This window comes from Acinetobacter sp. A22, assembly GCF_030913345.1.
GTDB classification, from domain to species: domain Bacteria; phylum Pseudomonadota; class Gammaproteobacteria; order Pseudomonadales; family Moraxellaceae; genus Acinetobacter; species Acinetobacter junii.
Genome location: NZ_CP133162.1, coordinates 1729123 through 1844465, shown reverse-complemented (window position 1 = coordinate 1844465; position 115343 = coordinate 1729123). Strand labels below are relative to the sequence as shown.

The 115343-nt window shown below is 38.4% G+C and carries 100 protein-coding genes, 1 tRNA gene and 3 pseudogenes (1 of these 104 running past the window's edge); 53 read left to right on the top strand and 51 right to left on the bottom strand.

Annotated features, from left to right (window positions below; genetic code table 11):
* Both Q9Q86_RS09025 and Q9Q86_RS09020 read left to right on the top strand, forming a co-directional pair.
* A protein-coding gene (locus Q9Q86_RS09025; RefSeq protein ID WP_112987144.1) for a glutamine synthetase family protein crosses the window boundary here: on the top strand, positions 1–122 show its 3' end. The gene continues 1291 nt to the left of window position 1, outside the view; the window shows 122 of its 1413 coding nt (coding positions 1292–1413); its start codon lies off the left edge, out of view; it ends in the stop codon at positions 120–122.
* Between the two features lie 383 nt (positions 123–505).
* A complete protein-coding gene (locus Q9Q86_RS09020; RefSeq protein ID WP_171293871.1) occupies positions 506–1315 on the top strand; it encodes a metal-dependent hydrolase in 810 nt (269 codons plus the stop codon).
* A gap of 213 nt (positions 1316–1528) precedes the next feature.
* Here Q9Q86_RS09020 and Q9Q86_RS09015 read toward each other — a convergent pair.
* Positions 1529–1604 (bottom strand) — tRNA-Arg (locus Q9Q86_RS09015).
* Positions 1605–1676: 72 nt separating this feature from the next.
* Positions 1677–3035 (bottom strand): amino acid permease, encoded by a 1359-nt coding sequence (locus Q9Q86_RS09010; RefSeq protein WP_112987146.1) that lies wholly within the window; start codon positions 3033–3035, stop codon positions 1677–1679.
* A 371-nt stretch (positions 3036–3406) separates the two neighbouring features.
* Between Q9Q86_RS09010 and prpF the strand changes: the two genes are divergently transcribed.
* The 3 genes from prpF to Q9Q86_RS08995 all read left to right on the top strand — a co-directional run bounded on the left by prpF (position 3407) and on the right by Q9Q86_RS08995 (position 5987).
* Positions 3407–4594, top strand: coding sequence for a 2-methylaconitate cis-trans isomerase PrpF (gene prpF, locus Q9Q86_RS09005; protein WP_112987147.1), 1188 nt, complete (start codon positions 3407–3409; stop codon positions 4592–4594).
* A 156-nt stretch (positions 4595–4750) separates the two neighbouring features.
* On the top strand, positions 4751–5662 hold the full coding sequence (locus Q9Q86_RS09000) for a polyprenyl synthetase family protein (RefSeq protein ID WP_112987148.1): 912 nt from the start codon (positions 4751–4753) through the stop codon (positions 5660–5662).
* A gap of 13 nt (positions 5663–5675) precedes the next feature.
* Complete coding sequence (locus Q9Q86_RS08995; protein WP_004963712.1) at positions 5676–5987, top strand: DUF3817 domain-containing protein; 312 nt, start codon at positions 5676–5678, stop codon at positions 5985–5987.
* A gap of 69 nt (positions 5988–6056) precedes the next feature.
* On the opposite strand, the gene Q9Q86_RS08990 is transcribed toward Q9Q86_RS08995, so the two are convergent.
* The 4 genes from Q9Q86_RS08990 to Q9Q86_RS08975 all read right to left on the bottom strand — a co-directional run bounded on the left by Q9Q86_RS08990 (position 6057) and on the right by Q9Q86_RS08975 (position 9098).
* Complete coding sequence (locus Q9Q86_RS08990; protein ID WP_004908506.1) at positions 6057–6905, bottom strand: SPFH domain-containing protein; 849 nt, start codon at positions 6903–6905, stop codon at positions 6057–6059.
* An 18-nt stretch (positions 6906–6923) separates the two neighbouring features.
* Positions 6924–7385, bottom strand: a complete 462-nt coding sequence (locus Q9Q86_RS08985; protein ID WP_004908503.1) for an NfeD family protein — start codon at positions 7383–7385, stop codon at positions 6924–6926.
* A 106-nt stretch (positions 7386–7491) separates the two neighbouring features.
* Positions 7492–8409: a patatin-like phospholipase family protein gene (locus Q9Q86_RS08980; protein ID WP_112987149.1), complete on the bottom strand. Its 918-nt coding sequence runs from the start codon at positions 8407–8409 to the stop codon at positions 7492–7494.
* A 62-nt stretch (positions 8410–8471) separates the two neighbouring features.
* Entirely contained in the window at positions 8472–9098 is a 627-nt protein-coding gene (locus Q9Q86_RS08975) for a lysophospholipid acyltransferase family protein (protein WP_004908496.1), read from the bottom strand.
* A 144-nt stretch (positions 9099–9242) separates the two neighbouring features.
* On the opposite strand from Q9Q86_RS08975, the gene Q9Q86_RS08970 reads away from it, so the two are divergent.
* Entirely contained in the window at positions 9243–10502 is a 1260-nt protein-coding gene (locus tag Q9Q86_RS08970) for an MFS transporter (RefSeq protein WP_112987150.1), read from the top strand.
* A gap of 358 nt (positions 10503–10860) precedes the next feature.
* On the opposite strand, the gene Q9Q86_RS08965 is transcribed toward Q9Q86_RS08970, so the two are convergent.
* On the bottom strand, positions 10861–11793 hold the full coding sequence (locus tag Q9Q86_RS08965; protein ID WP_305155959.1) for an IS5 family transposase: 933 nt from the start codon (positions 11791–11793) through the stop codon (positions 10861–10863).
* Positions 11794–11862: 69 nt separating this feature from the next.
* Between Q9Q86_RS08965 and Q9Q86_RS08960 the strand changes: the two genes are divergently transcribed.
* The 4 genes from Q9Q86_RS08960 to Q9Q86_RS08945 all read left to right on the top strand — a co-directional run bounded on the left by Q9Q86_RS08960 (position 11863) and on the right by Q9Q86_RS08945 (position 16904).
* On the top strand, positions 11863–12969 hold the full coding sequence (locus tag Q9Q86_RS08960; RefSeq protein WP_112986726.1) for a porin: 1107 nt from the start codon (positions 11863–11865) through the stop codon (positions 12967–12969).
* 266 nt (positions 12970–13235) lie between these two features.
* Positions 13236–14873: a phosphoethanolamine transferase gene (locus tag Q9Q86_RS08955; RefSeq protein ID WP_112986725.1), complete on the top strand. Its 1638-nt coding sequence runs from the start codon at positions 13236–13238 to the stop codon at positions 14871–14873.
* A gap of 13 nt (positions 14874–14886) precedes the next feature.
* Positions 14887–15564, top strand: a complete 678-nt coding sequence (locus Q9Q86_RS08950; protein ID WP_112986724.1) for a response regulator transcription factor — start codon at positions 14887–14889, stop codon at positions 15562–15564.
* 5 nt (positions 15565–15569) lie between these two features.
* On the top strand, positions 15570–16904 hold the full coding sequence (locus Q9Q86_RS08945; RefSeq protein ID WP_112986723.1) for an ATP-binding protein: 1335 nt from the start codon (positions 15570–15572) through the stop codon (positions 16902–16904).
* Positions 16905–16915: 11 nt separating this feature from the next.
* Here the strand turns inward: Q9Q86_RS08945 and Q9Q86_RS08940 are convergent, their stop codons facing one another.
* From Q9Q86_RS08940 to Q9Q86_RS08930, 3 genes are all read right to left on the bottom strand, one after another.
* Complete coding sequence (locus Q9Q86_RS08940) at positions 16916–17722, bottom strand: serine/threonine protein kinase (RefSeq protein WP_112986722.1); 807 nt, start codon at positions 17720–17722, stop codon at positions 16916–16918.
* 46 nt (positions 17723–17768) lie between these two features.
* A complete protein-coding gene (locus Q9Q86_RS08935) occupies positions 17769–18485 on the bottom strand; it encodes a phosphatase PAP2 family protein (protein ID WP_112986721.1) in 717 nt (238 codons plus the stop codon).
* 116 nt (positions 18486–18601) lie between these two features.
* Positions 18602–19789 carry an ammonium transporter gene (locus Q9Q86_RS08930; protein ID WP_004908475.1) on the bottom strand — a complete coding sequence of 396 codons (1188 nt, stop codon included), beginning with the start codon at positions 19787–19789 and terminating at the stop codon, positions 18602–18604.
* 370 nt (positions 19790–20159) lie between these two features.
* On the opposite strand from Q9Q86_RS08930, the gene Q9Q86_RS08925 reads away from it, so the two are divergent.
* Entirely contained in the window at positions 20160–21200 is a 1041-nt protein-coding gene (locus tag Q9Q86_RS08925) for a molecular chaperone DnaJ (RefSeq protein WP_087540593.1), read from the top strand.
* Between the two features lie 57 nt (positions 21201–21257).
* On the opposite strand, the gene Q9Q86_RS08920 is transcribed toward Q9Q86_RS08925, so the two are convergent.
* The 3 genes from Q9Q86_RS08920 to Q9Q86_RS08910 all read right to left on the bottom strand — a co-directional run bounded on the left by Q9Q86_RS08920 (position 21258) and on the right by Q9Q86_RS08910 (position 26356).
* Positions 21258–21920, bottom strand: coding sequence for an HNH endonuclease (locus tag Q9Q86_RS08920; RefSeq protein ID WP_023271563.1), 663 nt, complete (start codon positions 21918–21920; stop codon positions 21258–21260).
* Complete coding sequence (locus Q9Q86_RS17480; protein WP_374050031.1) at positions 21913–22731, bottom strand: AAA family ATPase; 819 nt, start codon at positions 22729–22731, stop codon at positions 21913–21915. Before Q9Q86_RS17480 ends, Q9Q86_RS08920 begins: the two co-directional genes overlap by 8 nt.
* Positions 22732–23458: 727 nt before the next feature.
* A complete protein-coding gene (locus Q9Q86_RS08910) occupies positions 23459–26356 on the bottom strand; it encodes a valine--tRNA ligase (RefSeq protein WP_112986719.1) in 2898 nt (965 codons plus the stop codon).
* Positions 26357–26760: 404 nt separating this feature from the next.
* Between Q9Q86_RS08910 and Q9Q86_RS08905 the strand changes: the two genes are divergently transcribed.
* The 3 genes from Q9Q86_RS08905 to Q9Q86_RS08895 are packed head-to-tail and all read left to right on the top strand — an operon-like array spanning position 26761 to position 28952.
* Positions 26761–27423 carry a hypothetical protein gene (locus Q9Q86_RS08905; protein ID WP_004908464.1) on the top strand — a complete coding sequence of 221 codons (663 nt, stop codon included), beginning with the start codon at positions 26761–26763 and terminating at the stop codon, positions 27421–27423.
* Between the two features lie 18 nt (positions 27424–27441).
* The gene (locus tag Q9Q86_RS08900) at positions 27442–28248 is read left to right on the top strand and encodes an SDR family NAD(P)-dependent oxidoreductase (RefSeq protein ID WP_112986718.1); all 807 of its coding nucleotides are present in this window, start codon (positions 27442–27444) and stop codon (positions 28246–28248) included.
* Positions 28245–28952 (top strand): ATP-binding protein, encoded by a 708-nt coding sequence (locus tag Q9Q86_RS08895; protein WP_112986717.1) that lies wholly within the window; start codon positions 28245–28247, stop codon positions 28950–28952. Before Q9Q86_RS08900 ends, Q9Q86_RS08895 begins: the two co-directional genes overlap by 4 nt.
* Positions 28953–28994: 42 nt before the next feature.
* Here Q9Q86_RS08895 and Q9Q86_RS08890 read toward each other — a convergent pair whose 3' ends face one another.
* From Q9Q86_RS08890 to sdsA, 8 genes are all read right to left on the bottom strand, one after another.
* Positions 28995–29435: a YbjQ family protein gene (locus Q9Q86_RS08890; protein ID WP_004950737.1), complete on the bottom strand. Its 441-nt coding sequence runs from the start codon at positions 29433–29435 to the stop codon at positions 28995–28997.
* 8 nt (positions 29436–29443) lie between these two features.
* A complete protein-coding gene (locus Q9Q86_RS08885) occupies positions 29444–29794 on the bottom strand; it encodes a YbjQ family protein (protein ID WP_004950740.1) in 351 nt (116 codons plus the stop codon).
* A 108-nt stretch (positions 29795–29902) separates the two neighbouring features.
* Complete coding sequence (gene adeK / locus Q9Q86_RS08880) at positions 29903–31363, bottom strand: multidrug efflux RND transporter AdeIJK outer membrane channel subunit AdeK (protein ID WP_112986727.1); 1461 nt, start codon at positions 31361–31363, stop codon at positions 29903–29905.
* 5 nt (positions 31364–31368) lie between these two features.
* On the bottom strand, positions 31369–34542 hold the full coding sequence (gene adeJ / locus Q9Q86_RS08875) for a multidrug efflux RND transporter permease subunit AdeJ (protein ID WP_112986716.1): 3174 nt from the start codon (positions 34540–34542) through the stop codon (positions 31369–31371).
* Between the two features lie 12 nt (positions 34543–34554).
* A complete protein-coding gene (locus Q9Q86_RS08870) occupies positions 34555–35805 on the bottom strand; it encodes an efflux RND transporter periplasmic adaptor subunit (protein WP_112986715.1) in 1251 nt (416 codons plus the stop codon).
* Positions 35792–36442: a phosphatase PAP2 family protein gene (locus tag Q9Q86_RS08865; protein WP_112986714.1), complete on the bottom strand. Its 651-nt coding sequence runs from the start codon at positions 36440–36442 to the stop codon at positions 35792–35794. The genes Q9Q86_RS08870 and Q9Q86_RS08865 overlap by 14 nt, the downstream gene beginning before the upstream one ends.
* Before the next feature lie 152 nt (positions 36443–36594).
* Entirely contained in the window at positions 36595–38649 is a 2055-nt protein-coding gene (locus tag Q9Q86_RS08860) for a site-specific recombinase (RefSeq protein ID WP_112986713.1), read from the bottom strand.
* Positions 38650–38663: 14 nt separating this feature from the next.
* Positions 38664–39641: an All-trans-nonaprenyl-diphosphate synthase gene (gene sdsA, locus Q9Q86_RS08855; RefSeq protein WP_004950751.1), complete on the bottom strand. Its 978-nt coding sequence runs from the start codon at positions 39639–39641 to the stop codon at positions 38664–38666.
* Between the two features lie 447 nt (positions 39642–40088).
* On the opposite strand from sdsA, the gene rplU reads away from it, so the two are divergent.
* Genes rplU through Q9Q86_RS08840 form a run of 3 tightly spaced genes read left to right on the top strand, consistent with a single transcriptional unit; the run spans position 40089 to position 41406 of the window.
* Positions 40089–40400 (top strand): 50S ribosomal protein L21, encoded by a 312-nt coding sequence (gene rplU / locus Q9Q86_RS08850; protein WP_004652230.1) that lies wholly within the window; start codon positions 40089–40091, stop codon positions 40398–40400.
* 18 nt (positions 40401–40418) lie between these two features.
* Complete coding sequence (gene rpmA / locus Q9Q86_RS08845) at positions 40419–40673, top strand: 50S ribosomal protein L27 (protein ID WP_004640422.1); 255 nt, start codon at positions 40419–40421, stop codon at positions 40671–40673.
* 55 nt (positions 40674–40728) lie between these two features.
* Complete coding sequence (locus Q9Q86_RS08840; protein WP_112986712.1) at positions 40729–41406, top strand: hypothetical protein; 678 nt, start codon at positions 40729–40731, stop codon at positions 41404–41406.
* 11 nt (positions 41407–41417) lie between these two features.
* Here the strand turns inward: Q9Q86_RS08840 and Q9Q86_RS08835 are convergent, their stop codons facing one another.
* Positions 41418–42278: a pirin family protein gene (locus Q9Q86_RS08835; protein ID WP_112986711.1), complete on the bottom strand. Its 861-nt coding sequence runs from the start codon at positions 42276–42278 to the stop codon at positions 41418–41420.
* 295 nt (positions 42279–42573) lie between these two features.
* Here Q9Q86_RS08835 and lolA point away from each other — a divergent pair, with 295 nt between their 5' ends.
* The 5 genes from lolA (at position 42574) to Q9Q86_RS08810 (ending at position 47530) form a co-directional block, all read left to right on the top strand.
* Positions 42574–43269 (top strand): outer membrane lipoprotein chaperone LolA, encoded by a 696-nt coding sequence (gene lolA / locus Q9Q86_RS08830; RefSeq protein WP_004908434.1) that lies wholly within the window; start codon positions 42574–42576, stop codon positions 43267–43269.
* Positions 43270–43381: 112 nt separating this feature from the next.
* On the top strand, positions 43382–44137 hold the full coding sequence (locus tag Q9Q86_RS08825) for an RsiV family protein (RefSeq protein ID WP_112986710.1): 756 nt from the start codon (positions 43382–43384) through the stop codon (positions 44135–44137).
* 114 nt (positions 44138–44251) lie between these two features.
* The gene (serS, locus tag Q9Q86_RS08820; protein ID WP_004908431.1) at positions 44252–45523 is read left to right on the top strand and encodes a serine--tRNA ligase; all 1272 of its coding nucleotides are present in this window, start codon (positions 44252–44254) and stop codon (positions 45521–45523) included.
* Between the two features lie 70 nt (positions 45524–45593).
* Positions 45594–46967, top strand: coding sequence for a siroheme synthase CysG (gene cysG, locus Q9Q86_RS08815; protein ID WP_112986709.1), 1374 nt, complete (start codon positions 45594–45596; stop codon positions 46965–46967).
* A gap of 89 nt (positions 46968–47056) precedes the next feature.
* A complete protein-coding gene (locus tag Q9Q86_RS08810) occupies positions 47057–47530 on the top strand; it encodes a tRNA (cytidine(34)-2'-O)-methyltransferase (RefSeq protein ID WP_004908427.1) in 474 nt (157 codons plus the stop codon).
* A 35-nt stretch (positions 47531–47565) separates the two neighbouring features.
* Here Q9Q86_RS08810 and Q9Q86_RS08805 read toward each other — a convergent pair whose 3' ends face one another.
* Positions 47566–47955, bottom strand: coding sequence for a helix-turn-helix domain-containing protein (locus Q9Q86_RS08805; RefSeq protein WP_112986708.1), 390 nt, complete (start codon positions 47953–47955; stop codon positions 47566–47568).
* 119 nt (positions 47956–48074) lie between these two features.
* On the opposite strand from Q9Q86_RS08805, the gene Q9Q86_RS08800 reads away from it, so the two are divergent.
* Positions 48075–48632 (top strand): flavodoxin family protein, encoded by a 558-nt coding sequence (locus Q9Q86_RS08800; RefSeq protein WP_112986707.1) that lies wholly within the window; start codon positions 48075–48077, stop codon positions 48630–48632.
* Positions 48633–48682: 50 nt separating this feature from the next.
* Here the strand turns inward: Q9Q86_RS08800 and Q9Q86_RS08795 are convergent, their stop codons facing one another.
* From Q9Q86_RS08795 to rpoD, 7 genes are all read right to left on the bottom strand, one after another.
* A complete protein-coding gene (locus Q9Q86_RS08795; protein WP_171053761.1) occupies positions 48683–50095 on the bottom strand; it encodes an APC family permease in 1413 nt (470 codons plus the stop codon).
* A gap of 251 nt (positions 50096–50346) precedes the next feature.
* Positions 50347–51531, bottom strand: coding sequence for an iron-containing alcohol dehydrogenase (locus tag Q9Q86_RS08790; RefSeq protein WP_004908412.1), 1185 nt, complete (start codon positions 51529–51531; stop codon positions 50347–50349).
* Position 51532: 1 nt separating this feature from the next.
* Positions 51533–52066, bottom strand: a complete 534-nt coding sequence (locus tag Q9Q86_RS08785) for a hypothetical protein (RefSeq protein WP_004908410.1) — start codon at positions 52064–52066, stop codon at positions 51533–51535.
* A gap of 81 nt (positions 52067–52147) precedes the next feature.
* Positions 52148–52804 carry a lipoyl(octanoyl) transferase LipB gene (gene lipB, locus Q9Q86_RS08780; protein WP_112986706.1) on the bottom strand — a complete coding sequence of 219 codons (657 nt, stop codon included), beginning with the start codon at positions 52802–52804 and terminating at the stop codon, positions 52148–52150.
* Positions 52791–53537, bottom strand: coding sequence for a hypothetical protein (locus tag Q9Q86_RS08775; protein ID WP_112986705.1), 747 nt, complete (start codon positions 53535–53537; stop codon positions 52791–52793). Before Q9Q86_RS08775 ends, lipB begins: the two co-directional genes overlap by 14 nt.
* A 130-nt stretch (positions 53538–53667) precedes the next feature.
* Positions 53668–53955, bottom strand: a complete 288-nt coding sequence (locus tag Q9Q86_RS08770) for a YbeD family protein (RefSeq protein WP_004950773.1) — start codon at positions 53953–53955, stop codon at positions 53668–53670.
* 151 nt (positions 53956–54106) lie between these two features.
* Complete coding sequence (gene rpoD, locus Q9Q86_RS08765) at positions 54107–55990, bottom strand: RNA polymerase sigma factor RpoD (RefSeq protein ID WP_112986704.1); 1884 nt, start codon at positions 55988–55990, stop codon at positions 54107–54109.
* Positions 55991–56343: 353 nt separating this feature from the next.
* Here rpoD and Q9Q86_RS08760 point away from each other — a divergent pair, with 353 nt between their 5' ends.
* Positions 56344–56550 carry a PA3496 family putative envelope integrity protein gene (locus Q9Q86_RS08760; protein WP_004908399.1) on the top strand — a complete coding sequence of 69 codons (207 nt, stop codon included), beginning with the start codon at positions 56344–56346 and terminating at the stop codon, positions 56548–56550.
* A gap of 72 nt (positions 56551–56622) precedes the next feature.
* Complete coding sequence (locus Q9Q86_RS08755; protein ID WP_004908396.1) at positions 56623–57147, top strand: YecA family protein; 525 nt, start codon at positions 56623–56625, stop codon at positions 57145–57147.
* A gap of 183 nt (positions 57148–57330) precedes the next feature.
* Here the strand turns inward: Q9Q86_RS08755 and Q9Q86_RS08750 are convergent, their stop codons facing one another.
* Positions 57331–57759 carry an ABZJ_00895 family protein gene (locus tag Q9Q86_RS08750; RefSeq protein WP_112986703.1) on the bottom strand — a complete coding sequence of 143 codons (429 nt, stop codon included), beginning with the start codon at positions 57757–57759 and terminating at the stop codon, positions 57331–57333.
* 150 nt (positions 57760–57909) lie between these two features.
* Complete coding sequence (tmpT, locus tag Q9Q86_RS08745; RefSeq protein WP_005402197.1) at positions 57910–58542, bottom strand: thiopurine S-methyltransferase; 633 nt, start codon at positions 58540–58542, stop codon at positions 57910–57912.
* A gap of 64 nt (positions 58543–58606) precedes the next feature.
* Between tmpT and Q9Q86_RS08740 the strand changes: the two genes are divergently transcribed.
* Positions 58607–59539 carry an IS5 family transposase gene (locus Q9Q86_RS08740; protein ID WP_005064486.1) on the top strand — a complete coding sequence of 311 codons (933 nt, stop codon included), beginning with the start codon at positions 58607–58609 and terminating at the stop codon, positions 59537–59539.
* Between the two features lie 86 nt (positions 59540–59625).
* On the opposite strand, the gene Q9Q86_RS08735 is transcribed toward Q9Q86_RS08740, so the two are convergent.
* Together Q9Q86_RS08735 and Q9Q86_RS08730 are read right to left on the bottom strand one after the other, a co-directional pair.
* Complete coding sequence (locus Q9Q86_RS08735; protein WP_112987685.1) at positions 59626–60246, bottom strand: DedA family protein; 621 nt, start codon at positions 60244–60246, stop codon at positions 59626–59628.
* A gap of 130 nt (positions 60247–60376) precedes the next feature.
* On the bottom strand, positions 60377–61309 hold the full coding sequence (locus Q9Q86_RS08730; protein WP_004908383.1) for a rhodanese-related sulfurtransferase: 933 nt from the start codon (positions 61307–61309) through the stop codon (positions 60377–60379).
* Between the two features lie 110 nt (positions 61310–61419).
* On the opposite strand from Q9Q86_RS08730, the gene Q9Q86_RS08725 reads away from it, so the two are divergent.
* The gene (locus Q9Q86_RS08725) at positions 61420–61911 is read left to right on the top strand and encodes a DUF1289 domain-containing protein (RefSeq protein ID WP_112987686.1); all 492 of its coding nucleotides are present in this window, start codon (positions 61420–61422) and stop codon (positions 61909–61911) included.
* Here Q9Q86_RS08725 and Q9Q86_RS08720 read toward each other — a convergent pair.
* Entirely contained in the window at positions 61908–62558 is a 651-nt protein-coding gene (locus Q9Q86_RS08720) for a DUF2306 domain-containing protein (RefSeq protein WP_171293880.1), read from the bottom strand. The genes Q9Q86_RS08725 and Q9Q86_RS08720 overlap by 4 nt on opposite strands.
* 71 nt (positions 62559–62629) lie before the next feature.
* Between Q9Q86_RS08720 and Q9Q86_RS08715 the strand changes: the two are divergent.
* Positions 62630–63040: pseudogene (locus tag Q9Q86_RS08715) on the top strand (YARHG domain-containing protein); the annotation flags it as partial.
* A gap of 62 nt (positions 63041–63102) precedes the next feature.
* Here Q9Q86_RS08715 and Q9Q86_RS08710 read toward each other — a convergent pair.
* Positions 63103–64247, bottom strand: a protein-coding gene (locus tag Q9Q86_RS08710) for an IS3-like element ISAba14 family transposase (RefSeq protein WP_100833519.1) whose coding sequence is annotated in 2 segments (ribosomal slippage) — positions 63103–63983 and positions 63983–64247 — 1146 coding nt in all. Because the reading frame shifts where the segments join, the coding sequence is not laid out codon by codon here.
* A gap of 76 nt (positions 64248–64323) precedes the next feature.
* On the opposite strand from Q9Q86_RS08710, the pseudogene Q9Q86_RS08705 reads away from it, so the two are divergent.
* Positions 64324–64581, top strand: a pseudogene (locus tag Q9Q86_RS08705) (YARHG domain-containing protein); the annotation flags it as partial.
* 76 nt (positions 64582–64657) lie between these two features.
* Here the strand turns inward: Q9Q86_RS08705 and gltA are convergent.
* Positions 64658–65932 carry a citrate synthase gene (gene gltA / locus Q9Q86_RS08700; RefSeq protein ID WP_004908368.1) on the bottom strand — a complete coding sequence of 425 codons (1275 nt, stop codon included), beginning with the start codon at positions 65930–65932 and terminating at the stop codon, positions 64658–64660.
* A 900-nt stretch (positions 65933–66832) separates the two neighbouring features.
* Between gltA and sdhC the strand changes: the two genes are divergently transcribed.
* From sdhC to pgaD, 13 genes are all read left to right on the top strand, one after another.
* Entirely contained in the window at positions 66833–67234 is a 402-nt protein-coding gene (gene sdhC, locus Q9Q86_RS08695; protein ID WP_005402201.1) for a succinate dehydrogenase, cytochrome b556 subunit, read from the top strand.
* On the top strand, positions 67234–67599 hold the full coding sequence (gene sdhD, locus Q9Q86_RS08690; protein ID WP_004908359.1) for a succinate dehydrogenase, hydrophobic membrane anchor protein: 366 nt from the start codon (positions 67234–67236) through the stop codon (positions 67597–67599). The genes sdhC and sdhD overlap by 1 nt, the downstream gene beginning before the upstream one ends.
* Before the next feature lie 9 nt (positions 67600–67608).
* Positions 67609–69504: a succinate dehydrogenase flavoprotein subunit gene (gene sdhA, locus Q9Q86_RS08685; RefSeq protein WP_035336742.1), complete on the top strand. Its 1896-nt coding sequence runs from the start codon at positions 67609–67611 to the stop codon at positions 69502–69504.
* 14 nt (positions 69505–69518) lie between these two features.
* Positions 69519–70229, top strand: coding sequence for a succinate dehydrogenase iron-sulfur subunit (locus tag Q9Q86_RS08680; protein WP_004908354.1), 711 nt, complete (start codon positions 69519–69521; stop codon positions 70227–70229).
* 709 nt (positions 70230–70938) lie between these two features.
* Positions 70939–73779: a 2-oxoglutarate dehydrogenase E1 component gene (locus Q9Q86_RS08675; RefSeq protein ID WP_004908351.1), complete on the top strand. Its 2841-nt coding sequence runs from the start codon at positions 70939–70941 to the stop codon at positions 73777–73779.
* The gene (odhB, locus tag Q9Q86_RS08670) at positions 73779–74969 is read left to right on the top strand and encodes a 2-oxoglutarate dehydrogenase complex dihydrolipoyllysine-residue succinyltransferase (RefSeq protein WP_004963584.1); all 1191 of its coding nucleotides are present in this window, start codon (positions 73779–73781) and stop codon (positions 74967–74969) included. Before Q9Q86_RS08675 ends, odhB begins: the two co-directional genes overlap by 1 nt.
* Positions 74970–75065: 96 nt before the next feature.
* Complete coding sequence (gene lpdA, locus Q9Q86_RS08665; RefSeq protein WP_099949023.1) at positions 75066–76499, top strand: dihydrolipoyl dehydrogenase; 1434 nt, start codon at positions 75066–75068, stop codon at positions 76497–76499.
* Positions 76500–76638: 139 nt separating this feature from the next.
* Positions 76639–77805 carry an ADP-forming succinate--CoA ligase subunit beta gene (gene sucC, locus Q9Q86_RS08660; RefSeq protein WP_004908344.1) on the top strand — a complete coding sequence of 389 codons (1167 nt, stop codon included), beginning with the start codon at positions 76639–76641 and terminating at the stop codon, positions 77803–77805.
* A gap of 14 nt (positions 77806–77819) precedes the next feature.
* The gene (sucD, locus tag Q9Q86_RS08655) at positions 77820–78710 is read left to right on the top strand and encodes a succinate--CoA ligase subunit alpha (RefSeq protein WP_004908342.1); all 891 of its coding nucleotides are present in this window, start codon (positions 77820–77822) and stop codon (positions 78708–78710) included.
* A gap of 544 nt (positions 78711–79254) precedes the next feature.
* On the top strand, positions 79255–81717 hold the full coding sequence (gene pgaA / locus Q9Q86_RS08650; RefSeq protein ID WP_112986122.1) for a poly-beta-1,6 N-acetyl-D-glucosamine export porin PgaA: 2463 nt from the start codon (positions 79255–79257) through the stop codon (positions 81715–81717).
* The gene (gene pgaB, locus Q9Q86_RS08645; RefSeq protein WP_112986123.1) at positions 81717–83552 is read left to right on the top strand and encodes a poly-beta-1,6-N-acetyl-D-glucosamine N-deacetylase PgaB; all 1836 of its coding nucleotides are present in this window, start codon (positions 81717–81719) and stop codon (positions 83550–83552) included. Before pgaA ends, pgaB begins: the two co-directional genes overlap by 1 nt.
* 2 nt (positions 83553–83554) lie before the next feature.
* Complete coding sequence (pgaC, locus tag Q9Q86_RS08640; RefSeq protein ID WP_112986124.1) at positions 83555–84829, top strand: poly-beta-1,6-N-acetyl-D-glucosamine synthase; 1275 nt, start codon at positions 83555–83557, stop codon at positions 84827–84829.
* The gene (gene pgaD / locus Q9Q86_RS08635) at positions 84816–85295 is read left to right on the top strand and encodes a poly-beta-1,6-N-acetyl-D-glucosamine biosynthesis protein PgaD (RefSeq protein WP_004908327.1); all 480 of its coding nucleotides are present in this window, start codon (positions 84816–84818) and stop codon (positions 85293–85295) included. The genes pgaC and pgaD overlap by 14 nt, the downstream gene beginning before the upstream one ends.
* A gap of 41 nt (positions 85296–85336) precedes the next feature.
* On the opposite strand, the gene Q9Q86_RS08630 is transcribed toward pgaD, so the two are convergent.
* The 3 genes from Q9Q86_RS08630 to trpS form a co-directional block, all read right to left on the bottom strand.
* On the bottom strand, positions 85337–87049 hold the full coding sequence (locus Q9Q86_RS08630) for a flotillin family protein (protein ID WP_005402206.1): 1713 nt from the start codon (positions 87047–87049) through the stop codon (positions 85337–85339).
* Positions 87050–87083: 34 nt separating this feature from the next.
* The gene (locus tag Q9Q86_RS08625) at positions 87084–87728 is read right to left on the bottom strand and encodes a YqiJ family protein (protein ID WP_112986125.1); all 645 of its coding nucleotides are present in this window, start codon (positions 87726–87728) and stop codon (positions 87084–87086) included.
* 417 nt (positions 87729–88145) lie between these two features.
* A complete protein-coding gene (trpS, locus tag Q9Q86_RS08620) occupies positions 88146–89159 on the bottom strand; it encodes a tryptophan--tRNA ligase (protein ID WP_004908319.1) in 1014 nt (337 codons plus the stop codon).
* A gap of 163 nt (positions 89160–89322) precedes the next feature.
* Here trpS and Q9Q86_RS08615 point away from each other — a divergent pair, with 163 nt between their 5' ends.
* From Q9Q86_RS08615 to Q9Q86_RS08600, 4 genes are all read left to right on the top strand, one after another.
* Positions 89323–90246, top strand: coding sequence for a DUF808 domain-containing protein (locus tag Q9Q86_RS08615; protein ID WP_004963560.1), 924 nt, complete (start codon positions 89323–89325; stop codon positions 90244–90246).
* A 37-nt stretch (positions 90247–90283) separates the two neighbouring features.
* Positions 90284–91174, top strand: coding sequence for a neutral zinc metallopeptidase (locus Q9Q86_RS08610; RefSeq protein WP_112986126.1), 891 nt, complete (start codon positions 90284–90286; stop codon positions 91172–91174).
* A 244-nt stretch (positions 91175–91418) separates the two neighbouring features.
* A complete protein-coding gene (locus Q9Q86_RS08605; RefSeq protein ID WP_004963555.1) occupies positions 91419–92918 on the top strand; it encodes a sodium:proton antiporter in 1500 nt (499 codons plus the stop codon).
* A gap of 607 nt (positions 92919–93525) precedes the next feature.
* Positions 93526–94761 (top strand): BapA prefix-like domain-containing protein, encoded by a 1236-nt coding sequence (locus Q9Q86_RS08600; protein WP_171299324.1) that lies wholly within the window; start codon positions 93526–93528, stop codon positions 94759–94761.
* On the opposite strand, the gene Q9Q86_RS08595 is transcribed toward Q9Q86_RS08600, so the two are convergent.
* From Q9Q86_RS08595 to carA, 7 genes and pseudogenes are all read right to left on the bottom strand, one after another.
* Complete coding sequence (locus tag Q9Q86_RS08595) at positions 94729–95661, bottom strand: IS5 family transposase (RefSeq protein WP_075696753.1); 933 nt, start codon at positions 95659–95661, stop codon at positions 94729–94731. The genes Q9Q86_RS08600 and Q9Q86_RS08595 overlap by 33 nt on opposite strands.
* Positions 95662–95818: 157 nt before the next feature.
* Positions 95819–96531, bottom strand: a pseudogene (locus Q9Q86_RS08590) (IS5 family transposase).
* A gap of 278 nt (positions 96532–96809) precedes the next feature.
* Positions 96810–97247: a universal stress protein gene (locus Q9Q86_RS08585; RefSeq protein ID WP_004956015.1), complete on the bottom strand. Its 438-nt coding sequence runs from the start codon at positions 97245–97247 to the stop codon at positions 96810–96812.
* Between the two features lie 211 nt (positions 97248–97458).
* Positions 97459–98085, bottom strand: a complete 627-nt coding sequence (locus Q9Q86_RS08580; protein ID WP_112986766.1) for a CatB-related O-acetyltransferase — start codon at positions 98083–98085, stop codon at positions 97459–97461.
* Between the two features lie 68 nt (positions 98086–98153).
* On the bottom strand, positions 98154–98630 hold the full coding sequence (gene greA / locus Q9Q86_RS08575) for a transcription elongation factor GreA (RefSeq protein WP_004878279.1): 477 nt from the start codon (positions 98628–98630) through the stop codon (positions 98154–98156).
* 92 nt (positions 98631–98722) lie between these two features.
* Positions 98723–101956 carry a carbamoyl-phosphate synthase large subunit gene (carB, locus tag Q9Q86_RS08570; protein WP_112986767.1) on the bottom strand — a complete coding sequence of 1078 codons (3234 nt, stop codon included), beginning with the start codon at positions 101954–101956 and terminating at the stop codon, positions 98723–98725.
* Between the two features lie 14 nt (positions 101957–101970).
* Positions 101971–103110, bottom strand: coding sequence for a glutamine-hydrolyzing carbamoyl-phosphate synthase small subunit (gene carA, locus Q9Q86_RS08565; RefSeq protein WP_004956022.1), 1140 nt, complete (start codon positions 103108–103110; stop codon positions 101971–101973).
* Between the two features lie 360 nt (positions 103111–103470).
* Here carA and Q9Q86_RS08560 point away from each other — a divergent pair, with 360 nt between their 5' ends.
* Positions 103471–104079, top strand: coding sequence for a hypothetical protein (locus Q9Q86_RS08560; RefSeq protein ID WP_112986768.1), 609 nt, complete (start codon positions 103471–103473; stop codon positions 104077–104079).
* Positions 104080–104125: 46 nt separating this feature from the next.
* Here the strand turns inward: Q9Q86_RS08560 and Q9Q86_RS08555 are convergent, their stop codons facing one another.
* Both Q9Q86_RS08555 and yhbY read right to left on the bottom strand, forming a co-directional pair.
* Complete coding sequence (locus Q9Q86_RS08555; protein ID WP_004908285.1) at positions 104126–104662, bottom strand: DOMON-like domain-containing protein; 537 nt, start codon at positions 104660–104662, stop codon at positions 104126–104128.
* 7 nt (positions 104663–104669) lie between these two features.
* Positions 104670–104993, bottom strand: coding sequence for a ribosome assembly RNA-binding protein YhbY (gene yhbY / locus Q9Q86_RS08550; RefSeq protein WP_004908282.1), 324 nt, complete (start codon positions 104991–104993; stop codon positions 104670–104672).
* Between the two features lie 231 nt (positions 104994–105224).
* On the opposite strand from yhbY, the gene rlmE reads away from it, so the two are divergent.
* From rlmE to Q9Q86_RS08520, 6 genes are all read left to right on the top strand, one after another.
* A complete protein-coding gene (rlmE, locus tag Q9Q86_RS08545; RefSeq protein WP_004908277.1) occupies positions 105225–105875 on the top strand; it encodes a 23S rRNA (uridine(2552)-2'-O)-methyltransferase RlmE in 651 nt (216 codons plus the stop codon).
* Between the two features lie 136 nt (positions 105876–106011).
* On the top strand, positions 106012–107907 hold the full coding sequence (gene ftsH / locus Q9Q86_RS08540) for an ATP-dependent zinc metalloprotease FtsH (protein ID WP_004956031.1): 1896 nt from the start codon (positions 106012–106014) through the stop codon (positions 107905–107907).
* A gap of 181 nt (positions 107908–108088) precedes the next feature.
* Complete coding sequence (gene folP, locus Q9Q86_RS08535) at positions 108089–108940, top strand: dihydropteroate synthase (RefSeq protein ID WP_112986769.1); 852 nt, start codon at positions 108089–108091, stop codon at positions 108938–108940.
* Between the two features lie 311 nt (positions 108941–109251).
* Positions 109252–110384 (top strand): IS3 family transposase gene (locus Q9Q86_RS08530; protein WP_223235881.1). Its coding sequence is split into 2 segments (ribosomal slippage): positions 109252–109504 and positions 109504–110384, totalling 1134 coding nucleotides; the frame shifts between segments, so codons are not numbered across the junction.
* Between the two features lie 83 nt (positions 110385–110467).
* Positions 110468–111964, top strand: a complete 1497-nt coding sequence (locus Q9Q86_RS08525; RefSeq protein ID WP_112986596.1) for a VWA domain-containing protein — start codon at positions 110468–110470, stop codon at positions 111962–111964.
* Positions 111965–112074: 110 nt separating this feature from the next.
* Positions 112075–112389: a DUF5713 family protein gene (locus Q9Q86_RS08520; RefSeq protein WP_004963525.1), complete on the top strand. Its 315-nt coding sequence runs from the start codon at positions 112075–112077 to the stop codon at positions 112387–112389.
* A gap of 28 nt (positions 112390–112417) precedes the next feature.
* Here Q9Q86_RS08520 and Q9Q86_RS08515 read toward each other — a convergent pair whose 3' ends face one another.
* Positions 112418–114022 (bottom strand): S9 family peptidase, encoded by a 1605-nt coding sequence (locus Q9Q86_RS08515; RefSeq protein WP_112986595.1) that lies wholly within the window; start codon positions 114020–114022, stop codon positions 112418–112420.
* A gap of 110 nt (positions 114023–114132) precedes the next feature.
* Positions 114133–115077: a DMT family transporter gene (locus tag Q9Q86_RS08510; RefSeq protein WP_112986594.1), complete on the bottom strand. Its 945-nt coding sequence runs from the start codon at positions 115075–115077 to the stop codon at positions 114133–114135.
* Positions 115078–115343 lie beyond the last annotated feature (266 nt).

The following is a 115343-nucleotide window of genomic DNA, read 5'->3' as shown; positions in this document are numbered from 1 at the left end:
ATTATTGGATGAGTGAATATTTAAATCAAGATTTTGTTGCATTGTGGTGTACTGTTAAACAGGCAGAGTATCAGCATGTCTTGAGTCAGATCACTGCTATTGAAAAAAATTGGGATATCTAAGACATCACATATTTTGATGTCGGACTCAAAAAAGGCTGCTAAATGCTTTAATTTGAAAAGCATTTATTTAGGCATAGCTTTGTAATGAGTTAAATATAGGCTCAAAACTCTATGAATTTGAAGGCATAACGCATCGAAGGACATAACAAGTCTTTATAGGACAAATAACACTGGTATATGAAAAACAAATTGACAGCATTCAGAAGAGGCTATAATTTAATCATTGGTTCTAATTTGGAACTTTATATAGCCTCTATTTAATTTCAAATAGTTGAGCTAATGTTTTGATTGAAGTTGTAGATCAATAAGAGATGTAAGTCATAAGAGTTGTTAATGTGATTTAGTGTTTGCTTACAGAAATGTTATGGGTGAAGAGAGCGATGATGTCAAATGATGTGAATACAATTACAGTGCGCCAAACGCAATTCAAAGCCGAAAAAATTACCACGCAATACACTGAATCTACTTTCATGTCACATTTTCTCACAGCTCTGTCCATGAGCTTCCCACAGGGTGAACGCTTTTTTGTAGAAACCGTCCGAAATGTGCGTGATCAAATCCATGATGAACAGCTACAAAAAGATATCTCAGGTTTTATTGGGCAAGAGGCGCATCATGCGCGAGCACATGAGCAGTTTAATCAACTGGTGCAAAGCAATGATTATCATCTAAAAAAGTTTGAAAAGGCTTATGAGCAGGAAATGATCCGCCTAAGAACTTTAAGTCAGCGCCGTCAATTGGCTGCTACAGTTGCACTTGAGCATTTTACGGCGATGATGGCAGGTTATATGCTTGAATATCCAAATATTATGTTTAAAGGCTTATCTGAAAATATGAAGAATCTTTGGCTTTGGCATGCTGTTGAAGAAATCGAACATAAGCATGTGGCATTTGATGTATATCAGCAAGTCTTTGCCAACTTAGCTCAACGCCGTAGAAGTATGCGAACAATTACGGTGGGATTCATCAGTAGCACGATCATAATGACAGGTCATTTAGTCTGGCAAGATCGAAAGAATACCTTATATTCACCGAAGCAGCTGTTCAAGAACACACAAACACTTATGGGTCTTGTCCACATGATGTGGCGTTTATTACCTGACTATTTAGCATTTTATAAAGCAAGTTTTCATCCATCTGAGATTGATCAGCAGGATTTATTGATCAAAGCGAGAGCTTTATTAGCTAGCTAATTTAATGATTGGGATTTAAAAGTACTGTATTTTTTAGCGTTTGCTTGGTAAATAATTTACGGCATAAAAATGCGCATCTATTTTTGATTTTAAAAAGCTTAAATGATTTATCAACTTTTACTTCAATATACAAGTTGATCTTTTTATGCAGGGTATGAATTTCTATATCACTGGCGTAGACCATATTAAAAAATATTGACTTCAACAGCTAAATGGTGCGCTCAGCGGGACTCGAACCCACGTCGGTCGCTTAGGAGGCAACTGCTCTATCCAGTTAAGCTATGAGCGCATAATTAAATGATTATAAACAAAAAAGTGATTGCCTTAGCAATCACTTTTTGATTAAACCGACTAGCTGTATTTAGCTCTTATTTTTCAAATTTAAAACACGATAGAGCACAAACATTAGAACGATCCAAATAGGAATCATGAGCACAGATTCTTTAAAACCTTGCTGCCACATGATGTAAAGTACAACCGCAATAAATGCGAGTACAAGATAATTGCTGAATGGTGACCATAAAGCAGGGAAGCTCGTTGTTAATGCTTTTTGTTTGACCATCGCTTTAAATTTCAAATGCGTCAAACTGATCATTGCCCAGTTTAAAACTAAAGCACCCACAACCACATACATCAAATGACCTAAGGCATCTTCTGGTACGAAGTAGTTTAAAAGTACACATCCGAAGATGAGCAATGCTGAAAGCAATACGGCTGGAACAGGAACACCTTGTTTATTCACTTTAGCAAATACTTTAGGTGCATTACCTTGTTCAGCTAAACCAAACAACATGCGGCTGTTTGCATACATACCACTGTTATATACAGATAATGCTGCGGTTAAGATAATGAAGTTAAGTAGGTGAGCAGCCCAACCAATTCCCATTTGACTGAAAATCATTACAAATGGGCTTTTATCTAAGCCACCTAAATCAAGCTGATTCCAAGGCACAAGTGATAATAAAATTGTGAGTGAACCGATGTAGAAAATCAGAATACGGAACACAACTTGGTTGATCGCTTTAGGAATCGTTTTCTTTGGATCATTGGCTTCAGCCGCTGCCATACCGATTAATTCAATACCACCAAATGCAAACATCAAGAATGCCAGCATGAAGAATAGACCTTCAAACCCATTCGGGAAGAATCCACCATGACTCCAAAGGTTGGTAAATGAAGCCGTAGAGTTGGCATCCGCAGTGAACAGCAAGAACAGACCAAATAAAATCATCGCTACAACAGCGGTGACTTTAATAATGGCTAACCAAAATTCTGACTCACCATAGAATTTTACATTGGTGAGATTGATCGCTGTAATAATCACAAAGAAGAATAAAACTGACTGCCATGTAGCAATATGAGGCCACCAGTAATTGATATATTTTGCGACTGCCGTGAGCTCACTCATCGCAACGAGGATATACAATATCCAATAATTCCAACCTGATAAAAAGCCTGGAAATTTACCCCAATATTGATATGCAAAATGACTAAATGAACCTGCTACAGGTTCTTCTACGATCATTTCACCGAGTTGACGCATGATTAAAAAAGCAATCAAACCGCCAATCGCATAACCCAAAATAATAGATGGTCCAGCAGACTGGATGACTTGCGCAGAACCTAAAAATAAGCCCGTACCAATAGCCCCACCCATCGCGATGAGTTGGATATGGCGGTTTTTTAGTCCACGCTGAAGTTTAGAAGAATCGTTGTTCAAAGGACTGAGCTCGACGAGGAATAAGTGGATTATTCTAATAGATTGAATGATTTTCGACTAGTAAAAGTACAGGCGGGCTATGACTGGAAAGTTGTTTTTAAAATTCATTTAAAATCTTATATTTGGGTGAATAGTAAACTAAGTGAAGTTTGTTTTCTGATCATTTAAATCGGGCACTTGATTTTTAAACCGCGTATAAATGTTTCGATGCCATTGTTAATCTGTACAAAAATACTCAATATAGTGAGCACATTTTACCCATAACAATTGACCGAAAAGCAATTGGTCGTATGGCATATTTTATTGCTGTGAAGTAATTTTAGACTCAAGATTTACTTGCACCAAGAACATGATAAAAGGATGAAATTGACATGAGCTCAGTACCGCAAATCAAAGTCCCTGCAACATATATGCGTGGTGGCACAAGTAAGGGTGTTTTTTTCAAACTTGATGATTTACCTGAAGCGGCACAAGTAGCAGGCAAAGCACGTGATCAACTTCTTCTCCGTGTGATTGGTAGTCCTGACCCATACGGTAAACAAATCGATGGTATGGGAGGGGCGACCTCAAGTACCAGTAAAACGGTAATTTTGGCTAAAAGTACACAGCCTGAACATGATGTTGATTATTTATTTGGACAGGTTTCAATCGACCAGCCTTTTGTAGATTGGAGTGGTAACTGTGGAAACCTCACTGCTGCTGTAGGTTCTTTTGCAATTTCAAATGGTTTGGTGGATGCAGCTCGTATTCCTGAAAATGGAATTTGCACAGTTCGCATTTGGCAGAAGAATATTCAAAAAACTATTATTGCGCACGTACCAGTGACCAATGGTCAAGTTCAAGAAACAGGTGATTTTGAATTAGATGGTGTCACTTTCCCTGCAGCAGAAGTTCAAATCGAATTTTTAGATCCTGCTGATGATGGTGATGAAGGTGGGGATATGTTCCCTACAGGAAATGTTGTTGATGAATTGGTGGTACCTGAGATCGGTACTTTCCATGCAACTTTCATTAATGCAGGTATTCCAACTATTTTCTTAAATGCAGAAGCGATTGGTTATCAAGGTACTGAATTACAAGATCATATTAATGGTGATGCCGCAGCACTAGCTCGTTTTGAAAAAATCCGTGCGTATGGTGCTGTTCAAATGGGTTTGATTAAAGATATCTCTGAAGCTGCTGCGCGTCAGCATACTCCAAAGATTGCTTTTGTATCTCAACCAAAAACCTATACATCATCAAGTGGTAAAACAGTTGAAGCTGCTGGTGTTGACTTATTAGTTCGTGCATTATCTATGGGTAAACTTCACCATGCCATGATGGGAACTGCTGCAGTTGCAATAGGTACTGCTGCTGCGATTCCTGGTACGTTGGTGAATTTAGCTGCTGGTGGTGGTGAGCGTGAAGCGGTTCGTTTTGGGCATCCTTCAGGCACGTTACGTGTTGGTGCTCAAGCTGAGTTGATTGATGGAAAATGGGCTGTGAAAAAAGCCATTATGAGTCGTAGTGCACGTGTTCTGATGGAAGGCTGGGTTCGTGTACCAGGTGATACCTTCTAAGCCGTATTCATCTGTTTTAAACACCTCCATTTGGAGGTGTTTTTATTTTGTATAGCTTGAAAATACAAAGATAATCTATCGGGATAAATAGTGATATGATGTTGCCATTCTGACAGATGCTGTCACTTCTTCATTTATTCATTTTTCGAGGCAATTGTGTCGTCTATTTCTCCAGTTAATGCGGATGTTTTAAAACAAGCTCAACAACGTATTCAACAAGATTTATTGACAGCATTGGCTGCATTTTCTCTCCCAGAACCACTCAAAGCAGCTGTTCACCATGCCGTTATGCTTGGTGGTAAAAGAGTCCGCCCAGCTTTATGTTATGCGGCTGCTTCGTTACAAGCCAACCAAAACTTTGCTGCCGCACGTCGTGCAGCTGTCGCAGTAGAACTAATTCATTGCTACTCACTCGCACATGATGATTTGCCTTGCATGGATAATGATTTACTGCGTCGTGGTCAACCGACTTGTCATGTTGCATTTGGTGAAGATACTGCTTTGTTGGCAGGTGATATTCTGCAATCGATGGCATTTGAGATTTTAGGCAGTCGTTTATTTGACGATCAGGCACAAGGTACAGATGCCGCTATTGTTCTCAAGCAAATGCAAATCTTAGCTACAGCAAGTTCGAAGATGGTTTGCGGTCAGGTTTTGGATCTTCAAGCTGAAGGTAAGCATGTTGCCCAAGATGAATTGGAAAATATTCACCGTAATAAGACAGGTGCTTTAATTCAGGCTGCCATCATGATGGGGGCTGTGACTATTTACTCTGGCACAGATCAGGCGATTCCAAAATTACGTCAGTTTGGTCAGAGCATTGGCTTAGCTTTCCAAGTTCAGGATGACATTTTGGATATTACGGCGAGCACTGAAACCTTAGGTAAAACCGCAGGCAAAGATGAACAAGTCCAAAAATCAACATATCCTGCTTTAATGGGGTTAGAGCAAGCACAAGCCTTTGCACAAACCTTACATGATCAAGCATTTGAAGCATTAGAATACTTTGGTGAAAATGCCAAAGAGTTGATTGAGATTTCTAAATTTTTATTAGATCGAAAAAATTAATTTGGGGAAGTATATGAACGTACAAGCTTTACGGTTTGTGGGAACGCTTGAAGGCATTTCATTTTTATTATTGCTCGGCGTTGCCATGCCGATTAAGTATATTTGGGGAAATCCTGTTTTTGTCAAATATATTGGGATGGGGCATGGTGTTTTATTTGTACTATTCCTTGTGATGCTTTTAGTTGTTTGCCATCGAATGAAATGGTCTCTGTCAATCTTTAATTTGGGCTTGATTGCTGCCATTTTACCATTTGGCCCTTTTATCTTTGATCGTAAAGTTAAGCAATTAGCCGAAAAAGATCATTCAACGTTGATTGCAGAGTAAGATGTACTCAAGTACAAAAAAAAGCCATGATGATCATGGCTTTTTTTGCAAATAAAACGTTAAAAACAATTAACGTCCCATAAGACCACGAATTGTATTTAAAACATCGGCTGGTAAAACCACTGTTTTTGCATTATTCGATTTCGCCATATCTTGCATAGCTTTTACATATTGTTCGCCCAATAGGTAAGCAACAGGAATTTCTTTGTCGCCAACAGCATTGGTCACCATATTAATTGCTTTCTCTGATGCTTCTGCAAGAACAACTTGAGCTTCTGCATCACGACGAGAGGCTTCGAGACGTCCTTCAGCTTCCAAAATCGCTGCTTGTTTTTCACCATCAGCTTTCGTAACAGTTGCACGACGCTGACGTTCAGCTGCAGCCTGTGCTTCCATTGCAGATTGCATCGTATGTGATGGTTGAATATCTTGAATTTCTACAGTTTTAAGTGTAATCCCCCAATCAGAAATATCATCTGAAATAGCAGCCTTTAATTTCGCTTTGATATGATCACGTGACGACAAGGCATCATCCAAATCCATTTCACCTACGATCGAGCGCAGAGAAGTTTGTACAAGATTTTGAATCGCCCAAGTATAGTTTTCGATACCATACACGGCTTTTTCAGGTGTGGTCAGATTGATATAAGCAACGGCATTCATCACTAACACTGCATTATCACGTGTGATCACTTCTTGTGATGGAATATCTAAGACAATATCTTTCGTCGTGATTTTATATGCAACTTCATCTACATATGGAATCACAAAATTGAGACCCGGATTCAACGTGGTATGGTATTTACCAAGACGTTGAACAATCCATTTATAACCTTGGGGAACAATTCGAACCCCTTTAAAAATGGTTATACCAACAAAAGCGAAGAGCGCTAAAACAACAATAGTACCGACAGACATTAGAAACCCTCTTTATGTTTATGAAGTGCTATGCGGTTGAACAACTAAATCATTACCCATGATATCAATAACACGAACACGATCTCCGACTTTTACAGGAGCTGTGCTTCGACAGTTCCACTCATCAGAGCCGAGTACAGGCATTGGAAAACGCACCACGATTTGACTGTGATCCAGTCCAGTTTGGATGACCATCCCCACTTGACCAATGGTTGCTTCACGGGATAAACCCGCTTTGGTCTTATCAATTGAGAGTGGTTTTATAAATTTAAACCAAAGAATCGTACATAAAATCGATAAAATCCCCCAAGTGATCACTTGAGTGGTAAAGCCCATCATTGGGAAAAGCCAAAGTAAAATACACACCATCACTGCTGCTATACCAAACCATAGTGCAGCAAATGCAGGTAATACCAATTCTGAAAGAATTAACAAAATACCTAATACCAACCAGTGCCAAGGCTCAACTACAAATTCCATAGATTTGCTCGTATCGTTAAACGGTAAATAGAGGTGAAAAAATATTCACCTCTAGCACTGTAACAGATGATTATCTTTATGAATATATAAAGATAATGAATGTGTTTTAGAATTTTGGTCGAGGGGCAGGTTTAAATGCTGCAGGGGATTTTTTGAAGTTAGTAATTGCAGCTCGGATCGCTGTGATCTTGGCTTGAGCCGCCTTTTCACCTTCTAAGATAGCTTGGTTACTTGATTTTAGATCAAGTACACCGAGATGACCGACTTTCGGCTGAATCACGACAGTAGCTTGATTAAGTTCTTCGTTAATACTTTGCTGACCCATGATATTAATCGTCTGATCTAGTAATCCCCACATATTCATGGGTTTATCACCTATAGGACGCGCAGAAATATCAACCGCGATGATGATATCAGCACCCATATCTTTCGCTGTTTTTACAGGAATAGGGCTGACTAAACCACCGTCGACATATTTGGTACCACCGATGACCGTTGGCACAAAGACATTTGGAATACTACACGATGCACGTACAGCTTGACCTGCATTGCCTTTAATAAATTCAGCTTTCTTGCCGTTGTCTAAACGAGTTGCTACAGCAGCAAAACGTATTGGGAATTTCTCAATCGGTTTGTTGGCAACTTGACTGTTGACATAATTCTGAAGTTTTTGCCCCATGATAAAACCTTGGCTATTTAAGGTGAGATCACGGATGTCAGATTCTTGCAGTTTTAATGCAAGACTTTGCATCTGATAAGGCGTTTGCCCACTTGCATAAATGCTACCAACAAAGCTGCCAGCACTGGTGCCGGTCACAATTTTAGCTTTAATGCCATGTGACTCAAGGACTTTGATGACGCCAATATGTGAAAAGCCTTTAGCACCGCCACCGCCTAATGCTAAAGCAATCACGGGCTCACGTGCTTTTAAGGTTGAAGTTGGAGGCGTTTTTTTTGCAACTTGATCACAACCAAATAATGTTAAGCTAACAAGTGCTAAACAGGAGAGTTGAGCAATTTTCATATCAAAAGGAGATAAAATCGACGAAAAGATGGGCACATCTCAGCAGATTTGCCCTCGATTTTCTAGTTTTTTTTCACAAGTTTTTGTAATGGCTCTGCTAACCAATTGGGATTTTTGGGAGAAAAATGTCCTTGGTAAAAACCCATAATTTTTTCAAGATCTTGTTGATAATGACCTGTTGGCGTAAAGGCACCTAAGCAGTAAATCGTTTTGTGGTCATAATCAAAAGAGAACATCACAATCGGAATACCTGCTGCATGTGCAATATGGTAGAAACCACTTTTCATTTTTTCGGCTTTTTTACGCGTCCCTTCAGGTGCCATTCCGACCCAGATTCGATCGCACTTTTGAATTTCCGCAACGACCTGTTCAGTCAAACCATTGGTACTATCACGATGCACAGGGATTAATCCCGCCCAGTTGAGAAGGGGCTTAAATGGAGGCTTAAATAGTGTATCTTTGCCTAGAACCGTAATCTTGAGCCCCAAACCGCCAATCGCAAGAAAACCGTACCAGCCATCAATATTAGACGTATGTGGTGAGATAATAGCGACTGCTTTGGGTAAGTTTGGAATTTCACCAACCACTTTCCAACCTTGACTTAGAAAGAGTTTCTTACACAATGCACGGCTATAACTGGTTCCTCTTTGTGGTACTAGAGGCGGTAATTCAGGAAAATGTTGTGACATAGGTTCAGAAAAATAATGACAACTTTAATCATCTTAAACTCTCACTATCTGCATCGCATTGGCAAAAAATGAGATTTTAATGTGGTGGTTTTGAGAGGATTAGATAGTTGAAGTTACAAAGAAATACTTTAGGAACAGCCTTACATGCCTAATCTTCGTCAAATCTATTTATTGCTATTTTCGTTGTATTGGGCACAAGGATTACCTGTCGGTTTTATGACACATGCTTTACCTGTGATTTTAAGATCTCAAGGTGTATCTCTGGCACATATTGGCGGTTTTGGATTATTGATGTTGCCGTGGTCGATCAAAATCTTTTGGGCTGCATATGTTGATCGTTATGCAATCTCGAATTTAGGTCACTATCGCAGTTGGATTATTCCTACTCAATTCGCTAGTGTTGTTATTTTGGTGATATTGTCCTTTTTTCCGATTCATGCACTTGATCAACCTCTGTATTTATTAATCTTCTTTACTTTGCTGTTATGTATAAATCTTACAGGTGCGACACAAGATATTGCGACGGATGCTTTAGCTGTTAATTTACTTAAAAATGATCAATTACACTGGGGTAATACCTTTCAAGTGATTGGTTCTCGGTTAGGGTTTATCGTCGGTGGAGGTGTCGTACTTTGGTGCTTGGATTGGTTATATTGGCAAAAAACATTTTTATTGTTGGCGGTTTTAGTATTCCTGAATACCATTCCTATTTTATTTCATAAAGAACCTGAACGAATTAAATCGATAAGTTCAAATAACAGCTCAAATCATTCAAAAATTAATTCGATTAAACAATATCTTCATTATTTTAGCTCGTCTCCACAGTTAAAAGCATGGTTGCTAGTATTAATCACTTTTAAGATTGTTGATGGATTGACAGGGCCTATATTAAAACCACTTGCTGTTGATTTAGGTTTAACTTTTTCTCAAATTGGACTTTATATTACAATTTTAGGTGCTGTGGCTGCATTGTTAGGTGCAGCAATTGCAGGGGTGTTGTTGAAATATCTGTCTAAGGCTTATGCCTTGATTATATTTTCTATGTTAAAAATTCTAAGTCTATTTTTCTATGTTTATTTGGGTTATGTATTTGAACATCATAAAAAAATTGATTCTTCTATAATATATGTAATCAATGCCTTTGAAGATGCATGTTCCGCGATGTTGTTGGTGGTCATGCTCAGCTTAATTATGAACTACAGCCGTAAACACTTTGCGGGAACTGACTTTACTTTGCAGGTTTCAGTTATGGCGACAGTCAGTGGTTTATTATATTTACTAAGTGGATTACTTGGTGATTTGCTTGGATATTACTATTATTTGTCTGTAATTTTTCTAATATCATTCATTTGTTTGCTACCAATTTTTAATTGGAAGAAATATGTAAATATTAATCAAGGTTGATTACAAATTTATAAAGCTTGGATATTAAACTGTAATATTTCAATGTGAGAATCTAAGGCTTTTCGATAAATGTATCCCTGCATTCAATTGTTTTTTAGCTCTATTTCTTGAGTTTAAAATATGATGGGTAGTATTGTAAATCACTGACTAATAAATATTTTTTGGCGTGGATATAATAAAAAAGATAAGGTGTTAGTCTCGGCTAAAAATTAAACTTTAGTCGAAAATGGAATAAATAAATAAGATTTTAATCGTTTTGTCATATAAAGTTAATGTGTAGGATTTGTTACAAATTTAACTAGGATGGGCTTTGTTGCACAAAGATTTGAAAGGCAAAGCGCCCCTAATTGAGCCAAATTTAAGGCGTAACTTGGGTAAGTGGTCGACCTAATTCCGTAAATCTGTTGAGGACTGCTACACGTGCATGAACCTCATTGACTTGGCTATCAAAGCTCCTTGCACTGAGTTTATCTCCTAATAATTTGATGCAGTGCATTTTAGTCTCAACCAAACTTCGGCGATGATAGCCTGACCATTTTTTCCATAGTGTCCTACCTAAACGTTTAATTGTTCGAAGTAATTCATTTCGCTCTAGCGAGCTACTCTTTGTATCTTTCCATGGTTTCGCATTTTTTCTAAGTGGAATCACCGCATGCCCTTGCCGATCTGCAATGACCTGACGGCATTGCTTGGTGTCATAAGCTCCATCGGTATAAACAGAGTCAATCTGCTCATCTTGTGGAATCTGATTAAGTAAATCACCAAGCACCTGTGAATCACTGACATTATTGGTTGTAAGCTGAACTGCTCGTATTTGTAGGGTTTTAGCATCTATACCAATATGAAGTTTACGCCATTGGCGACGATATTCAGGTCCATGTTTCTTGCGCTTCCATTCGCCCTCACCTAGAAACTTCATGCCTGTAGAGTCCATGAGTAGATGCAGCCCATCACGACTTTTTTGGTAGCTGATTACAATATCAATATGCTTTTGTCTTCTACAAAGCGTGGTGTAATCTGGAGCTATCCAATTTAATCCGCAAAGTTTAATCAGACTTTGCACAAAGCCAGTAACCATACGTAAAGACAGACGGAATAAGGATTTAATCATTAAGCAGCATTGGATGGCTGCGTCGGAGTAGGTTTGATTTCGCCCTTGTTTGCCTTTTGATGGAGCATACCATTGCGTAGCCGGATCAAACCAAATGGCAATATTTCCGCGACTCATAAGTGCTCGGTTATATGCGGGCCAATTGGTTGTGCGGTAGATTTTGTGTGTAGGCTTCTTCATTTGAAAATTATATCGCTGAAAAAGCCTTTACAGATAGGTTTGTGCAACAAAGCCACTAGGATGGCAAAAATGAAAATCAAAATTGTAACAGCAGCAGTATTAGGTTTACTTGCAACCTCTACTTTTGCAGCACCAACAATCTACGGTGAAATCGACGCGAGTGTTGATTATTTACCAGAAAAAAATGCGACAAAATCAAACAAAGATGTTTGGGAAATTAGTTCGAACATCACCTTTATCGGATTCAAAGGTGATGAGAAATTAACAGAGCGTTTAAGTGCTGTTTATGCTGCTGAATGGGGATTCAGTGCAGATGGTGACAGCAGTGATTGGACTCAACGTAACCGTTTTGTTGGCTTAAAAGACAGCAAGTTGGGTACAGTTAAAATTGGTGAACATGATACACCAGTCAAGCAACTCTCAAGTGTTGTAGATACCTTCAACAACTATGTTGCTAACAAAGCAGATGTAACAGGGATTTTTACTGGCGAAAACCGTATTGATAATGTAGTGATCTATGAGTCACCTGCAGTCAAAGTTCTTGATGGTGCATTTAAATTTAATGCTTTACTGGCAACAGGTGAGGCGACTGGGATTAAGCAAAGCAGTGGTGGTGCTAAAGTTTCAGGTGGTGGGTTAGGTGATGCGTGGTCTGCTTCGGTAACTTATGAAAACCCACTTTTTGTTGCGGGTCTCGGTTATGACAAAGCGATCCCAAGCACATTTTTAGGCAAAGGTATTTTAAATGCTTCAGAACCAGAGAATGATATTGGCTCTGTTTTTGCGGCAGCGAATACAGTTCGTGCGATTGGTCGATTAAATCCAATCGAAGGCCTAGCACTTAAAGCATTGTATCAAAGTTCTGAAGTTGAAGCTGTGTCAGGCAATGAAGTTGGTTCAGCAAATATTGATGATGCACAAGGTTGGTTAGTCGGTGCTGAATATAACATTCCACAGTCTAAAAACTGGACAGTGAAAGCTCAATACAGCCAAAACGATACCAGTTTCAAAGACAACAGTGCAGACTTCAAAGCTAAACAAGTCATCGCAGGTGCGGATTACGCATTTAGTAAGCAAGTAAAAACCTATGGTTATGCTGGTTATTTAACGCTTGAGCAAGCGGACAAAAAAGACAAGCAACCTGTAGGCGGCATAGGTTTAGAATTCAAATTCTAAGCCATGTAATTCTAAAAACACCCATAAGGTTCTTATTGGGTGTTTTTTTTATTGGCTCAAATGACATTTATTTTAAATATAATATATGGTTTTTAATAATGATTATTATTAACTCTAATTAATTCTTATCTGTATGATAAATATTGTTATTTTTATAAGTTAAATTCTGCGTTTTTTGCATGAGTCATGTTGCTTTAAGTGATTTTTAAGTTTCAGCTTCTATCTTTGTCGCATACAAAATTATCTCTTCGATTGTGACGATGACTATGCTGCTGAAAAAACTAAGGGCAAAGCCTATTTCGCTACTCACGTTTAACCTATTGCTTTCAATTTGGTTAGGACTTTTCTTAAATTTTGCCTTTTATGAAAAGCTTCAGTCGCTTACACCTTATACAGGTATTAAAGCAGGGTTATTCGTAGCCGCTTCAGCTGTAGTCGTTGTATCAGCCTATTTCTTTCTTTTTCAACTTTTGAACTGGAAATGGACAGCCAAGCCTGTTGCAATCGCCATGGTATTTATTGGTGGATTTGCTTCATATGCTGTCAGCACATTAGGGGTGTTAATCACTTCTGATCAGATTCAGAATTTGATGCAAACAGATATCGCTGAAGCAAGAGATACGTGGTCCATACATTTGATCACTTGGACACTGGGCATGACCGTATTACCGATTATTGCTATATTGATCGTAAAACTGAAATCTGAACCGATCTTGAAGCAGTTGTTGAAAAAGGTCATGGCGACGATTGTATCACTAGCGATGGTGGGTGGGTTGTTGTTCATATTTTACGTGGATTTTGCAGCAATCTTTCGTGAAAATCGTGATTTAAAAGGGATGATCTCTCCACAAAATATGATTGCTTCTTTTGTGTCTTATTATAAAAAGAAAGCACCTAAAGAAAATTTACCATTGGTCACTTATGGGACTGATGCAAAACTTGTAAAAGAAAATTCTGCTCGTCCGAAATTGATGGTTTTGGTGGTAGGTGAGACAGCTCGTGCTGAAAACTTTTCTTTAAATGGTTATGCGAAAAATACTAACCCGAAATTATCAAAACAAGACATTATTAACTTCTCTCAAGTAAGTTCATGTGGTACAGCAACGGCTGTTTCAGTGCCATGTATGTTCTCTGGTATGCCTCGTAAAGATTATGATGAAGGGCTTGCAAGTCATCGAGAAGGTTTACTTGATATCGCACAACGTGCTGGCTATAAAGTCACTTGGATTGATAATAACTCTGGATGCAAGGGCGCTTGTGACCGCGTTGAGCAGTTTAAAATACCTGAACCTATCCAGCAGAAATGGTGTGAAGAAGGTGAATGTTTTGATGATCTTTTAATTGATAGTTTGAAAACATATATCGCAACTATTCCTAAAAATGACACGCAACCTCGATTGATCGTTTTACATCAAATGGGTAGTCATGGACCTGCGTATTACAAACGTGTTCCGCCGCAGTTCAAAGTCTTTAAACCAACTTGTGATACCAATGCCATCCAAGGATGTAGTCAAGATGCACTGATTAATAGTTATGACAATACCTTGTTGTACACTGACTATGTGTTAGATTCATTGATTGAAACATTAAAAAATACAACGCAGTATGAGACAGGTTTGTGGTATTTATCAGATCATGGTGAATCAACAGGTGAAAGTGGTATGTATCTACATGGCGCACCATATGCGATTGCACCAAGTCAGCAAACACATGTACCGATGTTGATGTGGTTCTCTGATGCGTGGAAGCAACAAGCCAATCGTCAAGTACAGTGTTTAACACAGCAAAAAACTGAAGCATTAAGCCAAGACAATTTATTCCCGACTTTATTGAGCTTGCTGAATGTCAAAACGAAAGTAATTGAGCCACAAAATGACATGCTGTCTGCATGTTCAAATTCCTAAGAATGAGGAAATCATGACTAAAATCTTGATGATCGAAGATGACTTTATGATCGCAGAGTCAACCTTGACTCTATTGCGCTATCATCAGTTTGAAGTGGAGTGGGTCAATAATGGTGTAGATGGTTTAACGATGTTGACCAAACAACCATTTGACTTAGTACTGCTAGATCTAGGATTGCCTCTGATGGATGGCATGCAAATCTTAAGACAGATTCGTCAGCGATCTTCTATACCTGTTTTAATTATCTCGGCGCGTGATCAACTCCAAAATCGAGTGGATGGACTGAATCAAGGTGCTGACGATTATTTGATTAAACCTTATGAGTTCGACGAATTACTCGCACGTATTCATGCTTTGTTACGACGTGGCGGTACTGAGAATGCACAATATAAACAACAAACCCAATTGCTCAAAAGTGGTGATCTAGTTCTAGATGTCGAACAACATTTAGCGACCTTTAAAGGGCAGCAGATTGAATTATCCAATCGTGAGTGGGCGATTTTGATTCCATTAGTCAGTCATCCCAACAAGATTTTTTCTAAAGCAAATCTAGAAGATAAGTTGTATGATTTTGACAGTGAAGTCACGAGTAATACCATTGAAGTCTATGTCCATCATTTACGAGCAAAGTTGGGTAAAGACTTTATTCGTACTATTCGTGGATTGGGCTATAGATTAGGACAAGCATAAGTATTATGAAGTTATCCAAGCAATATTCCCTCAAGAAAAGATTAATCTGGGGGACATCAGTTTTTAGTTTATTGCTTGGATGTTTATTGATTTTCACCGCTTATAAGATCGCTTTGCATGAAGTTGATGAGATCCTCGATACGCAAATGCAATATATGGCTGAACGGTCTACTACTCAGCCTTTAACCACCATCACCAGTAAAATCGAATTGCATCGGACTTATCACGAGGAAGATTTGCTGGTTGATATTTGGGCGTACAAAGATCAAAGTCACTTATGGCATCAAACGCATCTATTGATCCCACCAGTGAAGCAAGCAGGTTTTTACACGCAAGAAACACCACAAGGAAAATGGCGTGTTTATGTCATCCCGTTAAAAGATTATCAAATTCAAGTGAGCCAACAAGAGCAGGTACGCAAGAACTTCGCTTGGGAGTTGGCAGGTAGTATGTTTGTGCCATATGTGCTGTTACTGCCTTTTGCAATTATTATCTTAGCATTCATTATTAGTCTCAGTTTAAAACCTTTAGAAGACTTCAAGGCTGAATTGCGCAGTCGAGATTCGGATGGCTTAGCACCGATTGATAGCCAAGATTATCCGCAAGAGTTAATTCCAACTATTGAAGAAATGAATCATTTGTTTGGACGAATCCAACAGGCACAGGCTGAACAAAAGCAATTTATTGCAGATGCTGCACATGAACTCAGAACACCTGTAACGGCATTAAATCTACAAACCAAAATTTTAATGAGTCAATTCCCTGAGCACGAAGCTTTAATTAATCTAAGTAAAGGATTGGCGAGGATTCAGCATCTGGTGACTCAATTACTGGCATTGGCTAAACAAGATGTAGGTTTAAATTTGATTGAGCCAAATACGGAGTTTCGCCTTAATGATGTTGCACTCAATTGCGTCGAGCAATTAGTCAACTTAGCCATGCAAAAAGAAATAGATTTGGGTTTTGAGCGTAATGATGTGATTGAAATGAATAGTTTGGAGTCAACTATTCATTCGATTATTTTTAACCTGATCGATAATGCGATTAAGTATACGCCTAATCAAGGCATCATTAATATTTCAGTCTATAGTGACCAAGACAATTTTGCATGTGTGCAAATTGAAGACAGTGGTGCTGGCATCGACCCTGAAAACTACGATAAAGTATTAAAACGTTTCTATCGTGTGCATCACCACCTAGAAGTGGGCAGCGGCTTAGGACTTTCCATTGTTGATAAAGCTATTCAACGTTTAGGCGGTACGCTGCAACTGTCTCGTAGTATTGATTTGGGTGGCTTATCCGTTTTAGTGCGCTTACCTAAAATCTTAAATCATCACTGAGTCACTTTGATTTAAGCATTGCTTTCTGCATGCTCTCGAAGATAACGAAGAAACAACACACATTTTTGGATGCGTTTACCATCATTGCCGACGCGGTTTACGTTGAGTCTGAGCACCCAGTTTAAGCGTTTTCCAACTTTACAAATGTCTTTATACACTTGTGGTTCAGCGAGTAGAGCTTGGTAAAGGATATAGCTTGCATCATTAAGCTGTTCAAATTCGAAATGATAGGCCGTCGAGAAAATATATGAAATCCAATCACGGACAAAACAATCGTGCAAGCTGAGCACGGATGCAGGATCAGTTTCGAAATCAATAAAACTAAAATGTCTTTCTTGATCCACTAAAATATTACGTGCAAAAGCTTCGCTTAAATAACCACCTTGCAAATGAACATATTGAACTGCTTGAATCGCTTGGGTAAATAAAGTGGTTTTAGCTGCTAAATCATCTTTGCAGTATGCAAGTGCTTGATCTAATTGTTTAACTTTACTTTGATGTTGAGCGCCAATATCTTCCAGTAAAATCCCTTTGTCAGAATGAGCAAGCACATTAGGTGTTGATACACCAAGTTGTTTGAGCTGTTGAATACGCTGATATTCACATCGAATCGCCGCCGCGCCACCTTGATTCGGGACAGGCATAATGGCGCCAAGATTGAAAATCTTGGCAAGCCATTTCAATGGCGTATATAACCATAGACCATGACGTTCAGATGCTTTTTTTAACCATACTTTACCAGTATCGAGCTTATAAGCCTGAATAGATGCTTGTTGGGTTTTTAAGGTATTGTCTAAAAAAGTCTGAAAGTCATCCATTCGCAGCAAACTATAATTAGGTGATTGTATAAGGGTATTTGAGTGATCACTTTACCACATCAGGCAAAACTTTCGGAGTATCAATTATGTTCGAGCGTATGAGATGGCGTTGGTAGGTTAAAGCATATACAGCAAGATTGATTGCAAAGCAGATCCACGCTGTCCATAAATTATGGCTGAGAAAATGAGCACCACGCATCATCTGTGCCCATCCCATCGCAAAACCAAGTAGGATACCTGCAAATAGATAAAACCATGCTCGTTTTTGTTCATCGAGTCGATAGACAAAATAACCTGTCACCAGTGCAAAGCCTGTACTAGCATGTCCACCAGGAAAACAATGTCCTGCTGTAGCAGAAAAATTCCATGTGAAGCCTGTGGTTGTTGCAGTCGTCATCGCCCAAGGACAAGCATGAGCAGCATTTGCTTTGATTAGCCCGATCACACAAGTACATAACATGCTGACCCAAAACATATAGCCATATTTCCAGCGCTTTGCTTTGAGTTTTTCAACTTTGAAAGATGCTATCCATAATAAGAAAAAACTAATGTAGACCAGCGTTAAAACCTTTTTGACATAGGTGTGATTGAGCTTTGCTAGATACCAATCGCCTTTTAGCGCAAAATCACCAAATGTACCCACCCAAGGTTGGATTAAGTACATATCTATGCTGCCCCCTACAGGAAAGACCCACCACAAAATAAAAAAACTGATTAAAAGTAAGAAACTTGTCAGCAGAAAAAATGGCGTTTTAATAATCATAGGATTAAACGTCGAAAAGTAAACAATCTATGATTTATTAAACTGTTTTAATCTTAAACAGCTCTTAAAATTGACATAAAAAAAAGCGGCGTTTCCGCCGCATAAAACATTAAAACTTAAAACATTGATTCTTCAGAATTCGCTGAAATCTTATGAATCGAAAGGTCAGCACCACGATACTCATCTTCTTGAGATAAACGGATGCCCATAGTGACTTTTAAAATGCCATATACGACAAAACCACCTACCAATGCGATAGCAACACCTAAGCCAGTCCCGATGATTTGAGAAATAATCGATACTCCACCCAAACCGCCAAGCGCTTGCTGACCAAAGATACCTGCCGCAATACCCCCAAAAGCACCACAGACACCATGTAATGGCCAAACCCCCAAGACATCGTCGACTTTGAGTTTGTTTTGCGTGTAAGTAAATAGATAAACGAACATGCCACCAGCAGCTCCACCAATAACCAATGCACCGATAGGATGCACGATGTCAGAACCAGCACAGATCGCCACTAAACCAGCTAAAGGACCATTGTGCAAGAAGCCTGGGTCATTTTTACCCATAAAGTTAGCTGCCAAAGTACCGCCAACCATCGCCATCAATGAGTTGATCGCAACTAAGCCAGAGATAGCATCAACACGTTGAGCACTCATTACGTTGAAGCCAAACCAACCTACGATCAAAATCCATGAACCTAAAGCAAGGAATGGAATAGATGAAGGAGGGTGAGCACTTACACGACCGTCATTTTTATAACGACCATTACGCGCACCTAACAAGATCACCGCAGCTAAGGCAATCCACCCACCCATCGCGTGTACAACCACAGAACCAGCGAAATCATGGAAAGTTGCACCAAAAGAGCTTTCAAGCCATTTTTGGAAACCATAGTTTCCATTCCAAATCATCCCCTCAAAGAACGGGTAGATCAGGGCAACTAGAAGTAAAGTTGCGATCGCTTGTGAACGCATTTTGGCACGTTCAGCAATACCCCCAGAGACAATCGCTGGAATGGCTGCAGCAAAGGTCAATAAAAAGAAGCAACGCATCAGGTTATAACCATGATCAGCAGCTAAAACTTCGCCTGCATGAAAAAAGTTTTGTCCATAGGCAATCCAATAACCAACAAAGAAGTAGGCAATTGCGGAAATGGCAAAGTCAGTCAGAATTTTACTGAGTGCATTGACTTGGTTTTTGTGACGAACGGTGCCTAGCTCTAAAAATGCAAAGCCTGCGTGCATTGCCAAAACCAGTACTGCACCGAGCAGTAAGAAAAATAGATCTACGTTTTGCATAGTGGTGCTCAAAAAAAGTGCTAAATTTTATTTTGGTGCAAGTATTTGATTCGTTTTTGCACCAAAATGGATTTAGTAAATCTAAAAACTCAAGCTGTAGCGTCACAACTCAATTTGATGGATTTTGTGATGCAAAAAACGCACCAATTTAGAAAATAAATTGTAAATATGATGAAAATTGGTGCATTTTGATTAAAAATAGCACAGAAATTTAAAGGTGTAGACCTAAATAGCAGCATTTTAGCGGATGTTATTTGTTTAATTGATTTTAGTGTGGAGGCGTTCTACTTGCTAATCATCATGCAAAAGACAAGCTGCTACTTTCCAATAGTGATTGTTGCTACAATTTTTATTTTTCAGGTGGATGAATATGTCCTTTGATCTCAAAGTTAGTTTCAAACAAAGGTCTGAACCATCTGCACAGCAGAAAAAACTCAATCTATTAATTGCTCAAATTGAACAGCAAAAAATCAGTCTCGCCACATGGAAAAATGCACAAGACGAGATTCAACAGCATACCCGACAGAAGCTCATGCCAGTCTACCGTGAACTACACGAGGTATTGTTTCTACAATTAGAGCAACTTTGGCACTTGTTGCAATCGCATACATTTTCCAAAACCGACTTACAACAACTCGATGAAAAAATCGCACAACTTGCCCGTATGTTGAAACGCTCACAAATGTTGAATGAAGAACAGCTCACTCTTGTGCAGCAGATCGACACCGTTTATCAGCAACATACTCAACAATCTGTTAAAAAGCTTAAAAAAGTACAGTCAGAAAATTTCGAGTATCAAGCATCCTCTGAGCAGAGCATCGAGCAACATGCAGAACAAAGGAGTGAACAAGAAGACGACTTTGAGCAATATGCGGCGGAACAACAACAAGCAAGAGAAAAAGCCAAACAGCTACGACAGCAACAAAAACGTGAACAAGCTGAGCAACTAGCAGCACAGTCACTTAAAACGGTGTATTTAAAAATAGCTGCCATGATTCATCCTGACCGTGAGCAAGATGAAACTAAGAAAGCGGAAAAAACCGAATTGTTTCAGCAAGCCAGTCAGGCTTATGAACTGCAGGATTTGTTTTATTTACTGAAACTTCAATTACAGCTTGAACAAAATAAGGGTGTAGGAACTAAAGAGCTTTCTACGGAGCAAGTAAAGTTTTATAAACTGGCGTTGGATGCACAAAGTCAGCAGCTTGAAAGCCAAATTGACGAAATTTTAGATTCTTTTCAGTTAGCAAAGAAAGTCAAAGCCGAGCATCTTCATATTAATGATGTGTATAAAGCGATAGATGCGGACTGTGCTGAGTTAAAGCAGCAGTTGAAGTGGGAAAAAGAGCGTTTAAAGCATATGAAAAAGGTGAGTGGGGTGGAGATGTTATTGGAGCATGGGGTGCTTTGATTTTTAAAAGAGTCTTTCTCTAACCTTATAGTACAAGGAGGGAAAGACGGTTTGTGCTTATTTTAAAATTTCAGATAAAAAGGGATCATTTCGAACATAGGTTTTCCAAAATGCAGAAAATGGATAATTCTGTTGAAGCATATTAGTAATATTTTCAATTAGATCTGCTTTTTGTTGCTGTCTAAGTCGATTCCATCCATTTTTTAATTGAAAACGTAAACTTTGTAAATAGGCATGTTCTTCTAAAATTTTTTCTTTTAGATACTCATGACTCACTTGTTGATTGCCACTATTCGCATTGTTGTAGCATTGCTCTAATAAAGCTATGGTTTTATTTGTTAATTCATATAAATCTGAGTCATTGTTTAAAGTATTAGTGAGTACAATTTTTCCATTAGGTACGCTTGGGGCTTGTAAAGCAATAGCAACATCCACATTATGATTTTCGTTACAGCAATCAAGTAATTCTTTGTGCCTTGAACCTTTAATTCCGTTACAGTGAGAGCATGAGTAATAAAGATTATTCCAATCTATTCTTAATTCTTCACTTTTGTTGAGATGGGGTACAAAATGCTCCACATTTACATTACCGAAATCTGTTTGTTCACATAAATAACATTTAGATAAGAAATCTAGTTTCAATTGTTTGACTACTGCTGGATCTGTGTAATCAGAATTCGTCCATTCTTTTGGTTTCGCTGATCGAATTACTTTAAACATCAAGTTCTCCTAACTCTTGATTGTCTAATAAATGATTTAATGCTTTGAAATAAAAAGACTTTGACTCCACGTCAAGTTGTTTAGCATATGGAGTGATATTTTTTAGAGTTTCTCTAAGTTTTTCATAATTATTAGGATCACTATTTAAAATAGTGGAAATAGTTTGAATTTCTGTTTTTAAGTGATCAGATTGGGGGTTAACATGGAATAAACCTTTAATTACTGCTTCATAAGAATAATGACTTAAATCATCTTCAAAAAACTCGCCACTTGAAATATCATAAACTACAGTGTCCTTAGTAGAGGTAATAACAAATGGAGAATGTGTACTTACAATAAATTGGATTTCAGGAAATGATTTTATGAGAAATGGTAAAATTTTCTTTTGTAGTGATATGTGTAAATGTACATCAATTTCATCAATAATTACTAAGCCCTCTAAATCAGTGTGATTAATATTTAGTAAGCGAGCTCGCATTAGAAGGCTTGAATAAATATTGAAAATTGCTTTAAATCCAGAAGGAAGTTCTTTTAAACCAAAAAATTTATTTCCATTATTTTGAATTATTAATACACGATTATTTCTGTCATCAAATGAAAGTTTTGTGGTTTCATTCTCGAAAATAAATTTTAGATCACTTTCTACATTAAGAAGCCATTTCTCATATTTATTCTTGTATGTTGTGGTTAACGAATTTTTTCTTTCTTCAATTATATATCTTTCAAAAGATCCTTCTAAATCGTGATCAAAAAGATCAAGCGCCTTATCTTTATAGTATTTTAAATCACATATATCATAATGGCTTCCCATTTCTCGATAAGTTTCTGGGGAATACAGTCTGGATGCTGTGAATAATGTACATGTGGCTGAATTTCCTAAAATTTTGTTTTTTAGTGAAATAGGATCATAAAAAACAATATTAATTTTTTTATTAATTAGTTCTTGGAAGCTTTTTTGTATTATGTTCTTTGAGTTCTGTATATGTTCTATTTTATTGAAAAAATATTTTTTTGAGCTGTTATTTGAAAATAATTGAGAATCTATTTCATCTTTAGGATCAAAGCTAGAGTATATATCAGTATATTTCATACTGGATTTGTAATTGTGGTATTCAGTAAGAAAAGCTGAGAATTTTTTGTCGTATATCGAATATATTCTTTCAATATGGGATTTAAAGTCAGATTTGGGGAGGTTTTCCTCTTTTGATAAAATATATTCTAACTCTTTTAAAAAGCTTTCATCTATATCTAACACATCTTTGTAAGTGTTAACTTCATTAGAGATTTTGGTTAATTTTGAGTAGCTGTTTTCTTTTCTTTCAAGCTTATCTATATCTATGCTTTTTTTAATTTCATTATAAAGCTCATTTAATAATATTGTTTTTCCTGCCCCATTGTTTCCTGTAATAATTAAATTTTTACCTTGAATTTTTAAGTTATGATTATTAATGGTAAAAGACTTTAAATACTTCATGTTAAATATAAAGGGCTGGTTATTCAGCCCTTTATACAACAGATTAGATTAAATATGCAACAACTTAAAGCGCAGCAATTTGCTCCATACTCGCTTTAATTTTACTTAACTGATCAGCAAATTCAGCCAATTTAACCTTTTCACCTTCAACCACTGCTGCTGGTGCTTTAGCGACAAAACCTTCGTTAGAAAGTTTAGTTGCGATTTGGTTATGCTGCTTTTGAACCTTATCCAAGTCCTTCTGCAAACGACCCAATTCCGCTTTAGGATCAATCAAACCTTTCATCGGTACAAATACAGATGCATGGCTTACAACGCTAGAGCATGAAAGAGGTGGCTCTTGCTCATTGGTCAAGAACTCAATGCTTTCAACTTTTGCGAGTGCTTTGAACAACGCTTCGATACGGATGATTTGCTCACGTTCTGCATCAGAAATATTCTTAAGCAATACAGGTAATAAACGTGCATTACCTAAGCCCATTTCACCACGAATATTACGTACTGCACCGATCAAACCTTGTAACCACTGCATATCTGCTTCAGCTTGATCATTGATCTTCGCTTGTTCAGGAACAGGGTATTGCGCAGTCATAATCGTAGCACCGCCTTTGCCTAACATCGGCGCAAGGGTTTGCCAGATTTCTTCTGTCAAATACGGCATTAACGGATGAGCCAAACGTAAAGACGCTTCCATCACGGCAAGGAGTACACGGCGAACTTCAGCTTTACGCTCTTCTGACACATTGGCATCGTTAAGCACAGGCTTGGTCAGTTCGACATACCAGTCGCAGTATTCATTCCAGATAAAGTCATAAATCGCTTGCGCCGCAAGGTCTAAACGATAGGTGGCAAATGCTTGATGAACAGCAGCTTCTGCTTTTTGTAAACGGCTGATGATCCATTGTTCAGGAAGTTCCCAAAGATCAGGACGAGCTTCTTGACCAACGGTTTGACCTTCGACATTCATCAGAACAAAACGGGTTGCGTTCCAGATTTTATTACAGAAGTTACGGTAGCCTTCAACACGTTTTAAATCGAACTTGATGTCACGACCTGTGTTTGCAAGCGCACAGAAGGTAAAACGTACTGCATCCGTACCATAGGCATTGATGCCTTCTGGGAATTCCTTACGGGTTGATTTCTCAATCTTCGCAGCATCTTTCGGATTCATTAAGCCCGTGGTACGTTTCGCAACTAGGCTTTCTAAATCAATACCGTCGATCAAATCGAGTGGATCAAGTACGTTGCCCTTAGACTTCGACATCTTCTGACCTTCACCATCACGGACTAAGCCATGCACGTAAACCGTCTTAAATGGTACTTGAGATGAACCATCTTCATTTTTCATGAAGTGCATGGTCATCATGATCATACGTGCAACCCAGAAGAAGATGATGTCAAAACCTGTCACCAATACATCAGTCGGGTGGAACGTTTTAAGGAAATCGTTGGCTGCATCTTTCTGTGCATCGCCAGTCCAGCCTAAAGTTGAGAATGTCCAAAGTGCAGAGGAGAACCATGTATCCAGTACATCTTCATCCTGATTTAATTCAATGTCAGCAGCGATGTTGTTTTTGGCACGAACTTCTTCTTCGTTGCGTCCCACATAAACATTACCTTCAGCATCGTACCATGCAGGAATACGGTGACCCCACCACAGTTGACGGGAAATACACCAGTCCTGAATGTCTTTCATCCATGACATATACATATTGGTGTATTGTTCTGGGACAAACTTGATACGACCATCTTGTACAGCGTCAATTGCAGGCGCAGCCAAAGGCGCAATTTTCACATACCATTGGTCTGTGAGTAATGGTTCAACAATCACGCCTGAACGGTCACCGCGTGGTGCTTTCAAGTCATACGGATCAATCTTGTCCAGCCAGCCTTCAGCTTCTGCCTGTTCAACCAGTTTTTTACGGGCAGCAAAACGCTCCAAGCCGATATAATCCGCAGGGGCAGGCAACAGTTGTGAAATTTGCTCACCCGCTTTGGCGATATATTCAAACTCAGCCAACACTTCGGCATTTTTGTTGAAGATATTGATAATCGCTAGACCACAACGTTTACCTACTTCATAGTCATTGAAGTCATGCGCAGGTGTGATTTTTACACAGCCTGTACCGAAGTCTTTTTCAACGTATTCATCTGCAACAACTGGAACTAAACGACCTGTGATCGGTAGAACAATGTTTTTACCGATAAGGTGTGCATAGCGTTCATCTTCAGGATGTACTGCAACTGCTGTATCGCCCAATAATGTTTCAGGACGTGTGGTTGCCACCACAAGGTAGTCATTACCATCTTTGGTTTTAAGCGATTTGTCTTCAAAGAAATATTTAAAGTGCCACAACGAGCCTTTTTCTTCTTTGCTTTCAACTTCAAGATCAGACAGGGCAGTTTGTAGTTTTGGATCCCAATTCACCAAACGCTTACCACGATAGATCAAACCATCTTCGTGAAGTTTAACAAACACTTCTTTTACAGCATTGGATAAACCTTCATCCATCGTGAAGCGTTCACGTGACCAATCGACTGATGAGCCTAAACGACGGATTTGACGTGTAATTGTTCCGCCTGATTGTTCTTTCCATTCCCAAACTTTGTCGATGAACTTTTCACGACCTAAGTCATGGCGGTTAATCCCTTGTAGACCAAGTTGACGCTCCACAACCATCTGCGTTGCAATTCCCGCATGGTCGGTTCCAGGTTGCCATAAGGTATTTTTACCCATCATACGGTTATAACGAGTCAGTGCATCCATGATGGCATTGTTAAAGCCATGACCCATGTGCAAGCTACCCGTAACGTTTGGTGGTGGAATCATGATACAGAATGATTCACCTTGACCTGATGGTTTGAAATAACCGTTTTGTTCCCAGATTTGATACCACTTCTTTTCGATCTCGGTTGGATCGTAAGTTGTTGCGATATTTTGAGCAGATTGAGCGTCAGTCATAGTACAGAAGATCAAAATAGAATAAAAAATTGCATCTATTGTAGCAAAAAAATGATGAATATTTTCATCAAAAAAAGTCGATGAAAACAGTTGGTTTTTTTCTTGAAAAAGTTAGATTTATGTATGTTACATCACACAATTAAAAATGTTTAAGCATAAAACAACGATATAAAAATATTAAAACTTAAAAAAGGACGGTTACGATGAGTTATTCAATTCTATTAAAAATTAATGAAGCAACACACGGTCAACCATTTTTGGCATTTATGCATGTTGATCGTGAATAGAATGTGGTAAATTCAGCATTTGAAAAGCCAAAAATGAAAGAAAAACAGAATCTAAGGATGAATAAGGGCTTATTGAATAAGCCCTTATTTTATGGAATCTAGAATAGGGTGATTAGAATGAACACTGCCGTTTTTTTAAATATTCATGCCGATACATACGCGCGATTTGCTCACATCCGTACGCAGCTCTTACAGGGTAGTAAAGAAAGCCAAGCAAATGCTTTGGGGGCAGTTTTATCTGAAATTGCATGTGAAGTGATAGAACAAGTTTTTATGGTGCTATTGCAAGACAATCAACATCATTCACTCACAGGTGAATCTGAAAAAGTGATTCAGCAGATTTTAGAAGCAATCCGAAAATATATGCCATGGTCAGTGTCATTCTTTGGGAATGATCGTTTAGTTCCATTGATTGAACATTTATCTAAAACAATTCGAGTTGAAGATGAGTCGGTATATATGACTTATCCGATTGAGCAACAGTTGACTCAACAGGTTAAAGCTTCGAGTCAAAAATTAGCTGAAGGGGAAAGTCGGGAAATTGCCAATTCACTGAAGTTGCTCACAGAAGTGATTGATGTAGGTGTCACTCATTTAATTCGTGAGCCGAAAAAGAGCCTAAAATTTAATTTTGTAGTCGATAAAACCTTAAATGGCGTCATTAATATGACGACACATTTAGGGTATAAGCGTTTAGAAAAATTAGGTACTCAACTTGATCAACAAGCTGCGGCAACTTATGTAGATCACTTTCTTAAATTTATGCGTCACCCTGCATAAATAAAGGAGATATATGACATGGCGAAACTTAAAAGTCTTGAAAATAAAGTCGTATGGATTACAGGTGCTTCATCAGGTCTAGGTAAAGCTTTAGCACGAGAGTGCGCACTTCAAGGTGCTCAGGTGGTACTGACTTCACGTCGTTATGATGAGTTGGAATCGGTTCGAGTGGGTTTACTTAAGCCTGAACAGCATCTTTCAATCGCTGCTGATATTACCGATGAAGCTCAAGTCCGCCATGCACATGAACGAGTTCTCGCGTGCAAAGGACGTATTGATTGGCTGATCAATAATGCAGGTTTGAGTCAACGTGCATTGATTCAAGATACGACTATGCAAACTGAACGTGCCATCATGGAAGTGGATTATTTCTCCCAAGTGTTCTTTACCAAAACCGTATTACCCACTTTGCGCAAACAAAAATCAGGTCGGGTGGTATTTATTTCGAGTGTGGCGGGTCTTTTAGGAACCCAATATCGCGCGACTTATTCTGCGGCTAAGGCTGCAATTCACATGTGGGCCAATAGCTTACGTGCGGAAGTCGCCAAAGAGGGAATAGCAGTTTCAGTGGTTTTTCCTGGTTTTGTTAAAACCAATGTTTCATTTAATGCTTTAAATGGTGAGGGCAAACCACAAGGGCATCAAGATGAAGCCATTGAAAATGGTTTGGATGCCGATGTATTCGCCCAGCGTGTGGTTGAGGCTTTGATGGCAGGTGAGGAATATGTGGTTGTCGGTGGGAAGAAAGAGCAACTCGGAGTATTAGTCTCTCGCTTATCACCAAGCTTGTTATATAAAATGATTCGTAAAACACGAGTTAAATGATAGTGCAAACACCTAAGAAAGCTGTTTTTAATTGGAGTGGCGGAAAAGATTCTGCCCTCGCACTTTATACCGTCTTACAGCAAAAACAATTCGAAGTGGTTGCTTTGTTGACCACAGTCAATGAGGAAACGGAATTGTCATCTATGCATGCGATTCCATTTTCATTATTGATGAAACAAGCTGAAAGTATTGGTATCCCTCTTTATCCTGTATTTTTACCCAAGAATCTACCTGTTTATGAGCAGCGCATGTTAGATGCTGCTCAGCATTTCAAGGCACAGGGGGTAGAACATTTTATTTTTGGTGATATTTATCTTAGTGACGTGCGTAAATATCGAGAAGACCGTTTACATCCTTTAGGAATTGAAGTGGTCGAGCCAATCTGGAATCTTGATTCGACTGAAGTGATGCAAAACTTTTTGGATTCAGGCATTAAAACTAAAATCATCGTCACAGATGCCAGTAAATTGGATCGTTCTTTTATTGGTCAAGATATAGATGCAGCATTGATAGAACGGATGCCTGAGGATGTCGATATCTGCGGAGAAAATGGCGAATACCATACTTTTGCTTATGCTGGAGCATTGTTCAAACAACCCGTTGAATTTGAGATTGTAGAAACTCGTCAAATGTCTTATGACTTTAAATTAGAGAATGGGGAAGAAAAAACCTATCACTATTGGCAAGCGATTTTTGCAGAGTAACTGAGTTGTCCTGATGCAGCATGTGCAACAGGACATAAGTCTTCAAGATGGCTGATAGATCGCTGTTCCATATGCAAATACTTCAACCATCCCACCTTGCATACCGAGTTCAGTCGTGCTGAGACGAACCCCCATGATATGGCTAGCACCGATTGCATGTGCTTCTTGTTTGAGTCGAATGATTGCTTCACGGCGTGCTCGCTCAACAATACTTTCATAACTGGTCAGACGACCACCTAGAAAATTTCTAATCGTCGCAAGCACATATTTAAAGTAGTCATGTGAAATGACGACATTGCTACTTACCAGTTGTCCATTTGATTGAGTTTCGACGAATCGATTGCTATCAATGCGAATATGAGCAAATTGTTTTTCTTTTTCATCTAATTCACGAAGATGTTTTTGTTCGATATGACGACCGAATCCCCACCCTACAGTGAACAGAATTAAGAAAAGAACGATTTGTAAAATTAAACCATCCATATATTTGCCTATGCACTAAATGGGTCTGGAAGTGTGGGTGCTTTAGGTTGAACAATAACCGCAGTGCCGTAAACAAAAAGTTCTGATGCACCTTGTGCGATATTTGATGTCGAGAAACGAATACCGACGATAGCGTTGGCACCTAAAGCACGTGCTTTATCGATCATACGTTGTGTCGCTTCTTGGCGAGATTCTTCAAGCAACTCTGTATAGCCTGTTAGTTCACCACCAACAATGTTTTTTAATCCTGCCATAAGATCTCGACCAACATGTTTACTGCGTACCGTACTGCCGTAAACGACATCTAGCTGACGTAAAATCTCGTGACCAGGAACTGATTCTAAACTGCTTAATAACATAGCGTTTTTCTAAGTCTTTAATATTTCAGTATTGAAGATAAGAAATATTCCGCATGCATGCAATAAAAAAGCTCACCGAAGTGAGCTTTTTTATGACAAAGTTTTTTATTATTGAGCGCTATTTTTTTCAGCGCTAGATGGTTGGCGTGCAATCGTCTCAGTTGAAGACGCTTTAAGTCCACCACCTAAGGTTTTATAAAGCTCAACCTGATTATTTAAATCAGCTTGTTGCAATAATAATAAGCCTTGTTCTGCTGAATATGCTGAACGCTGAGCATCTAACACCGTTAAGTAGCTATCAATACCAGCACGGAAACGAGCATTTGATAGTTTATAAGTGGTGTTAGTGGCATCAACTAAGCGGCGTTGAGCACTCAACCGATCACCAATATTGGCACGAGTTGCTAAAGCATCATTCACTTCACGGAATGCAGATTGGACTGACTTTTCATAATTTGAAAGGGCAATCTTCTGATCTGTTTCAGAAATTTTGACATTCGCACGACGTGTACCCCAATCAAAGATTGGCATATCGATGCTCGGACCAATTGACCAAAGCGCGTTGCCAGATTTAAACAAATCACTTAAATCCGTTGATGCATAACCTGCTGAACCCGTTAAACTAATCGTTGGGAATAGTCGTGCTTTCGCAGCACCTATATTTGCACCTGCAGCACTGAGTTGATACTCAGCCACTTTGACGTCAGGACGATTATTCAACAAGTCACTTGGTAAGCCTGCTGTCAACACATTCTTTTGTGTGATACGAGCAACTTGTTGTTTTGGTAACAGGTTCTCAGGAACTGGTTGACCGACCAATAAATTCAACAAGTTTTGAGCTTGTGCAATCTGGGTTTTGTAGTTAGCTACATCGTTACGTGCAGTTTCAACTGAAATCTGAGCTTGACGCACAGGAATTTCACTATCAATTCCGACATCGAAACGCTTTTTGTTCAAGTTAAATGACTCTTGCTGTGCTTTGAGCGTTTGCTCTGCAAGTTTGAGTTGTGCACTGGCGAATGAATAATTCAACCATGCTTGTGTCACTTGTCCAATTAAGCTGATCTGAGTCGCATCACGTGAACTTTGTGTCGCAAGATAACTATCTAAAGCAGCGTCTTTTAAGCTACGAACTCGACCCCAGAAATCTAACTCGTAAGCCGTTAAACCTAAGCCAACTTGGTAAGTCGAGTAAGGATTGTTTGGATCACGAGATGGCGTGACTTGGCGAACCGCACTACCACTTGCCCCAATCGTTGGTAATTGGTTGTTTTCTGAAATTTGGTACTGCTGTTGAGCTTTTTGAATATTCAACGCCGCTGTACGCAAGTCACGGTTATTGGCAAGTGACATATCAATCACTTGTAATAAACGAGGGTCATCAAAGAAGTCTTTGTAGCCTTGTTCTGCGATAGAAGTTCCAGAAGCATTACTATATGACGCAAAGCTTTCAGGAATCGCTGTGTTCACAACAGGCTCTGGCCCACGCATGCTTTGGCAGGCAGCCAAAGACAGCGCGAGTGCAGAGATTGCAATGCCACGACTGGAAATAGACCAAACAGTTTGCATCACGATCAATGCTCCTGAGTATTTAAAGTTTTAGGTTTGTACTTAAAGATACTACGAATCCACACGAAGAATACAGGGATGAAGAAGATACCTAAAAGTGTTGAAGAAATTACGCCACCCAGTACACCATAACCAACAGAATGTTGACTACCTGCACCCGCACCACTTGCAAGGGCTAATGGTAAAACACCAAATCCGAATGCAAGTGTAGTCATGATAATCGGACGTAAACGCATTTTTGCAGCATGTAATGTTGCTTCAAATAACTCTTCGCCTTTTTCTTGCAGCTCTTTTGCAAACTCTACGATCAAGATCGCATTTTTTGCAGAAAGACCAATCACGGCTACGATTGCGACTTGGAAATAAATGTTAAAGGATAAGTTTGGATCACCTTTAATCACCATTCCTAACCATGTCATCGTGAAAGCACCAATAATACCTAGTGGTACAACTAACAATACCGAAATTGGAATCGCCCAGCTTTCATACAATGCTGAAAGACACAGGAACACGATCAATAATGAAAGAATGAGTAATGGAACTGTTTGGTTACCAGAATCACGCTCTTCCAAAGATAAGCCTGTCCATTCATAGTCGAAACCTTGTAAGCCCATCGATGGTAACTTACCAATGATTTCTTCCATTGCTAACATCGCGTCACCTGAGCTGACACCTGGTGCAGGAGAACCCTGAATGTTCACAGAAGATACGCCGTTGTAACGTTCTAAACGTGGTGAACCATATGTCCATTCACCTTTAGCAAAAGCTGAGAATGGAACCATTTCACCTTTGTTATTACGTACATACCATTTGTTTAGGTCTTCAGGCATCATGCGAGTATCCGCTTCACCTTGAACATAAACTTTTTTCACACGACCACGATCAACGAAGTCATTGATATAAGAACCACCCCAAGCCATGCTCATGGTGCTATTAATATCACTAATACTCACACCCATTGCACCAGCTTGCGCTTGGTCAACTGTGATTTTGTACTGAGGAGTATCCTCTTGACCATTCGGACGTACACCTGCAAGACGTTTGTCTTGAGATGCCATACCTAAAATAGCGTTACGAGCAGCGATCAGTTTTTCATGACCTTGACCACTTACATCTTTCAACTGAATATTAAAACCAGACGATACGCCCAATTCTGGCATTGCAGGAAGCTGTAATGGCATGATGTAAGATGCATCTTTTACGATCATGTTCAATGCCATACCACGTTGAATGATGGCACCAATTTGTGATTCAGGTGTTGTACGCTCGCTCCAGTCTTTCAATTTGATGAAAGCAAGACCAGCATTTTGACCAACCCCTGTAAATGAGAAGCCAGACACAGTAAAGATAGACTCTACATGCTCTTTTTCCTTATTTAAGAAGTAATCAGTCATAGTGGTGATGACTTTATCTGTTCTTTCAAGACTTGCACTCGGTGGTAATTGAACAAGTGTCATAACAACACCTTGGTCTTCTTCAGGTAAGAAAGACGAAGGCAACATCTTGTATAAACCAACTAAAGCAGCAATAACAACGATATAAATGACTCCAGAGAACAACTTATGATGGGTCATACGGTTGACGCCACCTTGATATTTCTCTGAAAGTTTTTCGAACCCACTATTAAAACCACGGAAGAAACGCGCAAAGATACTGTTGCTTTGTTCTTTGTTTGGATCGTGTTGTTTTAATAACGTTGCACAAAGGGCAGGGGTAAACGTTAACGCAACGATCAAAGATAAAATCATTGCCGTTACTAAAGTGATAGAGAATTGACGGTAAATTACACCAGTTGTCCCCCCGAAGAAGGCCATTGGTACGAATACCGCCGTTAATACACTAGTGATACCAATCAAAGCACCAGAAATTTGACCCATCGACTTTTCAGTAGCAGGTACAGGTTCAAGGTGTTCTTCTTGCATCACACGTTCGACGTTCTCGACGACTACAATCGCATCATCGACCAACAGACCAATCGCAAGCACCATCGCAAACATGGTGAGCGTGTTGATTGAGAAGCCGAAAATATTGATTACCGCAAAAGTTCCCAATACAACTACAGGGACTGCGAGTGTCGGAATGATCGTCGCACGCCAGTTCTGTAAGAACAGGAACATGACGATAAATACCAGAACAACAGCTTCAATCAGTGTGTGTACTACACTTTCAATCGAAAGCTTAATGAATGGTGTCGTATCGTAAGCAAGTTTATCTTTTAAACCACTTGGATAGTTAACACGTAATTCTGATAAACGTTTTTCAACTGCAGCAGCTGTATCTAGCGCATTTGCACCCGTCGCAAGTTTAATCGCGACACCACCTGCAGGATTACCATTGAACTTAGAGTCAAACTGATAGTTGTCTGAACCTAACTCAACACGTGCAACATCACTTAAACGCACTTGTGCGCCATCAGCAGCATTTTTTAGGAAAATGTTTTTAAACTGCTCTGGAGTCTGCAACATACTTTGTGCATTAACTGTCGCATTTAAAACTTGTCCCTGAACTGCTGGGGCACCACCTAATTGACCTACGGCAACTTGAGCGTTTTGTGAACGTATAGCTGCTGCAACATCTGAAGGTGTGAGATTAAAACTAGTAAGTTTTGCTGGATCTAACCAAATACGCATTGCATAAGAACCACCAAAGACAGTCACTTCACCTACACCTGCAACACGACTTAGTGGCTCAGAGATGTTTGAATTGACGTAATCTTTAATATCTGATGCTGACAAGCTGCCGTCAGGTGAGTAGAAAGCAACGACCTGCATAAAGCTTGCACCAGACTTGGTCACTCTCACACCTTGACGTTGAACGTCTTCTGGTAAAAGAGCAGTTGCTGATTGCAATTTATTTTGAACTTGAACTTGAGCGATATCAGGATCAATGCCTTGTTCGAAGTTTAAGTTGATCGATGCTTGACCATTACCCGCACTGTTTGAAGAGATATAACGCAAACCATCCAAACCATTCATTTGCTGTTCAATGATTTGAGTAACCGTATTCTCAACAGTCTGAGCTGAGGCGCCTGGATATGTTGCAGAAATTGTCACCGTAGGTGGTGCAATCGTTGGGTATTGTGCAACTGGCATTTTGGTGAGGGTGAGAATACCCGCCAGCATAATAACCAGTGCAATCACCCATGCAAAAATTGGGCGATGAATAAAAAATTGAGCCATGCAATCTACCCCTTAAACTTGTGAAGTAGCTTTTTGTTCAGCTTTTGAAGAGTCAGCTTGTTTTTGTTCATTTGCTTTAGGGGCAGCATTTTGACCTTGTGATGCTTGAGGTTGGTAAGGCTTAGCCTTAACTTCTTGACCTTCTTTTACCTTTGCAACACCATCCACAATAACTTTATCACCCGCTTTTAAACCATCGGTAATAATCCAGTCTTGACCTTGAACCCCTGCTGTTGTCACTGGTCGAGTCTCCACAGCACCTTTCGCATTTACGACCATAGCAATTGCTTGCCCTGTAGGTAAGCGAGTTACAGCTGCTTGTGGAATCAGATATGCATTAGGTAGAACTGCTTGAGAAATTTTTGCAGTTGCGTACATACCAGGTAATAACAAGTGATTTGGATTTGGGAAAACGGCACGTAAAGTGACTGATCCTGTTTCAGGGTTAACACTCGCACCAGAGAATGCGAGTTGTCCTTCGATAGGATAATCTGAACCATCTTCAAGTGTGAGTTTCACGCGCGTATTATTGCTACTATCTAAACTACCTTTACTCAACTGCTGACGTAAACGGAGCATTTCAGCACTTGATTGATTGATATCTACATAGATCGGATCAAGTTGTTGGATTGTCACCAACGGATCTGCTTGGTTTGCAGTAACTAAAGCACCAGAAGTTACCGAAGAACGACTAGATTGTCCTGAGATTGGTGCGCGAACAGTTGAATAACCTAAAGTAATTTCAGCATTTTTCAATGCTGCCTGAGCTGCAGCTACATCTGCTTCAGCCAATTTTACTTGAGCATTAATATCATCATATTCTTGTTTAGAAACGGCGTTAGTACCAACCAATTGGCGATAACGATTTTCTTTCACACGCAATGCATTTAAATTAGCTTGCTGACGTAATAAAGCTGCACGAGCATTGTCAGCAGTTGCACGGTTGGTATTAGCATCTATTTGATAAAGTGCTTGACCTGCTTCGACATAACTGCCTTCAGCAAATAAACGCTTTAAAATAACGCCCCCCGTTTGTGGACGAACTTCTGATATTTGATACGCAGAAGTGCGCCCAGGAAGTTCAACATTTTGTTCAACACTTTGTGGTTGAGCAACGATAACACCAACTTCTGGAGGCGGCATTTTTTGAGCAGCAGCAGCTTGCTGTTCATCTTTAGGATCTTTGCTACAACCAACAAGCGCAATGCTTGTTGCTAATGCGCAAGCAGTGAGGGCAGGTGCCCAAAGCTTAGCCGACATCATTGTTCCACCTCAATTTAGATTTTTTATCTAAAAACAAATTGTTGCTGAAATTGCTTTGATACAGCCAAAACCAAAGCAACGAAGTCAAAATCAACCCAATACCCCAACCAGCCAATACATCAGTTGGGTAATGAACCCCTGCATAAACTCTAGATATCCCCATGATTATTAACCATAAAACAGATACTAAAACGATACTGGAACGATATTTGTGCTGTTGTGATAGCAACAGAACTAAACTCGATAGGGTTGCAGCATACAGGCTATGGGCACTTGGGAAGGATGCTCCATAACTTTGAACTAAATGATAAAACGCCAATGGTCTTGGTCGATCAATGCCCCATTTCATAAGCCAACCAATCACAATGCTACCGATCACGCTCAGGGCGACAAATATGACCTTTTTATAGTTTTTCTTTCGAATTTGATGGATACAAAAAAACGACGTTAAAACCAGTAAAAAGGGCATGCCTCCTAGGCGAGAAAACAGAACGGCTACGTGGTTAAGCGCAAACGAACGGTGTTCAAATAGCATTTGAACACCTCTAAGGTCTAAATTTGATATGCTTGGAGAAAACAGCCCAATCACACCGATTATCAAAAAAATGCAACCAATACAAAGCAGTAGGTACGGCATGCGAACCTCATTATTTGCTTAACCATTGTTCAGGGTTATATAATTTTTTAAAGTGTACTTGCGAGTACACTTTTGGTCAAGTCTTGAAATTTTATGATAATTTCATTTTCAGATTTTTTTAAGGTTCAGTAAAAAAACATAACAAAAATTGATTAATGTCTCACTTTTTGTTCACTTGATGCATCATCATCTACTTCGATTGGTTGTTTTGGTGGCCAAAAGAAATCACTTGGTCGTGTTAAGAAGTGGGTGAGTACCAATTTTGCCAATGGTTTCCATTGTGCGAAACGTACGCGACGAGCGCGTAAAGCAACAATAATAGTCAAAGTAAAGCTAACAAATAGGTTGGTTAAACCAATGAGCATGACACCAAGGAACGATACAAGGATTAGACCAATATCAGGTGATCCACTAATAGTCATTAAGCCTTGTATAAAATTTGCAGATGCAAAGGCAATGTGACGAATATCTAGTGGTAAGCCTAGAATAAAACCAATGGTTCCCATACTTCCAAGCATGATACCGAACAAGAAGTTACCAGCTAAAGCACCTAAGTTGGTTTCGATATAATTAGCAAACTTATCCAGTCTTTCTTGTCCCATTAAATGTTTCAAACGAAGATGCTGTTTTAAACGAGGACCTACCTTTCGATATACGGCTAGGTTATCGAAATATCCTGCAAGTAAACCTGATAAAAATAAGCACACACCAGCAATTGCTGCATGTGGAACGGCCAAAGAAGTGAATGGATTTAAGGAGTGCAGTGTTTTACTTGCTTTAACAGGTGAAAGCAAAGGTTCATGTAAGTTGTATTGCCATAAGAAAGTAATAAGTGCAGCTACTGGAATCGCAATCGAGATATTGCCGAGGATAGCCACAAATTGAGTACGAATAATATTGATAATTAAAGCTGCGAGTTCAGCAATTTGTGCGGTTTTACTACCTTTTTGATGTTGCACTGTTGCTGCGAGAGCAGCAGCTGTCATTGCTGGTTGTTTAGTTGCAACGGTGAAATGCAGCACATGAATCAGCATAAAACCCAACGCATAGTTCATGCTATATAGAAATGCATGTCCAAATGGAGCCAAGACCAAACGCGCTGTCAGTATTTTTAAGGTTGCCATGGTCGCAATAATTGCACCTGCACCCGCAGCAGCCTTATACATTCCCCAAAAGCCAGCTTTGTCAGTACTTACATAATGTTCGCCTGTCTTACTTGCATTCTCAGTAACCTGTAACGCAATTAACTCACTGGTAGAACTCAGTAAGTGACGCACACTTTTTTCATCATAATTCGCTTGAGTTAGATCTGTGATTAACTCACCCAATGATCGGTATCGAATTTCATTTTTGCTGACCAATAAACTAAGCAATAATTCAATTCGATCAAGCGCTTGTTCCAAAAGCGAGAGTAAATAAGTCAAACTGATACTTACACCAATACGCTTGGTTGCTCTGCGGATTTTGAGTACAACTTCGCGACATTGATCCAGCATAACAAATGCTTGTGATGCATCAGGAGGCGGGAGAACTACAATGCTATCTTGATCTTCGGTCTGCTTTTTATACTTCTCAATAAATTCGACAATTTCTCGGTTTTGAACTAGAAAAGGAGATTCGTATTCAATAATGTCAGGTAAGGCATTAATAAACTCAGGATATAAGCCAATGCCACTGATTCGATATGAAAGAACAGTAATCGCTTTTATTAATTCATTTTTAGAATAGAGTTTTTCTTTACTATTGCTATGACTTTCACTGATTAGGCTAAATAAACGAATCCAATCTTGTGTATCAATTAAAGCTAACCAATCGCTATCAGTTTCTTGGTGAAAAACTTTACCCACTAATGTTCTGAGTTGCTGACCATCTTCAATTAAAGGAAGAAAATGAGCGCCTAATCGTTGGCTTAACTGGTTCCAAAAGCCATCCAAAGAGAGAATCCCACTGTCGGCATACAAGCTAATTTGTTTATATTGGCTAATCAGACGTAATAAAAAGTTTTGAAGCAAAATGGAGGATGCAGGAGTGAGTAATAAAATCCTAACCAATGCATCAATACGTGATTTTACTTCATTGGCATCGTTAGGATCAGCTGGTCGTATACGATTGACCAGTTCAATAATTAGGTTTTCGTCAAGAGCAGCTTGAGGGAGTTCAAGCTGTTCCTGCATTTTTAAAAATAAATCAGATAAATTTAAATGCATAGGCAATTAGAACATCATTGGAGTCGGTGTAAGGCCATTAAGGTTAAATTGATCAGTGCTTGTCGATATTCATTATCAGGTAAGGCTTTTAAAGCCTCTAATGCGCCATCCGTTTCTTGTTGGGCACGCTTTTGGCAATATTCGATTGCGCCCGAGTTATGCACGATTTGAATAACTTTATCTAGATGCTCGATACCACCAGTGGCGATACTACGACGGATAATCTCATGTTCTTCACCTGTCGAATGAGCTAATGCTGAAATTAACGGTAAAGTAGGTTTACCTTCCATCAAATCATCACCAATATTTTTACCTAATGTTTCAGCATCAGATGTGTAATCCAAAATATCATCAATAATTTGAAAAGCATTACCAAAATGACCTGCGAAGCGACGAAGAGGTTCACGGTACTCTTCTGTACCTGCCAAAATAGCTGCGCCTTCAGTAGCAAGTTCAAACAAACGAGATGTTTTACCATGAATAATGCGTAAATATGTTTCTTCGGTTGTTTCTGGTTGATGCTGAGATTGAAGTTGTAAAACTTCACCTTCAGCAATTTCACATGTGCCCGTAGAGAAATCTTTTAATAGTGTGATGTTATTTAAATCAACCAATAGATCAAATGAACGTGCTATTAAGAAATCACCCACCAAAACAGCAGTTTGATTGTTCCACGTTGCATTTGCTGTTGGGCGACCACGGCGGAGGTTTGATTCATCGACTACATCATCATGCACTAAAGTTGCGGTATGAAGCATTTCAATGATGGCAGCTAAATGTTGTGCTTGCTGCATATTTGCTAATCCACAAGCTTTTGCAGCCAGTAAGCACATGATTGGACGCATACGCTTCCCACCAGCTTCTACGACGTGTTTGCTTACAGACATGACTAAGCCAACTTTAGAGCTAATTCCTTCATTGATCAGGTAATCCATCGCAGCAAAATCTGTCGCAACAGGGGAAAGAACGTCTTGCTTAAAATCGATAACCATATGAAGAAAAACCTCGTATAGGTGGGTAGTGCGCTAAGTGTATCAATTAATCTGTTGCTAAACAGTTATACAGGCTGTGTAATCCGTCATTTAAAACATTATGATGAGTTTTTTGGTCTTAATTTAGACAGAAAAAAGAGCTTGCCCACCAAACATCATTACTTTACTTATGACTTTGTAAAAACACAGTTTGTTATTGTCGCAATTTGTTTTTAAAAATGTATTGCAAATCACAGAAAGAATCAATCAAAACTGTAGAACTTCAATCTAATTGATTTTATTAGAAAATCTAAAAATTGATTGAATCTATTTGCATTTGTATAAAATGACTTGTTGTTTGATCAAATTTCACTTAAAATTTGTCCCCTTATATAACCCCAGTGGCGTTCGTTTTAAGATCGATATATCCCTTTATCGACACGACGACACGGGCATGTTGGAGTACATATGTACGCAGTAATCCAAAGCGGTGGTAAACAGCACCGTGTTGTTGAGGGTGAAACCCTTAAAGTAGAATTATTGAAAGCTGAAACTGGCGCAACTATCACGTTTGATGACGTGTTAATGGTTGTAAATGGTGACAACATTCAAATCGGTGCTCCAGTTGTAGCTGGCGCAAAAGTAACTGCAGAAGTAGTTGGCCATGGTCGTCACGACAAAATCCGCATCATCAAAATGCGTCGTCGTAAACACTACCGTAAGCAACAAGGTCACCGTCAATGGTTTACCGAGTTGAAAATTACTGGTATCGCAGGCTAACACGAGGAGTAAATAGACATGGCAACTAAAAAAGCCGGTGGATCGACGAAGAACGGTCGTGATTCGAATCCTAAGATGTTAGGTGTTAAAGTTTACGGTGGTCAAACTGTAACTGCTGGTAACATCATCGTTCGTCAACGTGGTACAGAGTTCCACGCTGGTGCAAATGTTGGTATGGGTCGTGACCATACTTTATTTGCTACTGCTGACGGCGTAGTAAAATTTGAAGTGAAAGGTCAATTTGGCCGTCGCTATGTAACTGTTGAAGCGTAAGTTTTAATAGTTCAGAAAAACCCGCTTTTAGCGGGTTTTTTGTTGAGAATAAATTATGAATATATTACAAATATGTAATCAACTAAATCATATTATTAATATGATGAATGATCTTAGCTTTATAAATTTAAAACTGTCTATAGTTCCAGTTCTCGTGGCTAATGAAAATATTTGGTGGTATAAAAACGATCCATATTTTGATAAAAACTCACAAGCTACATTGTATCTTTTTAAACACAATAATAATGTCTTCCTGTTAAGGAATAAAGACTTAGGTATGGGGTGTTGCGGATTAATACATATAAAAATTGAAAATTTGGTTGAATTTTATAGTGAAATCCTTACTGAACATTTGAACTATTTTCTAGATTATGAAGAGATAGAGAGTTATTCGATCTATAATTTAAATAATCATGATCAAAATATCATTGATAATTACAATGATATGACAAGTACAAAAATGAGCATACTTGCTAAAGTATCAGCATATTCAGATCCTAATGATTGGTATTCTAATTTATATAAAGATTTTTTAGAAGAATATCTATATATAAGTAATTTAAAAAACAAAATTGATAAAAGGATAAAACAGCAATACATGTCATCTCTAAAAGACTTATTAGCCTCTTCATCAATTATAAATATTAACAATATGATTTTTAAATCAATCAATCAGCATGAATATATTGAAGAATTAGATGTATTTCTAATTCGTTTTAATAAATTGCTTTAATTTATAAGGGGTTATCTAATGAATTTTCCTGTTTTAATATCATCATAAGCCTGTAAAATTTCATCATAACTATTCATGACGAAAGGACCTTGTCCATTAATTGGCTCGTTTAAGGGTTGTGCTGATAAAAATAATAAATCACAGTTTTCTAGAGCGTTGATTTGAACGTCAGTTCCTAAGCTCGACATGACAGCCATCGCTTGTTCTTCGAGAGATTCTTCATCAGAAGAAAACTGTACTTTACCTTTACGCAAATAGATCAAGGTTGTCGTACCTTCGGCAGCAGGTAATGTAATTTGTTGGTCTTTCACAAGATGTATGTCAAAGACATTCATCGCAGTAAATGTTTTTGCGATTCCAGTTGTTAGATTTAATTCACCAGCAACTACGCGAATATAGCTAGTTTGATCATCGAGAATAATTTTAGGGATATCTTCATTTAATAAACTTTGATAGCGAGGGGCAGACATTTTGTCTTTGGCAGGTAAATTTACCCAGAGTTGTACCATTTCAAAGGGACCACCACTTTCACGAAACTCGGAACTAAACTGTTCAATGTGCTGTATTCCTGAGGCAGCAGTCATCCACTGAACATCACCTCTTTTGATCAAGCCACCGCCACCTGTGGAGTCCTTATGTTGTAATTCACCTGCAAATACAAAGGTCACGGTTTCAAAACCGCGATGTGGATGTTCATTTACGCCTTTCTTTTTGCTTTTAGGTTCGAGTTTTCCTGGTCCTAAATGATCAAGCAGTAGGAAGGGTGATGTTGTATTACCAAGTTCATGGTAAGAGAATACTGAAAGTGCAGGGTAAAAGTCGCCAATAGCGAATCGAGTGTCATTTCGATGGATGAATGCAAGACTTTTCATAGTTTATGCTTATTTTATAAATTCTAGTAAGACTATCAAAAAGTTGATTCAGGTCTAGTCTATTCTTTATTAATAATTTCTATATCAAAAAATTTAGCTACATGATTGATTTTAAAATCTTGTCAAATTGTGGATTTGCATCCTTACAATTTCTACATAAAGACCGCATCTTCATACATAATGCTGAACTTTGCGACACGAAATACACAAAACCTGTGCTTTTCTTCATTTTTTTAATGATCAAAAACAGTAAGATGTCGTCATAACAGTAGAAATCTGATAGAAGGTTCATTTTATGAATTTCGTAAAAAAAATGGCATATGCTGCAACAATTGGTGCAATGACACTGGCTCCAGTTGTGAGTACACAGTTATCTGCTGCACCAACAGCAGCATCTGCTCAGCAAGCAACCTCAAGTTTGGTGAAGCAGTTATCTGGCTTGCAACGTTTAACAGCAGATTTTGAACAAACTACAAAAGTTACGAACAGTAAGCCGAGCAAAAATAAAAGCTTAACTGCACAACATATGAATCAAACTTTCAAAGGTACAATGAAAGTAGAACGTCCTGGAAAGTTTTATTGGGAAACGACTAGCCCAGCGAAGCAGACCATTGTGACCACAGGTAAGCTTGTTTGGATTTATGATCCAGATTTACAACAAGCTGTTCGTCAGAGTTTAGATGATCAAATTGCCAATACACCAGCATTATTGTTATCAGGCAATACCAATCAGATCATGCAGTCTTATCGTGTGACGCAGCCTGACCGTACTAAACTTTATTACACTTTGTATCCAAAACAAGAGGACAGTGCTTTCCAAAGCATGACTATTAGCTTTGGTGCAAATAAAGCACCAAACCTTATGATTTTACAGGATTCTTTAGGTCAAACGACTTATGTTCGATTCAGCAATATTAAAGTCAATCCAAAGATCCCTGCATCAGTATTTAATTTTGCACCACCTAAAGGTACAGATATTATTGATCAGTAATCAGTTAAAAAAAAGCCGCATATTTGCGGCTTTTTCTTGTCTGAAAGATACATTTTTAAATTTTATATCCTCACAAGGCTTTGTATAGTGAAGAAAAACATCAGAGACTTGCATGACGATGAATACTTCACAATTATCAAAACTTATTCCAATTCTTATAGTTGTTGCTTTAGTCGGATGCCAACCTAAACAAGAATCATCCAAAGAAACTGCAAAATTAGACATACCATTAATCCAAGCAAAAGTAATTCCAATTAAGCTTCCCAAGCAAAAAGTTTGTTTGGAGGATGGTTGTACCAATTACGATTTGCAAACCGTCGAAACCAATCAAAAATGGATCGATGAATATTTTGTCAATCGTATGAAAAAAGCTGAGCCGAATGCTTTTGCTAATCTTCCTGATCAGAAAGTTAAAGTTCCTGCAGATGAACCTTCATTGAGTGAGAGTAGTACATACGTTCGTTTTATAGGACAAAATTATAATTTAGCGACATTTGCGATTCAGTCGTATTCATATTCTGCGGGCGCAGCACATGGTATGTCACATCAAGAGTTTGTGAATTTTGATCTTTCTAATAAAAAACATATCACCGTCAGTGAGTTGATTAAACCTGAGATGAATACCAAACTGCGTGATGAACTATATGCGTCTAATCAGAGCTGGTTAGAAGATCATAATATTAAAAAACAAGATTTACAGCTCAGTGACAATTATTACTATGGAGTGAATGGTATTGTTTTTGTCTATCCTTTATATGAGCTTGCATCTTATGCTGAAGGAATGAGTGAGTTAACGTTGCCCTATTATGCAGCGAAACAGTTTATTAAAGCTGAATATTTACCAAGTTTACCAAAAGAACCAAATTAATTGATTTTCAGCATCTCAACATGTGTAGGTGCTGAGTCTTTGTTGTCTATCGCTGTATTTTTTTGGGTTAAAGCCTTACACTATAGCCAGTTTTTTCTCTATTCATGATTGATTATGATTGACCCAAAATTACTCAGAAATAATATTGAAGCAGTGAATGCTGCTTTAGCAAAACGTGGTGTTCAGCTTAATGCGCAAGAATGGGCTGATTTAGAAGTTCGCCGTAAAGAATTGCAGTCAAAAGCTGAGAATTTACAAGCTGAACGCAATGCGGGTGCTAAACAAGTTGGTCAAATCAAAAAGTCTGGTGGAGATGCTTCCGAAATCATGGCACGTATGTCTGCCATTGGTGACGAAATCAAAGCTGCTGAAGTTGCTTTGGCAGAACTTCAAACTGAGTTAGAACAAAAATCACTGGCGATTCCAAACCTGCCAGATGAATCTGTACCTGAAGGTAAAGATGAAAGTGACAATTTAGAAATCTTGAAATGGGGTACACCACGCCAGTTTGATTTCGAAATTAAAGATCACACTGATCTCGGTGAATGGATGGGTGGTCTTGAATTTGAGACTGCAACAAAACTAACAGGTTCTCGCTTCAGCGTGTTGAAAGGTCCATTGGCTCGTTTGCAACGTGCTCTGACTCAATTCATGCTAGATACACATACGCTTAAAAATGGTTATACCGAAGCTTATGTACCTTACTTAGTAAATGCAGATACTTTACGTGGTACAGGACAATTACCTAAGTTTGAAGAGGATTTATTCAAGCTTCAAGGTGAAAAGGAATACTACCTGATTCCTACTGCCGAAGTGCCGATTACTAACTTTGTGCGCGATGAAATTATTGATGCAGATCGTTTACCGTTAAAATATGCTGCACATACACCATGTTTCCGTAGTGAGGCTGGTTCTTATGGTCGTGATACCCGTGGTTTAATTCGTCAGCATCAATTCGATAAGGTCGAAATGGTGCAAATCGTTAAGCCTGAGCACTCTATGCAGGCACTTGAAGAATTGACTGCACATGCAGAGGGCATTTTACAGGCACTTGGTTTGCCATACCGTAAGATTTTGCTCTGCGGTGGTGATATGGGCTTTGGCGCAACTAAGACTTATGACCTCGAAGTGTGGGTACCGAGCCAAAATACCTATCGTGAAATCTCTAGTTGTTCAAATATGGGTGATTTCCAAGCGCGTCGTATGAAAGCGCGTTATCGTGTAGATCAGAAGAAGATCGAATTGGTGCATACATTGAATGGTTCAGGTCTTGCGGTGGGTCGTACCTTGCTTGCGGTAATGGAAAATTATCAACGTGCTGATGGTTCAATCGAAATTCCAGAAGTTTTACGTCCATATATGGGCGGCGTAAGCTTCATTGATTAAAACATGCATCGATTTTGTGCATAGTTTTTGCTTTAGTTCAATCAGATAGAAAATATAGAAGAGGCTAGATGTGGAAATATTTCCAATCTCTTTAAAGTTGCAACAGCAACGTTGTCTGATTGTAGGCGGTGGGCGTATTGCCTATCGTAAAGCAAGTTTATTGGTCAAAGCAGGTGCAATCATTGATGTGGTTGCACCTGAGATTGAACCTGATTTAATGATTTTAGTTGAGAAATCAACGGGTCGGTATATCCAAGAAAGCTTCTCAGAATCTGTACTTGATACTCGCTATCGCTTAGTGATTGCTGCGACAGACCAAGCAGATGTAAATAAAGCCGTATTTGATCATTGTGAGCAGCGCAATATTTTAGTCAATAGTGTTGATGACATACCTAATTGCCGTTTCATGGTACCTGCAATCATTGATCGTTCACCTTTAGTGATTTCTGTTGCGTCTAATGGGGCATCGCCAGTATTGTCTCGACAATTGCGTACACAGATTGAAACTATTGTGCCGCACGGGATGGGTAAACTCGCTGAGTTTTCTGGACAATGGCGTAAGCAAGTTAAAGAAAAAATTTCTAACCCAGATGAGCGACGTATCTTTTGGGAAAATTTATATGCAAGTCCTCTAAAAGAACAAGTTTTTAATGACAATCTTGAGCTTGCAAACCAACTGATCCAGCAAGCTCTAACTGAATGGTCTGCACCTAAAGGTGAAGTATATCTCGTTGGTGCGGGACCGGGTGACCCAGAGTTATTGACATTAAAAGCGTTGCGTTTGATGCAACAAGCTGATGTTGTGATCTATGATCGTTTAGTTTCAGGTCCGATTTTAGATTTGTGTCGTCGTGATGCCGAAAAAATTTATGTGGGTAAAGCACGTTCAAATCACTCTGTTCCGCAAGAAGGCATTAATGCTTTGTTGGTTGAATATGCACAACAAGGTAAGCGTGTTTGCCGTTTAAAGGGCGGTGATCCATTCATTTTTGGGCGCGGTGGTGAAGAGATTCAAGAATTGGTTGAAGCCAATGTGACATTCCAAGTGGTGCCAGGGATTACTGCGGCTTCAGGTTGCTCCGCTTATGCAGGAATTCCGTTAACACATCGTGATTATGCGCAAAGTGTCCGGTTTCTAACAGGACATTTAAAAGAAGGTTCACCAGAGTTGCCTTGGAGTGAATTGGTATATGAAAACCAAACTTTAGTTCTGTACATGGGCTTGGTCGGATTAGAACGCATTTGTGAGCAACTGATTGCACATGGACAACGTCCAACGATGCCTGTTGCATTGATTTCTAAAGGTACAACGCCTGAACAAAAAGTTGTTGTTGGAACTTTGGCTGATATTGCAACAAAGGTATCTGAACATCATATCGTAGCACCGACTTTAACTATTATTGGTGAAGTTGTGAGCCTACGAGAACAGTTAAAATGGCAATAAATCTTTCCTAATCCCACTTTAGAAAGAGAGTGAGTTCCTCTCTTTTTTAAAGGGTGACTAGGAGGGATTATGAAAAGTAGAGAAAATTTGTGATTCATGTGGTCCTATACGAACCTGAGATTCCAGCAAATACAGGTAATATCATTCGTTTATGCGCTAATACAGGTGCTCAGCTACATTTAGTCAAACCTTTAGGTTTTGAGCTAGATGATAAAAAATTGAAGCGCGCAGGTTTGGACTATCATGAATGGGCAAGAATGTTGATATGGGACAATATTGAGTTGTGTCTTGCTGATCTCAAATCTAAAGGTGTTGAGCATGTCTTTCCACTTACGACCAAGGGCAGTGCGACACCACATACAGTTGATCTCAATCGTCCAGTTGCTTTATTGATGGGACCTGAAACTAGAGGTTTACCTGAGCATGTTCGAATGATGTTCCCACAAGAGCAGTGGATAAGATTACCAATGGCTGAAAACTCAAGAAGTTTAAATCTATCTAATGCAACTGCTGTTATTGTCTATGAAGCTTGGCGTCAACAAGGATTTAAAGCTTTAGTTTAATTTATTGCTCAAGTGCTAAAACGACTTAAAGTGATCTACTTTAAGTCGTTTTCTTGTTTAGGGCTTGAATCAAATTTTTGTTGAGCCGATATCACTTTTTCAATATTAGTTTCAGCCCAATCTTTTAACTGAAATGCCATTTTGGCAACTTCATATCCTAACGAGGTTAATGAATAATCAACACGTATTGGAGAGGTATTTTGGACTTGTCTTTGGATAAAACCATCTCGCTCCAGCATTTTTAGTTTTTGAGACAGTACTTTAGGTGAAATACCTTGAATATTTTTCTTTAAAAGATTGAAGTGCTGAGTTTCGTCTGCGAGGATATTGATAATCAGTAAAACCCATTTGTCAGCAATTTTTTCAAAAAATAACCGAGCAGGGCAATGTTGTTGATAAATATTATATTTTAATGCGGTATTCATCTTTTTAACCCAGTATTTAATGCGAATAGCAACATAGTTACCAATTGGTAACTAATTGACACCTAGTTTCTAAAATATATCATTAAATCGAACTTTTTTGAAATTATAAGGATTCTCGCATGTCAAACATTGCTGTGGTTTATTATTCTGGTTATGGACATACGAAAGTTGTTGCTGAAACATTTGCTCAAAGCATACAAGCAGATTTAATCGAAATTGATCAAAATGGTGATATTTCAGAACAAGATTGGCAGCTGCTAAATCAAGCACAGGGGATCGTTTTTGGTACACCAACATATATGGGAGCAGCGCCTTGGCAATTTAAGAAATTCGCTGATGCATCTTCGAAAATCTGGTTTACACAGGGCTGGAAAGATAAAGTTTTTGCAGGTTTTACCAATAGTGCAAGTTTAAATGGTGATAAACAAGTTACCTTAATCCATTTACAAACTTTAGCCTCTCAACATGGTGGAATTTGGGTAAGTTTAGGTTTATTACAAGCAAATACTAAAACAGCAACCCGTGAGGATGTGAACAATTTAGGTGGTTCTGTTGGTTTATTAGTACAAACTCCATCAGATGCAAGTGTTGATGAAATTCCTTCAGGTGATTTGGAAACAGCAAAGCTTTATGCAAAACGAGTTAAAAATATTGTTGAAAAAATTCATGCATCTTAAAGGATAATAATAAAAAAAAGGCGCATGAAGCGCCTTTTTTATGATGTTGATTAAAGTTTATCATCAAACTCATTATGCTGAGGTGCAGAATATTTGAAGCCTTTAGTTTTATAACCAAGGTATAACACACCAAACATAGCCCACCACAAGCCATATTTTAGTGAGGTATCTTCAATTTCTAACCACAATGCAAAGATACTGATGAATCCCATTAAAGGAATCACAACGAAGTTTAAAATATCTTTAAGACTTTTAGTTCGTCCATCACGTAATGCATAACGAGAAATAACCGATAAATTGACAAACGTGAATGCAGTTAAAGCACCAAAGCTGATCAATGAAATAACGGTATCAAGGTTCATAAATCCAGCACATAGCGCGACTGCACCTACGATCATGATGTTGTATGACGGTGTAAAGTTCTTTGGACTAATATGACCAAAGATTTTTTTATTAATCACGCCATCACGACCCATTACATACATCAAGCGCGATACCCCTGCATGTGCAGAAATACCAGATGCCATCACTGTCACGATTGCAAAAGCAAGAACATAAGACTGGAATAATGAGCCACCAACTAAGAGCAAAATGTCAGGCTGTGTTGCTGCGACATCTTGGAAGTAAGTTTTAGGATCATTTGGAAAGTAAATTTGCATGAAATATGTGCTGATGATAAACACTATCCCTGCAAATAGAGCAGTCAAGAAAATAGCTTTTGGAAGCGTTTTTTCGGTATCTTTGGTTTCTTCTGCAAGTGAACTTAAAGAGTCAAACCCTGTAAACGAGAAACAAAGTAAGGTTGCACCAGTAATTAATGCGCCAACTGAGGTTAACTCGTTCCAAAATGGTTCAAGACTCCAAAGCTGATAGCGAGTTTCTGCTGTTATTGGTCCTTCTGCGTTAAGTCCCATTTGTAATTTGCTATAAACTAAATAGGTAAATACAGCAATTACAATCAGCTGGACTAAAACAATCATGCTGTTGAAATTAGCAACAAACTTGGCGCCACGTAAGTTTACGCCAGTCATGAACGCAGTCAAAACAATAACCCAAACCCAATGATTTACACTTGGAAATAATGCTTCAAGATAAATCACTGCAAGGATGATATTGACCATTGGTGAGAGTAAATAATCTAACCAAGATGACCAACCTACCATAAAACCAACATTGGGATGAATGGATTTTTGCGCGTAGGTATATGCCGAACCAGACGATGGATAGCGGCGAATCATGTGGCCATAGCTCAAAGATGTGAACAAAATTGCAATTAAGGCCACTATGTATGAGGTAGGAACATGATGATGACTTTCTTCTGATACTAGACCAAAAGTGTCAAACAAAGTCATAGGTTGAATATAAGCTAAACCAATAATGATAATGTGCCAGAGACCTAGCGTTTTTTGCAGTTTAGCTGCCGATTGAGTCCCAGAGATATTTGTCAACGGCGTTATCCTCATAATCGTTGATCAAGGATCAGCTATGGTTTAAGGATCATTTGAGACGAAATGATCCCCCCTACAGAAAAAAGAAGTCCGCCAATCTATCCTAAATTGGTATTCATTGTCAGTACTTTTATGCTTTTTTTAGCAATTTTTTTGCCAATTGTGGAGAAAAAAAGATGAATAAAAGTTCACCTAAATTTTAAAAGCCCCGATCACTTTATATGATCAGGGCTATTTCTGCATGATTTATGATTTAAATCAATTGATTACCAAGCTTTCTGCAAGATGGCTCGTAGATCTTTTAAGCTTGCTTCTTTTGGATTGAAAATGATTGAACCATCATTCAACGCTTTTTCTGCAACATCATCAAGTTGAGCTTCAGTGACTTTACCAGTTTCACGCAAATTGCGAGGTAACTTAGTTAAGCTGAATAAACGATCACGCATCGTTAGGATTGTAGCAATCGCTTTATCTGCACGTTGATTTGCAGGGGTTTGAGCATAAATGTCAGCGCCTGCTAATGGAAGCAATAATTCACCAATCTTATTGCCATTTACTTCTTTATTGTATTCAAGCACATATGGCAAGAACAAGTTCATACATAGACCGTGAGGCAGATGAGCTACTGCACCTAAAGCATGACCTAAAGAGTGAACTAAACCAACCATTGAGTTCGAGAACGCAATACCAGCCATTGTTGATGCTTGTGCAAGCTCTAAACGACCTTGTGGTTCACTAGGATTATCTAGAACTTTAAACAAGTTTTCGCTGATTTTTTTGATAGCAGCACTTGCATAAGCATCACTTAAAGGGTTAGCAGCCAAGCACGTATAGGCTTCAACAGCATGTGTCATCGCATCCATTGCAGTCATAGCTGTAAGATGCGGTGGTAAGGTTTGAGTCATACGTGGATCAAGGATCGCAGCATGCGGCATTAGATAATATGACGTAAATGGGATTTTTACGTTCTTTTCTAAGTCAGAAACAACAGCAACCATTGTTACTTCTGAACCCGTGCCAGATGTCGTTGGAATCACGAAGAACGGTTTCAATGGTTTTGATAGGTTATGTGCACCTGAGTACTGTAGTAAATCATTACCACCCTCAGATACCAGAATGTTAGTTGCTTTAGAGGTATCAATAACTGAACCACCACCAATTGCAATAATCGCATCACATTTTTGTTTGCGATAAAGTTCTGCTGCTAAACGAACAACTTCTAAGCTTGAATCTGGTGGTACATCATCAAAAATTGCACCAATAACAGCATCAGTCGTACTGAAAGCAGCTTCAATTGGATTCAATAAGCCATTTGCGCGAACACCCTTGTCAGTAATGATCATTGGGCGTTTTGCACCTAAAGTTGCAAGTTCAAAAGGGATATGCTCTAACGCGGCATTACCAGCAATTACTTTTACAGGGCAGAAAAATTCGTAATAAGGCTTAGCCATGTTAAGCACTCCGTTGGAAATATGATTTAGCGACTTTAAGGTAAATATTTTTAGCACCCGTGAATTTTTCTTTTAATGTCAATTCGGCTGGGTAGCGTTTTACTGCGAGTGAAGCAATTAACTTAGGTAAGATCAGTGCTTCCATTTTATTTAAGCAACGGACAAGGCGAATCGCACTTGATACATCACCATCCGCAATCATTCGGTCATTTGCGAAGGCTTGAGCTGTGCTTTCTTGGAAAGAAAAAACTAAGAAGGCATGAGTCAGATGCTTAAATGTAATGGTTAAATCAGGCTTACCTTTATAATTTGGTAATAGCTCTAATTGTTTTTCTTCTGTTACCCGAGCGATAAATGCAGGACCATTAGGAAAAACATTCATCGAGAGTATAAAGCCCACAGGAAATTTAGAAACTTCCTCTTGAACTTCACTGTCCACTTGGCTTGCCATTACTAAACCACGACCAACAACGTCCATCATGAGTTTTACGTAGGCAAATTGCAAAGTGGGCTTCACTGCTTTGGTCGAAATCACTTGCGTATCCCTTGTTAAAATTATGCAAAAGCAAATTTAGAGTATTTACTCTAATTTATTTCTCTAGATTTTAAAAGTAATTTATTCAGATTTGACTTCAAGGTCATTAAACAAATCTGCATTTTTAAAATATTCAACGAAATCATTACAGAGCTGCTCGAAATTTGGATAATCTTCAAGCAAGTCTTGTAAGCGTACCATTTCTAAACCTGCGTATCCACAAGGATTAATGGTTTGAAAACCACTTAGGTCACAATCTATATTTAGCGCAAGCCCGTGATAACTCCTTCCTTTTCTAATTTTAAAACCTAAAGACCCAATCTTACGTCCATCAACATAGACTCCTGGGGCATCTGGTTTGGCATAAGCATTGATATCGTATTTCTTGAGTAAATCGATCATCACTTGTTCAGCGAAGCTAACTAACGTTCTGACATGCCATTTCAAACGATTAAGATCAAAAAGGAAGTAGGCAACCAATTGTCCTTTACCATGCCACGTCACTTGACCACCACGATCTGTATGCACAACAGGAAGTTGAGTATGCATGAGAATATGTTCTGGTTTACCTGCTTGTCCTTGAGTTAGAACATCTTGATGTTGGAGTAGCCAAAGCTCATCAGGTGTTGTTTCATCACGATGAGTTGTAAAATCTTTCATCGCTTCAAATCGTGTCGTGTAATCTTGTAGATCCTGAAAACATCGAATGATTAAGGATGGTTTATCAAGGTTCGTCACAATAAACTTCCTTTGATTGAATAAATACTTTTTTGCGGAAAATCTGCTCTAACTGATCGTTTGTCGTTTTATGTGGATTTGCACAATTCGACCATTCACGAATGAGTTGAATCTGGGCATATTGAACTGCATTTTTGCTTTTTAATTTAATATCAAAATCTTGGCTGCGTTTCATGAGAAATTGTGGATCATTACCTAATTTTAACTCTAATTGATTTTCACGTTGCAGAGAAAGTTTGGCATTGTTAATCAGTGATAGCTTATCTTGTGCATTTAAAGCCTTGGCTTGGTTTAAACATTGTGGTGCAAAAGTCGAAGTGAGTAACTTCGTAGGCTTTGTAAATGCGAGAGCTGTCAAATAATTATGTTGGTATTCCTGATCTAGACTTTGAATAAGCTCTTTTTTGAGTTGCTGAAATTCTTTAATAGGCAAGGGGTGTAGATTATTTAATGCTTTCTTCTGTACTTTGTATTCTTCTTGAATTGCAATTAAATTGATCTTAGCAATGTCATCTGGGTGGAAGGCATAAGATTTACTATTTAATTGTGTCGAATGACGCGATTGCATCATTTTAATCGTGTCATTTAATTGTTTAACTGTGAATTTATTGGTGTCATAAACTCCTTTATATTCACATAGCTCATTTTGCCAAGAAAAAGTTGCTGTTTTCGCATCACTGATAGATGGGATAAATACCGTAAATAATGATAGTAAAATTCGTTGCGTTTTCATCAGCTATTTCGCAATCATAAATCGAAAAAAGAAAGAATAATATAGAAGTGTTATGAATGGTTTAACTGATCAGAGATTTTATTTGCATACATAAAAAATCCAAAACACTTTCGTATTTTGGATTCCTTGATTATAGCGCTGTCTTAATTAATGGACAGGCAGCAAGATCAGCATATAGTGCATGAACTTGTTCTAATTCTTCAAAGCGTAATTGCGCAGTTAAAGAATGATATTTACCTGTGCGAGAAGCTTGAACAGTAACTGTTTCACCATCAAACTCAGGGAAGTGCTTCTGCAAAATATCAACAACAGCCACTCGAAGTTCATCCCCTGCATTACCAATCAATTTGATTGGATAGTCCATTGGGAAAACCCAAAGATGTTCTTGCAATTCACGAGAAGGAGTGCGGTCTAACATGAGCAACCTCTTAATTTGAAACGCCTGCATCAGTGCAGGCGCTTATGATCTAATACAATAATGGGGACAAAGCACTAGACTTCAACCCCTAAATCAAAGCCTACAGAATGCACTGTTAGAGCTTTGATTTTTGAGTAAAACACACTCAATATTAGTCGTTTTCCAGAAATGAACGTAAGTGTTCAGAACGAGAAGGGTGGCGAAGTTTACGTAACGCTTTCGCTTCAATCTGACGGATACGCTCACGCGTTACATCAAACTGCTTACCTACTTCTTCTAAAGTATGGTCAGTTGGCATATCGATACCAAAACGCATCTTCAAAACTTTTGCTTCACGTTCAGTTAAGTTTTCAAGTACTTCACGAGTCGCTTCTTTTAAGCCTTCAGAGGTCGCAGCATCCACTGGTGAAGTGATGTTTGAATCCTCGATGAAGTCACCAAGATGCGAATCTTCATCATCACCGATTGGTGTTTCCATCGAAATCGGTTCTTTGGCGATTTTAAGTACTTTACGAACTTTAACTTCGTCCATTTCTAAACGTTCGCCTAATTCTTCAGGTGTTGGTTCGCGACCCATTTCTTGAAGAAGTTGACGAGATACACGGTTGATCTTGTTGATCGTCTCAATCATGTGTACTGGGATACGAATAGTACGGGCTTGATCGGCAATAGAGCGAGTAATTGCCTGACGAATCCACCACGTAGCGTAAGTCGAGAATTTATAACCACGACGGTATTCAAACTTATCTACGGCTTTCATCAAACCGATGTTACCTTCTTGAATAAGATCAAGGAATTGTAAGCCACGGTTCGTGTATTTTTTCGCAATCGAAATTACCAAACGTAAGTTGGCTTCAACCATTTCTTTTTTAGCACGACGGGCTTTTGCTTCACCTACGGCCATACGTTTAGAAATATCTTTAATTTCTTTAACGTTTAGATCTAGTTCTTTTTCGATGTCAGCAATCTTTTGTTGGAATGCAAGTACATCTGGGCGAACTTTTTCAAGGTGTGGTTTGATTTCAACAGGTGCCTTAGCAATCTGTTCATCTAACCAAGCCGGATTTGATTCTTGCTCTGGGAACGTTGTACGGAACTGATTGCGATCCATACGACCACGACGTACAGCATAACGCATGATCTCACGTTCATTTGCACGAATTTGATCATGTGTGCCACGAATCATTTCTGAAATAATGTCAAATAAACGTGGAGTAAATTTGAACATCATGAACACAGCTGCTAGAGATTCAAGCGCTGCTTTCGCTTCTTCACTGCTACGACCGTGTTTTTCAATAATCGCTTTTGTGTCATTCCAAGCAGATTCTAATTCTGTAAAACGAACTTTTGCGACTTCTGGATCAGGACCTGAATCACCTTCAGAATCATCATCACCTTCAGACTCTTCATCTTCATCATCATCGTCGAGTTTTACATCTTTTGCTGGTGCTGCTGGAGTTTCAGCATCCTCAAGCACAGCTTCTTCTTCCAGTACTTCTGGAATATCATCATCTGTTTCTGGATCTAAATAGCCAGAAAGAATATCGGCAAGACGACGCTCGCCAGTTAAAAAATCATTATATTCTTGTAAAACGACTTCAACAGCATTTGGCCAGTAAGCGATCGAGTGTAGAACATCACGGATACCTTCTTCGATACGTTTTGCAATACTGATTTCGCCTTCGCGAGTAAGAAGTTCAACTGTACCCATTTCGCGCATATACATACGAACAGGGTCAGTCGTACGACCAGGCTCACTTTCAACTGAAGCCAATACTGCAGCAGCTTCTTCTTCTGCAACTTCATCAGCAGCCTCAGTCGATTCGCCAAACATCGCATCGTCAGTTTCTGGCGCACGTTCATGCACAGGAATACCAACGTCTTGAAGCATCTGAATGATGTCTTCAATCTGTTCGCTTTCTGTAATCGAGTCCGGGAGATGATCGTTAACCTCAGCGTAAGTTAAGTAACCTTGTTCTTTGCCTCGGCTAATCAGAGCCGCTACTTGAGAAGTAGGGGAATGCATATCGCTCATCTTTGCTTACTCTTTGTTGAATCTGTGGCGGTGAAAAACCGTGCATGATAGCACAATTCACGTCGAATGTTTTGGATTTGATCCGTTTGTCTTAAATAAAAAAATAGGTTTGATTTCACGGTAGTTTGTTGGATATGGGGTTGAGTATTATTTTTTCAAGCAGCAAGTCCATTGAAAGTGATTATATTTCATTGTTGTTGCCCTCCATCTATAAATACACAAAAAAAGCGCTGAAAAAAAGTACAAATCACCGATTTATAGCGAAAAAATTAAATAAAACTTGACAAGGTATTTGAAGAAAGATAAATAGCGGCTAGACCCATTTATATTTTTCATTGTTAGAGGTAGTGTTAGTGTCTTCTACAGATTTTGAATTAGATGATGATAACTACGGCGATGATGATGTTGGTTTTGATGAGTCATCAGGAAAAATCAGCGCCAAAGAATCATTAGAAAAGCGCCGTTTGATTGATGATCTATTGGCTCAACGTCGTTTAGAACGAGAATTAAAAGATTTTGATTATGATTTCGACGACGATGATCTCGACGACGAAGACTGAGCAAAATTTCTGAGACTTTAAGTCTTAAAATGTTATGCTGTTGACGAAATATTTTTAAAATTTGGATAAAGAATGAGTACGTTAGATTTAGACTTATTGAGTAATTATCTTGACGGTGATCAAAACGAATACGGTCTGGATTTTGCAGCGACTCATGGTTTTCTGTGTGCAATAGCCGTAGGTCCAAAGTTTGATCGTTGGTTAGAAGAACTTTTTGATAATAATCAAAAGAAAGTTCCTAGCGAAATCGTTGAACAAGTTAAGTTATGGTTAGAGTCTCTAAGACAAGACTTGGCAAACGAAAACGGAATCGAATTTCCTTTTGAAATCGAAGAAGCAGACGTTGAATCAAGTTTGGGTGATTGGAGTGTAGGTTTCGTTGATGCAATGTTCTTGAACGAGGATGCTTGGTTTACACCTGAGTTTGAAGAGCAACTTGTAGATTTAACTTTACCAATCATGGTCTTCAGCGGTATTGATGAAGAAGATCCTCAGATGGAGTCTTTCCGTCGTAATGGTCAATTGATGGATGAGTTAGCAGAAGAAATTCCAGATAATCTGAACGAAATCTATCTCATGTATCATACTCCAGCATAATATGTTGTATTTATCAGCTTATTAAGTTGATGAAATTTGATATAAAAAACGTCCAATAATGGGCGTTTTTTATATCTTTAAATTTATATTTTGATCGATTAGATTGAATGTTTTATATTTGAGAAAAGATTAAACTGACACCTAATAAGCCCAGCAACTAATTAATTCTTGGTTCTAAACATCTCAATTAAGATGTTTTTTATTCTCAAGTCCTTTTAGGCATTGCTTTGCATACCAGCCATAGCTGAGATGAAAAATAAAATATTCAACTAATATTAAAAATATAGTCACCAAAATCCATAGCCATATAGGAATGTGTTTAATAATCTCAATAGATGTTTGAATAGGTGCAATAAAAAATAATGCAATCACGACGAGGATTGTACTGATAATTAAGTTACTCGCAATTGATCCTAAAATTAGATGCTTACGTTCTTGAGGATTAGGGACTCTTTGTTCGCGTTTTACAAAAATCCATGACGTAAAAAATCCTGCTGCAATTAAGGTCGGCACAGTAGTAGAACTTGATAGATCTATAAAGTAGACCAATAATCCAAAAATAAGTAGCGTGAGTGTATAAATACCTGTAAATATCCATAGATAATATTTCATTATGATTTCCCTTTATGATTTGATTTTGGGTCTATAAGTAATTCAAATCTATATGTTAATTTTATTTTTTAAATAACTTGAACGTGAATTATAAATAATAAGTAATTAAAACCACAGCTTTTACTGTGGTTTTAATAAGTTGATATGTATTTAGTAAGGCTTTAATAGCCAAATCTTTTCTTCAGCATCAACCTTTCCTTTGAGTAATTCTGTTTGACTATCAAGTAATTGCAGTTGGTACTGCTTGGAATAATAGTCTTTAAGCTGTTGAGGGGAAATAGAGAAAGGAGGACCCGCCATCACGCTTTGATCATATTCAAAACTAATGAGTAATTGAGTTGCCTGATTGCTAATTTGCATCAAATGTTGTGCATAATCGGTTCGCATTTCTTCAGGTAAAGCGACTAAAGCAGCTCGATCATAAATCGCATCAATTTTACCAATATTGCTTGAAGTCAATTCAAAAAAATCACCAACAAATAGATCAATTTGCGGATGATGATAATGAGTTAATTTCTCTAGTTTTCTTTCAGTAAATGGAATAGCAAGTTCGGCCATTAATTCTTCGATTGCAATCGGACTAAGATCAATTCCAATCAGATGATAACCTTGTGCTAACAACCAATGGATATCTAAGCTTTTCCCACACAATGGAAGGAAAATACGATTGTTTTTCTCTAGATTTAAGGAGTCAATATATTTAACTAATAGTGAATGTGGTTGATTGAGATGAAACCCAATTTCATTTTTTTGCCATTTGTCATGCCAAAATTCATGTTTCATAATTTGTCTCGGCTTTGTTGCACAAACCTATCTGTAAAGGCTTTTTCAGCGATATAATTTTCAAATGAAGAAGCCTACACACAAAATCTACCGCACAACCAATTGGCCCGCATATAACCGAGCACTCATTAATCGCGGAAATATTGCCCTTTGGTTTGATCCTGCTACGCAATGGTATGCTCCATCAAAAGGCAAACAAGGGCGAAATCAAACCTACTCCGACGCAGCCATCCAATGCTGCTTAATGATTAAATCCTTATTCCGTCTATCTTTACGTATGGTCACTGGCTTTGTGCAAAGTCTGATTAAACTTTGCGGATTAAATTGGACCGCACCAGATTACAGTACGCTTTGTAGAAGACAAAAGCATATTGATATTGCAATCAGCTACCAAAAAAGTAGCGATGGGCTGCATCTACTCGTAGACTCTACAGGGATGAAGTTTCTAGGTGAGGGCGAATGGAAACGCAAGAAACATGGAGCTGAATATCGTCGCCAATGGCGTAAACTACATATTGGTATAGATGCCAAAACCCTACAAATACGCGCTATTCAGCTCACAACCAATAATGTCTGTGATTCACAGGTGCTTGGTGATTTACTTAATCAGATTCCACAAGATGAGCAGATTGACTCTGTTTATACCGATGGAGCTTATGACACCAAGCAATGCCGTCAGGTCATTGCAGATCGGCAAGCACATGCGGTGATTCCACCTAGAAAAAATGCGAAACCATGGAAAGATACAAAGAGTAGCTCGCTAGAGCGAAATGAATTACTTCGAACAATTAAACGTTTAGGTAGGACACTATGGAAAAAATGGTCAGGCTATCATCGCCGAAGTTTGGTTGAGACTAAAATGCACTGCATCAAATTATTAGGAGATAAACTCAGTGCAAGGAGCTTTGATAGCCAAGTCAATGAGGTTCATGCACGTGTAGCAGTCCTCAACAGATTTACGGAATTAGGTCGACCACTTACCCAAGTTACGCCTTAAATTTGGCTCAATTAGGGGCGCTTTGCCTTTCAAATCTTTGTGCAACAAAGCCATTTGTCTCAGATAAAAATAATTGAAAATAAGTCTCAGTGTTTATCTTTATGATTTTTTTTGAACCTTCTTGCAATAATCCAAATGATATACAGTAAAGCTAGAGCTAAAATAATATAACCGACACGTTGCATAATCAGCGTCATCAAAGCTTGATTTTCGCTAAAGTGATAACCTAAGTAGGCTAAAAAAGTAGTCCATATAATCGTTCCTAAGGCACTGTAGGTCATAAATTTACCAAAAGGCATTTTACTCATACCCGCGGGAATACTTATGAGAGAGCGTACAGCTGGAATCATACGACCAAAGAAAACAATCTTATGTCCATGTTTGTTAAACCAAGTTAATGCTTTTTCAAGATCACTTACCTTTATTCTTAGAAATTTTCCATAATGCTCAATAAAGATGAATAATCGTTGCTCGGGAATTTTTCGACCAATCCAATATAGCACCATCGCAGCAAGTAAAGATCCTGTACTGCCCGCAATAATGACACCAATTAAAGTCAAATCACCTTTAGAGGCTGTATAACCAGCAGAGGGCATAATAATTTCAGATGGTATCGGTGGAAAAATATTGTCTAAAAACATTAAGAATGCAATACCCAAATATCCCAGCTTTTCCATCACAGATAAGACCCAGTCTTCTAGTCCCATAGTACCTTGCTACGTATTTTCATTTATTAGAGGATAGTGATGCTTTCTTAAGCACACAATAGATGAATGGTTATTATTTTCTCGTATAAAAAAGCCGTAGAAAACTACGGCTTTTGAGCATAACAATAAATTATAGACGTTTGCGTTTTGCTGCTGCAATTTGTGATTGGCGCATACGGAAACCTTCTTTTTGTTTTTCTGTAGTTTTATCAATACAGAAAACACAAGAAACTCCATGTTCATAGCTAGGTAATTCAGCTTCTTCTTTAGTAAGAGGCCAACCACAAGCATGACATTTAATATTTTCGCCTTCTTCAACACCATGTGTTACTGCGGTGCGACCATCAAATACGAAACATTCACCTTCCCATAAACTTTCTTCTGCTGGGGTTTCTTCTAGATATTTAAGAATACCGCCTTTAAGGTGATATACCTCATTAAATCCTTCTTGTAAGAGTAATGATGTTGATTTCTCACAACGAATACCACCTGTACAGAACATGGCAATTTTCTTATCTTTGTGTTGTTCTAGGTTTTGCTTTACGTATTCAGGGAACTCGCGGAAAGTTTCAGTTTTCGGATCAATTGCACCCTTAAATGTACCTGCTTTATATTCATAGTCATTACGTGTGTCGATTAAAATTACATCATCACGGCTAATTAACTCATTCCACTCTTTAGGGTCGAGGTAATGACCGACTAGATCACGGGGTTTAACTTCTACACCTAAAGTTACGATCTCTTTTTTGAGTTTAATTTTCATTTTGCGGAATGGTTTATCAGAGCTAAAAGACTCTTTATATTCCATTTCGTTGAAACCTTCGTTCAGCAAAAACTGATGTACAGTATCAATTGCTGTGCGATCACCAGCGACAGTACCGTTGATTCCTTCTGGTGCAACAATCAGAGTTCCACATAAATTGATGCTATTCACTAGTGTTAAAAGACGCTGTTGCAGATCCGCTGCATCTGAAACTTCTTTAAATTGATATAGTGCCGCAACAACCCAATTATTGGTCGCTTGCTGTTCTACAGGTGCAAGCTGTTCTACAGTAGCGTTCATGGATAACTCCAAATGTATTAAGATAGGAAAATCAAGGCGCGTATTTTAGCGTGAAATTTGAAAATAAGCGAGAAAACCATAAAATTGATATGGTTTTAGAGGAATGTGTTTTGAGTAATGATCGTCGAATCCCATCATTGACCCCATGTGCAGGGCGTTGTTCAACGGTATTTGGTGATTTGGTGTGCCGAGGATGTCGCCGTTTTAATCATGAAGTAATTCATTGGAATACATATACACCAGAACAGCGACTTACAGTTTGGCAACGTTTAGATGCACAACTTGATCAAATTCTTGTGCCTTTGTTACCTCATGCAAATATGCAACAGGTAGAGGACTTTATTCATAATAAGCGGATTCGAGTATTAGATACGGCAACGAAAGGTCGCAAGCTTTATCATGCATTAAAGATATGCGAAAAAAATAAGTACTTAGCTCAGGAAAGTGGTCTGGGGATTGTGGATGCACAAGTGAAGCCTGTATGGGATGAATTCGAGAGAAGAGTATTGGCTTTAGCGAAAGCGAGTTATGAACTGGCTTGGCTTCGTGCGGATGGGATTAGTTCGAATTTGTTACGGACATTAGAAGAAGATGAAATCTAAATTCTTTTGTGGTTGATATAGTAAATAATAACTTCTGCGATCAATAAATTAATTGTCCAGCCTAGCCATGCTTCTAGTTGATATATATGGATTGGTGTGAGCCAGTCAATGTAAGGTTGTAGTTCGTATAACACGAGTTTCCATGTTCTTAAACTCAAGGCAGATAAAGCTAAAGCAAAACTTCTTATCATCCAGTCACGATGTCGAAACCATTGTTTCTTAATTGCAAAATATAGCGCAATTAAAGTGCTGATTCCCCAAAGAAGTCCTAGCAAAATAAAACACAATTGGGTACTGAAGCCGCCATTGGCATACACCGCCAATATCAAACCGCTTGGTAGTGCAAAACCTAGAGTTGAAACAATATAAATCCAACCTGCATAACGATGAACAAGACTAAATTTTTTACGAATATATTGTGAAAATTGAGTAAAGCCAGCTAAAAGAACAAAACTGCTCGTTAAGACATGAATTTGGAAGGCGATGCGCCAAGGCTGAGTCAGGACGACATCTTGCTTTAGGACTAAAAAATTAGATTGATTTGACCAAGGAAAATATTGAATACAAATTTCTACCATCAATATAAATAAGTAAAAGAAAATGAATGTGGTTATAAGTCGAGTAAGGGGATTTAGAATTTTCCACATATCATTGATCACTGTTATCATGATTGACTAAGAATAAATGCAATAACTTTATATTTGATGAGCTTAGAAATATGAATAAATTAGTTAAGTTTTTAACTTTTACAGCTGCTTTAACATGTTGTACCTTGAGTTTTGCTCAAACCCCACAGCTCGCTTCATCTTGGACAGGATTGTATAACGATGAACAAAAAATTTCTTTGTTCTTTCAACAGAAAGGAGATCAACTCACAGGGTATAGTTTGTTAAATGGTAAGCAAATTAAATTTAAGGGAAGTCTTCAAAAAAGTGGCTCAGTTTATAAAGTAACTTTGAATGAATTAGGGCAAGGTGCTACCTTTGGTCAGTTCATTTTAGATTATAAAAATAATGCTACAGTGATCGATGCACAATGGTTACCCAGCAGCAAAACAGTTAAACCAAAGTTTTTTAACTTGAAAGCACAGCAGTGTAACTATGCAAAAGATGAAGGTAACTATCCGGAAGAGAGGTGGTCCCACATGTTTGAACAACTAAAAGCGTATTTATAAGTGATATTCCGCTCTAGTTAAGCCACCTTGTTTTGTTGGGGTAGCTGATCATAGTAAAACTCATTTGGTGTCATTTTGTCTAGACTCGAATGAGGTCGTTTCAGATTATAAAACTCAAAATATGCACTCAATTGCTTTTTCGCATCTGTGACACTGCTATAAGCTTTGAGATACACCTCTTCATATTTAACGCTCCGCCATAATCGTTCAACCATCACATTATCAACCCATCGACCTTTACCATCCATACTGATTTGAATGCCATTTGATTTCAATACATCAATAAATGCATCACTGGTAAACTGACTGCCTTGGTCTGTATTAAATATTTCAGGTCGACCATATTTTTCAATAGCTTCATTTAATGTTTCTATGCAAAATGTAACCTCCATACTAATCGATACTCTATGCGCTAGTACCTTGCGGCTATGCCAATCAATCACAGCACATAAATAAACAAAGCCTTTTGCCATAGGGATATACGTTATATCCGTAGACCACACTTGATTACTGCGCTGAATAGCCAATCCTTTGAGCAGATATGGATATTTGCGGTGAGCTTGATTAGCCTGGCTTAAATTTGGTTTGCAATATAACGCATTAATGCCCATTTTCTTCATTAAAGTACGTGTATGACGTCGTCCTATATGATGTCCTTGACGATTCAACAAATCACGCATCATACGGCTACCTGCAAAAGGGTATTGCATATGTAACTCATCCATACACCGCATCAGCTTCAGATCTGATGCACTCACAGGTTTTGGGCGATAGTAATAACAACCACGGGAGACTTTCAGCAGCTGAGCTTGCTTAGATACTGAAATCTGAAGTGAGTCATCGATTAACTTTTGTGGTTGAAGCGGCCCAGTTTCTTCAACACACCTTCTAAAAAATCAATTTCTAATGCCTGCTCACCGATTTTTGCATGTAGTTTTTTTAGATCGATGGGTGGTTCTGTTGGAGCTTTTGATTGATCGAAAGCTTGCGAGGAAGCTGAAATCAGTTGATTTTTCCAGTCGATAATTTGGTTTTGATGAACATCAAATTCAGCACTCAATTCAGCAAGTGTTTTTTCTGCTTTAATCGCAGCAAGTGCTACCTTAGCTTTAAAATCATTTGAATGATTTCTTCTTGGTCTACGTGCCATAAAATACTCCATATATTGATGTTTATAACATCATTTGGGGAGCAAAATATCACTTATAAGTGTTGTTCAAATTTCCTGATCCACCTCTGAAGCATCGCGTAAATTATTAAAAGATGCAGATCTACAAGTTGCTTTAGGTGAGTTGCAATATATGCGTAATGAAATCTATGCACGCCATGGGTATGCATTCCAGAATAAAAGTTGGGCTGCTACATTTGCTGATTATGATTGGTACATGCCGTGTTTTACCAATGTGGATTCACGTTTAACTCAAATTGAAAAAGAGAATGTGAAGCGTATTAAAATGGTAGAACCTTATGCGAAAGACGTAGAGTGGGGACGTTAATTTATTTTATAAATTAAGTATCTAATAAAAAAGCTGCCATCAGGCAGCTTTTTTAACATTAAGATTCTGTTGAAAATTAACGTTTGATATCGCGTTGAGTCGAACCAGTATAAAGCTGACGCGGACGACCGATTTTGTAAGGACCGCTGTGCATTTCTAACCAGTGGCTGATCCAACCAACAGTACGTGCAAGAGCGAAAATTACAGTAAACATTTCTGTTGGGATACCAATCGCTTTTAAGATGATACCTGAGTAGAAGTCTACGTTCGGGTAAAGCTTACGCTCTACGAAGTACGGGTCGTTCAATGCAATACGCTCAAGTTCCATAGCAAGTTGCAATTGTGGATCGTTGATGCCTAATGCTTCAAGAACTTCGTCACAAGTTTGCTTCATTACTTTAGCGCGAGGGTCAAAGTTTTTATAAACGCGATGACCGAAGCCCATAAGCTTCACTTCTTTACGTTTTACTTTTTCCATGAATTCAGCAACGTTTTCAACGCTACCAATTTCATCTAACATTTTAAGTACAGCTTCGTTAGCACCACCGTGAGCAGGTCCCCAAAGTGCAGAGATACCAGCAGAGATACATGCATAAGGGTTTGCACCAGTAGAACCAGCAAGACGAACTGTAGAAGTCGATGCATTTTGTTCGTGGTCAGCATGAAGCGTGAAAATACGGTCCATTGCGCGTGCAAGAACTGGATTTACTTTGTAGTCACGATCAGCAGGCGTAGCAAACATCATGTGTAAGAAGTTTTCTGCGTAGCTTAAATCATTACGAGGGTAAATGAATGGTTGACCTACAGTGTACTTGTAGCTCCACGCTGCAAGCGTAGGGATTTTCGCGATTAAACGAATTGCAGTGATTTCACGGTGGTTAACATCTTCGATGTCTAAACCGTTGTGATAGAACGCAGATAAAGCACCAACTACACCAACCATGATCGCCATAGGGTGAGCATCACGACGGAAACCATTGAAGAAACGGCTTACTTGGTCGTGAACCATAGTGTGGTTACGTACTTTTGCGTCAAATTCAGTTTTTTGTTCAGCATTTGGAAGCTCGCCATTTAATAATAAATAACAAGTTTCTAAGTAGTCTGCTTGAGTCGCTAATTGATCAATTGGATAACCACGGTGTAATAAAACACCTTTGTCACCGTCAATGAATGTGATCTTAGATTCGCAAGCCGCTGTCGCCATAAAACCAGGATCGAAAGTAAAGTGACCTGATGCTAATACATCTTTAACGTCAATTACATCTGGGCCCAATGTGCCGCTGTAAATTGGTAATTCAATTTCTTTGCCATCAAGCTGTAATACGGCTTTTTTGCCAGTTGCTGCAGACATTCAATAGATCTCCTGTCCTGGTGAATGATTATCTGACTCGAAATCCTAATCTTGTCATGTGCGAATCAGACGGTGTCAAAATTTGCTATAAGATTAGTGGCTACTAAAATTTTGTCAATTATACTTAGGGATAAAAAATGACGTTATCACAGTCAATTAGTCATTCAGTATCAACGGGAAAATTGAGTAAAATCACAGCACCGGTCGAGTATAATATGTCAAATCATGTTTTAGGTGCAGAAAAAAAATGAAGCATCAGTACAATTGTAAGTAAATTTTTAACACTTTTTGATTTATAGATTCCTAAAATTTTTTGAAATAAAATGCCAAAACCCTATATTTCTCATGCCTTAGATTTAAATTATCATTAAAAAAAATGTTTATTGAAAAATAAAGGAATTTTTATTTGTTCTATTATGGTGCGATCAACTGATTAAAAAATGACTAATTTTTAACTAAAATCATCTTTGCTTGATAGATTATTGCTTAGTTATATTTAATATTAAAATGAGGGGTATTATTTCTGAGTATATAAATAATCGATCCAAATATGTGACTTTAGTATGATGCTTTAATAATTTCTTAATGATTTTGAACGAATATATTCGAAATTTAAAAATAAAAATAATAAATTGTATTTGATGTAATGTTTTTAAAAATCAATATGATATGTAATTTTTGCATGGTAAGTTCATTGATTTTTCTTGCTTATTCTTGTGAATGATTCTTATTTAAGGCTTTTTTCGACTAAAGAGAAAGCTGATTGTTTGTATTTTGATATTTCACGTTTTATAATTCGTTGTCGTTATATAGGTTAGGCATGTGCTGTGCTTGCCTGACAATGCCAGCTTTCCTTTGAATTAATTCAAACAAACTCCAGTTGGAGTTTCTACCTACAGGATGCCCGCTGTGAAAAGCAACAGACCTGTCAATTTGTCCATGGGTCAGGTGTTAGCGGTAAATTTACGCTCACCCGTGGCTATTGCATCAATTCTACACCGTCTATCTGGTGTAATCGTTTTCTTATTAGTCGCTGTTCTTTTGTGGATTTTGGATAAATCTCTATCTTCACCAGAAGGATTTGACTACGTAAAAAATGTCGTTTTCGGAAATATCTTAGTACGTTTCATCGTATGGGTATTTGTAGCAGGCTTAATCTTCCATTTTATTGCAGGTATTAAACATCTACTTGCTGACCTTGGTTTTGCTGAGGAATTACAAAGTGGTCGTATTGCAGCTACAGTTTCGTTGATCTTATCTGTGATCGGTATTGTCGCAGCTTTTGTATGGATTATGTTCTAATGAAAAGTGCTACAGGTTTAACGGGTTCAGGTTCTCGCGATTGGTATATCCAACGTGTATCAGCTGTGGTTTTAGCTGCTTATACTGTCGTTATGTTTGGCTGGATCCTATGCAATAGTGGATTCGGTTATGAGCAATGGGCTGGCTTTATGCTAACGCTTCCAATGAAAATTTTCTCATTGTTAGCTGTGTTATCGCTTGTTGCGCACGCTTGGATTGGTATGTGGCAAGTCTTTACAGATTATGTAACGACACGTCAAATGGGTCCTTCGGCTTCAGGTTTACGCCTTGTGTTAACTTCTGCTGTCATTATTTCAGTGTTCGTATACGCAATCTGGGGTATCCAGATTTTCTGGGCAAATTGATAGGAAGAGATCATGGCAACTACCCCTAAAGAAAATTATTCAAATATTCAAACCCTATCATTCGATTCAGTTATCGTTGGTGGTGGTGGTTCTGGTATGCGTGCTGCTTACCAACTTGCTCAAGCAGGTTTGAAAGTTGCTGTATTAACCAAAGTATTCCCAACACGTTCGCATACAGTTGCCGCTCAAGGTGGTATTGGTGCATCGTTAGGAAATATGCAAGAAGATAACTGGCATTATCATTTCTACGACACAGTAAAAGGTTCTGACTGGTTAGGCGACCAAGATGCGATTGAGTTTATGACTCGTGAAGCACCGAAAGTTGTTTATGAGTTAGAGCATTTAGGTATGCCGTTTGACCGTAACGAAGATGGTACGATTTATCAGCGTCCATTTGGTGGTCACTCTGCAAACTACGGTGAAAAAGCAGTTCCACGTGCTTGTGCTGCAGCTGACCGTACTGGTCATGCACTACTACACACGTTGTATCAAAGCAACGTAAAAATGGGTACTCAATTCTTTGTTGAATGGATTGCATTAGATCTAATTCGTAACGAAGAAGGTGATGTACTTGGTGTAACTGCAATTGATCAAGAAACAGGTAACATCGCAGTATTCCAAGCAAAAGCAACATTATTTGCTACAGGTGGTGCTGGCCGTGTTTACCGTGCATCTACCAATGCCTACATCAATACTGGTGATGGTTTGGGTATGGCTGCTCGTGCAGGTATTCCATTACAAGATATGGAATTCTGGCAATTCCACCCAACGGGTGTTGCGGGCGCTGGTGTATTGTTAACTGAAGGTTGTCGTGGTGAGGGTGGTATCCTTCGCAACAAAGACGGCGAACCATTCATGGAACGTTATGCACCGACTTTAAAAGACTTGGCTCCACGTGATTTCGTATCTCGTTCTATGGACCAAGAAATTAAAGAAGGTCGTGGTTGTGGTCCAAAAGGTGATTATATCCTATTAGATATGACACACTTGGGTGCTGATACCATCATGAAGCGTTTACCATCAGTATTTGAGATTGGTAAGAAATTCGCGAACGTTGACTGTACTAAAGAGCCAATTCCTGTAGTACCAACGATCCATTATCAAATGGGTGGTATTCCAACGAATATCCATGGTCAAGTTGTTGTACCTCATGGTGTTGAAGAGGGTGAATTCTCTGCTCATTATGATAAAGATACAAAACAATATACATATAAAGGCACACGTGATTATGTGAAACCAGTTAAAGGTTTCTATGCAATCGGTGAGTGCTCATGTGTATCTGTTCATGGTGCAAACCGTTTAGGTACTAACTCGTTGCTTGACCTTGTTGTATTTGGTAAAGCTGCTGGTGAACACATTATTGATTATGTGACTAAACACCATGGTGATGATTATGCTCCATTACCAAACGATGTGTTAGAAAGCACATTGGCACGTGTACGTAAGTTGGATGAATCTACATCTGGCGAAAATGCGCAAGAAGTTGCTGATGTAATTCGTGACATCGTTCAAGATCATGCTGGTGTATTCCGTACACAAGCATTACTTGATAAAGGTGTTAAAGAAATTCTTGCGATTGAATCACGTGTTCGTAACATTCATTTGAAAGACAAATCTAAAGTATTCAATACTGCACGTATTGAAGCATTAGAAGTTGAAAACTTGTATGAAGTTGCTAAAGCAACCTTGATTTCTGCTGCTGCACGTAAAGAATGTCGTGGTGCGCATACCGTTGTTGATTATGAATTGGCTCCAGATCATCCGACTTACTCTTATGGTCGTCGTGATGATGAGTGGATGAAACATACGTTATGGTATTCTTCGGACAATCGTCTTGAATATAAACCAGTACGTTTCAATCCATTAACGGTTGAAGCTATTGAACCTAAACCACGTACATTCTAATCGGGAGAACAAAGATGAGTAGAGGTACTCGTACATTCGAAATCTACCGCTATGATCCTGATAAGGATAAAGCGCCATACATGCAAACTTTTAAGTTGGAGTTAACTGACAAGCACCGTATGTTGCTTGATGCGTTACTTGCATTAAAAGTTCAGGATGAAACATTAACATTCCGCCGTTCTTGCCGTGAAGGTATTTGTGGTTCTGATGGTGTGAACATTAATGGTAAAAATGGTTTGGCATGTTTGTGGAACTTGAATGACTTGCCTGAAAAAATTGTAATTCGTCCTTTACCTGGTTTACCAGTTGTAAAAGACTTGGTTGTAGATATGAATCAATTCTACGATCAATACAATAAAATCCAGCCATTCTTGATTAACAATCAGCCAGCTCCTGCGAAAGAGCGTTTACAATCTCAAGCAGATCGTGAACATCTTGATGGTTTGTATGAATGTATTCTATGTGCATGTTGTTCTACTTCATGCCCATCGTTCTGGTGGAACCCAGACAAATTCTTGGGACCATCTGCACTGTTAAATGCTTATCGTTTTATTATCGATTCGCGTGATACTGCTACTCAAGAGCGTTTGGCGCGTTTAGATGACCCATTCTCATTATTCCGTTGTAAAGGAATCATGAACTGTGTGTCTGTATGTCCAAAAGGGTTAAACCCAACTAAGGCAATTGGCCACATTCGTAATATGCTATTGGATCAAGCTGGTTAATTCAGTTTTCCTGTAGAAGAAACGGAAGTTTTGAAAAAAGCTTCCGTTTTTTATTTGCTTCATAAAAGTATGTTTTGTGCTACAAGGATGCTGTTCTGCTTATTACTTATGTAGATAAAAAGAATTAGAAAAGTTGATCAATTGCTTTGCGTTGATTCGTTTTTGAGCACTGTGCTTAGAGTTTGTGCGAGATTTGTAGAAAATCTTTAACTTTGGTCGATAAGAGTGCAACTTTTTTTGAAAGGGCGCTATATTAGATTATAATTTGATGTGTGTATTTCGCTGATTTATGGATGGTATGTGTCAAAAAAATCAATCCAAGCTTGATAACATGTTAGGATTTCTGCCAACGACTGAAAGCAAAAAATTAGGATATTCCTTAAGTTATACAGGAGATATTCACAAAAGATTTATCCAGATTATTCAGTCAAAGTCAATTTAGAAAAGTTAAAAATTTAGTTAATTTTTCTAAAATGATTTGCAAAAAATTGCTCGATGTCGTCGGGTATAAGAATGAGTTGCGCGCCTTGTTTATGTGTGCGTGACTGATTTGTTACATCAAAAGGAATACTCCTGATGTGTAGTGATAATGTCCTAAGGTTGGATGATCTTGGGTAGTAGTGTCTTGTTACCAATTCGATACTATGAATCATGGGTCTGCTTAAAAGGCAGCCTGTATTATTTTTTGCAATAGGAAATGGGTCCAAAAATGCAAGAAGTTGCTGACGCACTGCGTCTTGACACTGAACTTTCCGCTGATAGTGCAGCGTATATTGAAGAGCTTTACGAACAGTATCTAACATCTCCAACCTCAGTGTCAGAGGATTGGCGTGAATATTTCGACAAATATCCTAAAGGGGATCAACCACACGGTAGTGTGCGTGAACAATTCCTGCTTTTGGGTCGTAATTCAAGCCGAATTCAACCTGTAGTTCAAAGTGCTGTGAGCACAGAGCATGAGCGTCGTCAAATTGGTGTACTACAACTCATTGCTGCTTATCGTAACCGTGGTCATCAAAAAGCTAAACTCGATCCATTAGGTCTTGCGAAACGTGAAGACGTTCCTGACCTCGATTTATCTGCACATGGTTTAACAAAATCTGATCTTGATACTGTATTCAATACAGGTAATCTCGCGATTGGTAAAGCAGAAGCTACATTGTCGGAAATGATTGAGGCAATGGAAGCAATTTACTGTACCTCAATCGGCGCAGAATACATGCATATCGTAGACACTAAAGAAAAACGTTGGATTCAACAACGTTTGGAAGGTGCTCGTGGGAAATTTAATTTCTCAGCTGATCAGAAAAAAGGCTTTTTAGAGCGTTTGACTGCGGCAGAAGGCTTAGAAAAGTATTTAGGTACAAAATTCGTAGGTGCTAAGCGTTTTGGTGTGGAAGGCGGTGAGTCTTTTATTCCAATGATGAATGAGATCATTCAGCGTGCAGGTAGTGTTGGTTGTAAAGAAGTTGTGATTGGTATGCCACACCGTGGTCGTCTCAACGTTTTAGTCAACATTATGGGTAAAAACCCAGCCGACTTGTTTGGTGAGTTTGAAGGAAAGAGCCTACACAAAAAAGGTTCTGGTGATGTTAAGTATCACCAAGGTTTCTCTTCAAATGTGATGACGCCTGGTGGTGAGGTTCACTTAGCATTAGCATTTAACCCATCGCACTTAGAAATCGTTGGACCAGTAGTCGAAGGTTCGGTGCGTGCTCGTCAAGTACGTCGTAAAGATATTGGTGGTGACGATGTTCTTCCCGTGATTGTTCACGGTGATGCGGCATTTGCAGGTCAAGGTGTTAACCAAGAAACCTTCCAAATGTCACAAACACGTGGTTATACAGTAGGCGGTACAGTTCATATCGTTATTAATAACCAAGTTGGTTTCACGACTTCAGATCCGCGCGATACACGTTCTACAGAATACTGTACTGACGTAGCAAAAATGATTCAGTCACCAATTTTCCATGTGAATGGTGATGATCCTGAAGCTGTAATTTTTGCAACACAACTTGCACATGATTTCCGTCATGAATTCCGCAAAGACGTTGTGATTGATTTGTTCTGTTACCGTCGTCGTGGTCATAACGAAGCAGATGAACCATCTGCAACTCAACCGTTGATGTATCAAGTGATTAATAAAAAAGCGACTACACGTACGCTTTATGCTGATCAATTGGTTCAAGAGAAAGTCCTTGATCGTGCAAGCGCTGATCAAATGGTTGAAGGTTATCGTTCTGATTTAGAAGCGGGCAACCATGTTGCTAATGCATTAGTACGTGAACCAAACAAAAAAATGTTTGTGGATTGGACACCATATCTAGGTCATGAATATACAGATGTTTGGGATACGAGCTTTAACATTGATCGCTTAAAAGAACTTGGCAAAACAATGAATACATTACCTGAAGGTTTTGTATTACAACGCCAAGTACAAAAAGTTATTGATGATCGTATTAAAATGCAAACAGGTGAAATGCCACTGAATTGGGGTGCTGCTGAAACATTGGCATATGCATCTTTGCTGGACGATGGCTTCCTAGTACGTATTACGGGTGAAGACGTTGGACGTGGTACATTCTCTCATCGCCATGCAAAACTACATAACCAAGTTGATGGTTCTGTTTACATCCCGTTGTGTCACATTAAAGAAAATCAGCCACGTGTTGCGGTGTATGACTCTTTATTATCAGAAGAAGCTGTGCTTGCTTTTGAATATGGTTATGCAACCACTCTACCGAAGAGCTTGATCGTTTGGGAAGCACAATTTGGTGACTTCGCAAACTGTGCGCAAGTCGTGATTGACCAATTCATTGCTTCTGGTGAAACCAAGTGGGAGCGCGTATGTGGTTTAACTATGTTGTTACCACATGGTTATGAAGGTCAGGGTCCTGAGCATTCATCTGCACGCTTAGAGCGTTTCTTACAATTGTGTGCTGAAGACAATATGCAAGTATTGACTCCTACAACACCAGCACAGATTTTCCATGCTTTACGTCGTCAAGCGGTTCGTCCTATTCGTAAGCCAATGATTGTGATGTCACCAAAGTCATTGTTACGTCATAAATTAGCGACTTCAACTTTAGATGAATTAGCAAATGGTTCATTCCAAACAGTGATTGATGAAGTCGATCAAATCAACAAAGCTGACGTTACTCGTTTAGTTCTTTGTGGTGGTAAGGTTTATTACGATTTACTCGAAAAACGTCGCGAGCTTGGTTTAAACCATATTGCGATTGTTCGTATTGAACAGTTATATCCATATCCAGAACAGCGTTTAGCTGAAGTTATGGCTCAATATCCAAACATTCAAGAACTTGTTTGGGCACAAGAAGAACCTAAGAACCAAGGCGCTTGGTTATTTATCGTTCCTCGTTTGTATGAAGACGTTCTTAAATCTGGTAAACAAATTCGTATTAGCTATGCTGGACGTGAAGCATCTGCCGCACCTGCTTGTGGCTCACCGTATTTGCATGCAAAACAACAAGCTCAGCTCGTCAATGACGCACTTGCAATTGAAGCTGAACAATCAGGAGATTCTAAATAATGGCAACCGAAATTAAAGCACCGGTATTCCCAGAGTCAGTTGCTGACGGTACGATCGCAACTTGGCATAAAAAAGTAGGTGAACCTGTATCACGTGATGAAGTGATCTGTGACATTGAAACCGATAAAGTTGTTTTAGAAGTGGTTGCTCCAGCTGATGGTAGCTTAGTTGCGATCATCAAAGGTGAAGGCGATACAGTTCTTTCTGATGAAGTAATTGCTCAATTTGAAGCTGGTGCTGTTTCTGCGGCTGCTCCTGAAGCTGCTGCACCAGTTGCAGCGGCTCCTGTGGCATCTGCACCAGCTGCGGCTGCATCAACTCAAGCTGTTGATCAAAACCAAGCCCCTGCTGTTCGTAAAGCATTATCTGAAACAGGTATCAATGCTGCTGACGTACAAGGTACTGGTCGTGGTGGTCGTATCACTAAAGAAGACGTTGCAAATCATAAACCAGCTGCTTCAGTTCAGCCGTTAAGCGTTGCTGTAGGTGAACGTATTGAGAAACGTGTTCCAATGACACGTTTACGTAAGCGTGTTGCTGAGCGTTTATTGGCGGCTACCCAACAAACTGCAATGTTAACAACATTCAATGAAGTTAACATGAAGCCGATCATGGAAATGCGTAAGCAATATAAAGACGCTTTCGAAAAACGCCATGGTGCTCGTTTAGGTTTCATGTCTTTCTTTGTTAAAGCAGCAACAGAAGCTTTAAAACGCTATCCAGCTGTAAATGCGTCGATTGATGGTGATGATATTGTTTATCACGGTTTCTATGACATCGGTGTAGCAGTTTCTTCTGATCGTGGCTTAGTTGTGCCAATCCTTCGTGATACTGATCGTATGAACTATGCTGAAGTAGAAGGTGGTATTGCTGCATATGCTGCTAAAGCACGTGAAGGAAAATTATCGATCGAAGAAATGACTGGCGGTACATTCACTATTACTAATGGTGGTACTTTCGGTTCATTACTTTCAACACCTATTTTAAACCAGCCACAAACAGCGATTCTTGGTATGCATAAAATCCAAGAACGTCCTATGGCGGTAAATGGACAAGTTGAAATCTTGCCAATGATGTACTTAGCGCTTTCATATGACCACCGTCTAATTGATGGTAAAGAAGCAGTAGGTTTCTTAGTAACAATTAAAGAATTGTTAGAAGAGCCAGCTAAACTTATTCTTGACCTATAACTTATTATTTAAAAATCATCCCTAACTTTTCTTTAATTAAGAAAGTTCAATCCCCTTAATCAAAAGGGGATTTAGGGAGATTGATTGGAGATAAAAATGTCTCAACAGTTTGATCTTGTTGTTATTGGCGGTGGACCTGGTGGTTATGAAGCAGCAATCCGTGCTGCGCAACTAGGTTTTAAAGTTGCATGTATCGAAAAACGCATTCACAACGGTAAACCATCTTTGGGTGGTACATGTTTGAATGTAGGTTGTATCCCTTCTAAAGCATTGCTTGACTCTTCTCATCGTTACGAAGCAACAGTTCATGAACTTGCTGAACACGGTATCACGACTGGTGAAGTTAAATTTGATTTAGATACTTTGTTAGCTCGCAAAGACAAAGTTGTTGATCAATTGACTGGTGGTGTTGCTCAATTACTTAAAGGTAATGGTATCGAGTGGTTACAGGGTACTGGTAAATTACTTGCTGGTAAAAAAGTTGAATTCACGCCATTTGAAGGTGAAGTGCAAGTTTTAGAACCTAAGTATGTCATTCTTGCGACTGGTTCTGTACCTGTAAATATCCCTGTAGCTCCTGTTGATGAAGATTTGATTGTTGACTCAACTGGTGCATTGAAATTCCCAGAAGTTCCAAAACGTCTTGGTGTTATCGGTGCAGGTGTTATCGGTTTAGAGTTAGGTTCGGTTTGGCGTCGTCTTGGTTCGGAAGTTGTTGTATTTGAAGCATTAGATGCTTTCCTTCCAATGGCTGACAAAGCACTGTCTAAAGAATTTCAAAAGATCTTGAAGAAACAAGGTTTAGATATTCGTATTGGTGCAAAAGTTTCTGGTACAGAAGTTAATGGTCGTGAAGTGACTGTTAAATATAACCAAGCTGGCGAAGATAAAGAGCAAGTATTTGACAAATTAATCGTTTGTGTAGGTCGTAAAGCTTATGCAGAAGGTCTATTGGCAGAAGATTCAGGCATTAAACTCACTGAACGTGGTTTAGTTGATGTAAATGATCAGTGCCAAACATCTGTTGAAGGCGTTTATGCAATCGGTGACTTAGTTCGTGGTCCAATGCTTGCTCATAAAGCAATGGAAGAAGGCGTGATGGCTGTTGAGCGTATCCATGGTCATGCTGCTCAAGTAAATTATGACACTATTATTAGTGTTATTTACACGCATCCAGAAGCTGCTTGGGTTGGTTTAACTGAAGAACAAGCTGCTGAAAAAGGTCACGAAGTTAAAGCAGGCCAATTCCCGTTTGCGGTCAATGGTCGTGCATTAGCTGCTGGTGATACAGCTGGTTTTGTTAAATTTGTTGCTGACGCAAAAACGGATCGTCTTTTGGGTATGCACGTTGTCGGTCCTAATGCATCAGACATCGTTCATCAGGGTATGATCGCACTTGAGTTTGTTTCTTCTGTTGAAGATTTACAGTTGATGACTTTTGGTCATCCAACGTTCTCTGAAGTTGTACATGAAGCTGCACTTTCAGTTGATGGTCGTGCAATCCACGCGATTCAACGTAAGCGCAAATAAAAAAACAAAAAGTGTGGTTCGCCACACTTTTTTGAATGAAGACGATTGGTTTATAAGACAGTCGTCGTCTCATAATGTAGTGTCCTAGTGTTAAGAATATCTAGGTCGCGTCACAATAAACAACGTAGTAGGTAATTAAATGAACTTACATGAGTATCAAGCTAAAGCGTTATTAAAAAAATATGGCATGCCAGTACAAGAAGGTATTTTGGCAACAAATGCAGATGAAGCAGTAGCTGCGTTTGAACAGCTTGGTGGTAAATTCGCGGTAATGAAAGCGCAAGTACATGCTGGTGGTCGTGGTAAGGCTGGTGGCGTAAAAGTTGCAAAATCAAAAGAAGATGTTATCGAATTTGCTAACAATATTATTGGTACTCGTCTTGTAACGTATCAAACAGATGCAAATGGTCAGCCTGTTAACAGCATTATTGTTGCAGAAGATGTTTATCCAGTTGAGCGTGAGCTTTACTTAGGCGCGGTTGTAGATCGTTCTAGCCGTCGTATTACTTTCATGGCTTCTACCGAAGGTGGTGTAGAAATCGAGAAAGTTGCTGAAGAAACACCTGAAAAAATTATTAAAGTTGAAGTTGATCCATTAGTAGGTTTACAACCATTCCAAGCACGTGAAGTTGCATTTGCTCTTGGTTTGAAAGATAAACAAATCGGTCAATTTGTTAAAATTATGTCTGCTGCTTACCAAGCATTTGTAGAAAATGATTTTGCTTTATTTGAAATTAACCCACTTTCAGTTCGTGAAAATGGCGAAATTTTATGTGTAGACGCGAAAGTAGGTATTGACTCTAATGCGCTTTACCGTTTGCCAGAAGTTGCAGCTTTGCGTGATAAATCTCAAGAAAATGAGCGTGAATTAAAAGCATCTGAATTTGACCTTAACTATGTTGCTTTAGAAGGTAACATTGGTTGTATGGTGAATGGTGCTGGTCTTGCAATGGCAACGATGGACATTATCAAGCTTTATGGTGGTCAGCCTGCTAACTTCCTAGATGTTGGTGGCGGTGCGACTAAAGAGCGTGTAATCGAAGCATTCAAAATTATTCTTGCTGATACTTCTGTACAAGGTGTTTTAATCAACATCTTCGGTGGTATCGTTCGTTGTGACATGATTGCTGAAGCAATTATTGCAGCAGTTCAAGAAGTAAACGTAACTGTACCAGTTGTTGTTCGCTTAGAAGGTAACAATGCTGAGCTAGGTGCGAAATTGCTTGATGAATCTGGTTTGAAATTAATTTCTGCAAACGGTTTATCTGATGCTGCAGAAAAAATTGTTGCTGCAGTTAAAGCGTAAGGGGAGTATCAATCATGAGCGTATTAATTAATAAAGACACTAAAGTATTGGTACAAGGTTTTACTGGTAAAAACGGTACTTTCCACTCTGCACAAGCTTTAGACTACGGTACAAAAGTTGTTGGTGGTGTTACGCCAGGTAAAGGTGGAACAACACACCTTGACCTTCCTGTATTCAATACAATGAAAGATGCTGTACGTGAAACTGGTGCTGATGCATCTGTTATTTATGTTCCAGCTCCGTTTGTATTAGATTCTATCGTTGAAGCGGTTGATTCAGGCGTTGGTCTTATTGTTGTGATCACTGAAGGTGTTCCAACAATCGATATGCTTAAAGCAAAACGCTATTTAGAAACTAACGGTAATGGTACTCGTTTAGTTGGTCCTAACTGCCCAGGCGTGATCACTCCAGGTGAATGTAAGATCGGTATTATGCCTGGTCACATCCACCAACCTGGTCGTATTGGTATTATCTCACGTTCAGGTACATTGACTTATGAAGCGGTTGCTCAAACAACTAAGCTTGGTTTAGGTCAATCTACTTGTATCGGTATCGGTGGTGACCCAATCCCAGGTATGAACCAAATCGATGCATTGAAATTATTCCAAGACGATCCTGATACTGATGCAATCATCATGATTGGTGAGATCGGTGGTACTGCAGAAGAAGAAGCTGCTGAATTCATTCAATCGAATGTAACTAAGCCAGTTGTTGGTTACATCGCTGGTGTAACTGCGCCTAAAGGTAAACGTATGGGTCATGCTGGTGCGATTATCTCTGGTGGTAAAGGTACAGCAGAAGAGAAATTTGCTGCATTCGAAAAAGCAGGTATGGCTTACACTCGTAGCCCAGCTGAACTTGGCTCAACAATGATGCAAGTGCTGAAAGAGAAAGGTTTAGCGTAATACGTTAGATTTATTTATCTTGAAAAAACCCAATGGTGACATTGGGTTTTTTTTATAAGTGCAATATTGTGACAAAATACGTGCAAGATGCCGAAAAAACATATAAATAAATTTGATGGATATAATTAACTGATTGTAATAGATGAAAATATAACTTTTTATATTATGTTTAGGTTTTATTTTTTTTGAAAAAGCTTAATTAAAATATTAAAAATGAGTTTTAAATATTATCTATTTTAATTTATACAGAACGATCTTTATTATACAGGTCGTTCTTTCTTTTTAAGTTTTATTTAATATAATGTTTATCTAAATTATTTTTCGTTTTTTTAAGTTTTTCGTATGGAAAATTAAATTTGATTTTATTTTTATATTGTTTTTGAATAAGTATAATTATTACATATGCTTATATTAATTTTTATTTTAAACTTTGGTATAATTTTATATTTAAATTTAATTTGGAGTAAAATTTTTTAATTTATTGTTGTGGTTATTTTTTTATTAAATTATTATTTATAGTAAATATTAAATAATGAGGAATAATATGATTAAAATAAAATTATTTATTCCTGTGCATTGTGTATCTCTTTTTGTTTTATTGTGTTGTGGAAGCGCTGTTTATTCAAATCCGATTGATCAACAGAGAGAGTATGCTGTTCAATTAATCCAGAAAGGAGAGGTTGATCATGGGTTACTTGATTTAAAGAAATTATTAGTTTTGTATCCTAAAGACCAAAAATTAATTGCGGATTATTTTGTACTTTCGTATGGAAGAAATACGCTTCATGCGACTGAGTTGATTACCTGTATAGAAAATATACAAATAGAAGTATTTCCTATTTATGCGCAGACCAGTGTCGTGAAAACCTTAAGAGATGCCAGACAATATTCTTTGGCTAAAAAGATGATTACAGGGTTTAGAGCTCATAATCCTCAAATGGGGTGGAACGTATGGTTAGCAACGATAGCTGCTGAAACAAAGCAAAATCAGGAAGCTCAAAGCATATTAAAACAAGTAGATATGCAGCAATTAAATGCAGAAGAACTAGTGCTGTTATCGCATACCTATCGATTAGTAGGAATGCCTATCCAAGCATTGCAAGCCGCAAATGCTGCTTTCGATAAGAAAAAAAATCAATTTTCTCAAGAGGAATATTTATTAGCACTGAATGATAACGGAAATTATAAGGTGGCAGATGAATATATAATGCGTTCTGTCTTATTTCAGACTCATCCTGATTTAGTGATCAGAATTAAACTCAGTCAATTCGCCACTCAAATCAAAAATGCAGTACTTGCTTATAAAACTGCTCAACAAGAAAGCAAATATGCAGATGCATATGTTGAATTAGACCAAGTGCTTGCTGAAATGGAATCGTATAAACCCATAGTAAATGGTTATCCTCATTGGCAAAAAAGCTTTTATGCTGATTACATCTATGCTTTAGCGAAACGTAAGCGTTACACTGATATATTAACTACTTTACAGAGTATTAGTATTCCACTAGATCTTTGGCCAACTTATACACGTCATGCAATTGCAGATGCGTATTTAGCGACCAATCAACCTGAACAAGCAGAGCAAGTTTATTTGTCATTATTTAATGAAAAGAACTATGCTGATTATGATGTTTATTCAGCCTTATATTATGCGTATTTAGAACAAGAAAAATTTGAAGAAGCAAATAACTTGATTGATGAAATGGAACATCAATTAAGACGGTATCAATATAGCCAAGTAAAAGGTGTAGATCGTACAACTCATGAAGATTGGGAACAATATTTAAGTTTAAAAGGGTTAAATCTTGCTTATCGGAATGAGCTAGAAAAAGCCGAACAGTATTTTGAAAATTTGGTTTCAACCGCACCACGTAATATTGGTTATCAAAATAATCTGGCTTTGATTCAACGTTGGAGGCAAAAACCATTAACAGCGAAACTAAGTTTAGAACAATGGAATGGTTTGGATGAAGTCAGCCAAATGACGGAAATCAACCAAATGAATAATGCGCAAGCTCTGGGAAATATTTCATATTGGCGAGAATTAAATAAAAAGCTTTTACAAACGGCTGCTGAAGATACAGGTGTACAACTGAGTTATAAAGAGTTGAAGGATCGTGATCGGTGGAGTGTAGAACATCACAGTTATTTTTCAAGGAATAAGTCTAACGATGATCTTCTATTAAATAGTTTACGAGGATCAAACGAACAGAGTTTCTGGACGCGTTTAAATAGTCCTTGGTTTAATGATTATTATCGTATCTTTCTTGAGCATCAATATCGAAAAGCACGGTATAAAAATAAGAAATTAGACGATGCTCGGGTAGGGCTGGGACTGGAATGGTCTTCAAATAGAAAAACAGCCAATATTCTATTGTCCGAAAGAAAGGATCAAGAACGACTTGGTGTTAGATTGGATTGGTCACATTGGTTAAATGATCATTGGGCATACAACTTATCAGTCGATTCTGATGCTGATATACCATTACAAGCGATTGCCCAAAAGCACAAAGGGCAATCTTATGTAGCTGCGATGAATTGGCAAGCTAATGAGTCTAGAAAAGCAGGTATTCAATATCAAGCGATAGATATTGATGATGGAAATTTACGACAAGCCTATCAGGCATATTTTAGTCAGCAATTTTTTCAATCACCACAACACACAAGCACAGCGACTGTTACTGGATATTACGGAAGAAATAAAGCTGTGCAAGTTGATTATTTTAACCCTGTATCTAGCCATAGCATCGAGTTAAATCTGCAACATGATTGGTTGACATGGCGTGAATATGAGCGTGACTTTAAACAGCATTTTGAGCTGACTCTGGGTACTTTTAAGCAAAAAGATTTTGCCCATCAGCCCGTTTATAACTTTTTGTATCGCCATGATTGGCGAATTTCACGTGTTTGGTATCTAAATTATGGCGTAGGGTGGGGATCTCATCCTTATGACGGTGAGCACGAAGACAAAACGTATGCCATTTTGGGCTTCGAAGGAAGGTTCTAATGAATATAAAATCTCCTTTCTGCTTATTGGCGTGTATAAGTGCAATGTCATTCAATCTGTTTGCACAACCAATCGACAAGGCAGTTTCCGAATCCGCACAAACGAGCTCTAAAGCTAATCAATTTGTGACGCTGACATTTCATGATGTTCGTGATGATGTCGCAGCAAAAGGTGATCGTGATTATTATGCGATTAGCAGTCAAAATTTTGCCCAATTTTTACAATGGATTAAAGATAATAAATGGCAACCGATACGATTAGAGGATGTTTGGCAAGCGCGTAATGCAGGAAAAGCTCTTCCTGAGAGAGCGTTGTTATTAACCGTTGATGATGGTGTATCGAGTGCATACACACATATTTTTCCATTATTAAAACTACATAAAATCCCTGCTGTATTTGCAATACCAACCAGTTGGATTAACGGCAATACCAAAGATGCTATTGAGGCATATGGTACAAGTAATTTGATGACATGGCAGCAAATGCGAGAAATGCAAGCTTCGGGCTTGGTGGAGTTTGGATCTCATAGTGACAATTTACATTACGGTATTGCCGCAAACCCTCAAACAAATCTAGAGTTTGCAGCAATTACTCGGCAATATTTTCCTCAGTCTGAAAGTTATGAGACTGATGAAGCCTTTAGACGTCGAGTCTTGAAGGACTTGCAACAATCTAAGCAAATTTTAGATAAAGAGCTAGGTACTAATACTCGCGCAATCTTTTGGCCATATGGAGCTGTGACCAAAGAAACCGAGGAATTGGCGAGTATGGTGGGTTTACCGTTGTCATTTAGCCTAGGTAGTGAGTTAAACACAGCAGATTTATTTGGGACTTATCAACGTGCTTTGATCATTGATAATCCAATACCAGCTCAAATTTACGCTGAAATGCAAAATTTTGTATTGGATCGTCATGCACCTTATAAGCAACGTAAGAGTTTTCTGCGTTTTAATTTAGCTGAACTGGTAAAAGATAATGGAAATTCTGAACAGCGATTAGGTCAATTATTGGATCAGGTTGGAGCTTTTAAGTCGAATAATTTATTGCTGACCGTTGTTGAAGATCAGAATGATGATGGAAAAATTGATGTTGCTTATTTTCCTAATCGTAGTTTACCGATGAAAGCGGACTTATTAAATCGGGTGGTCTGGCAAGCACGTACACGGATTGCAAATAAAGTTTATGCAGAACTTCCTCTGAGTTTAGAAACTCAACAAGGTTACGACTTGTCAGAGTTAATTGCAGATTTAGTCAAAAATAATAGTTCCATCACGGGTTTGATGATTGAAACAGATGACACATTACACTGTGCAATTAGTCAACGAGATTGGGATCACATTTGTCAGAAGAAAATCGATGATGTATTGGCGATCAAAAATAAGACTAAATTGAAAGCAAATTATTATGTCAATGTCAGTACAAATTATCAGACAGCACTAAAATTCAGTTACAAGGGAGCACAGTGGGGTGGGCTACAAAAGTTACTGCAATTGATTCCTGATCATGCTGATTTTCTGTATATCGCTTTAGATTCGAATCAATCAAAAAATAATATAAATGAGCTAGATAAAGTTTTATCGACTTTAACTGAACGTGAAAAACAACATTTGATCATTAGTTTGCAGATCAATAATCAAGCTTCTTCTTATGATTGGAAAAAATATCAGCAAATTTATCAGCAATTAAAACGACAAGGTGTTCAAAAAATTGGTGTAGATAATTATCAGCTTTCTTATGGGGCTACGATTTATCAATATCTTTATCGTGAGTTGAGCTTAAATGGTAGTCCGCTCAGCTATCGCAATCCTTATGTGTTGAAACAAGGAGGGCGCTAATTATGGAATTTTTTTCAGATATTTCTTTAAGCGACTTATTTTTTGGCTTTGCATTTTTATTTCCTTTATTAATGGCTTGGCTTTGGATGGCGGGTGGAATTTGGTTTTATTTCAAACGTGAATTTCGGCAAACGGTTTTCCCTGAACCTAGTCAAGAAAGTTGTAGCATTATCATTCCTTGTTTTAATGAAGAAGAACAAATTCGAGAAACCATCAAGTTCGCTATGCAAAGCCAATATCCTGATTTTGAGGTGATTGCTATAAATGATGGGAGTACGGATAGAACCGCAGAGATTTTAGATGAACTTGCGTTGCACTATCCAAAACTACGTGTGGTGCATTTGGCAGAAAATCAGGGCAAAGCATATGCCTTGAGAGCAGGTGCGATGGTCAGCCAGCATGAGTTTCTAATTTGCATTGATGGCGATGCTTTACTGCATCCTCATGCCGTTTTTTGGATGATGAATCATCTAACACACTATCCGAGAGTCGGTGCAGTAACAGGTAATCCACGCATTATTAACCGTTCCAGTGTATTGGGCAAAATTCAAGTAGGTGAGTTCTCTTCAATCATTGGATTGATTAAACGTGCACAACGTACTTATGGGCGGATTTTTACGGTATCAGGGGTGATTGCAGGTTTTAGAAAAACAGCACTAGATCGAATTGGTTATTGGCGTGATGACATGATCACAGAAGATATTGATGTCTCATGGCGGCTCCAGTTCGATCATTGGGACTTACAGTATGTACCAAAAGCACTTTGTTATATCTATATGCCTGAAACCTTTAAAGGATTGTGGCAACAACGCCTACGTTGGGCGCAAGGTGGTATCGAAGTCTTATTTGCTTATGTACCGAAGTTATTTAAATGGCGTTTAAGACGCATGTGGCCAGTCGTTTTTGAAGCAATTATCAGCGTGATTTGGGTTTATGTAATGACTGCTATCATTCTTCTTTATGTGATTGGATTATTTATAGAATTACCTGAACAATGGGCGGTTACTACCGTATTGCCTAACTGGTATGGGATTGTTTTAGGTACGACCTGCCTTATACAGTTTTTAGTGAGTTTGATGATCGATCGCCAATATGACAATAGTCGAACCTTACGGACATATTTTTGGGTTATCTGGTATCCATTATTTTTCTGGGTATTAATGACCATCACAACCGCGATCGCATTGCCAAAAACCATATTTAAAAAACCAAAACGTGCACGTTGGGTAAGTCCTGATCGTGGATTTAGAGAGGGGCAAGATCATGTCAAACTTTAAAATGGTCTATGACCTTACACAATTGGAAATTCCTCAGTACATTGATGAACCTCGTTATGTCAGAAACAAAACGGCTGGCTATGGATTGTTTTTTTTAGGTTGGTTGCTTTGGATATGGATTTTTATGCCATTAATCACTGCATTATTATGGATTTTCCAAGGTTTCAGTGTATATGAACAATTATTCGTGATGAATATACCAGAGCAATCGATTGATATCCTTTATTTAATCATTTCAATCATGTTGTTCATCCTGACTTTAATTATTTGGGCGACCTATAATTGGTTTCGTTTTTATAATAAAGAAAGAAGATCCTTTCCGAAAAATATTTCTGTTGATCAATTGGCACAGAGTTTCGAGTTAAATACCGAACAAATGAATGCCTTAAGAGATGCTAAGAATGTCACCCTGCATTATGATCAGGAAGGAAGGTTAACCAATTTTGAGCTGGCTGAAAAACAATAAAAAACGCGGTCAAGACCGCGTTTATCTTTGACCTATTCTTATCAATCTAACTTATTTTGAGATTTTAAAGTATTAGTAAGGCCGTTAATATCACCACCTTGTAGGCCTAATTCATTCATTAAGCTATCGATCAAAGGTGCTTGAGAACGGTAGCGTAGGGCACTATTCACAACTTGATCAGACAAAGATGTTTGACCATTTTCAGTGGTTTCACCTGATGTAGTACCACCAGCAAAACCATTTAAACCATTCACCTGTAGAATCTTGATATCGTCAATATTCTCCATTGGTTTAACGCTTTCACGAATAATATCTGGTAAATGTTTGAGTAAGGCTAAACGAACTTGCATCTCTACTTGCTCTGCAGAAAGAACATTGGCTGCCTCATTCACTGCACGTGTACCTTCAGCATCTACTTGATATTGTTTTTCGAGAGCTTGTGCGAGAAGTACCTTAGCATCAGCTTCACCTTTTGCCTTTAAGCGTATCTTTTCGGCTTCAGCTTCCGCAGCAATTCGAACAGCTTCTGCTTCATCTGCTGCAGCTTTTTTACCTGCATCAGCTGCCACAGTAATCGCAATCGCTTCTTTTTCAGCAGTTTGTTTAGCTGCTACAAGCTCGACAGCTTTTTGACGTTCTGCTCTTTGAGTTTCTCGCACCGTGACGACTTCTTCTTCAGCTTTTACAGCCTCAGCTCTGGCTTTGTCAGCTTGAGCTTTAGCTTCAGATTCGGCACGTGATTTTTCAGCGATAGCAATTGCACGATCTTGCTCTGCGAGTTCGATAGTTTTTTTCTGTTCAACTTGTGCTTTTTGAATAAGTTGAGCTTTTTGGATATTTTCGTTTTCTACATCACGAGCAGAAGCGATACGTTTAAGTTCAACTTCACGTTCAGCAGCAATACGAGCTTCTTCAGCTTCACGCTTTTTACCTGCTTCTTGAGAAGCAATTTCAGCATGTTGTTCTGCTTTACGAATAGAAATTTCGCGTTCTTGTTGCAGTTTTGCATATTCTTCTTCACGAGAAATCTCAAGGCGCGCACGCTCTGCTTCAAGATTTTTAGCACGAATCGCTAAATCAGCATCCTGTTCAATATCATTACGCTTCTTACGACGGTCTTCGATTGTTTCTGTAAGTTTAGTTAAGCCTTCAGCATCAAAAGCATTTTGTGGATTGAAATATTCAAAACCAGTTTGATCTAAACCTGTCAATGAAACGGTTTCAAGTTCTAAACCGTTTTTAGATAAATCTTCAGAAACCACCTGTTGAACTTTTTGTACAAAGTCGACACGCTTTTCATGCAGTTCTTCCATTGCCATTTCCGCGGCTACAGCACGTAAAGAGTCGACAAATTTACCTTCGACTAAATCTTTTAACTCCTGTGGAGACATGGTTTTCCGACCTAAGGTTTGTGCTGCAGTCGCAATGGATTCACCTGTAGGTTTAACGCGAACGTAGAATTCTGCCATTACATCTACACGCATACGGTCACGTGTAATCAAAGCTTGGTCAGCTGCACGTTTTACTTCTAGACGCAATGTGTTCATATTGACGGGGATGATTTCATGCAATACAGGAAGCACAATCGCACCTCCATTCAAGATGACTTTTTCTCCACCGAAACCAGTTCTTACGAATGAAACTTCTTTGCTTGAACGAGTATATAAACGAGCAATGACGATACCGATAAATATCAGTGCTGCGAAAATTACACCTGTAATAATTAAAATTTCAGTCAATGCTGAATTGAACATTAAAACACCCTCATATCATTTATATTAAGAAAAATTAAGCGGAAATAGCCTGAAAGCCAATTTTGGTTCTTTGAGTTAAAATCACATCTTGACCTTGAGTAAAAACAACATCTAATTCTGGTTCCACTAAAACATAGTGCATTTGTCCAAATTGATCTTTCACTTTTGCTTGGGCAGGAGAATTAGGCTTTGCCTCACCCAATATAATTTTGGCAGTACGACCAATCAGATCATCACTATGAATTGCAGTTGTTTCATCTTTAGGAATAATTTTGGAAATGAGTTTTGCTGCAACACGAACGAGTGGCATACATAGAAAAAGACAGGCAGGTGCAATGATCCAAGCAGATAGATAGTGTTCAGTAAAATTGAAAAAAACATCTTGAATAATTAAACCAGTAAGTGAATAAACAGTTAGGAAAATAATCAACCAAACTAGTAAAGGTACTTTTCCAAGATACAGCCATTCTAAAAACTGAGTGAAAAGGTTATCTGCATGATCCATTGAAAGATCAGCGTGATCAACGTCAGTCAAACTATCGGGAAGAAATTGATCGATGAAGCTGCTGCTTCCCCCAAACATTAATAAAATCAATTCCAATACACCTATACATAGACATAGCAATAAAGAAACGCTAAAAACAATGTTGGAAGGGTGTATTAATAAATCCCATATCATTTGTATATACTCTTTTTTCTTTTGGAAAAATTTTTTTAAAAAAATTATAAAAACTAATTATTTATAAGATTAATTGTATCGAGCATAAAATTCAATCAAATTCCAAGCTAAATATTTAAAGCAAAAAAAACGCAATGATTGGGGTTGTCATTGCGTTGAACAACGAATCTGTAAAACAGTTTCGGTTGAAAGGAGAAATGTCATGAGATTAGTGTTATCTAACCTACTTGGCTATACTAATAAAAAACTTGACTGTGTTCATAGGTATTCGTGTTAACGAGTGTTATCAAGTGTTAATAAGTGACAAAATTTGTTAGTTATTGGGTTCGGGTTAAAGTTCCTAAAATAAACCTAAATCAAAAGCTTAAATAAAAATAGCCCAAAAAATGGGCTGTTTTTATGGTAAAAGTATTGTAATTAGAATTTAAATAAACCTAATCCACTTTTTACTTCATCTAAAGTTTGTTGCGTGATATCTCGACATTTGTCAGTACCATGCTTAAGAATATCCATAATATAGTCTGGATCTTTTTCAAGTTCAGCACGACGTTCACGGATTGGAGTGATGAGTTCCTTTAGAATACCTTCTAAGCGTTTTTTAACTGTACCATCACCTAAACCACCACGACGATAATGTGCTTTTAATTCTTCAACTTCTTCTTTGTTTGGATCAAATGCATCTAAATAAGTGAATACGATATTTCCTTCAACTTGACCTGGATCTTCAATACGCAAGTGATTTGGATCGGTGTACATCGCATTGACAGCTTTTTTAATGTCTTTATCAGAAGCATTTAAAACAATAGTATTACCTAAAGACTTTGACATTTTTGCCTTACCATCAAATCCAGGTAAACGTCCCATGTTCGATAATAATGCTTTGCATTCAGGTAGGAGGTCATGTCCAATTTGACGATTTACACGACGAACAATTTCATTGGTTTGTTCAATCATTGGAATTTGGTCTTCACCTACTGGTACAACCGTTGCTTTAAATGCCGTAATATCCGCTGCTTGAGCAACTGGATAGCATAAAAAACCAGCAGGAATATCACGCTCAAAACCGCGCATCTGAATTTCAGATTTAATTGTTGGATTACGTTCTAAGCGAGCAACCGTAACGAAGTTGAGGTAAAGCATGGTCAGCTCATTGAGGGCTGGTAAACATGATTGAACGCAAATCGTTGTTTTAGTTGGATCAATTCCAACGGCAAGATAATCTAAAGCAACTTGAAGAATATTATTTCGTACTTTATCAGGATTATCTGCGTTATCAGTCAAAGCTTGAGCATCAGCAAGTAATAAGTGTTGATGATGACTGTCTTGTAAACCAACACGAGAACGCAATGAACCGACAAAATGACCTAAATGAAGTTGTCCAGTAGGGCGGTCGCCAGTCAAAATGATTGGACGTTGATCAGCATTACTCATGATATGTTCCAAGTTTCAGTGATTTCATAAATATAAAATTGACCTTATTGTACGGGAAATAAAAAAATTTCGTCAGCGATTGAACAAACTTTTATGAAAATAATGTTGTGAATTTATTGAGTAAATCTACAATAGCGAGATAAATACAAACTAGGAAATAAAAATGGCGAGTGGTTTATTACTATTACTTGATGATATTGCAACGATTTTAGATGACGTTGCTGTAATGAGTAAAATGGCAGCAAAAAAAACAGCTGGCGTATTGGGTGATGATTTAGCTTTAAACGCTCAACAGGTGAGTGGTGTTCGCTCTGACCGAGAATTACCAGTTGTGTGGAGCGTAGCAAAAGGCTCATTTGTTAATAAACTCATTCTTGTTCCATTAGCATTGTTAATTAGCGTAGTTGCACCTTGGCTTATTAATCCATTATTGATGATTGGTGGTCTGTTCCTTTGTTATGAAGGTGTAGAAAAAGTAGTACACATGTTACATCACAAAAAAGCAAAAACTGCCGAAGAAGCAAGTGCTGATCTAGAAGCAATAGAGGTTGATTTAGCAAAATTTGAAAAAGAAAAAGTCAAAGGTGCAATACGTACAGATTTTATTCTATCTGCTGAAATTGTTGTGATTTCGTTGGGTACTGTTGCGACAGCTGCATTTATGACTAAAGTATCTGTATTGAGTGTTATTGCGATTGCCATGACAATTGGTGTTTATGGTTTTGTAGCGATGATTGTCAAAATTGATGATTTAGGATTGTATTTAACTCAACAAGCTTCAGAATTTAAAAATAAAGTAGGACGTGGTTTACTGGCTTTTGCTCCGATTCTGATGAAAACATTATCTGTCGTTGGTACAGTAGCAATGTTTTTAGTCGGTGGTGGCATCATTACACACACGATTCCCTTATTACACCATTTTACGGAAGAAACTGTTGATCATTTGGAGTTAATCCCAAGTTTTGGTTCAATCATTGGTGCATTAACACCAACATTAATTAACTTGGGTATTGGATTTATTGCGGGTGCTATTGTATTAATTGTTGTCGGGCTAATACAAAAAGTTTGGTCAAAAGCATCTAAATAAAAAGAAACCGTCATCATTATAACAAAGAGAGGTAGTCATGCGTTGGAAAGGGCGTCGTGTAAGTACCAATGTGGAAGATCGTCGTGGTGGTGGCGGTGTTAAAGCTGGTGGTATTAGTATCATCGGTTTAGTGGTTGCATTTATTGCTTGGAAGTTTTTTGGTGTTGATCCTCAGCAAGCTTACCAAGCAACACAAGCTGTTACCAGTGAAACAACATCAACAGCCGAAGCACCGCAAAATCTGACTTTAGAACAAAAAGAAGCAAGTGAGTTTGTGGGTACGGTATTAGCTGATACAGAAGATACATGGACGCCAATTTTTCAACAATTAGGCATGACTTATAAGCCACCTCGACTAGTTTTATTTAGTGGGGTAGTGAAGTCAGGTTGCGGTACTGCGCAATCGGCAATGGGTCCCTTTTATTGCCCAGCAGACCAGAAGGTTTATATCGATACTTCTTTCTTTAAAGATATGCGCCAACAAATGGGTATTTCTGGTGAGCAAAATCAAACAGAATTGTCACGTCAAGATCAAGCTGGGGATTTTGCACAAGCTTATGTTATCGCACATGAGGTTGGACATCATATTCAGAACCTACTTGGTATCTCAGGAAAAGTGCAGCAGGCTCGTGCGCAATCCAGCCAAGTTGAAGGAAATCAACTTTCAGTTCGCTTAGAACTTCAAGCAGATTGTTTCGCTGGTATTTGGGCGAATCAAAATCAACAAAGAACACAATTTCTCGAACAGGGTGATATCGCAGAGGCGATGGATGCTGCTAAAAAAATTGGTGATGATTACTTGCAAAGAAGAGCAACAGGTCAAGTTGTACCAGATAGCTTTACTCATGGTACAAGCGAACAGCGTATGCAATGGTTTGAGTTGGGATACACCACAGGTGATATCAATCAATGTAATACTTTTAAATAGTCTGAATTTTATTTATTGTTGATTTTCATACGAAATTTATACCGATATATCGTTTCGCTCGATTAAAATAACAATGTTTAGCTGATGGAGTAATTTCCTAGCTAAACTATAAGGTTTAGAAAAAGAAAGAAAAAGAAATGAACTTCTGATGAGGTGATGCCTTATGCATTTATATTGTACGCATTATGGCGAGAGTCTGAGCACTGAATGAGCTAAATCTGAAGGTGATGAAAAAAGAGGTGGTATGGGTAATTTTTTTCTCTTACAAGCTTTGACAGCAGTTTTTACGCTCTCAATTGCAACCACTATTTTTAACAAACGTGTACTCGGTTTCCCACAAGCAATTGGGGTGCCGATTGTCTCAGCTATCTTTGTATTTTTATTACAATGGGGTGCCAGTCTTTTAAACGGGAACCAATTTGTTGAAATCAATATTCACAATATTGAATCCGCAGTACGTGATATCGACTTTTATGATTTTCTAATTAATGGTGTGATTTGTTTCATTCTTACATCATCAGCTTTAAAGTTCAAAATTTCTGACCTACAAAATTATTGGAAACCGATCAGCATTCTTGCCACCATTGCGCTAGTACTTTGTGCGATGATTTATGCTGGATTACTTTATGTATTTCAATGGTTAGTTGGTTATCCAGTACCGATTTCTGTATTACTGCTATTGGGTGCTGCATTAGGTGCAACAGACCCTATAGGGATTAAAGGGGTCTTAAGTTCCATTCGAGCACCGCATCATTTGATCGTAAAACTAGAAGGTGAATCATTATTTAATGATGCGATGTGTATTGCGTTATTCATGACATTACTCAACGTTATTCGTGGCGAGCATTTTTCACTTATCAGTACGATTGAAACACTAATCTACGAAATTCTTGTTGCAGTGCTTATAGGATTTGCATTTGGACTTGGGATTTTACGGCTACTAAAAGGTAAGCATGAGATGGAATCTTTGATTCTTACAACTGCTTTACTAGCCAGTGGTTCATATTTAGTTGCACTATTTGCACATGCTTCAGCACCGATTGCATGTGTGATTGGCGGCTTGATCGTTGGTAATAAGTGGCAGGAGATCCGAGAACAACGCGAAATCAGGGAGGTAAATCATTTTTGGCATACCGTCGAAGGGATTATTAACTCGTTCTTGTTTACTCTAATTGGCTTAGAGCTTTTTATCTTAGATCTAAGTGCAAACTTGATCATCGGCGGAATATTTGCCTTTTTAATTCTGCATCTCTCTCGATTCGCAGCGAATTTTGCGGCGTTCAGGCTTTTTCCCTCTTTTAAGAACAAAAGTTATAACGGTAGTTTAACTATTCTTTCTTGGGGAGGTGTTCGAGGTGGAATCTCATTGGCATTAATACTCGCTGTAGCAAACATTCCTGCTTTAAGTCCTTATAGTAGTATTTTAATTGGTTACACATTCATTAGTGTTCTGCTGTCTGGCGTTGTTTGTGGTTTAGGTTTACCCGCAGTAATGAATGCATTTTATTACAATCCCAATGAGGAGAGAAATGGTGTAAAAGGTGCTTACCAACGCTTATGTCATAAAATGAATCGCCGTGGTTTTAAGTATGTGGTCACAGAAGACCAAGATGGAAAGGAAATCATTAAAATCTATAACCCTGAGCTAATAACCAATAAAAAGTCTGAAGATACAAAAACAGAAATCTATCATCCAGAAAAAGAAAAAGAAGTTGAACAATTGCAGAATCCGAATAATTTCTAAAATACATTGCATGGTTATGTAGTTCTAGATTTGAACTTGTTTATTTGTGTTTATACGATAATAAGTTTTTTTTAATATGTAAGTTTTGTTAGTCCCTAACGAGATAAAAACAGAATAATTTCAATAGGGTTTATGGCTAAGCTCTTGAAAAATTTTGCTTATTTTTTATCCATAAATTGACATTTTCTATGGAAAATACGATTTTAATGAAAGTAATTATTGGTCTGCTGAATAACTGATTGTTATTAGTCAATTTTAAATTTTGTTACTTAATTTACTGATCTGTAAATAGTTAAAATATTATACTTTTAGTTAATATATTTTTTTTTAATGTGTTGAGTTAACCTTAAGAGAAAAGCCGGTTTAACAATTGTTAATAATATTTAACAAATTAATTCACAAGTGTATTTTTTTTAATTATTTAAAGTTTGATTTAACGGTTTTTGACTTTTTAATCAAAATGTCCTGTCATTTTTGTAAATTTTTTTTGTGATATATTTAACAAAAAATGATCTTAATTTAGATTCTAAGAGGTATGGGAAATGATTATTAAACTAGACGAATATACATACACAAAAATTATTAAATAATCAGAGGAATAGCCAAAATGTCTGAAATTCAAATTATTTCTAAGGAAAGCCATAAAACACTTTCTACTACAATGGAAAGTACTACAACGATACCGACGGAACCATCCGTAGTATTGTTAAAAATTCCTATGAATGATATTTCCGTTATTAAAAAAGATGGTTTAAATGCGATAGTTTTCCTTAAAAACGGAGAAAAAATCGTAATTCAAAATTTCTTTAATGAGGAAAACACACTAGATAACAGCTTGGTGATCCAAGATGAAAATGGTCAGTTAATCTGGGCTAAATTTAAAGAAGTTGAAAGTGATGCTGATGCCGACGCTGATGCCGACGCTGATGCCGATGCAGACACTGAAGCAGCTGCATATGTAGAAGAAATGCCAGCAGCAGTGCCTGAGGTTGTTGAGGCACCTGTTTCAGACGTTATTTTTCAGCCTATCGATGCGGTTGAGCCTTTACTTTACCATGATGCAGGTTTGAGTCCTTGGCTATGGGCTGTTCCGTTAGTTGCAGGTAGTATTATTGCTGCTGCGAGTGATAACGGTGGTAAAGGTGGAGGTAAAAAAGATAATACACCGCCAAACTCTCCTGAAGATGTTGTAATTGGTAATGGTAATGGTGATGGCTTTATCACGCCTGATGAAATCGCAAACGGTAAAGTAGACGTTGTTGTCGTTTTACCTGAAACAGGTGTTTCTGTTGGTGACAAAGTAATTGTTAATGGTGAAGAGCACATTATTACGGCAGGTGATTTAACTGCGGGTCAAATTACAGTACCTGTTACTGTACCTCCAGAAGGCCAACCACTTGAAGTTCAAGCTTCAATCAAAGATCCAGCAGGTAATACATCATCCCCTGTAACTGAAACAGCAACAGTTGACACGACAGCACCAACTGCACCGAAAGATATTGTAATTGGTGACGGTGATGGCTTTATTACGCCTGATGAAATCACAAATGGTAAAGTTGATGTTGTTGTTATTTTACCTGAAACAGGTGTTTCTGTTGGTGATAAAGTAATTGTTAATGGTGAAGAGCACACTATTACGGCAGGTGATTTAACTACTGGGCAAATTACAGTACCTGTTACAGTACCACCAGAAGGTCAAGCACTTGAAGTTGAAGTTTCAATCAAAGATCCAGCAGGTAATACATCATCCCCTGTAAGGGCTTTGTTGCACAAAGATTTGAAATGCAAAGCGCCCCTAATTGAGCCAAATTTAAGGCGTAACTTGGGTAAGTGGTCGACCTAATTCCGTAAATCTGTTAAGGACTGCTACACGTGCATGGATCTCATTCACTTGGCTATCAAAACTCCTTGCACTGAGTTTATCTCCTAATAATTTGATGCAATGCATCTTAGTTTCAACCAAACTTCGCCGATGATAGCCTGACCATTTTTTCCATAGTGTCCTGCCTAAACGCTTAACTGTTCGAAGTAATTCATTTCGCTCTAGCGAGCTACTCTTTGTATCTTTCCATGGTTTCGCATTTTTTCTAAGTGGAATCACCGCATGCCCTTGCCGATCTGCAATGACCTGACGGCATTGCTTGGTGTCATAAGCTCCATCGGTATAAACAGAGTCAATCTGCTCATCTTGTGGAATCTGATTAAGTAAATCACCAAGCACCTGTGAATCACTGACATTATTGGTTGTAAGCTGAACTGCTCGTATTTGTAGGGTTTTAGCATCTATACCAATATGAAGTTTACGCCATTGGCGACGATATTCAGGTCCATGTTTCTTGCGCTTCCATTCGCCCTCACCTAGAAACTTCATGCCTGTAGAGTCCATGAGTAGATGCAGCCCATCGCTACTTTTTTGGTAGCTGATTACAATATCAATATGCTTTTGTCTTCTACAAAGCGTGGTGTAATCTGGAGCTATCCAATTTAATCCGCAAAGTTTAATCAGACTTTGCACAAAGCCAGTAACCATACGTAAAGACAGACGGAATAAGGATTTAATCATTAAGCAGCATTGGATGGCTGCGTCGGAGTAGGTTTGATTTCGCCCTTGTTTGCCTTTTGATGGAGCATACCATTGCGTAGCCGGATCAAACCAAATGGCAATATTTCCGCGACTCATAAGTGCTCGGTTATATGCGGGCCAATTGGTTGTGCGGTAGATTTTGTGTGTAGGCTTCTTCATTTGAAAATTATATCGCTGAAAAAGCCTTTACAGATAGGTTTGTGCAACAAAGCCATTCACAAGGTAAAGTGAGTACCATAAACTTAGATGAAAATGGTGAAAATCGACAATTAAAGCTATTAAAAAATGAAGGTGTTTTATTAGGGTCTGTTGAGAATTACCGAGAGTTAATTACACTCGCGCACAATTGAATCATGGCTTCAAAACTCGTATCTGTTTTACAACTACGCATCGCTATACGTTTAAATTCTTTTAACTTACAGAAATAGTTTTCAATGAGATGACGCCATTTATACATAGTCGTATCAAATGCTCTCATTACTTTTCGATTAGATTTGGGTGGGATCACCACTTTCACTTTACGTTCATTGAGTTCTTGGATGAGCCAATCTGCATCAAATGCTTTATCAGCTAGTAATGCTTGAAAATCAACATCTTCAATTAAAGGTTTGGTTTCTACTAAATCGTGATATTGACCAGGCATTAATCGAAACTTAATGAGGTTGCCTAGACTATCCACTAAGGCAAGAATTTTACAGGTCATTCCACCTCGAGATTTACCTATAGACTGTTTGAAAGTCCCCCTTTTGCACCTTGCCCATGTCGATGAACTTTAACAATCGTTCCATCAATCATGGCGTATTCCAAATCAACATCTTCATTTACAGATGCAAAAATAGTTTCAAATACACCAGCTTTAACCCAGTCACGGTATCTTTTAAAGACGGTATTCCATTTACCAAAATGAGCAGGTAGATCACGCCATGGACTGCCTGTACGGGCAATCCATAGGACTGCTTCTAAAAATAATCGATTATCTTTTCCACTACGACCTCGATCGGTCACTTTACCTAGGCAAAAAGGTTCCATTTTTGCCCATTGGGCATCAGTAAGTATGTATCTATCCATAGTACTATTATAAATTAATCAGTAGTCTTTGTTAATTCTCAACAAGCCCTAGAGAATCACAAAATTAAATTAAAAGATTATCAATGGATATTTTAATTTTGTGCTTAAAATAAATAATTTATTCAATCGAATCAAATCACGTTAATAAGTAAATTATAGGTCTGACTTATTAAAATAATTTAAAAAACTGCATGTCTGAAATCGGACATGCAGTTTTTGGGACTAAGGATAATCTTAGATCAGCGAACGATTAGAACAGGAATATGACTTTCCCCCAAAACTTTCTGAGCAACGCTACCTAAAATAAACTTTTTAAATCCAGTTCTACCATGAGAACCCATGATAATTAAATCCACTTCAAGATTTTGAGCAGCTTTAATAATTTCCTCATGAACTGAAAAACCTTCTACAACTTGTGTTGCAACTGTTTGTCCCAATTCTTCAAATTGTTTTTGAGCTTTCGTTAAATTTTCCTGAACATAAGATCGAACACGTTCGATTAGTTCATTGCTTTGCCCCATACGTAAATACGCATCTGCCAAATATGGGTCTAAAGTCATTACTTGAACCAAAGTAATTTGGCTATTTAAAGCTTTAGCAAGTTGAGCTGCTTGCTGAATGACATTTGCTGAAATTTCAGAGTCGTCGATAGCGACAAGAATTTTTTGATAAGCCATGATAAATACTCCTTATTATTACACTTTGATTCGCTTCTAAATTTTTGTTTAAAATAAAAACTATACTTTCATATTAAACTTATTATTCGCATAATAAAACCTAGTAATTTCATAAGGATAATTGTTGGTTTTAGATGTTTTTATGTTTTTAATTATTTGAAAAATATAAGAATATTAAAATTATATAAGGTGTATTGTAAAGTTAATTATTTTATAGACTTTTGTCTAAATATGAGCGTAAACCATCAAGTTGATCAGTTTGTAATAGTTCTCTAATTTTTAAAATCTGCTTTTCATCTAGCTCATAGAGTTTTAAAGAAAGTAGTCTTTCAATATCTGTTTCAGAAAAACGATACTTAATAATTTTAGCAGGTACACCGCCTACAATTGCATAAGGTGGGACATCTTGAGTGACTATAGCACCTGTGGCAACCACAGCACCTTCACCGAGTTTAACACCTTGCATGATCATGGCTCTGCTTCCAATCCAGCAGCCATCTGCAATTATGGTGTCACCCGCAGGGAGAAAACTGCGTGTATCAAAGGGGAATGTTGAGATCCAGTCTGGTCTATGCAGCTGATTGCCGCCCATCATAATGACACATTCGGCACCGAAGCAAACAAAATTACCAATATAGAGCTGGTCTATTGGTTTATCTGGTGTGGATACTTTGTCATGTAGATAACGTACTACACAACGTTCAAAACCTTGATCCCAATAAGCAGAATAATAGGAATAATTACCTTTAATATGGATATTTGGATTTTTTACAGTTTTCGCAATAAATTCGAACTCACACCAATGTTTAACAGGGGAGTTGATCGAAGATGAGTCCATTTACATTTCACAGAATAATTTGAGAAGAAAAACCCCTCAAAGGTGAGGGGTTAATTGGGCTTGGAATATTATAGGTATTCCACGCTCACGATTTCGTATTCAACTTCACCTTGTGGTGTTTGAATTTTAGCTTCATCGCCTTCGCTTTTGCCTAATAGGCCACGTGCGATTGGAGAGTTCACTGAGATTTTATTAATTTTAAAATCTGCTTCATCGTCGCCTACGATTTTATAGGTCTTACGTTCTTCAGTATCTAGGTTTTCAATCGTTACCGTAACACCAAATACAACACGACCGTTTTGTTCAAGATCTTTAACGTCAATTACCTGACATGCGCCAAGTTTACCTTCGATATCTTGAATACGACCTTCACAGAAGCCTTGTTGCTCACGTGCTGCATGATACTCAGCATTTTCTTTGAGGTCACCATGCTCACGTGCCTCAGCAATAGCCTGTGTAATACGTGGGCGATCAACTGTTTTTAACTGTTGTAATTCTTTCTCTAAGGCAACCTTGCCTTCAGGAGTCATAGGATAACGTTGCATTTTAGTCCCCTCTAAATTGGTTGGGAAAATACAGGATTAAAAAAAGAAAAAGCCCGCCACCGATAAGGTGACGGGACTTTATCGGTAGAGAATTAACCTACAGTTTGTAAATCTTGCAAGCGGTATACATCCATTGGCAATTTCACAGCAAATGCTTGGCAAACTGCTTCTGCACCATTGATTGTCGTTGTGTAGTACACTTTGCCTTGTAGGGCAGCACGACGAATCATTGCAGAATCGTATTGAGCTTGTTTGCCTTCAGTGGTGTTGACAATAAGATGAATTTCACCATTTTTCAAGCGGTCTACAATGTGTGGACGACCTTCAGTCACTTTATTGACTGCTTCACATTCCAAACCAGCTTCTTGCAATACTTGGTAAGTACCGTTGGTTGCAACAAGTTTGAAACCGTAAGCAATCAATTGTTTAGCGATATTAGCAATATATTTCTTGTCTGATTCACGAACAGATAAGAATGCATATTTCACTTCGCCTTCGGTTGGTAAACCTGGTAAACGTTCATTTGAACCAAGCACAGCTTTGTAGAATGCTTCGCCAAAAGTTTCACCTACACCCATAACTTCACCTGTAGATTTCATCTCAGGTCCAAGCATTGGGTCAACACCTTGGAATTTAGCAAACGGGAATACCGCTTCTTTTACAGCAAAGTGAGTTGGGATGATCTCTTTAGTGAATCCTTGAGATTCTAAAGATTGACCAGCCATACAACGAGCAGCAACTTTCGCTAAAGATTCACCGATACATTTCGATACGAAAGGAACCGTACGTGATGCACGTGGATTCACTTCAAGTACATAAATGTCGTTGCCTTTTACTGCAAACTGAACGTTCATCAAACCTACAACGCCAAGCTCTTTTGCCATCGCAACAGTTTGACGACGCATTTCATCCTGAACTTCTTGTGAAAGAGAGTAAGGAGGAATCGAACATGCTGAGTCACCTGAGTGGATACCTGCTTGTTCAATATGTTGCATGATACCGCCAATCACGACGTCTTTACCGTCAGATACGCAGTCCACATCAACTTCAGTTGCATCATCAAGGAAACGGTCAAGAAGAACAGGCGCTTCATTAGACGCTTGAACTGCTTCACGAAGGTAACGCTTAAGTTCTTCTTCGTTATATACGATTTCCATTGCGCGACCACCCAATACATAAGATGGACGAACAACTAGCGGATAACCAACTTTTGCAGCTTCAGAGATACCTTCTTCAGCAGATTTTACAATGCTGTTGTTCGGTTGACGAAGCTGTAGACGTTGAATCATTTGCTGGAAACGTTCACGGTCTTCTGCACGGTCAATCGCATCTGGAGATGTACCAATGATTGGTGTACCTGCTTCTTCTAAAGCACGAGCCAATTTCAAAGGTGTTTGACCACCGTATTGTACGATCACGCCTTTAGGCTTCTCAGTACGTACGATTTCAAGAACATCTTCTAATGTAACAGGTTCGAAGTACAAACGATCTGATGTGTCATAGTCGGTAGAAACAGTTTCAGGGTTACAGTTCACCATGATTGTTTCGTAACCGTCATCACGCATGGCAAGCGCAGCGTGTACACAGCAGTAATCAAACTCGATCCCTTGACCAATACGGTTTGGACCACCACCAATGACCATGATTTTGTCACGGTTCGATGGATTTGCTTCACATTCTTCGTCGTAAGTTGAGTACATGTAAGCTGTGCCAGATTCGAATTCGGCAGCACAAGTATCAACACGTTTATAAACTGGATAGACACCCAAGTTCCAACGTTGTTTACGGAATTGTTTTTGTGAAATACCCATTAAATCAGCAATACGAAGGTCAGATAAACCTTTGCGCTTGAATGAACGGATATTGTCAGCGTTTAAATCACCAAAACCTAAAGTTTTTACTTGAGCTTCAGTTTTAACGATATCTTCAATTTGGATCAAGAACCAACGGTCAATCTTCGTTGCTTCAAACACTTCATCTAATGAGAAACCATGACGGAATGCATCGGCAACATACCAAATACGATCTGGACCTGGAACTTTAAGCTCTTTTAAGATGATGTCTTTGGCATTAGCCGTACCAACTTCGATTTTTTCATCAAAGCCGCTGACACCTACTTCAAGACCACGAAGCGCTTTTTGAACAGATTCTTGGAAGTTACGACCAATCGCCATCACTTCGCCCACAGATTTCATCTGAGTTGTAAGAACAGGCTCAGCTTGTGGGAATTTTTCGAAGTTAAAACGTGGAATCTTGGTTACGACATAGTCTATTGCTGGTTCGAAGCTTGCAGGTGTTACACCGCCAGTGATGTCATTTTTCAATTCATCGAGGGTATAGCCAACCGCAAGTTTTGCCGCGATTTTCGCAATTGGGAAACCTGTTGCTTTAGAGGCAAGCGCAGATGAACGAGAAACACGAGGGTTCATCTCGATCACAACCATACGACCATCTTTCGGGTTAATACCGAACTGAACGTTTGAACCACCTGTTTCAACACCGATTTCACGCAGAACAGCAACCGATGCATTACGCATGATTTGATATTCTTTATCTGTCAATGTTTGAGCAGGGGCAACAGTGATTGAGTCACCTGTATGCACGCCCATTGGGTCAAAGTTTTCGATCGCACATACGATAATACAGTTGTCGTTTTTATCACGAACAACTTCCATCTCGTATTCTTTCCAACCAATTAATGATTCATCAATCAATAATTGTTTAGTTGGAGAAAGATCAAAACCGCGTTCACAGATTTCAATAAATTCTTCTTTATTGTATGCGATACCACCACCAGAACCACCCATCGTGAATGATGGACGAATGATCACTGGGAAGCCGAAACGTGCTTGAATTTCCAATGCATGTTCCATGCTTTCAGCAACATCAGCACGAGGACATTCAAGTCCAATTTTACGCATTGCGATGTCAAAAAGTTTACGATCTTCTGCTTTTTCAATCGCTTCTTTTGATGCACCAATCAATTCAACGTTATATTTTTCTAAAATACCGTTAGCATCTAATGCAAGTGCACAGTTCAATGCAGTTTGACCACCCATCGTTGGGAGAACTGCATCTGGGCGTTCTTTTTCAATAATTTGTGCAACTGTCTGCCAAGTGATCGGCTCGATATAAGTTGCATCCGCCATTGAAGGATCGGTCATGATGGTCGCTGGGTTAGAGTTCACCAAAATAACACGGTAACCTTCTTCACGAAGCGCTTTACATGCTTGTGCACCAGAGTAGTCAAACTCACACGCCTGACCAATGACAATAGGACCAGCACCAATAATTAAGATGCTTTTAATATCCGTACGTTTAGGCATTATTCGCTCCTTAATTACTTCTTAGCTGCTTCGATAAGTTCGATGAAATGATCGAACAACGGAGCGCAATCATGTGGACCAGGACTCGCTTCAGGGTGACCTTGGAAGCTGAATGCTGGTTTGTCAGTGCGATGAATACCTTGGTTTGTACCATCAAACAATGAACGATGTGTTACTTTTAAGTTTGAAGGTAAGGTGCTTTCATCAACTGCAAAGCCATGGTTTTGAGAAGTAATCATCACTGTACCATTCTCAAGGTTTTGTACAGGATGGTTGGCGCCGTGATGACCATGATTCATTTTCATCGTCTTCGCACCAGAAGCAAGCGCTAAAATTTGGTGACCTAAACAAATACCAAAGACTGGTAATGTTGTGGTTTCAACAATTGTTTTAACTGCTTCGATTGCATAGTCACATGCTGCTGGATCACCAGGACCATTTGACAGGAAAACGCCATCCGGATTTAAAGCAAGGACTTTTTCAGCAGGTGTTTGTGCAGGAACAACTGTTAATTTACAGCCGCGATCTGCGAGCATACGTAAGATGTTGGTTTTGACACCATAATCATATGCAACAACATGATATTTAAGTTCTGGTTGGGTAAAACCTTTGCCTAATGCCCAAGAACCTTCAGTCCATTCGAAACCTTCAGGGTCACAGCATTCTTTAGCAAGATCAAGACCATTTAAACCACCGAATTCACGTGCTTTGGCGATAGCTTCTTCTTCTGTAATATTTTCACCAGCAAGGATACAACCGTTTTGTGCTCCTTTTTCACGTAAGATACGAGTTAACTTTCGTGTGTCAATATCTGCGATTGCAACAACATTGTGTTGTTGTAAATATTCGCTAAGTGATTGCTCAGAACGGAAGTTACTGTGTAATAGTGGAAGATCACGAATAATTAAACCATTCGCCCATACTTTATGGATGCGACCTGATTCAACGTCTTCACTATTACAGCCAGTATTTCCGATATGAGGATAAGTCAACGTAACAAGTTGCTGTGCGTAACTTGGGTCAGTCAAAATTTCTTGATAACCAGTCATGGCAGTATTAAAAACGACTTCACCAGTCGTACTACCCGATGCACCGATAGACGTTCCTTTAAAGATCGTTCCATCTGCGAGGGCTAAAATGGCGGGGGTGCTCAAACCAAAGCTCCTGAACTAAAACCACAAAAATAGGGCTGTAAAAAAGCGAGTAGACATAAAAAAAGGTAGGCCGTCTTTAAAAACATGCCCCTCCTTCCAGTCTGCTCGCTTGTAACTTAACAGCGCATTATACGCATGAGTCTCTGAAAAGTCTATGTGTTTTATTTATTAAAGTGAGTTAAAAGTACATGTGTAAAAATGAGGAGCAGAAGAGAGTGTCTATTGCAAAATAACTCATTCTTCTAAGTATAGAATGAGATATTATGCAAATTGTTAGACAATTTTTGCCTGATTCGATGCTGAAGCGATTTATCTTATACCTAGCCAAAAAATCAACAATCAGTATAGAGGGGAATCAAGATGGCTGAGAATCAAGCGCCGACAACTGCTGAAGAAGTGAAAGAAGTTGCTGTCGAGAAAACGGCTAAAGCTAAAGAAACTGTTGCTGCAAAAACAGCAGAAATGAAAGAAGTTGTAGCTGAAAAGACTGCTGAAGTTAAAGAAGCAGTTGCAGAGAAAACAGCAAAAGCGAAAGAAGTTGTAGCTGAAAAGACTGCTAAAGCGAAAGAAGTAATTGCTGAAACTCAAGAACAAGCGAAAGAAGTAATTGCTGAAACTCAAGAGCAAGTGAAAGAAGTGATTGCTGAAACTCAAGAAAAAATTGAGACTGAAGCTAAAGAATTGAATCAAAATATTCAAAATCAATTGACTCAAATCAAGCAAGATTTACTTCAACGTATTGAAGTGATCAAATCACAATTAAATTCTTCTCAAGGTAACTTGTTTGAATTAAAGAATGCGTTGAAAACTGAGTTAAATGCTTTAATTGAAGATTTAACGAAAGTAAGCAAAGAATTAAAAGATGATATTAGCCAAATCTCTGTTAAGCACAAAGATACGCTAGTTGGCAGTTTTAAACGTACTAAAGATCAAGCTGTAGAAGCTTGGAACAAAGTTCGTGCTAGTTAATTACTAGCCAATAAAAAAGCGAGATATATTCTCGCTTTTTTATTGATTAAAATTGATGTAGCCAATCACGTTTGTTGTGAAAATCGGCTTGAGGGCTACTGTGCTGCATTGCAAAATAATGCATACCTTGTGTGGTATTTAATACAGCAGTTAAACCTACATATAAATCTGACCACTTCAACTTATTGCTTTGCATAAATTGAGTAAGGTCTAAACTTACATTTAATCCGTAATGGGTTTTCTGTAAGTGATTTAGCTCAATATCATATGCAGGAAGTGGCGGTATATTTTCAGGGAATCGGTATTCTTCAAATTGATAAGCTTGCCAAGCTTGAGAAGGGGAAAGATTAATTTCTCTATAGAAATCTTCATCTTTCACACCTACAAAAATTTCAAAACACGTTTGTTCCCATAAAAAGTCGAGGCGAGGATGTGCTGCGACGAGATCGGGATAAATTAAAAACTGATTTGGGTCACGAACCCAAAAACCAACATTTATAGTCGCTGGTGTTTGTTGCTCAATCGCTCCAACAACGGTAATTGCACTAAAACGATCGAAAGCAGAGAGTTCATAACTTGCCATAGCTTGATTACTTGCTTAAATGTGCAAAACGAACGAGATTTGAGAGATTTTGATTTTGTTTGTTCGCTTTCTTATAAAGCAAAACAATTTTACCAATTTTTTGTACTGATTCAGCGCCTGTAGCTTCAACAAGTGCATCAATTACAGCTGCACGATCTTCACGATCTTCACCCGCGATTTTAACTTTGATAAGTTCATGATCATTCAAAGCGCGATTTGTTTCTTCAATTACGTTTTCTGTCAAACCCTGACCACCAATCATAACAACTGGATTCAGCGCGTGGCCAATTTGACGTAAACGTTTGCGCTCATGGATAGATAAAGCCGCCATTTAAAAAATACCTGATTTGAAAAACGAACTAGTATAACTCGCATCCTGTTTCTAAGATAGTTTAATGGGGCTTGTGGATGGATAAAAATAATCAAAAATAAGAGAAATATCCAATCTAGATGATCGAAAAAAATCTGTAAAAGTTCGTGTGAATGAAGTACATCCGTACTGTAATGAGAGTAATTTTCACGTACAATGACTAATCAGAAGTTTTTTGAAATTTAGTGAGTTATGGCGACACGCATTACCAATCAAAAATTGTCTAAAAGCAGTCGTGCATGGATGAGAGAGCACTTGGATGATCCTTTTGTGAAAAAAGCACAAAAAGAAGGTTATCGCGCTCGTGCAGCATATAAATTACTTGAAATCCAAGAAAAATATAAAATGATCAAACCAGGAATGACGGTTGTCGATCTTGGTGCAGCACCAGGTAGTTGGTCACAAATCGCTGGAAAGCTGGTTGGTTCTAATGGTCTAGTAATTGCTTCAGATATTTTACCAATGGATGCACTTCCTGACGTGACTTTCTTACAAGGTGACTTCCGAGAGGAAGAAGTTTTTGAAAAATTGTTAAATATTTTAAATGGACGTCAAGTTGACGTTGTAATTTCTGATATGGCCCCCAATACATCAGGTAATAGGGCTGTTGATCAACCGCGCCAAATTTATCTTTGTGAATTGGCTTTGGATTTTGCTCAAAAAGTTTTAGGACCAAATGGACAATTTATTGTTAAAGTGTTCCAAGGTTCGGGCTTTGACGAATTCAGAAAGCAAGTGGTCGATAGTTTTGATGTATTAAAAACAGCTAAACCTGAGGCGTCTCGTGCTCGATCAAAAGAGGTTTTTTTGATTGGACAAGGTCGTAAAAAGGCATTGCAATAAAAGTGTACTTGCCAAGTTGTTAAAAATTGTGCATTTTGTACCTTTTAAGTTTTTTGCAACGCAAATTCATTGCTGTTTTTGTGAAGGTCAGCCAAGATTAGGTATGATCAAATTAGATTGATATGGGAATAAAGCCTTGAGCGATTACTTCAAGAATGCCGTATTGTGGCTCATCATACTCGGTGTTCTGATTTTGATTTTTAGCAACGTCAGTGACCGCAATAAGCCTGCCGCGATGAAATATTCTGATTTCGTAGCAGCAGTTAATGCTGGGCAGATTAAACAAGTCACAATTGACGGTTTAAATATTAGCGGTGAAAAAACCAATGGTTCTTCATTTGAAACGGTTCGCCCGCAAGTTGAAGACACTGAGTTGCTACCAAGCTTGAACAAACAAAATGTTGTAGTTGAGGGGACAGCTCCGCAACGTCAAGGCATTTTGATGCAACTTCTCATTGCGAGTTTCCCAGTATTGCTCATCATTTTATTATTCATGTTCTTCATGCGTAATATGGGCGGTGGCGCTGGTGGCAAAAACGGTCCTATGAGTTTTGGTAAGTCAAAAGCAAAAATGTTATCTGAAGATCAAATCAAGGTAACGTTTACTGATGTTGCAGGTTGTGACGAAGCAAAACAAGAAGTCGTTGAAATTGTCGATTTCTTAAAAGACCCAGCAAAATTCAAACGTCTTGGTGCAACTATTCCACGTGGTGTGTTAATGGTTGGTCCTCCAGGTACAGGTAAAACATTATTAGCCAAAGCGATTGCTGGTGAAGCTAAAGTTCCTTTCTTTAGTATCTCTGGTTCTGATTTCGTTGAAATGTTTGTTGGTGTTGGTGCTTCACGTGTTCGTGATATGTTCGAACAAGCTAAACGTCATGCACCATGTATCATTTTCATTGATGAGATTGATGCCGTAGGTCGCCATCGTGGTTCAGGTACAGGTGGGGGTCATGATGAACGTGAACAAACTTTGAACCAAATGCTTGTAGAGATGGACGGTTTCGAAGGCAATGAAGGTGTGATTGTAATTGCTGCCACAAACCGTGTAGATGTATTGGATAAAGCTTTACTTCGTCCAGGTCGTTTTGACCGTCAAGTGATGGTAGGGTTACCTGACATTCGTGGTCGTGAGCAAATCTTAAATGTTCATTTGAAGAAATTACCTTCAGTGACTGGTGTTGATGTTAAAGTCCTTGCACGTGGTACACCAGGCTTCTCTGGTGCGCAACTAGCAAACTTAGTGAATGAAGCTGCATTGTTCGCTGCTCGTCGTAACAAGAACACTGTCGACATGCATGATTTCGAAGATGCAAAAGACAAAATCTACATGGGTCCTGAACGTAAGTCGATGGTGATTCGTGAAGAAGAACGTCGTGCTACTGCGTACCATGAAGCGGGTCATGCCATCGTTGCTGAAATCTTGCCTGGTACTGATCCTGTGCATAAAGTAACGATTATGCCTCGCGGTTGGGCTTTGGGTGTGACATGGCAGCTGCCTGAACAAGACCAAACTAGCCATTATAAAGATAAGATGTTGAATGAACTTTCAATCTTATTTGGCGGTCGTATTGCTGAAGAAGTTTTCATTAATCAAATGTCAACTGGTGCTTCAAACGACTTCGAACGAGCGACTAAAATGGCTCGTGCGATGGTAACCAAATATGGTATGTCAGAAAGACTTGGCGTCATGGTCTATGAAGATGAAAACCAAAATGGTTTCTTTGGAAATGTTGGTAGTCGCACAATTTCTGAAGCTACTCAACAAAAAGTAGATGAAGAAGTTCGTCGTATCCTCGATCAACAATATAAAGTAGCTCGTGATATTTTGGAAAATAATCAAGATATCGCACATGCTATGGTTAAAGCCTTGATGGAATGGGAAACGATTGATCGTGACCAAATTCGTGACATCATGGAAGGTCGTGAACCTCGTCCACCAAAAGTATATGTTGCTGAGAATCCTGTGGCTGCATTTGAACCACCAAAAGATGGACCATCTACGCCACCACCATTACCAGCAATGGGTTAATACTTTGAAATTTAAAAGAGCAACTTAGGTTGCTCTTTTTTTTATGTTCTAAAAAATATATTAATAAAATTAGCATTTGTTAGCTTGGAAATTGCAACTTTATTATTCTATTGAAAATAAATCATCAGCTTGCGCACTTCAGTCTTGTTAATATATACGAACTAGAGAGAGGAGTGTCTAAATGCAGTTGATGCCATTACCAAATTGTCAGTTGAAGTGTGGTCGTTTAAGTTTAGATTTATCTCAACCTCAAATTATGGGTATTCTGAACGTAACTCCTGATTCTTTTAGCGATGGTGGGTTGCATCATCAAAAAGATCAAGCAGTACAACGTGCGTTACAAATGATTGAGCAGGGCGCTACTATCATTGATATAGGCGGAGAATCTACCCGTCCCAATGCTTCACCAGTCGAACTAGAAGAAGAAATTCGCCGTGTGATTCCTGTGGTTAAAGCATTATCAAAACACGATGTGATCATGTCGATTGATACCAGTCAGCCCGAGGTGATACTTGCGGCAGTGAAAGCAGGTGCACATATTTGGAACGATGTTCGTGCACTCACACGTCCCCAAGCATTAGAAACGGCTGCCGAATTGAATATACCTGTAGTGTTGATGCATATGCGTGGTGAGCCGACTAATATGAATCAGTTAGATCAATATGAAAATGTGACAGAGGACGTGATTCAAGAATTACAACAGCGTCTAGATCAAGCTGTTCAAGTTGGAATCAAGCCTGAAAATATTATTCTCGATCCTGGTTTTGGTTTTGCTAAAAATGCTCAACAGAACTTTCAATTACTAAACGAGTTTTGGAAACTGAATCGCATGGGATTTCCTTTGCTATCTGGTTTATCTAGGAAAAGATTTATTGGTGATGCATTAGCAGGTATACCAGCACAAGAGCGTACAGTAGGGAGTGTCATGGGACATATGTTAAGTATCCAGCAAGGTGCGAGTATTGTTCGCGTACATGATGTTAAGGCGACTAAAGATGCAATCAATGTTTGGAATAGAATGTTGTTCAGTTGATTGTAATTTAAGACAAATTATGAAGATAAAGATACATTAACATACTGTGTATCTTTATTTTTTTACGTAGAATATTAATCAAAAGATATATTTAAAAAATTGAAATTTGATCTAGGGGTTTTAAGATGTATCAATCAAAGAAAATTTTGAGTTTAGCAGTACTCAGTTCTATGCTCGTTGCTTGTGGTAATCCAGTCAGGGAAACAGGCATTGTTGCTATGTCAGAGGTGGATCAGGAAATTTGAACAACACTTATAAGTGATATTTTGCTCCCCAAATGATGTTATAAACATCAATATATGGAGTATTTTATGGCACGTAGACCAAGAAGAAATCATTCAAATGATTTTAAAGCTAAGGTAGCACTTGCTGCGATTAAAGCAGAAAAAACACTTGCTGAATTGAGTGCTGAATTTGATGTTCATCAAAACCAAATTATCGACTGGAAAAATCAACTGATTTCAGCTTCCTCGCAAGCTTTCGATCAATCAAAAGCTCCAACAGAACCACCCATCGATCTAAAAAAACTACATGCAAAAATCGGTGAGCAGGCATTAGAAATTGATTTTTTAGAAGGTGTGTTGAAGAAACTGGGCCGCTTCAACCACAAAAGTTAATCGATGACTCACTTCAGATTTCAGTATCTAAGCAAGCTCAGCTGCTGAAAGTCTCCCGTGGTTGTTATTACTATCGCCCAAAACCTGTGAGTGCATCAGATCTGAAGCTGATGCGGTGTATGGATGAGTTACATATGCAATACCCTTTTGCAGGTAGCCGTATGATGCGTGATTTGTTGAATCGTCAAGGACATCATATAGGACGACGTCATACACGTACTTTAATGAAGAAAATGGGCATTAATGCGTTATATTGCAAACCAAATTTAAGCCAGGCTAATCAAGCTCACCGCAAATATCCATATCTGCTCAAAGGATTGGCTATTCAGCGCAGTAATCAAGTGTGGTCTACGGATATAACGTATATCCCTATGGCAAAAGGCTTTGTTTATTTATGTGCTGTGATTGATTGGCATAGCCGCAAGGTACTTGCGCATAGAGTATCGATTAGTATGGAGGTTACATTTTGCATAGAAACATTAAATGAAGCTATTGAAAAATATGGTCGACCTGAAATATTTAATACAGACCAAGGCAGTCAGTTTACCAGTGATGCATTTATTGATGTATTGAAATCAAATGGCATTCAAATCAGTATGGATGGTAAAGGTCGATGGGTTGATAATGTGATGGTTGAACGATTATGGCGGAGCGTTAAATATGAAGAGGTGTATCTCAAAGCCTACAGCAATGTTTTGGATGCGAAGAAGCAATTAAACGCATATTTTGAATTTTATAATTTGAAACGACCTCATTCGAGTCTGGACAAAATGACTCCAGATGAGTTTTACTATGACCAGCTACCACAACAAAATAAGGTAGCTTAACTAGAGCAGAGTATCACTTATAAATAAGCTTTTAGTTGTTCAAACATGTGGGACCACCTCTGTCACCGCCTCCGACTGCGCACATGTCTTCGGAAATGGCACGTAAGATGGTTACACCGTCTTACATAGCTGCAATCCCTGCACCTGAGCGAGTAAAACTTGAGGCAAACACAGAAAAATATCAAAAGAATGAAGTCAATCCAGTTCATCGCGTAGCTGAGCAAGCAGTTTCTACTTTTAGTATCGATGTTGATACAGGAAGTTATACCAATACAAGACGTTTTCTGAATGATGGTCGCTTGCCTCCTGTTGATGCTATTCGTGTCGAGGAAATGATTAATTATTTTGATTATCAATATCCTCAACCTGTTGGAATCCATCCATTTTCAGTGACAACGGAAACTGTTGATTCTCCATGGAAAGAAAATGCCAAATTAATCAAAATTGGCATTCAAGCAAAAGATTTATCAGTCAAACAGTTACCTGCTGCTAATCTTGTTTTTTTAGTCGATGTTTCAGGCAGTATGGATGATCCAGATAAATTGCCATTAGTGAAGCAAACATTAAGAATCTTAACTGAACAGCTTCGTCCCCAAGATAAAGTAACGATTATTACTTATGCGAGCGGGGAAAAATTAGTTTTAGAACCCACCTCAGGTGATCAAAAAGATAAAATTCTTCGTGTAATTGATGAGCTACGTGCGGGTGGGGCTACTTCAGGAGAGCAGGCGATACAACTAGCTTACAAACAAGCTGAAAAAGCATTTATTAAAAATGGAATCAATCGCATTTTATTGGCAACGGATGGCGATTTTAATGTTGGAATTACAGATTTTAGTACCTTAAAAGGTATGGTGGCTGAGAAGCGTAAAAGTGGAGTTTCTTTGACTGCATTAGGTTATGGTACAGGTAATTACAATGAAGAATTAATGGAGCAAATTGCTGATGCAGGTGATGGTAATTACTCTTATATCGACAATAAGAATGAAGCTAAAAAAGTCGTGCAACGTCAGTTATCTTCAACATTAGCCACTGTCGCTCAAGATGTTAAAATTCAAGTTGAATTTAACCCAGCAACTGTTAAAGAATATCGATTAGTTGGTTATGAAAATCGTATGTTGAAACAGGAAGATTTCAATAATGATAAGGTTGATGCTGGAGACATTGGAGCAGGGCATAATATCACAGCGCTATATGAAATTATTCCTGTGGGTCAGCAAGGCTGGAATAGTGATTCACGCTATCAAGCAAGCACAAAAATCGATGCTTCAAAGAAAACAGAATATGCATTTGTAAATTTGCGCTATAAATTGCCAAATCAAGATAAAAGCATCTTATTGAATCAAGCTGTTCAGCTTGGCAGCAAGCCTCTAGAAAAAGCCAATAGTGATACAAGATTTGCGATTGCAGTAGCTTCATATGCACAGCAATTAAAAGGTGGACAATATAATGGTGCAATGGGCTGGGATCAGATTATTCAACTTGGTCAGCAATCTACTCAACCTGATCCATATCAAATGCGTGCAGAGTTCGTAGAGCTTGCTAAGATCGCCAAGAATTTAAGTGCACGAAAAGATTAAAATCTGTTTTCTAAAAAGCGGTTGATAGAGCCGCTTTTTTTATGCCTAAATATCGTGCTTTACATGAGATTGTGATATAAGCATGTCGTTTTATTGATGTATTCATTTTTATGTTTGAAAATTTACTTCTCCCGATGTTTGATGATGATTATTATCCCGATATTCTAGTGGCTGAAATCAAACAACATATTAAGCAATTTTCAAAGAAAGTCAGTCGGTCTGATTTATCTGAAATGGAAATTTACGCAGTAGCTCATCAAACGATGAAAGAAATCAATGAGATGAAACCTCAGTTTGAAGATTTAGAGTCAAGTTTAGATGATACAGCCGCAGATTATATCGCTGAAGCTATGATGATGATTGTTCAAGATGCAGGTTATCTTGATATCGAAATGGAAGAGTTAATTGCCAATCGAGAGTGGTAATCACACTCTCGATATAATTATTTAATAATTACTGCTGAGTTACCTCTTTTTCACTCCATAATTTAGGTAACTTTATTTGGCCAGAAATCCAAGCTTCAACTTTGTTCTGTTTTACTCTTTTGTAATATTTACTTTGACTATGAACGAGTAGCCCAATCGTATCTCCTTGTTGAAGATGGGTATTAATGCTTGGTAACTCAACATCTTGATAATTCTGTGTCTTTAAATTTAATCCAGAAATAATTTGGTCATAAAGCTGCTTACGTTTTGGGTTAAATGGCGTTGTTTGTTCATTAAGAGTCTTATATTTCCCTGTTTGAGCTGACTTGACTGCCATTGAAATAAACAAAGTTGCATCATCATTTTCTGTTTCGACAGCAAGTGACAATAAAGACGATCCTGTGATGAAGCTTTTTTGCTTTGCTGTATGGATAGGAATAAATACATCCTGAGTTGTGTTTGGTGCAATCCATGTTTTGTTCAAATCGTAGGATGTAATTGCTTTTAAATCATTGATTTGGATTACTGGACTTTGATCAATACAGACTTCAGGAAGTTCAGATGATGAATTTTGATCTTTTAGTTTGAGGTCGAACCAGCTTATTATGGTTTTTTGTAAATCGTAGCTCTTTTGATTCCCACAACGAATAGATTTTCCAATATACCAAAAAGGTGTACTGCCCAAAGGAGAGTGTTGAGCAAATGGCTGTAGATGCCCACCTTCGACACCGATTAAATGTACTTGACGATTGGCTTCTTGCAAGCATTTTGTTGCTTTCACACCTTCATTAAATGGGAAAAGTACATCTCTAAATCCTTGAATAATTAAAGCATCAGCCTGAGGATGTTGTTCACGTTCGCAAAACCAGCTAGCTTGATGTGTTTTTAGAAAATCATAAATGGAAGGGTTGAGTTGTGGCTGTTGAGTATCTCGATATGCTTGTTTTAATTCTGGGTCGAATTTGTTCCAATTCCACCAGTCTCCAATCAGATTTAAGAAATCAATCCAGTTACTTTTTGGCACACCATTTGGGGCTAAACTTTCAACAATATCGTACCATGTCGTAATAGGTACAATTGCTTGTAATCGTTTGTCTAAAGCTGAAGCAATATATTGCACACCACCTGCATAGGATTCACCAATCATTCCAGCACGAACACCATTTTGATTTTTAGCCAGTTGCGGTAAATTTTGTTCTGCCCAATTTAAAATTGTAATGACATCTTGTGCTTCTTTTTCAGGGTCTGTTAAGCGAATCTTTCCTTGACTCCCCCCATGTCCTCGTTGATCAAAACTGATGACCCAATAGCCTTTTTTCCAAGCTGATTTAGCGACTTGCCCAGTTGGAAGTAAAAAACCATACAAGCTTAGTTCAGGGCGCTTCATGCGAGATAGGCCGAAACCATGTGTATGGAGGATTAATGGGGCAGTTTGATTTGTTGATAGTTTCGGTTGATAGACGGTAAAAGCAATCAAGGTTCCATCAGAAGCTTTTGTTTTGACTTGATAATAACGTTGTTTTAGCTCAGTCGTATGAGCTTTAGAAATTTGATTTGGTTGAACAGTGGCATGCACACAGCCTTGTAAAATCAAAAATACAGCGAACCAAATCCATAAAAGGCTACTACGCATTGATTCTTTCATCCTTGAATAAATCTTTCTATAAGTAGTGTAACTGTAGCATAGCGGGTTATGCTATCGACGAGTCGGTCATTTTACTGACCAACTCGAGTTCTGATTAGCTAGTATTTCGTTATAGGATAGGTATACGCAAAAAGACCAAAACACAGCAAGCCCAATCCAGCAACCAAATATAAATGGATTTGCTCATGATTAAATAAGGTACCCCAAATTGTTGCCAGTACTGGTGTAATAATCGTAATGAGCATGACTGTTGTTGGATTGAGTTTTTGGACTAAGTGGAAATAAAAAATCATAGCCAAAACTGAAGAGCACAAAGCACTATAGAGTAAAGCTATAGAGGTTTGAATGCTTGGCAGCTCTGTTGGAATTGCTGACAGAAAAAAGGGAAGTAGGCATACATAACCTAACCATGACACGATCGTTGAACCTGTCATTTGAATGATAGGGTGTATACCAGCTCCAACTCGTGCAATTGCAAACATAGATAATACATAGAGCATCACTGCAATGATTTCATAAATCACACCTACAAGATCAAGTTGAATATCGCGTGAACCGATACCCATTGTCAGTAACAAGCCTATAAAGGCAATCGTCAGACCAAACCATTGGTGGTTATGAAATCGTTCTTGTTTAAGGATAAAAACTGAAATCAAACCTGTCCATAAAGGAGCTGTTCCATAAATGATTGAAATCATGCTCGATGAAACTCGAGTTGCTCCCATATAGCAAAATGTCATAGAACCAAATAGTCCCAATGCACCTGCGAGATAACTCATCAGTGCCTGTTTACTGAGGGTTAATTTAAGTCGAAAGCAGACTAAACAAATGAGTGCTAAAGGAATGGCCAAACTGAATCGGATAAACAAGCCCCACGCCCAATGAATCTCATGCACGGTCCAGACGGCTGCTAACGGAGTGAGCGACCAAATCAATACAACCGCAATAAATTGCCCGACTGTAGCAAGGCGAGAGTGAAACATCGCTACAGTCGGCGAAGTCTGTGTTGGTGAAATAAAATTCTTTTGTTGTAACTGTGTCATTTGAAAACTTCCTTATGGATAGGTTTTTTTATGCAATAAAAAAAGGTCGCTGTTGAGGCGACCTTTCTGTTGTGAATGTTTTATTTAGTCATTCATTTGATCAATGTTAGAAAAGTTTCCTCGCATAAAAATGCAGACACGTCGCCATGCTGCATAGGCTGAGACGCGATGCGAAATTTGTACTAAGCGTGGAGAAAAACTTTTCGATTTAGTCATAAGAGGTTTAACTGGATATTTGTAATTCTCATAACATAAGATATGTCTAA

What these genes read in the sequence shown, in the direction of transcription:
- Q9Q86_RS09020 (WP_171293871.1), top strand. Translation starts at nt 506, where the DNA reads ATGTCAAATGATGTGAATACAATTACAGTGCGCCAAACGCAATTCAAA.
- prpF (WP_112987147.1), top strand. Translation starts at nt 3,407, where the DNA reads ATGAGCTCAGTACCGCAAATCAAAGTCCCTGCAACATATATGCGTGGT.
- Q9Q86_RS08995 (WP_004963712.1), top strand. Translation starts at nt 5,676, where the DNA reads ATGAACGTACAAGCTTTACGGTTTGTGGGAACGCTTGAAGGCATTTCA.
- Q9Q86_RS08990 (WP_004908506.1), bottom strand. Translation starts at nt 6,905, where the DNA reads ATGTCTGTCGGTACTATTGTTGTTTTAGCGCTCTTCGCTTTTGTTGGT.
- Q9Q86_RS08985 (WP_004908503.1), bottom strand. Translation starts at nt 7,385, where the DNA reads ATGGAATTTGTAGTTGAGCCTTGGCACTGGTTGGTATTAGGTATTTTG.
- Q9Q86_RS08980 (WP_112987149.1), bottom strand. Translation starts at nt 8,409, where the DNA reads ATGAAAATTGCTCAACTCTCCTGTTTAGCACTTGTTAGCTTAACATTA.
- Q9Q86_RS08975 (WP_004908496.1), bottom strand. Translation starts at nt 9,098, where the DNA reads ATGTCACAACATTTTCCTGAATTACCGCCTCTAGTACCACAAAGAGGA.
- Q9Q86_RS08970 (WP_112987150.1), top strand. Translation starts at nt 9,243, where the DNA reads ATGCCTAATCTTCGTCAAATCTATTTATTGCTATTTTCGTTGTATTGG.
- Q9Q86_RS08965 (WP_305155959.1), bottom strand. Translation starts at nt 11,793, where the DNA reads ATGAAGAAGCCTACACACAAAATCTACCGCACAACCAATTGGCCCGCA.
- Q9Q86_RS08960 (WP_112986726.1), top strand. Translation starts at nt 11,863, where the DNA reads ATGAAAATCAAAATTGTAACAGCAGCAGTATTAGGTTTACTTGCAACC.
- Q9Q86_RS08955 (WP_112986725.1), top strand. Translation starts at nt 13,236, where the DNA reads ATGCTGCTGAAAAAACTAAGGGCAAAGCCTATTTCGCTACTCACGTTT.
- Q9Q86_RS08950 (WP_112986724.1), top strand. Translation starts at nt 14,887, where the DNA reads ATGACTAAAATCTTGATGATCGAAGATGACTTTATGATCGCAGAGTCA.
- Q9Q86_RS08945 (WP_112986723.1), top strand. Translation starts at nt 15,570, where the DNA reads ATGAAGTTATCCAAGCAATATTCCCTCAAGAAAAGATTAATCTGGGGG.
- Q9Q86_RS08940 (WP_112986722.1), bottom strand. Translation starts at nt 17,722, where the DNA reads ATGGATGACTTTCAGACTTTTTTAGACAATACCTTAAAAACCCAACAA.
- Q9Q86_RS08935 (WP_112986721.1), bottom strand. Translation starts at nt 18,485, where the DNA reads ATGATTATTAAAACGCCATTTTTTCTGCTGACAAGTTTCTTACTTTTA.
- Q9Q86_RS08930 (WP_004908475.1), bottom strand. Translation starts at nt 19,789, where the DNA reads ATGCAAAACGTAGATCTATTTTTCTTACTGCTCGGTGCAGTACTGGTT.
- Q9Q86_RS08925 (WP_087540593.1), top strand. Translation starts at nt 20,160, where the DNA reads ATGTCCTTTGATCTCAAAGTTAGTTTCAAACAAAGGTCTGAACCATCT.
- Q9Q86_RS08920 (WP_023271563.1), bottom strand. Translation starts at nt 21,920, where the DNA reads ATGTTTAAAGTAATTCGATCAGCGAAACCAAAAGAATGGACGAATTCT.
- Q9Q86_RS17480 (WP_374050031.1), bottom strand. Translation starts at nt 22,731, where the DNA reads ATGGGAAGCCATTATGATATATGTGATTTAAAATACTATAAAGATAAG.
- Q9Q86_RS08910 (WP_112986719.1), bottom strand. Translation starts at nt 26,356, where the DNA reads ATGACTGACGCTCAATCTGCTCAAAATATCGCAACAACTTACGATCCA.
- Q9Q86_RS08905 (WP_004908464.1), top strand. Translation starts at nt 26,761, where the DNA reads ATGAACACTGCCGTTTTTTTAAATATTCATGCCGATACATACGCGCGA.
- Q9Q86_RS08900 (WP_112986718.1), top strand. Translation starts at nt 27,442, where the DNA reads ATGGCGAAACTTAAAAGTCTTGAAAATAAAGTCGTATGGATTACAGGT.
- Q9Q86_RS08895 (WP_112986717.1), top strand. Translation starts at nt 28,245, where the DNA reads ATGATAGTGCAAACACCTAAGAAAGCTGTTTTTAATTGGAGTGGCGGA.
- Q9Q86_RS08890 (WP_004950737.1), bottom strand. Translation starts at nt 29,435, where the DNA reads ATGGATGGTTTAATTTTACAAATCGTTCTTTTCTTAATTCTGTTCACT.
- Q9Q86_RS08885 (WP_004950740.1), bottom strand. Translation starts at nt 29,794, where the DNA reads ATGTTATTAAGCAGTTTAGAATCAGTTCCTGGTCACGAGATTTTACGT.
- adeK (WP_112986727.1), bottom strand. Translation starts at nt 31,363, where the DNA reads ATGCAAACTGTTTGGTCTATTTCCAGTCGTGGCATTGCAATCTCTGCA.
- adeJ (WP_112986716.1), bottom strand. Translation starts at nt 34,542, where the DNA reads ATGGCTCAATTTTTTATTCATCGCCCAATTTTTGCATGGGTGATTGCA.
- Q9Q86_RS08870 (WP_112986715.1), bottom strand. Translation starts at nt 35,805, where the DNA reads ATGATGTCGGCTAAGCTTTGGGCACCTGCCCTCACTGCTTGCGCATTA.
- Q9Q86_RS08865 (WP_112986714.1), bottom strand. Translation starts at nt 36,442, where the DNA reads ATGCCGTACCTACTGCTTTGTATTGGTTGCATTTTTTTGATAATCGGT.
- Q9Q86_RS08860 (WP_112986713.1), bottom strand. Translation starts at nt 38,649, where the DNA reads ATGCATTTAAATTTATCTGATTTATTTTTAAAAATGCAGGAACAGCTT.
- sdsA (WP_004950751.1), bottom strand. Translation starts at nt 39,641, where the DNA reads ATGGTTATCGATTTTAAGCAAGACGTTCTTTCCCCTGTTGCGACAGAT.
- rplU (WP_004652230.1), top strand. Translation starts at nt 40,089, where the DNA reads ATGTACGCAGTAATCCAAAGCGGTGGTAAACAGCACCGTGTTGTTGAG.
- rpmA (WP_004640422.1), top strand. Translation starts at nt 40,419, where the DNA reads ATGGCAACTAAAAAAGCCGGTGGATCGACGAAGAACGGTCGTGATTCG.
- Q9Q86_RS08840 (WP_112986712.1), top strand. Translation starts at nt 40,729, where the DNA reads ATGAATATATTACAAATATGTAATCAACTAAATCATATTATTAATATG.
- Q9Q86_RS08835 (WP_112986711.1), bottom strand. Translation starts at nt 42,278, where the DNA reads ATGAAAAGTCTTGCATTCATCCATCGAAATGACACTCGATTCGCTATT.
- lolA (WP_004908434.1), top strand. Translation starts at nt 42,574, where the DNA reads ATGAATTTCGTAAAAAAAATGGCATATGCTGCAACAATTGGTGCAATG.
- Q9Q86_RS08825 (WP_112986710.1), top strand. Translation starts at nt 43,382, where the DNA reads ATGACGATGAATACTTCACAATTATCAAAACTTATTCCAATTCTTATA.
- serS (WP_004908431.1), top strand. Translation starts at nt 44,252, where the DNA reads ATGATTGACCCAAAATTACTCAGAAATAATATTGAAGCAGTGAATGCT.
- Q9Q86_RS08805 (WP_112986708.1), bottom strand. Translation starts at nt 47,955, where the DNA reads ATGAATACCGCATTAAAATATAATATTTATCAACAACATTGCCCTGCT.
- Q9Q86_RS08800 (WP_112986707.1), top strand. Translation starts at nt 48,075, where the DNA reads ATGTCAAACATTGCTGTGGTTTATTATTCTGGTTATGGACATACGAAA.
- Q9Q86_RS08795 (WP_171053761.1), bottom strand. Translation starts at nt 50,095, where the DNA reads ATGAGGATAACGCCGTTGACAAATATCTCTGGGACTCAATCGGCAGCT.
- Q9Q86_RS08790 (WP_004908412.1), bottom strand. Translation starts at nt 51,531, where the DNA reads ATGGCTAAGCCTTATTACGAATTTTTCTGCCCTGTAAAAGTAATTGCT.
- Q9Q86_RS08775 (WP_112986705.1), bottom strand. Translation starts at nt 53,537, where the DNA reads ATGAAAACGCAACGAATTTTACTATCATTATTTACGGTATTTATCCCA.
- Q9Q86_RS08770 (WP_004950773.1), bottom strand. Translation starts at nt 53,955, where the DNA reads ATGTTAGACCGCACTCCTTCTCGTGAATTGCAAGAACATCTTTGGGTT.
- rpoD (WP_112986704.1), bottom strand. Translation starts at nt 55,990, where the DNA reads ATGAGCGATATGCATTCCCCTACTTCTCAAGTAGCGGCTCTGATTAGC.
- Q9Q86_RS08755 (WP_004908396.1), top strand. Translation starts at nt 56,623, where the DNA reads ATGAGTACGTTAGATTTAGACTTATTGAGTAATTATCTTGACGGTGAT.
- Q9Q86_RS08750 (WP_112986703.1), bottom strand. Translation starts at nt 57,759, where the DNA reads ATGAAATATTATCTATGGATATTTACAGGTATTTATACACTCACGCTA.
- tmpT (WP_005402197.1), bottom strand. Translation starts at nt 58,542, where the DNA reads ATGAAACATGAATTTTGGCATGACAAATGGCAAAAAAATGAAATTGGG.
- Q9Q86_RS08740 (WP_005064486.1), top strand. Translation starts at nt 58,607, where the DNA reads ATGAAGAAGCCTACACACAAAATCTACCGCACAACCAATTGGCCCGCA.
- Q9Q86_RS08735 (WP_112987685.1), bottom strand. Translation starts at nt 60,246, where the DNA reads ATGGGACTAGAAGACTGGGTCTTATCTGTGATGGAAAAGCTGGGATAT.
- Q9Q86_RS08730 (WP_004908383.1), bottom strand. Translation starts at nt 61,309, where the DNA reads ATGAACGCTACTGTAGAACAGCTTGCACCTGTAGAACAGCAAGCGACC.
- Q9Q86_RS08720 (WP_171293880.1), bottom strand. Translation starts at nt 62,558, where the DNA reads ATGTGGAAAATTCTAAATCCCCTTACTCGACTTATAACCACATTCATT.
- gltA (WP_004908368.1), bottom strand. Translation starts at nt 65,932, where the DNA reads ATGTCTGCAGCAACTGGCAAAAAAGCCGTATTACAGCTTGATGGCAAA.
- sdhC (WP_005402201.1), top strand. Translation starts at nt 66,833, where the DNA reads ATGCCCGCTGTGAAAAGCAACAGACCTGTCAATTTGTCCATGGGTCAG.
- sdhD (WP_004908359.1), top strand. Translation starts at nt 67,234, where the DNA reads ATGAAAAGTGCTACAGGTTTAACGGGTTCAGGTTCTCGCGATTGGTAT.
- Q9Q86_RS08680 (WP_004908354.1), top strand. Translation starts at nt 69,519, where the DNA reads ATGAGTAGAGGTACTCGTACATTCGAAATCTACCGCTATGATCCTGAT.
- Q9Q86_RS08675 (WP_004908351.1), top strand. Translation starts at nt 70,939, where the DNA reads ATGCAAGAAGTTGCTGACGCACTGCGTCTTGACACTGAACTTTCCGCT.
- odhB (WP_004963584.1), top strand. Translation starts at nt 73,779, where the DNA reads ATGGCAACCGAAATTAAAGCACCGGTATTCCCAGAGTCAGTTGCTGAC.
- lpdA (WP_099949023.1), top strand. Translation starts at nt 75,066, where the DNA reads ATGTCTCAACAGTTTGATCTTGTTGTTATTGGCGGTGGACCTGGTGGT.
- sucC (WP_004908344.1), top strand. Translation starts at nt 76,639, where the DNA reads ATGAACTTACATGAGTATCAAGCTAAAGCGTTATTAAAAAAATATGGC.
- sucD (WP_004908342.1), top strand. Translation starts at nt 77,820, where the DNA reads ATGAGCGTATTAATTAATAAAGACACTAAAGTATTGGTACAAGGTTTT.
- pgaA (WP_112986122.1), top strand. Translation starts at nt 79,255, where the DNA reads ATGATTAAAATAAAATTATTTATTCCTGTGCATTGTGTATCTCTTTTT.
- pgaB (WP_112986123.1), top strand. Translation starts at nt 81,717, where the DNA reads ATGAATATAAAATCTCCTTTCTGCTTATTGGCGTGTATAAGTGCAATG.
- pgaC (WP_112986124.1), top strand. Translation starts at nt 83,555, where the DNA reads ATGGAATTTTTTTCAGATATTTCTTTAAGCGACTTATTTTTTGGCTTT.
- pgaD (WP_004908327.1), top strand. Translation starts at nt 84,816, where the DNA reads ATGTCAAACTTTAAAATGGTCTATGACCTTACACAATTGGAAATTCCT.
- Q9Q86_RS08630 (WP_005402206.1), bottom strand. Translation starts at nt 87,049, where the DNA reads ATGTTCAATTCAGCATTGACTGAAATTTTAATTATTACAGGTGTAATT.
- Q9Q86_RS08625 (WP_112986125.1), bottom strand. Translation starts at nt 87,728, where the DNA reads ATGATATGGGATTTATTAATACACCCTTCCAACATTGTTTTTAGCGTT.
- trpS (WP_004908319.1), bottom strand. Translation starts at nt 89,159, where the DNA reads ATGAGTAATGCTGATCAACGTCCAATCATTTTGACTGGCGACCGCCCT.
- Q9Q86_RS08615 (WP_004963560.1), top strand. Translation starts at nt 89,323, where the DNA reads ATGGCGAGTGGTTTATTACTATTACTTGATGATATTGCAACGATTTTA.
- Q9Q86_RS08610 (WP_112986126.1), top strand. Translation starts at nt 90,284, where the DNA reads ATGCGTTGGAAAGGGCGTCGTGTAAGTACCAATGTGGAAGATCGTCGT.
- Q9Q86_RS08605 (WP_004963555.1), top strand. Translation starts at nt 91,419, where the DNA reads ATGGGTAATTTTTTTCTCTTACAAGCTTTGACAGCAGTTTTTACGCTC.
- Q9Q86_RS08600 (WP_171299324.1), top strand. Translation starts at nt 93,526, where the DNA reads ATGTCTGAAATTCAAATTATTTCTAAGGAAAGCCATAAAACACTTTCT.
- Q9Q86_RS08595 (WP_075696753.1), bottom strand. Translation starts at nt 95,661, where the DNA reads ATGAAGAAGCCTACACACAAAATCTACCGCACAACCAATTGGCCCGCA.
- Q9Q86_RS08585 (WP_004956015.1), bottom strand. Translation starts at nt 97,247, where the DNA reads ATGGCTTATCAAAAAATTCTTGTCGCTATCGACGACTCTGAAATTTCA.
- Q9Q86_RS08580 (WP_112986766.1), bottom strand. Translation starts at nt 98,085, where the DNA reads ATGGACTCATCTTCGATCAACTCCCCTGTTAAACATTGGTGTGAGTTC.
- greA (WP_004878279.1), bottom strand. Translation starts at nt 98,630, where the DNA reads ATGCAACGTTATCCTATGACTCCTGAAGGCAAGGTTGCCTTAGAGAAA.
- carB (WP_112986767.1), bottom strand. Translation starts at nt 101,956, where the DNA reads ATGCCTAAACGTACGGATATTAAAAGCATCTTAATTATTGGTGCTGGT.
- Q9Q86_RS08560 (WP_112986768.1), top strand. Translation starts at nt 103,471, where the DNA reads ATGGCTGAGAATCAAGCGCCGACAACTGCTGAAGAAGTGAAAGAAGTT.
- Q9Q86_RS08555 (WP_004908285.1), bottom strand. Translation starts at nt 104,662, where the DNA reads ATGGCAAGTTATGAACTCTCTGCTTTCGATCGTTTTAGTGCAATTACC.
- yhbY (WP_004908282.1), bottom strand. Translation starts at nt 104,993, where the DNA reads ATGGCGGCTTTATCTATCCATGAGCGCAAACGTTTACGTCAAATTGGC.
- rlmE (WP_004908277.1), top strand. Translation starts at nt 105,225, where the DNA reads ATGGCGACACGCATTACCAATCAAAAATTGTCTAAAAGCAGTCGTGCA.
- folP (WP_112986769.1), top strand. Translation starts at nt 108,089, where the DNA reads ATGCAGTTGATGCCATTACCAAATTGTCAGTTGAAGTGTGGTCGTTTA.
- Q9Q86_RS08525 (WP_112986596.1), top strand. Translation starts at nt 110,468, where the DNA reads ATGTCTTCGGAAATGGCACGTAAGATGGTTACACCGTCTTACATAGCT.
- Q9Q86_RS08520 (WP_004963525.1), top strand. Translation starts at nt 112,075, where the DNA reads ATGTTTGAAAATTTACTTCTCCCGATGTTTGATGATGATTATTATCCC.
- Q9Q86_RS08515 (WP_112986595.1), bottom strand. Translation starts at nt 114,022, where the DNA reads ATGCGTAGTAGCCTTTTATGGATTTGGTTCGCTGTATTTTTGATTTTA.
- Q9Q86_RS08510 (WP_112986594.1), bottom strand. Translation starts at nt 115,077, where the DNA reads ATGACACAGTTACAACAAAAGAATTTTATTTCACCAACACAGACTTCG.